Genomic DNA, 113,692 nt, shown 5'->3' on the forward strand with positions numbered 1-113,692 from the left:
CTCTGTGGAAGAGGCCGGGACCGAAGGAGACCCGAAATGACCTGCACCCGTTTCGCCCCGTCGCCCACCGGCTATCTTCATGTGGGCAACCTGCGTACCGCGCTGTTCAACTGGCTGATCGCGCGCAAGGCCGGGGGCACCTTCATCCTCAGGCTCGACGATACCGATCCGGAACGTTCGAAGCAGGAATATGCCGACGGAATCCAGCGCGATCTGGAATGGCTGGGCCTGACCTGGGACCGGATCGAAACCCAGTCGGCGCGGCTCGACCGCTATCAGGCCGCAGCGGAGGACCTGCGCGGCAAGGGGCGGTTCTATGAAGCCTTCGAGACCCCGGTCGAGCTGGATCTGAAGCGCAAGAAGCAGCTGAACATGGGGCGCCCGCCGGTCTATGACCGCGCAGCCCTGCACCTGAGCGACGGTGAAAAGGCGGCGCTGCGGGCCGAGCGGCCGGGCCACTGGCGGTTCCTTTTGAACCAGGAGCGGATCGAGTGGCAGGACGGGATCCTCGGGGATATCTCGATCGACGCGGCGAGCGTCTCCGATCCGGTGCTGATCCGCGGCGACGGGCAGGTGCTTTATACCCTGGCCTCGGTCGTCGATGACGTCGAGATGGGGATCACCCATATCGTGCGCGGCGCCGACCACGTGACCAACACCGCGACTCAGATCCAGATCATCGAGGCATTGGGCGGTGTGGCACCCGCCTTCGCCCACCATTCGCTGCTGACCGGGCCGCAGGGCGAGGCGCTGTCGAAGCGGCTTGGCACCCTGAGCCTGCGCGATCTGCGGGCGCGGGGAGTGGAGCCGATGGCGCTGTTGAGCCTGATGGCGCGGCTCGGTTCGGCCGATCCGGTCGAGTTGCGCATGAGCCATCAGGAGCTGATCGACGGTTTCGATCTGAGCCATTTCGGCGCCGCCCCGACCAAGTTCGACGCCGAGGACCTGATGCCGCTGACCGCCAAATACCAGCATGCGCTGCCCTTCGAGGCGGTTGCGGCCGAGGTCGCGGCGCTTGGTGTGCCCGAGGCACTGGCCGAGCAGTTCTGGACCGTGGTCCGCGAAAACATCACCGTGCGGGCGGACATGGCCGGCTGGTGGGAAATCCTGTCGACCGGGGCCGAGCCGCTGGTCGAGGCGGAGGATGCGGATTTCGTCGCCACAGCGCTGTCGATGTTGCCCGAACCGCCCTATGGCGAAAACACCTGGTCCGAATGGACCGCGGCGGTGAAGGCCGCGACGGGGCGCAAGGGCAAGGGATTGTTCCTGCCGCTGCGCAAGGCACTGACCGGGCGGACCCGCGGCCCCGAAATGGCCGACTTCATGCCGCTGATGCAGGCAAAGCCGCGCGGCTGAGGCCCGTCGCATCGCACCCCGGCTGTCTGCGTGACGGGGGTGCCGCCGGGCGGGCCCGCGCGGCGGTGGCGCCGCTGGCGCGGCGCGGGGCATGTGCCATTGCGGCGGTTGTGGCTGAAACCTTTGGCAAATTGCTGAGAGGTCAGTTGAGGGCGCGGTGCGTCCTCAACAGACCTGTTCGAGCCTGATGCGAGTCGCCCCCGCCTCAAGGACGCCTGCGGCGCCGCGTACCGCGGTGGCCTGCGGCCATCCTTGACCCGGCGCTGACTCGCGGACAGGGCGATGGTCTGACCGGATGCGGGGAAGTCAGCGGGCGCGCTCGATGCGGGGCGTGCGGGCGGCGAGTTCTGAGTCGACGAAGTCCTGCTGCCAGCGCGTCAGGGCCCTGTGGTTGAGGTATCTGGGCGCGGCGCGGTCGTTCAGGACCGGGATCTGCCACCCGGCGGTGGTGGCGAAAAAGCGCTGCGCGCCCGCCTCGCCGAAGGTCTCCAGAAACCCCTGCACGACCGTGTCGATATAGCTGAGCAGCAGTCTGTGGCGGGATCCTTGCGGTGTGCCGAGCTTGCGCGGGACGGCATAGATCTGGGCCGGCGCCGGACCGCCGCAGGCGAGACGCGTCGCGGTGACCTGCAGGCGGTCATAGCTGCGTTCGCGCCAGTCGAGCCCGGGCCAGTCCGAGGCTGCGACCTCGGCCAAGAGCCCCTCGATCGCCACGGGCGCCGGTTCGACCGAGAGCACGGCGACGGGCCGGAACCCGGTTGCGACCCAGACCCGGCGCCAGCCGTCGAGCCGGGCCGGAACCGCCGCGGAAAGCGCGTGGGTTGCCCGATTGACGAGCGATCCGTAGCCGAAGACATGATCTTGCGCCATGCATCGGGTCTAGGCGGCAGCCGGGAAGCACGCAAGGCTTGCCCGGTCGACGGGCCTGCGCTATGCGGGATTTCAACCCACGACGGGAGAACCGGCTGCAAGGCCGGTGCCGAAGGAGCAACCGCCCCGGAAACTCTCAGGCCCAAGGACCGCGTGGGAAGTGACTCTGGAGAGAGGGACCGGATGGTCCCCGCCGAAGGGATAACGATCTCAGGCGCAGTGACAGAGGGGGCATCGGAACAGCGGCGCAAGCCGCCCTGTCGGTGCCGGAAGGGTCTTGCCTGACGGCCTTGAACGTGAAGGAGCGAGCCCGCATGGCCGAAGACCTGGCGACGACGCCGTTGCACGCGCTGCATCTGGAGCTTGGGGCACGAATGGTGCCCTTCGCCGGCTATGAGATGCCGGTGCAATACCCCTCGGGCGTGCTGAAAGAGCATCTGCACACCCGCGCGGCTGCCGGGTTGTTCGACGTCAGTCACATGGGGCAGATCCTTCTCAAGGGCGACAATCCCGCGGCGGCGCTGGAGCGGCTGATGCCGCAGGCGATCGTCGGGCTGAAGCCCGGGCGCCAGCGCTATGGCTTTTTCACCTCCGAGACCGGGGGCATCCTTGACGATCTGATGGTGGCCAATCGCGGCGATCATCTGTTCCTTGTGGTCAATGCGGCCAACAAGGCCGAGGACGCCGCGCATTTGCGGCGCAACCTGTTCGACCTTGCCATGATCGAGGTCGAGAACCGGGCGCTGCTGGCGCTGCAGGGGCCTGCGGCCGCGGCGGCGCTGGCGCGCACGATCCCGCTGCCCGAGATGAAATTCATGGACGTGGCGGTGGTCGATACCGGCTTTGGCACGCTCTGGATCTCGCGGTCGGGCTATACCGGCGAGGACGGGTTCGAAATTTCCGTCAAGAAGGACCATGCCGAGGTATTCGCCCGCGCATTGCTGGCGCAGCCCGAGGTCTTGCCCGTCGGGCTTGGCGCGCGCGACTCGCTCAGGCTCGAGGCCGGGCTTTGCCTGCATGGCCATGACATCACGCCGGCGACCGATCCGGTCGAAGCGGCGTTGACCTGGGCGATCCAGGCTGCCCGGCGACCGGGCGGCGCGCGCGCGGGCGGCTATCCCGGAGCCGACCGGATCGCGGCGCAACTGCAGCGCCCCGTCGAGTCGCTGTCGCGGGTCCGGGTCGGGTTGCTGCCCGAGGGACGCGCGCCGATGCGCGAAGGCGTCGAGATCTTCGAGGATGAGGCGGCCGAGCACCCGGTGGGGCGCATCACGTCGGGCACCTTCGGGCCGACGCTGGGTCAGCCTGTCGCCATGGGCTATGTCACCGGCCGGCTGGCCGGTGTCGGCACGCGGCTCTGGGGCGAGTTGCGCGGGCGCCGGCAGCCGGTGACCGTGGCCGGCCTGCCCTTTGTCGCCGCTTCCTACAAACGTTGATCCCTGCTGAGTTTCCCAAGGAGCCTGTCCATATGAAATACACAGAAGACCACGAGTGGCTGAGCCTCGACGGCGATGTCGTGACCATCGGCATCACCGATCACGCCCAGGAACAGTTGGGCGACATCGTCTTCATCGAACTGCCCGAGGTCGGAACCCAGGTCACCAGGGGCGACGAGGTCGTGGTGATCGAATCGGTCAAGGCGGCGTCTGACATCGCCGCGCCGATCGACGGCGAGGTGATCGAGGTCAATGAAGCCATTGTCGCCAATCCGGGAACGGTCAACGAGGATGCCGAAGGCATCGGCTGGTTCCTGAAGGTGCGGGTGGACGACCTCTCGCAGCTCGACGAGTTCCTGGACGAGGATGCCTACAAGGACCTCATAGAATAGCGACGGATCTCGTCCTGCCGATGACCGCAGGGGCCGGCCCGACCAGCACAGAGGGTGGGCCCGACTGCCTTCGGGCAACCAGACTGCCTTTGGCCAGGACGCCCCCGTCGCCATGGCTGCGGCGTAGCCCCGGGTGACCCGGGCGCATCCGGGCCGCGGGCGACCCGGATGCGCGATCCCGCAGCCCTTCACCCGCCTCGGGAACCCTTGCCAAGCGGTCCCAGAACTTCGGATTGACAACCATGCCCTTCCAGCCAACGAACTACGATCCTTATGATTTCGCCAACCGCCGCCACATCGGCCCCTCGCCCGAGGAGATGGCGGCAATGCTGGAGGCGGTCGGCGCCGAGAGCCTCGATGCGCTGATCGCGCAGACCGTGCCGGGATCGCTGCGCCAGTCCCGCCCGCTGGAGTGGGAGCCTGTGACCGAAGGCGACCTGCTGGTGAAAATGCGCAAGGTCGCGGGCAAGAACCGGGTGCTGCAGTCGCTGATCGGGCAGGGATATCACGGCACGATCACACCTCCGGCGATCCAGCGCAACATCCTCGAGAATCCCGCCTGGTACACGGCCTATACCCCCTATCAGCCCGAGATCGCGCAGGGGCGGCTTGAGGCGCTGCTGAACTTCCAGACCATGATCGCCGATCTGACGGGGCTTGAGATCGCCAATGCCTCGCTGCTGGACGAGGGCACGGCAGCGGCCGAGGCGATGGTGATGGCGCAAAGGGTGGCGAAAACGAAGGCGGGCGCCTTCTTTGTCGATCACAACTGCCATCCCCAGACCATCGCGGTGATCGGAACCCGTGCCCGCCCGCTGGGCATCGAGGTCATCGTCGGGCCGGCCGGTGTGCTGGAACCCGGCCGCGTGTTCGGGGCGCTGTTCCAGTATCCGGGCACCGACGGCAAGCTGCGCGATTTCACCCCCGAGATGGCGGCGCTGCACGAGGCCGGGGCGGTGGGCATCGTCGCCGCCGATCTGCTGGCGCTGACGCTGCTGAAGGAACCGGGCGCGATGGGCGCCGACATCGCCGTGGGATCCGCCCAGCGGTTCGGGGTGCCCATGGGATACGGCGGCCCCCACGCCGCCTTCATGGCCTGCCGCGATTCGATGAAGCGGTCGATGCCGGGCCGGATCGTCGGCGTCAGCGTCGATTCTCGCGGCAACAAGGCCTACCGGCTGAGCCTGCAGACCCGCGAGCAGCATATCCGGCGCGAGAAGGCGACCTCGAACGTCTGCACCGCGCAGGCGCTGCTGGCGGTCATGGCCAGCTTCTATGCGGTGTTCCACGGGCCGAAGGGGCTGCGCGCGATTGCCGAGCGGGTGCACCGGATGACCGCCCGGATGGCAGACGTGCTGCGCTCATCGGGCTTTGCCGTCGTCCCAGACCAGATGTTCGACACGATTACGGTCGAGGTCGGGCCGCTGCAGGGGGCAATCCTGCGTTCGGCGGTGGCCGAGGGGCTCAACCTGCGCCGGTTCGGAAGCACAAGGATCGGAATCTCGATCGACGAGACCTGCGTGCCCGAGACCATCGAACGGGTCTGGCGCGCCTTTGGCGTCGAGGAAAGCTTCGGCCGGCCGGACCGGGTGGCGCTGCCGGAATCGCTGCTGCGGGAAAGCGCCTATCTGACCCATCCGGTGTTTCAGATGAACCGGGCCGAGGCCGAGATGATGCGCTACATGCGCCGGCTTGCCGACCGCGATCTGGCGCTTGACCGCGCGATGATCCCGCTCGGCTCCTGCACGATGAAGCTGAATGCCGCGGTCGAGATGATGCCGATCACCTGGCCCGAATTCAGCCAGCTTCACCCCTTCGTGCCGGTCGATCAGGCCGAAGGCTATGCCGAGATGCTGACGGATCTGAGCGCCAAGCTCTGCGAGATCACCGGCTATGACGCAATGTCGATGCAGCCCAATTCGGGGGCGCAGGGCGAATATGCCGGGCTGATGACCATCGCCGCCTATCACCGTGCGCGGGGCGAGGCGCGCGACATCTGCCTGATCCCGACCTCGGCGCATGGCACCAACCCTGCCTCTGCGACAATGGCGGGCATGAAGGTGGTGGTGGTCAAGGCGGCCGCGAATGGCGATATCGACCTCGACGATTTCCGCGCCAAGGCCGAAGCCGCGGGCACAAGGCTCGCCGCCTGCATGATCACCTATCCGAGCACCCATGGCGTTTTCGAGGATACGGTGCGCGAGGTCTGTTCGATCACCCATGCCCATGGCGGCCAGGTCTATCTCGACGGGGCAAACCTCAACGCGCTCGTCGGCCTTGTGAAGCCGGGCGAGATCGGCTCGGACGTCAGCCACCTCAACCTTCACAAGACCTTCTGCATCCCGCATGGCGGCGGCGGCCCCGGCATGGGCCCGATCGGGGTCAAGGCGCATCTGGCGCCGCATCTGCCGGGCCATCCCGAAACCGGCGGGGCCGAGGGGCCGGTGTCGGCTGCGCCCTTCGGGTCGGCCTCGATCCTGCCGATCTCCTGGGCCTATTGCCTGCTGATGGGGGGCGCCGGTCTGACCCAGGCGACACGGGTCGCGATCCTGTCGGCGAACTATATCGCAAGCCGGCTGGCGGGCAGCTATGATGTGCTGTTCAAGGGGCAGGGGGGCCGGGTCGCCCACGAATGCATCCTCGACACCCGCCCCTTTGCCGAGGTGGGCGTGACGGTCGATGACATCGCAAAGCGGCTTATCGACAGCGGCTTTCACGCGCCGACCATGTCCTGGCCGGTCGCGGGCACGCTGATGGTGGAGCCGACGGAGTCCGAGACCAAGGCAGAGCTTGACCGTTTCATCGACGCGATGTTGTCGATCCGGGCCGAGATTGCCGACGTCGAGGCAGGCACCATTGCCGCCGAAGACAGCCCCCTGCACCATGCCCCGCACACGGTCGAGGATCTGATCGCCGAGTGGACGCGCGCCTATCCGCGCGAGCAGGGCTGCTTCCCGCCGGGGGCGTTCCGGGTCGACAAGTACTGGCCGCCGGTCGGGCGGGTCGACAACGTCTGGGGCGACCGCAATCTGGTCTGCACCTGCCCGCCGATCGAATCCTACGCCGAAACGGTCGACTAGGACGCAGCGATCCGGGCGGCGGGAGCAAGGGGGCGAGCGCTCCCGCCCGTCGCCCGCGCATCGAAGATGCGCCGCCGCCCGTTGGGCCGGGCGGCCTGCGGCCGCTGCCCGCCCGATGATGGACGGTTGCGCCCGGTGACCGGCAGTCTCGACGCGCGGCTTCGACTCTGGGTTTTGCCGGTGGGTTTTGCCGGTCCGTGCCGCAGGTCCGCGCCGCGTCCGCGGCGCCACCGCCGCTCGGTCCCTCCGACCGGCGGCAGGCCCCCGGTTCCAAAAGCGCTACCTGCGGTTGGTGATCCAGCGGCACTGATAGGGGGCGAAGGTGATCTGGCCCTTGGATCCGTCGATCTTCTCGCCGCTCAGCAGATCGTACCATGCTTCGCCACCGATCAGGTTGATCGAGACCGCCGGCAGCGCGACATCGTCGCGGGTCACGTTGTGGATCGCGAAGATCGATTGCGAGCGGTCGATGCTCTGCCGCCAGAAGCCGAACAGCGCATCCCCAAGGTGCATGGTGAACTGCGTCGCATTGGGGTGGAACGCCTTTTGCCCGCAACGCAGCGTGATCCGCTGCTTCATTGCCTCCAGCACCCTTGCATGGATGCTGGCCGGGTCGTCGAGTTCGGCGCGCAACGTCGGATAGTCCCAGCGGTGGCGGTTGATCGCCCGGTTGATCCCGGTCTTCTCGACGCCCGCGTGGTCGTTCGGCGTTCCGAGCAGCGAATGGATGTAGAAGGCCGGCAGCCCCTCCAGCGCCATGACGATGGTCTGGCTGCAAAGAAAGCGCTCAAGCTGCCATTCGTCCTCGCCCGCCACGGTGCCTTTCATGGCCTCGAACCAGGTGATGTTGAGCTCATAGGGTTTTTCACCGCCGCCGGGCAGCGAGCGCATGGATACCAGCCCGCCAAAGTCGCGCACGGCCTGCACCATGGCGGCGGTTTCCTCTTCGCTCAGCAACCCCTCGGCGGGGCGCATCCCGATCCCGTCATGCGAGGCGGTGAAGTTCAGATAAGCGCAGCCAAGCTGTGCCGGCGGCATCGCCATCTGCCACTGGTTCAAGGCCCGCGTCGTGCCGTTCAGCATCGCGTGCAGAACAAGCGGCGGCAGCGAGAAATTATAGATCGCGTGGGCTTCGTTCATGTTGCCGAAATAGGACAGGTTCTCGGCGTTGGGCACATTGGTCTCGGTCAGCAGAACGGCCGGCTCGACCGCATAATCGAACAACAGCCGCATCAACCGGATGATCGCGTGGGTCTGCGGCAGGTGGATGCACGAGGTCCCGATCTCTTTCCAGATGAAGGCCACGGCATCGAGCCGGACGATCCTGATCCCGTTGTCGATGTGCAGCCGCATGATCCGCAGGAATTCCAGCAGCACCTCTGGGTTCGAGAAATCGAGATCCACCTGATCGTGGCTGAAGGTGCACCAGACATGGCGCGTGCCCATCGCCGTCTCGACCTCGCGCAACAGCGGCGAGGTTCTGGGCCGCACCACAAGGCCGATATCGTCCTCGGGGTCGGCCTCGAAAAAGAACCGGTCATAGGGCGCGTGGCCCTGACGGTATTCCTGAAACCAGTTCGAATAGCTCGAGACATGGTTCAGCACCAGATCCGACATCAGTTTGAATTCGGCGCCGATGCGGTTGATGTCGGCCCATTCCCCGAGGTTCGAGTTGACCACGCGATAGTCGGTGACGGCAAAGCCGTCGTCCGAGGTAAAGGGGAAAAACGGCAGGATATGCACGTCGTGCACGACCCCGCCGAGATAGCGCCGAAGGAAGTCATAGAGCAGGTCGAGCGGCTTGTGGTTTCCGTCCACCAGCGTGTTGCCATAGGTGATGACCAGCGTGTCGCTTTGATCCCACAGCGAATTGCCCGGCGCCCGCGCCCGTGTGCGCCGCGCCGTGCCATCGGGCCAGAACGCCGCCTGAACCTCGGCGGCCAGCGCGCCGATATCGGCCTCGGGATAGATCTGCTGCAAAAGCGTCGAGAGCTTGAGGCTGAATTTCGGGCTGTTCTTTGGCATTTTGACCATCTCTCGCGGCTTTCCTCCCGTTCAAGCGGAAAATGACGCCGGGGATCAAGGGAGAAGCGCACCGGAAGGCCGCTGCGAGCGACAGGTGAAGGATCTTCAAGTCGGCTGCCCAAGGATTACGCAGTGATGCGTCCTTGGGCGAATGGCGCGCCTGTCTGTCCGCTGTTTTCGAGGCCCCCTGTCGGGGGGACATCGACAGGATCTGCCGGAGCCGCCGCGCGCGGCAGGGCGCGGCCCGGCCCAACGCCCGGCGGCCCATCTGCGATGGGCGTCCGGGGGGCGGGAGCGCCAGGCCCCAGGACCTACCGCCGCCGCATCGCATCCCGCAGCGCATCGCCAAGCGCGCCGGTCGCAGGCTCGCGCGCCTCGCGGTCCTGCCCCTTGCCCGGGAGTTTGCCGCCGCTCTTGCCAGCACTGGTGCCGCCACCCTTTGCGCCGCGCTTGCCCGTGTCTTGCCCGCGTCCTGCACCCGCGTCGCGGTGGCTGCCGGCCCCGGCGGTCTCGCCCGCCTCGCGCTTCATTGACAGCGCGATGCGCTTGCGCGCCACGTCGACCTCGATCACCCGGACCTTCACCACGTCGCCCGCCTGTACCACCTCGTGGGGATCCTTCACGAAGCGGTCGGCAAGCTGGCTGACGTGCACGAGCCCGTCCTGGTGCACGCCGATGTCGACGAAGGCGCCGAAGGCCGCAACATTGGTCACGGTTCCTTCCAGCAACATGCCGGGGCGCAGGTCGGTCATCTGCTCGACGCCTTCGGCAAAGCGGGCGGTGACGAAATCGGGTCGCGGGTCGCGGCCGGGCTTGGCAAGCTCGGCCAGGATGTCGCGCACCGTCGGCAGGCCGAAACTGTCATCGACGAAATCCTCGGCCCGGACCCGGGTCAGCGCCGCCTCGTCGCCCATCACCGCGCGCAGGTCACGGCCGCAGGCGGCGACGATCTTCCTTGCCACACCATAGGCCTCGGGGTGCACGGCCGAAGCGTCGAGCGGTTCCTTGCCGCCCTGGATGCGCAGGAACCCCGCGCATTGCTCGAAGGCGCGGGGGCCAAGCCGCGAGACCTTCAGCAGATCCTTGCGTGTGGAAAAGGCCCCGCTGGCGTTGCGATGTGCCACGATTGCCTCGGCCAGCGACGGCCCCAGACCCGAGACCCGGGCCAGAAGCGGCGCCGAGGCCATGTTCAGATCGACCCCGACCGCGTTCACTGCATCCTCGACCACCGCGTCGAGCGAGCGTTGCAGCCGGCCCTGATCCACGTCGTGTTGGTACTGGCCGACGCCGATTGCCTTGGGCTCGATCTTGACCAGTTCGGCCAGCGGGTCCTGCAGGCGCCGCGCGATCGAAACCGCGCCGCGCAGGCTGACGTCAAGCTCAGGGAATTCCCGCGCCGCCAGTTCCGAGGCGGAATAGACCGAGGCACCGGCCTCGGACACCACCGCCTTCACCGGCTTCGGCGCCGGCAGGTCGGCCAGAAGGTCCGTGACCAGCCGTTCGGTCTCGCGGCTCGCCGTGCCGTTGCCGATGGCGATCAGCGCGACGCCATGGCGGCGGATCAGCGCCGACAGCGCCGCCTTGGCGCCGGTGACGTCGTTCCTTGGCTGGAAGGGATAGACGGTCTCGGTCGCCAGCACCTTGCCGGTTTCATCGACGACCGCGACCTTGACGCCGGTGCGGATGCCGGGGTCGAGCCCCATCGTGGCCTTGGCCCCTGCAGGGGCGGCCAGCAGCAGCGCCTTCAAGTTGCGGGCAAAGACCTGGATCGCCTCTTCCTCGGCGCGGCCGCGCAGGTCGGCAAGCAGGTCGAGCATCATGGTCAGGCTCAGCCTTGTGCGCCACGCCCAGCCCGCGATGCCGCGCAGCCACAGATCGCCCGGCCCATCGCTGCGGGTTTCGAGAGCGGCACAGATCATCGCCTCGACCCGCGGCAGTCCTGCCTCCGGGTCGGGCTGGATATCGAGCCGCAGTGCACCCTCGTTCGCGCCTCGCAGCATTGCCAGCGCCCGGTGGCTTGGCACGTCGGCCCATGTCTCGCGATGGTCGAAATAATCCGAATACTTGGCGCCCTTGGTTTCCTCGCCTTCGATGACCCGGGCGGTCAGGAAGGCTTCCTTCTGCAGGAACCCGCGCAGCCGCCCGATCAGGTCGGCGTTCTCGGACAGGCTTTCAACCACGATGTCGCGCGCCCCCGACAGCGCCGCCTTCACATCGGGCACCTCTTCGGAAAGATAGCCGGCGGCCAGTGCCTCGGGATCCAGACTGCGGTCTGCCTGGATTGCCTCGACCAGTGCGCCAAGGCCGCGTTCGCGGGCGATCATTGCCCGGGTGCGCCGCTTTGGCTTGTAGGGCAGATAGAGATCTTCCAGCACGGCCTTGGTGTCGGCGCCCCGCAGCTTTGCTTCCAGATCCCCGGTCAGCTTGCCTTGTTCGCGCACCGATTCGAGGATGGCCGCGCGCCGCGCCTCAAGCTCCGTCAGATAGGCCATGCGCTCGGCCAGCGTTCGCAACTGGGTGTCGTCAAGCCCGCCGGTCGCCTCCTTGCGATAGCGTGCGATGAAGGGAACGGTCGCGCCCTCGGCCAGCAGCTTGTTCGCGGCCTCGACCTGGGCCGGCCGGGCGCCGATTTCCGTGGCAACGATCTGGGTGATGCGGGGAGATGTCTTGGCGGTCATGGCGGCCCGTTCTTGATGGCTGGGAGATCATTCCTAGCGGGCTTGCTCGCGCGTTCCAAGTGGTCGCGGACGCAACGTCACAGCCTTGCGAGTGTGGCGCCTTCATCCTCGAGCCGCGCGCGCACGGTGCGCGAGATATGAAGGCTGCCGGGCGTGTCGCCGTGAACGCAGACCGACCGGATCGGGCAGGGCAGCCGGCGCCCCGAGGCGCAGAGGATCGCGCCGTCGCGGACCATTGTCGCGACCTGTTCGGCGGCGGCATCGGCGTCGTGGATCACCGCACCGGGCTGGCTGCGCGGCAAAAGCGTGCCGTCGTCGGCATAGGCACGGTCGGCATAGATCTCGGCCGCCCAGTCGGCACCGATTTCGCGGGCCGCCGTCTCCATCGCGGTCAGCGGCATGACCAGCAGCACAAGGCCCGGTTCGGCCGACAGCGCCGCCAGATAGCAGAGCCGCGCCAGATCCGGGCTTTCGGCCGCCATGTTCGCCAATGCGCCGTGCAGCTTGACATGGCGCAGCGCCCCGCCCGCGGCCCGCGCCATCACTGCCGCGGCGCCGACCTGATAGCGGATCAGGTTGGCAAGGCTCTCGTCGGGCATCTGGATGCGTCTGCGGCCAAAGCCCTGAAGATCGGCAAATCCCGGATGCGCGCCGATCCCCACCCCGCGTGCCACCGCCGCCGCCATGGTGCGCGCCATCACGTCCGGATCGCCGGCATGAAAGCCGCAGGCCACGTTGGCCGAGGTCACGATGTCCAGAAGGGCTTCGTCGCAGCCGAGGTCCCAGCGACCGAATCCCTCGCCGACGTCGGAATTGAGATCCACCTTCAGGCTCATGGCCCGTCCTCCCCGGTCTGCTCCCAGGGCAGGTCTTCGCCGGTCACGGCGCCGCCGACAAGCTGATAGGCCAGAAGATCGGGGATATCGCGCGGATCCCGGATCAACGGCTCGGCCCGGGCGGCAACCTCGCGGGCAAGCTGCGCAGGCGTGCGGTAGTCGGCCCGCGCCGCCTGCGGCGTGACAAAGGCAAACCGCAGCGGCGCGCCGGTCGTCGCCTGCATCACGCGCGGCAGGTCCTGCGGCAGCACCGTGCCGACGCGGGGATAGCCGCCGATGGTCTGGCATTCGCAGCCCAGTACATAGGGCACGCCGTCGCCCGCGATCTGCACATCGCCCGGCACTACGGTTTCCGACAGCAGCGACCGGCCGTCGAGCGGCGCAAAGCCCTCGCCATCGTGGTGCAGGCGCACGCCCTGACGGTTGCCCCAGGCGGTCCGCTTGAAGTCGGTCGCGCAGAAACGGGCGATCTCGGCGTCGGAGAACAGTGCGGTCTGCGGACCCGCGAGCAGCCGGATCGTGCCGCCGGAGAAGCGCTCGGCCGGGACAAGCCTGCGCGCCGTGCGCCCGGGCAGAGGGTCGGCACCAAGCGGCAGAATGCTGCCCGGTTCGACCGGCCCGAGCAGCCCCGCCGCCAGATGCGCCCCGCGCCCGCCGACCACCTGCGGCAGGTCGATGCCACCGGCGGCAGAGAGATAGCCATAGTGCCCCCGGCCCGAGGGCGTCAGGCGCAACCATGCGCCGGGGCCAAGCAGGTGGCAGGCAGACCAGGCCAGGCGCTCGCCATCCGCGGTCGCGGCCATCGGCGCGCCGGTCAGCGCGACCCAGACCGCGCCCTCTGTCTCGATCTCGACCGCCGATCCGGTCATTTCAAGCGCGGCAAGTTCTGGCGACTGGCCGAGCAGCGCGGCGCCTTCGGCAAGCGCTGCCACGTCGGCCGCACCGCCGCGCGAAAGCCCGGAGGCCAGAAATCCGACGCGCCCGAGGTCCTGCACCGTCACGCCCGGACCGCCACGGCGCAGGATCAACGCCCGGCTCATGCCAGCGGCTCCGCGGTTGCGCCGCCCGCGGGGGCGCTTGCCAAGGCCTCAAGGTCCTTGGGCGCGACCGGGTCAAAGACGATCTCGTCGCCGGGCGACAGCGGGAAGGCGGGATCGCCCGTCGGGCGGAAGCAGCGGAATGCGGTCTGCCCGATGTGGTACCAGCCCGTGGCGCTTTCGGCGGGGAACAGCACGCACTGGCGGACAGCGAGCGCCACGGCACCGGGCGGCACGCGGGTCTTGAGGTCGCTCTGGCGCGGCAGGTTCCAGCGATCCGGCAATTCGCCGAGATAGGGTTGGCCGGGGGCAAAGCCGATTGCCATGACGCGCAGCCTGCAGGCGGCAATCTCGGCCACGGCCTCGGCCGTGCTGATGCCCGCGAGGGAGGCTGCAAGCTCGAGCTGGGGGCCATGGTCGCCGCCAAGGACGGTCGGGATGCGCCAGAGGCGTCGGTTGTGGGGTAGCGGGGCCCGATACCAGTCGCGGCTGTCGAGAAGCGCGCGCAACCCATCCGTCAACGACGCGGGATCGGCGGCGTCGGGGTCAAAGCGCAGGTAGGTGCCGGCCAGCGAGCTGGAAATCTCCGCCACGCCCGGAAACGCGGCCGCATCCACGGCCGCCCGAAACGCCAGCGCGGCGCGATTGGCGGGCTCGGACAGGCGGGCGGCGAACTGCACCAGGATCCCGTCGAGCCCGAGCGCGCCAATGCGGGGGAAGACCTGTGGGGGCGTGGCGGTCATCCGGGGGCGGTTCCTGCTGTCGGCGGCAGTCTGCCCAGAGGTTCTAGGCCGAGAGCGGGATGGATGGAACCGTCGCGCTCCGTCGCGCGATTCAGCGATGTCTGGTCCGCGCCCGCCGAGGCTGGCGCGAAACAGTCATACCGCAGGTATGTCTCCCTCGATGGCCGGGGCCGCGCGGCGGTCGAGGCGCCGCGCGCCGAAGTCAGTCCGAAACGCCTCCGGCTTCGATCAGCTTGGCACTGAACTCCTCATAGGCCTTGCGCCAGGCGGCTTCGAGCTCGGGCGTGAACCTCTCGCCGAGTTTGCTGCGCAACGTGTCCATCAAGGCCTCTTCCATCGGCTTGAAATGCTCGGCCTTGACCCCGAGGGTGGCATGCAGGTGACCGAGCGTGGCGTAGTCGACCTTGCCGCTGCCCGGATTCTCGAGGTCGGTCAGGATCGTCCCCAACGTGGTCATGAACCGCATGCCCTGACCCTTCAGATCCTCGCGGAACAACTGTCGCAGATGCGGCGCCCGTTCGAACAGCTTTTCGTAGAATTCGATCGAGGTCGGTTCCAGATAGGGCCGCAGGTCAGAAAAACTCTGATGGACCAGGGCGAGCTCTTTGTCAGATGGCGGCATGGCGGTCTCCTCTTGCGTTCTCGTATTCCGGACTCAAGACTGTCACGGTTCTTTGGGCATCGACTTGACTTGTCGCAAATCCGGCGCTTTGCCGCAGGTTGTTGACGTTCCTGCCCCGGCAGACGGTCGGCGGTGCCGTCGTCGATGCCTTATTGCGCCGGAAACGCCGGTCAGGGCGCTGCCGCGGGCACCTTTGCCGGCGTATCCCTTGGAATCCGCGGGTGCTGCATTATTTATTCGTGAAGTGGAATGTAAAGGAGCCGCGGCGATGAGCGCCAACCTCAAAGTCACGTGTCACGATTGTGGCACGACCAACCGTGTGCCGGCGGACCGTCTGGGCGCCGGGCCGAAATGTGGAACCTGTGGCGCCAGGCTGGTGGATGGAAAGGTCCACGAACTTGATTTTCGTGGCCTCGAGAAGGCGGCGCGCACCGACGAACTGCCGCTGCTGGTGGATTTTTGGGCCGCCTGGTGCGGGCCCTGCCGCGCCATGGCGCCGGAATTCGCCCGTGCGGCCAATGCGCTGCAGGGGACCGCACGGTTTGCCAAGGTCGATACCCAATCGAACCCCGATGCGACGGTTCGGTACGACATCCGTGGCATTCCGGCGTTGATCCTGTTTCAGGGCGGGCGCGAGGTCGCGCGGTTGGCCGGTGCCCGGCCGGCATCACAGATCGAAGCCTTCGTGCGCGAAAACGCCAAGCTGCCCGCTTGACAACCTGACGCGCATGCGCCAAATCCAGCCACCGTGGGGCCGTAGCTCAGTTGGGAGAGCGCGTCGTTCGCAATGACGAGGTCAGGGGTTCGATCCCCCTCGGCTCCACCAGATACGTTATTCAAGTATTTGATTTATATTGGGAAAGAGAGGATGCCGGATAGGGCGTCCCCTGCAACTTTCCCCAATGCGTTCTGGAAGGCCCCGGAATTTATCGGAACCACTAGCCGGAACGCCCTGCTGCGTTCAGCGATAAGCCCGCCTCCACCCTGCGGTCACGGCTTCCGATTCGGAGCAGATCCACCGCTTTCCTTTCTCGGTCGAGTTGCGGGTGCGGTCGTAGTCTCGCTGCCCTGGCAGGTGGTAGATCCTCCCCGAGTCGGAGATGTTGCCCTTGCTCTTGCACCCCGCTGGCCCTGCCTCAGGTGCACTCTACGCCGACGCATGCCGGTAAGTTTCGGGTGGGATCGCTTCGCCCTGCCAGACACCGCGGCCCGCCTTGGCCGCTTTTGTCTCGGCCTCCACGGCGTCGAGCGAATACCGGCGACAGGCACAGGCCGCCCCAAGTTCGACCGTCTCGGCGTCCATGTCTTTGCCAGCCGCATAGCAAACGGCGACCACCCTGCCATAGCGGTCATGGTCGCGGGGCTCACAGACCAGCTTCCTGCCGGCCAAGAGGCCCGTCAGCCTTTCGCCAGACGGATTTGTCAGGTTGTTGACCCTGCCCGGCCCTGTCCGCGGGCCAGGATCTGGACATAGGGGGCAAGGCTCATTCCGCCGCCTCGGACACGCGGGCGCCCCCCAGAAGTGCGGCGATCTCGGACCGGCAGGACCCGCAGTTCGTACCGGCAGACAGGGCCGCGCCGACCGCCTCGACGCTCATCAGGCCCCCGGTCTCGATCGCGGAGAGGATGGTGTTCACGCCGACGCCGAAGCACGAGCATAGGACGGGTCCGGGATCGGGTCGGTCGGCGGGCGCGCGCCCGGTCAGCACGTCGTCCCCGGGCAAGGTCGACAGGTAGTCTCGCATGACCGCCACGGGTCCAGGTGCGGCAAAGAACGCCGCGATCAGTCGACTGCCTTCGTGAAACGCCAGCCGCGCGAGGCCGCGCGCCGGATCGCTCAGCATCTGGACGTCGGCGTCGGGCAGGCCGAACAGCGCCCTGGCCTCGGCTTCCCAATCCCGGGGGGTCGCTCTTCCCGCAAGCTCCAGCCGCCAGCCGCTCTCGCTGCGCGCCACGGCCCAATAGTCGCTGGCGGGCCGGACCGGGCGGGAAGAGACCGCGAACCCGTACCACGCCGCGCCGTAGGGACGCACGGCGCAGACGGAGGCCTTGCTTTCAGGCTGGCCCGAGACCGGGTCGGTCGCTCCAGCGACCAGCGCGTCGATGCGCCCGGTCGGCGCGGTCTCGCCCGTCCAGTGGATTGGCGCAAAGACCGTGCCGCGCTGGACCGCCTCGGTGAGCGTCGCCCGCAGGACCGCGATCCCGGTCGGAGACGAGAGCTCGACCAGCGTATCTGGCCCGATCGCCAGGTCGGCGGCATCGTGGGGGTGGATCTCGACGAAGGGCTCGGCCATGTGGCCCGACAGGCGCGGAGAGGTCCCGGTGCGGGTCATCGTGTGCCAATGGTCTCGCACCCGGCCGGTGTTCAGACGGAACGGAAAGCGCGGTGCCCGTTTCGCGGCCGGTCCGCGCCATGTCACCGGGATCATCTGCATGCGGCTGGTCTTGTGGAACGACTTGCCGTCCGCAAAGAAGCGCCCGCCTTGTCGGGCCGCCACCGGCCAGCGGGTCGGGGAAAGCGCGGCGTAGTGCGTGTCGCTCAGGTCCGACAGGCCCGAGATGTCGAAGTCACGCCCGAGCGTCCCCGCGATCCCGGACAGGGCCGCGTGCTCGCGGAAGATCTCGGCCGGGCTGTCGTAGTCGAACGCCGCCCCGAACCCCATGCGCCTCGCGACCTGCGCGATGTGCCACCAGTCGGGCCGGGCATTGCCCGGGGCGGGCAGCACGGCGCGCTGGCGAGAGATCGTGCGGTCGGAGTTGGTGACCGTCCCGTCCTTCTCGGCCCAAGCACTGGCGGGCAAGAGCACGTCGGCCAGCCGCGCCGTGTCGGTCGCTGGCGTGATATCCGAGACGACGGTGAAGTCGCAGGCCGCGATTGCGGCCCGCACGGCGTCCGCCTCGGGCAAGGTCACGGCGGGGTTCGTATGCATGATCCACAGGGCCTTGATCCGGCCCTCCGCCACGGCCCTGAACATCTCGACCGCCCTCAGACCGGGCGCGTCGGGAATGCGCGGAGCCTGCCAGAATTCTCGCACCGCCGCGCGGTGGGTCGCGTTCTCGAGATCGAGGTGACAGGCGAGCGTATTGGCAAGGCCACCGACCTCGCGCCCGCCCATGGCGTTTGGCTGGCCGGTGACGCTGAAGGGGCCCATCCCGGGCTTGCCGATGCGGCCCGTCGCGAGGTGGCAGTTGAGGATGGCGTTCACCTTGTCGGTGCCGCTGCTCGACTGGTTGACGCCTTGGCTGAAGACCGTGACGACCCGTTCGGTGCCGAGCCACATGCTAAAGAAGCGGTCGATCAGCGCCCGGTCGAGCTCCGTTGGCGCAAGGCTGTCGCCCCGTGCGGCCGCGATCGTGGCATCGAAGCCGTCGACCCGGCCAACGTAGGCCGCGTCAACCGCGCTGCCATCGCAGATTGCCGCAAGCAGCCCGTTGAACAGCGCCACGTCCGATCCGATGCGCAGCGGCAGGTGCAGGTCCGCCCCTTCGCAGGTCGCGGTCCGGCGCGGATCGATGACGACGACCTTCGTCCCGCGCGCGGCCTTTGCGGCCAGGATGCGCTGGTGCAGGATCGGATGGCACCACGCCAGGTTAGAGCCGACAAGAACCACCAGATCGGCCTGGTCCAAGTCCTCGTAGGTACCAGGTACCGTATCGGTACCGAAGGCGCGCTTGTGCCCCGCGACGGTGGATGACATGCAGAGCCTCGAATTGGTGTCGATATTCGCGGTGCCGACGAAGCCCTTCATGAACTTGTTGGCGACGTAGTAATCTTCGGTCAGCATCTGACCGCTGGCGTAGAAGGCCACGCTGTCGGGGGAATGTGCGTCGATCGTCGCCCTGAACCGCTCCGCCACGAGATCCAGCGCCGCATCCCAGCCGGCCTCCTGCCCGCCGATGCGCGGGGCCAGCAGCCGCCCCTCGTGCCCCACGGTCTGGCCCAGCGCCGAGCCCTTGGAGCACAGCCGTCCCCGGTTGGCCGGGTGGTCGGGGTCGCCACGGACGGACAGGCCCTGGCCGTCCCGCGACAGGATCACGCCGCAGCCGACCCCACAGTAGGGACAGGTCGAGCGGACCTCGCTCACGCGGCGCTCCGGCGGCCGATGGCCGCGTCGTCGATCAGGATGCGGCCCGCCTCGACCCGGACCGGGTAGGTTGCGATGCGGCCCTCGTCGGCGCCCTGCGCCTCGCCGGTCTCCAGCGACCAGACCCAGTTGTGCAGCGGGCAGGTCACGCGGCGGCCGTGGACGATGCCCTCGCTGAGAGGTCCACCCTTGTGCGCGCAACTGTTCGAGGTCGCAAAGACCTCTTCCGCGTCGGTGCGGAACAGGGCGACGCAGCCGGCTGCGGTCTTGACCACCCGTGCGCCGCGCAGGGGGATATCCTCCAGCGCGCCAATGTCGATCCAGCTCATTCTGCGGCCTCCAGCGTCAGGTTTGCGATTGGGGCGAAGGCGCACGCCTTTTCGCGCACCGCCAGCTCCGCCCAGGGGTCGGTCTGATAGATCGTCTGGCTCAGGTCGAAACGGTCGACCAGCGCCTTGCGTTCAGGCGCATCGCCAAGCGTCTGCTGCACCCAGTCGAGGCCGACCTTGGCCAGCCACTTGTAGGGCCGGTCCAGATATCTGGCGTGCTCGCGGTAAAGCTGGATGAAAGCGACGGTCCACTCCACCGCCTCGTCCTCGGTCGCGACTTTGACCAGCGGCTGGACCTCCTTGACGTCCATGCCCGCCGCGCCGCCGACCCCGATCTCGAAGCCGCTGTCGACGCAGACGATGCCGACGTCCTTGCAGGTCGCCTCGGCGCAGTTGCGCGGACAGCCTGAGACGGCCAGCTTGACCTTGTGCGGCGTCCAGGAGCCCCAGAGCCGCTTCTCTAGCCGGATGCCAAGACCGGTGCTGTCCTGCGTGCCGAAGCGGCAGTGGTCGGTGCCGACGCAGGTCTTCACGGTCCGCAACCCCTTGGAATAGGCATGCCCCGAGACAAGGCCTGCCGCGTTCAGATCGGCCCAGATGGCGGGCAGGTCCTCGCCCTTCACGCCCAGCAGGTCGATGCGCTGGCCCCCAGTGACCTTGACCGTAGGCACGTCGTACTTGTCGGCCGCGTCCGCGATGGCGCGCAGCTCGTCCGCGGTGGTGATGCCGCCCCACATGCGCGGCACGACGGAAAAGGTGCCGTCCTTCTGGATGTTGGCATGCTTGCGTTCGTTCACGAACCGGCTTTGCGGGTCGTCGCGATAGTCGAGCGGCCAGTCGGCCAGCAGATAGAAGTTCACCGCCGGACGGCAGACGTGGCAGCCGTTGGGCGTGCGCCAGCCGAGTTCCTGCCAGACCGCCGTCTGCGACTTGAGGCTGCGCGACTTGATCAGGCGGCGCACATCCTCGTGGCTGAGGTCCGTGCAGTCGCAGACCTTTTGCGCGGTGGGCATCTGGAACGCATCGCCCAAGGTCGCGGCCAGCACCTGCTCCACCAGGCCCGTGCAGGTCCCGCAGGAGGCGCTTGCCTTCGTCTGCGCACGCACGGTGCCCAGATCGGTGGCCCCATCCTCGATCGCCTCGACGATCCGGCCCTTGCAGACACCGTTGCAGCCGCAGATCTCTGCGTCAGCCGGCAAGGCTGCAACGGCGGCCAAAGGGTCCGCTGTGGTCCCTCCCTGGTAGGCCGGTCCGAAGACCAGCGTGTCGCGCATATCCGAGATGTCGGTGCCGTTGCGGATCAGGCCGAAGAACCAGTTGCCGTCCGCCGTGTCGCCGTACAACACCGCGCCGATCAACGTGTCGTCCTCGACGACCAGCCGCTTGTAGATGCCTCGGGCGGGATCGCGAAAGACGATGTCCTCGCGCCCCGGCCCGTCGCCGAAATCGCCCGCGCTAAAGAGATCGCACCCCGTGACCTTCAGCTTGGTCGACAGCTGCTTGGGCGCGAAGGCCGCCTTCTGCCCAATGAGCGTCGCCGCCAGCACCTTGGCCTGATCGTAGAGCGGCGCGACGAGCCCGAAGAGCTGACCCGCGAACTCCACACATTCGCCCACGGCAAAGATGTCCGCGTCCGAGGTCCGCATCTGCGCGTCCACCGCGATGGCCTTGTTCACCACCAGCCCGGACTGCCGGGCCAGCGCGACGGAGGGGCGGATCCCCACGGCCATCACCACGAGGTCCGCCGGCAGGACGGTGCCGTCCTCCAGTTCCACCGCCTCGACGCGGCCCTCGCCCCGGATGCACCTGGTGGAGGCCTGGGTCATGACGGCGATGCCGCGCCGCTCGAGGTCGGCGCGCAAGAGGTAGCCCGCGGCGGGGTCCAGCTGACGTTCCATCAGGTGGCCCGCCAGGTGCAGCACTGTGACCTCCAGCCCGCGCATCCGCAGGCCGGCGGCAGCTTCCAGGCCCAAGAGGCCGCCGCCGATGACCACGGCCCGCGATCCGGGCCTCGTGTCGATCATGCGGTTGGTGTCGTCCAGGTCGCGATAGGCGATGACGCCGTCCAGATCGTGGCCGGGACAGGGGATGATGAACGGGTCCGAGCCGGTGCCGAAGACCAGCCTGTCGTAGGGCACCTCGCCCCGTTCGCCGATGACCACCTTGCGGTCGCGGTCTATCCCGGTGACCCGCTCGCCGAAGCGGCAGGTGACCCCGTGGGCCGCGTACCAGTCGTCGTCGTGGGTGACGATCTCCGCAAAGCTCTTCTCGCCCGACAGCACCGGAGAGAGCATGATGCGGTTGTAGTTGCCCCGCGGCTCTGCGTTGAAGAGGGTCACGCGATAGGCGGTCGGATCGGCCTCTAGGAGATGCTCCAGCAGACGGCCCGAGGCCATGCCAGCGCCTATGACGACAAGTCTTTCCATGCTCCGCTCCTCAGCAATACCAGGCGACGATATGGGACAGCTCGCCGCCCCTGTGGATCGGCAGCGCGACCATCATCGCGTAGCCACGTGCGGCGGCCCCCGTCTCGGTCACGGGGAGGCCTGTGCCCAGTACGCGGCCGACAGGGCCTTCCCAGACGGTCGCCTCGCGCTCCCGGCCCGCGTTCTCGGGGTCCCAGAGGGGACCGTCGCGGTCGCAGATGCCGTCGATCAGCTTCGCGGTGCGACCGGCGCGCGCGTCCCAGATCTCGAATCTGCGGGCGATGGGAGTGCCCTTGGCCGACAGGAGCGTCAGGACGAAGGTCGCCCCTCCGGGCACCTGCAGCGGCACACCAAGGCCGGTGGTCAGACCGGCCTGACCCGCGGATTCGGACCGCACGAAACGGTAGCCCGAGCCAAGGTCGCGCATTAGGATCGGCGTCTGCGCCGACCAGACGCTGCCGGGCAGGCCCTGGCCTTTCGGGAATTGCGTGTGCTGGCTGACCCATTCGAAGTGCTTCGCGGCCCCGTAATATCCGTCGGCCAGCGTCAGGATCCCTTCCGCCTCCGCCCAGACCTCGATCGCGCCGGTCCGCTCGGCATCATCGGCGCACAGGACGACCAGAACCGCCTTCAGCGTCTTGCCCGCAAAGACGGGGATGGCCACGGCGCAGGTCAGTCCGGCCTCCTTCGCGGCATCCGTGCGCTTGAAATAGGAGCCGTCGAAGTCCTTCAGGACCACCGGCCGCGCCTCGGCCCAGGCCTTGCCGGGCAGACCTTCGCCCTTGGCAAAACTTTCCGTGCGCGAGGCCTCGGCGAAGCGCGCGTGCGCCCCGTAGACGCCGCCGGACAGAGCCAGCCGGTCGCCATCGGGCGTCCAGATCTCCGCGACCTCGACGAAGGTCCGCCCATTTTCCAGAACCGTATCCATCGCCGTCACTCCGCTGCCATGGCCGGGTTGGCCGACTTGGTCTCGGGACGTGCGCCGTGCTCGTATTCCTCAAGGAAATTCAGCACCTGTTCGCGGTATAGATAATAGTCGGGGTGTTCGAGCAGCGCCTTGCGCGACCGCGGGCGCGGCAGGTCCACGTCCACGATCTTGCCGATGGTCGCCTGCGGGCCGTTTGTCATCATCACCACGCGGTCGGCCAGAAGGATCGCCTCGTCAACGTCGTGGGTGACGCAGATCGCGGTGACCTTGGTGCGGTCCCAGACCTCCATCAGCACCTCTTGCAGCTCCCAGCGGGTGAGGCTGTCGAGCATCCCGAAGGGCTCGTCCAGCAGCAGCAGCTTGGGGCTGAGCGCAAAGGCACGGGCGATGCCGACCCGCTGCTTCATGCCGTTGGAGAGCTCGACGGCGGGCTTGTCCATCGCGTCGGCCAGGCCCACCCGTTCCAGGTAATATTCCACCACGTCCTGCCGCTCGGCGCGGCTGGCGCGGGGATAGACCTTGTCCACGCCCACGGCGCAATTCTCGCGCGCGGTCAACCACGGAAAGAGCGACGGCGACTGGAACACCACGGCGCGCTCGGGGTCGGCACCCATGATGTGGCGGCCGTCCAGCTTGATAGCGCCCTTCGAGATCTCGTTCAGACCGGCGGCCATCGTCAGCACGGTGGACTTGCCGCAGCCCGAATGGCCGATCAGCGAGATGAACTCGCCGCGGTCCATCTTGAGGTCGAAATCCTCGACCACCGTCAGTGGTCCCTTGGGCGTCGGATAGACCTTGTGGAGCTGCGAGAAGTCCAGAAACCGCTTGTCGATCAGACCGGCCTGCGCTTCCTTTTCGGCCTTGGGCACCGTGTGGATCGGGGTCACGTTCGGCAGGGTTTTCTGGCCGCCCGCCTCGGTCTTGATGCCCACATCCATCAGGTAGCCGGTGATATCGGCGCGAAGGCGCTTGAAGCCTTCGTGGTGGTTCATGGCGCCGCGTTCGCGCGGGCGGGGAATGTCCACCTTGAACTCGCGGCCGAGCGTGCCGTTCGGGTTCAGCGCGACGATCCGGTCGGCCAGCACGATTGCCTCGTCCACGTCATTGGTGACGAGCACGCAGGTCTGCTTTTCCTGGCTCCAGATCGCCTCGATCTCGTCGGCGAGGTTGGCGCGGGTCAGCGCGTCGAGCGCCGAGAGCGGCTCGTCCAGCAGCAGGACCTCGGGGTTCATCGCCAGCGCCCGGGCCACGTTGACGCGCTGGCGCATGCCGCCCGAAAGCTCGGCCGGGCGGCGCCGCGCGGCGTGGGACAGGCCCACCATCTTCACGTAGTGCTCAACCTTGGCGTCCTTTTCCTTGCCCGCCATCCTGGGGAAGACCGTATCGACGGCCAGTCGCACGTTGCCCGACACGGTCAGCCAGGGCATCAGCGAATAGCTTTGAAAGATTACGCCACGCTCGGGACCGGGGCCGGTGACGGCTTCGTCGCGAAAGGTGACCTTGCCGGAAGTGGGGCTCTCGAGCCCCGCCATGAGGTTGATCAGGGTCGTCTTGCCGGTGCCGGAAAACCCCAGCAGCACGAGGAACTCGCCTTCGGCCACGTCAAGGTCGATGTCTTTCAGCACCGGCGTTTCGCCGTGGCTTTTCGACACGTTTTTGAATGTCAGGATACCCATGGTAACTCCTTGAATGCGCTATGGCCTTGCGACTCGAGCGCCGATCACCGCTGGTTTGTGAAGGTGAAGGCCGCCTGGATCGCGAACATCAGCCGGTCCAGCAGAAAGCCGATGATCCCGATGGTGAGGACCGCGACCATGATCCGCGCGAGGCTTGAGGAGCTGCCGTTCTGGAACTCGTCCCAGACGAACTTGCCGAGCCCCGGGTTCTGCGCCAGCATCTCGGCCGCGATCAGCACCATCCAGCCCACGCCAAGCGACAGGCGCAGCCCGGTGAAGATCAGCGGCAGGGCAGAGGGCAGCACCAGCTTGGTGATCTTGGTCCAGGTGTTCATCTTCAAGACCTTGGAGACATTGATCAGGTCCTTGTCGATGGAGGCGACCCCCAGCGCAGTGTTGATCAGCGTCGGCCAGAGCGAGCAGAGGGTCACGGTGATCGCAGACACAAGGAACGACTTGGCGAAGAGTCCGTCGTTCGTCACATAGACCGCCGAGACGATCATTGTGACGATGGGCAGCCAGGCGAGAGGGCTCACGGGCTTGAAAATCTGGATGATTGGGTTCAGCGCCGCATTCGCGGTGGGCGACAGGCCCGCCAGGATGCCAAGGGGTACCGCGACAGCGGTGGCGACTAGAAAGCCGAAGAACACAGTTCCAATGGAAGTGCGGATCTGCTGGTAGAAGGACGGCGCTCCGGTATAGGCGGGCTCGGTCGGTGCCTGCCCCTTCGCGATCCGGCGTTCGTTGAGCGCGGCGACCTGTTCCTGAAACCGCGCGCGGTTTTCCCCGGTGCGCACGGCGTCGGCGTGCAGGCCGCGCGCCTCGGTCCAGACCTGCGCCGGACCGGGAACCGCCCCCAGCGACGTCTGCACTTGCGGCGCGAGAACGGCCCAGAGCGTCAGGAAGGCGGCGATCGCAACGAGCGGCACGCCCAGAAGGCGCCAGATCTCCCGCGCCTGTGCGCGGGGATTGTCGCCCGCGATGGCGCGCAACAGAGGCGTGACGAAGGACAGGCCCAGCACGCTGAACCAGGCGTCGGCCTTGTTGATGCGCGTGAACCAGACGGCGCGGCGGGCTTCGCGGTGATTGGCATCGAGAGTGTTCGGATCAACGGCGGTCATGGCAGGCTCCGGGGGGCGAATGAGGGGGAGAGGAAGAGGCCCCGGCGCGCGCGGCCGGGGCGCGGGGATCAACCTTGCACGCCCGATCCGTCGACGGTCTGGCCGGTCTTCAGGCCGATCGGCAGGCTCTCGAGGTAGGCCCCCGGGCGGCGTCCATCGTAGGGGATGCCGTCGATGATATCGCCCGCAGGGGTCGGGGCCTTGAAGCCGTCCGTCTCCCAGGGAAAGCCGTCCTCTGGGGCGAGACCCTCGTCGACCAGCATTCGCGCGGCCTGCAGATAGATGTCGGGGCGATAGACGCTCTTGGCGGTGTTGAAATACCACTGGTCGTCCTTGGACTCCGGGATCTGCCCCCAGCGGCGCATCTGGGTCAGATACCAGATTGCGTCCGAATAGTAGGGATAGGTGGCGTTGTAGCGGAAGAAGACGTTGAAATCGGGGACCTCGCGCACGTCGCCTTCCTCGTATTCGAAGGTGCCGGTCATCGAGGCGGCGATGACCTCTTCATCGGCGCCGACATATGCGGAACGCGACAGGATCGAGACCGCCTCTTCGCGGTTGGCGTTGTCGTTCTCATCGAGCCAGATCGCCGCCCGGATCAGAGCCTTGGTCAGCGCCAGCGTGGTGTTGGGGTTTTCTTCGGCGAAGGCGGCGGTGATGCCAAAGACCTTCTCGGGGTTGTTCTTCCAAATCTCGTAGTCGGTGATGACCGGCACCCCGATCCCCTTGAAGACCGCCTGCTGGTTCCAGGGTTCGCCCACGCAATAGCCGTGGATGGTGCCCGCCTCGAGGGTCGAGGGCATCTGCGGCGGCGGCGTGACCGACAAGAGCACGTCGGCGTCGATCTGGCCGGTGGCGTCGCCGTTTGCATAGAAGCCGGGGTTCAGCCCGCCCGCGGCCAGCCAGTAGCGAAGCTCGTAATTGTGGGTCGAGACGGGAAAGACCATGCCCATCTTAAAGGCTTCGCCGTTCTTGTTGAACTCTCTGACCGCCGGCACCAGGGCCGCGGCCGAGATCGGGTGCTGCGGCATGCCGTCGGCGTTCTCGGGGATGCTCGGCTTCATCATCTCCCACACCTCGTTCGACACGGTGATGCCGTTGCCGTTCAGGTCCATGGAGAAGGGCGTGACGATATGCGCCTCGGTGCCGTAACCGATGGTGGCGGCGAGCGGCTGACCGGCGAGCATGTGGGCGCCGTCGAGCGTGCCGTCGATGACGCCGTCCAGCAGCACCTTCCAGTTGGCCTGTGCTTCGAGGGTGACGAAGAGCCCTTCGTCGAGGAAGTAGCCCTGCTCGTAGGCGACCGCGAGCGGCGCCATGTCGGTCAACTTGATGAAGCCCAAGGTCAGCTCGCTCTTCTCGAGCTCCAGCATCTGCGCCGCGACGGGGCCGGCAAGAAAGGTGCTGGCCGCGAGGCCGATCAGGATCTGTTTCATGGTGTCGTCCCCAGTAAGGGCCGGCTTCGGGGCCGGCGAAACACGAAAAAAGCCGCTGACGCACTTCGCCTGGTTGGCGAAGGGTCGAGCGGCTTTGCTCATCTCCCCGGTCGTTCGGGTGTTCGGTCGTGGCGGGCCCCGTTGCCTGCCGACCTCTGAAACATGTGACAGCGGGTGTCGTAAGGGAAGCGATTTCCGCTTCAAACGGTGCGGTTGCGCCGCATTGCAGCGTGATTTGGGCGCACTGCCCGTATCCTGGGCATCATGAGAATCCCGAATCGAACCGGCGGCCGTCGAAGAAAACATCGCGGCACAGTTTTATCTCGCCTCCGCGGCTGGAGGGCGCGCGCGTATCCGCGGTCAGGGCACCCTCGATTCGGACTGAGGCCGCCGGCAGATCGCTCCCCGTCGACGCCAACGCGGCCCGGTGCAGGTCGCTGCGAAAGACCGCCGCCGCGTCACGCATTGCGCGGTCGCGATCCAGCCCCATGCGCGCCGCGATCTGCCCGCCGATCCAGGCCGCCTGGCTGCGCCACGGAAGGCTGACTGCGCCGTCGTGAAAGCCGATGAACCGGTGGACCCTCCGCGTCTCGCCCATCGGCGAGATCGCGAGCTGCCCCGACATCGCGCGTTCGATCAGTTCGGGCGAGACATCCAGGTACTCCCGCCGCGCCAGAAGCTCGGAGGCCAGCGAGCGCTCGCCGGCATCGTCCAGCCACCGGCCCGCGCGCCAGACCGCGCGTATCAACCGGCCCGAGAGCTCAGGCTCGGAGGCGGCCCAGCCGCTGCGCGTCGCCAGCACCTTCTCCGGCGCGAAGGCCCAGACCGCCGCGCCGGGCAGCAGAAGCTGGCCCATGCCGCTCTCGACCACCTTCGACCCCCAGGGTTCGCCCACGCAGAAGGCGTCGATCTCACCGGCGCGGATTGCGTCGGCCATGAGCGACGGCGGAACGGTGCGCACGATCAGGCTTTGCGGACTAGGATGCCCCAGCGACGACAACCAGTAGAAGACGAGTTCGGCATGCATCGAAAAGGGGAACGGCACCCCGATCCGGAGCGGCCCCTCCCCGGCCGCGATCAGGGCGCGACCGGCGGCGGTGGCGTCGGCGAAGTCGAAGGGGTGGCCCGCCGCGCGCATGCGGGCGGCGAGATCGGTGCTGACCCCCACTACGGTGCCGTTGACCGACAGGACCGAGATCGCCTCGAGGCCCGCGCCGCCGCCGCCCAGCCCCAAGGCCATGGACACCGGGATCGGGGCCAGCATGTGCGCGGCGTCCACCTGCCCGAAAGTCAGTGCATCGCGCGCACTGGCCCAGGACGGTGCCCGGCGCAGCGTCAGCGAGAGGCCTTCCTCGGCGGCGAAGCCCATCTCCTGCGCGGCGATCAGGGGGGCCGCGTCGATCAGCGGGACGAACCCGATGTCCAGTGTCGTCGCCCTCATCCCAGCAAACTGGCCGCAGTGACAAGCGCTGCGGCGACCTCGGCCAGCCGTTTGTTTTGATCCATGGCGGCCTTGCGCAGCAGGGAGTAGGCCTCGTCCTCGGTGATCCCTCGGGCGCGCATCAGAAGACCCTTGGCCCGGTCGATGACTTTGCGCTCCTCGAGCGCGCGCTTGGTCTCGGCCAATTCGGTGCGCATGCGCTGCATCAGGTGGAACCGTGCGATTGCGGCTTCCATCACCGGCTTGACCCGTGACGAGGTCAGGCCGTCGACGACGTAGGCCGACAGGCCCGCCTCGATCGCCGCAGTCGACAAGCCGGCGTCGCTGCGGTCGACGAACAGGGCGACGGGGCGTTCCAGAGGGCCACTGGCCAGTGTCAATTCCTCGATGATGTCGCGCGAGGGGTCCGCCACGTCCACCAGCACCAGATCCGGCCGGATCTGCGCGATCTGGCGCGCCAGCGATGCCCGCTCGGCCACCACGTGGATCTTGTAATCGGTGCCATCGACCAAGGCATCGACAATAAACCGCGCCCGATCCGGATCGGACTCGACGACGACGACGGAGAGGGGCTGGACCATGGCCATCGAGTGTCCAGATGTCCGGAGCCGAGACCAATTGCCAGCCAAAAACACCGCTGACGGCGCGACTCACCGTAACCGGCCATCGAAACAGCCATTCGCAGTGCCGATGCCTGATTTCTGGGCGCGACCCTGCGAACAGTCGAGACGGCATGTGCTGACCTTAGACCCGACTCTCGTCCGTATTGAAGTAGCGTCCGCGGGCTCATTTCTGATGCTAGGCGGCGCGCATCGCCAGCCCTCTCTTTGCCACGAACTCGACCGGCGGAATGTTCCCGATGCCTGAGTGTGGTCGGCGGTGGTTGTCGTCGTGCTGCCATGCCCGGATCTGCTCGCGGGCTTCGGTCAGCGACGAGAACAGTCGAGACGGCATGTGCTGACCTGAGACCCGACTCTGGTCCGTATTGACGTAGAGTCCGCGGGCTCATTTCTGATGCTAGGCGGCGCGCATCGCCAGCCCTTTCCTCGCCACGAACTCGACCGGCGAAATGTTCCCGATGCCTGAGTGTGGTCGGTGGTGGTTGTCGTCGTGCTGCCATGCCCGGATCTGCTCGCGGGCTTCGGTCAGCGACGAGAACAGCGTCTCGTTGAGGAACTCGTCCCGGAAGCGGCCGTTGAACCTCTCGACGAAGCCGTTCTGCATGGGCTTTCCGGGGGCTGACCCCGTGCTTGCGGCAGACATCGACCGTCGCCGCGCCCGCCTCCTGCTCCTTCAGCATCCCGATGATCTGCTCTTCCGTGACCCTTGATCGCTTCATGGTCCGTCTCCTGGCTGGGGCGGACTCTACCTCAAGAGGGAGGAAGAAACGGGTCGCAGGTCAAAACCTGCGCTTCGTGGCCGTGTTGGTTGCTAGATTGGTCGGTAGGCGACCGGGCCCAGACGATGCGCGCCGTTCGCGGCGGGCTCGAACCGGTGGCGCCGCGCCGCGGGACGAACATGCCCTTCGTGGCGCGCTCGATGCCGGCGCATCCCGGGCGGCCGCGCCACGCCTATGAGACCTTGTCTGCCGGCCTCGTGGGCGATGACTGAAGTCCGATTGGCCCGGTCTTCGGGATTTCACTTGCAAACATCCGTAAGGCATCCATATAACATCCATGTGGATGGAGAAAGCGATGCCAAATGTTGTCAAACTGGGCCAGAAGGTGCCCGAGTCCGAGAAGATCACGATCAATCTTGGCTATGTCGATCTGGGCCGGATCGACCTTCTGGTGCAGGAGGGGTTCTATTCGAACCGTTCGGATTTCATCCGAACAGCCATTCGTACGCAGCTGAGCGGGCACGATGAGGTGGTGACCCGGTCCATCGAACGGCACACGATGGAGCTCGGGCTGCGCGACTATGACAAGGCCACCCTCGAGGCGCTGCGCGAGGCGGGCGAGATCTTGCACGTCAAGGTCGTGGGACTGGCCCGAATCGCGTCGGACGTGACACCGGAACTGGCACGCGCCACGATCGGGTCCATCACCGTCCTTGGCGCGCTTCAGGCCAGCACGGAAATCAAGAAAGCTCTGGCTGATCGCATTCTCTAGGCGACGGCCTTCCCTGAAGGATCACATGCATGACCCATTTCTTCACCGGCGCCAGTCGCCGGCCGGCGGCGCACGCGCGTCCCGATCACCGCGAAGCTGCCGCACGTCTGGTGCAGGAAACGCTGGCCCGTCACGGCCTTGCCGGCAATATCGGCGTGTCCCCCGGGGCTGCCGGCGCATCTGGCCTGGGCGAGGCTTTGGCCTCTGCATTGCAGGGTGCCTTGTCCCCGCAGGGCTTGGGGCGGATCGCGCCGGTCGCCGACGCCACGCCCGCAGATGTCAACTTCACACGGCACAGCTTTGCCTGCGACGCAGGCAGCCGAGACTATCGGCTCTATGTTCCGGAATCGGCAAAGGACGGCGCGACGGCATTGGTCGTGATGCTGCATGGCTGCACCCAGACGCCCGAGGACTTTGCCGCAGGCACGGGCATGAACGCCCTGGCCGATGCGCACGGGGTCATCGTGGTCTATCCCGCGCAGGCGCGCGGCGCGAATGCGCAATCCTGCTGGAACTGGTTCGGCCCGGGCGATCAGGTCCGCGACCGCGGCGAGCCTGCGATCATTGCGGGTCTCACCCGCGAGGTCATTGCAAGCTACCGGATCCCTTCAGGCCGAGCCTTTGTCGCCGGCCTGTCGGCGGGCGGCGCGATGGCCGTGATCCTCGGGCAGAGCTATCCCGATCTCTATGCCGGGGTAGGGGTTCATTCCGGCCTTCCCTATGCCTCGGCCAGCGATGTGGCCTCGGCCTTCTCAGCGATGGGCGGCAACCCGAGGCAGGCCGCGCAACGACCGCGCTCCATGCGCCATGTGCCCACCATCGTCTTTCACGGCACTGCAGATGCCACGGTGCACCCCACGAACGGCGAGTTCATCGCACGCGATGCGCTGTCGTCCGAGGGGGACGCACAGATCCAGACGACGGAACGCGGTGCGATGGCGGGCCGTGCGTTCGAGCGGCGGATCACCTCGCGCCCGGACGGGCGCACGAGCGTCGAGCATTGGGAGGTCGATGGCCTGGCCCACGCATGGTCCGGTGGCCGGCCCGCCGGTTCCTACACCGATCCGAAGGGCCCCGATGCCAGCGCCGAGATGATCCGCTTCTTTCTGGAGCTTGACGACGGGGGCAAATGACCCGGCCCGGGATTTTCCCCGACGGCGCTGTCAGCGCCGTTGGGGCCCGGGACCAGGGTTCGCAAACTCAAGGGGATGGGGGCGGCGGAAAGGACCGCAACCGCAAACCGTGGGATCAAACAACCGGCCAGCTGGCCGGGACCGGTCTCAGGCGGTGGCAGCCGCGCTGCGATTGCCGCGCTTCTGGTCGACGAGCACGTCTGTCGCAACCGCGCCGATCCACATGCAGGTCAGCGCAAGCCAGGCGGTCGCGGCAAAGATCGAACTGCCGGTCACGCCGGCGCCGATCGCACAGCCACCCGCCAGCATGCCGCCGAACCCCATCAGCGCGGCCCCGATCATGGACCTCTGCATCACGGCCGGACCGTCGAAGCCCTGAAGTTTCAGCTCGCCGGTGAAGAAGGCCGCAAAGAAGGCGCCAAGGAAGACGCCCGGCACCAGGCCGATATCGAATTCCAGCACGCTGTCAGGAACCAGGAAGAACATCAGCGTATGCGCCGAGGGGCCGGTGAAGGTGGCGCTTTCGATCTGGACCGGATCAAAGGCGACCTGACTGAGCCCGAAGGTCAGCACCCAGCCAACCGCAACCGCAAAGCCGACGCCGGAGGCCATGAAAAGCCGCGTGAGCCCCAGCGCATTGCGCCGTGCCAGAACGATCGCCAGAACCGCCAGCGCAAGACCCAGCGCCAGCCCGCCGTATGCAGGCAGGCCGGTGGCGGCCAGAAGATCGACGTTGCGCCCGCCCGGCGTAACCCACAGCCCCGAGATCCTGTTGCGCAGCGGCGCAAGCCAGCCCTCGAGGCTCATCTGTGCCACCACGGCAAAAACGAGGCCCGACACCACCGAGCGCAGGTTGCCCGTTGCTGCCAGCACCAGAAGCCGCCCGGAACAGCCGCGCGCCAGCACCATCCCGACGCCGAATATCAGCCCGCCGATCACCGCCCCAGACCAGGTGCCCGGCACCGCCATCATCCGGGCGTCCTCGGCCCGCATCAGTCCGAGAAGCTGTGCGGCCTGCACCCAGACCATGGCGGTCGAGAATGTGAGCAGCCAGATCGACATCCGCGGCCCCAGCGCGCCGCGGGCGAATTCAACCGTCGCGGCGCGCAGGCAAAAGGCCGATCGCTGCGCCGCAACTCCGAACAATACGCCGGTGATCAGCCCGAACAGCGCGGCTGTCGGCTGTTCACCGATGCGTTCCACAATCGAAAGAATGTCCATGTGTCCCCTGCGCGCATTCCGTACGAAAGTGCCCCTGAAATGCCACAGATCAACATCCTAAGCCTTGATCCAGATCAGCCGCGGCGGGGTCAGAAACCGCCAGGCGAGGCCCAAAGGCGCCGCAAGAGCCCGCAAACCGCCATCCCTGCCGCCTGTCTTCGGTCGTCCGCCGGGCCGCATTGGCCTCGCGGCCCGGGCGCGCTAGAACCGGACGGCAGGTGCCGGCCATGGCCGGCGGTCCGGGGCGGATCCGGGCAACATCCTGCCGTCCCATCCGGTCGGGTGGCGACTGACACCCACCGCCGCCGGAAGGCCCCGATGCTGCTGATCCTTCGCCATGGCGAGACCGAATGGAATGTGGCCGGCCGCATGCAGGGCGGGCTCGATTCGCCGCTGACAGCGCGCGGGCGTCAGCAGGCCAGGGACCAGGGCGCGATCCTGCGCGCCGCAGGGCTGGGGCAGCTTCCGTTGCTGGTCAGTCCGCTGGGGCGGGCCATGCAGACTGCGCGGCTGGCGCTGCCCGGTGTCGCGCCGCAGCCCGATCCTCGGCTGGCCGAGGTCGCCATGGGGCACTGGCAGGGCCTGACCCGGGACGAGATTGCGGCCAACTGGCCCGAGGCGCTGGACGATCCGCACCCGTTCCGATGGAAATTCAGGGCCCCGGGCGGCGAGAGCTTTGAACAATTGGCGGACCGCCTTGGCGCCTTTGCGGCCGAGCGGCCGGGTCCTGCAATCGTCGTGACACACGGGGTGACCTCGCAGGTTCTGCGCGGCATCCTGCTTGGCATGGATCTCGAGTCGATGGCGGGACTCGAGGATCGCCAGGGCTGCGTCTGGCATGTCGGCGAAGGGCAACACATGGCACTTGACTGCGAGGCGTAAAATCCACGACCGGTGCAACGGTAAATAGTGTTAACCTTTTGCTGTAGTGTTAACGCTTTCGCCGTAGTGCAGTCTGAGTGAGTGGACGATGACCCTGAACGATTTCCTCGATCGGATGCAATGTATCGACGACGCACCGGGCCTGTGGCGCCTGATGCTCGAGGTCTTTCGGCTGCGCGGTGCCAGCATGGTCAGCTATCGCCACATGCAGGAGGACCCCGACACCGAAACCGCGCCGGAGATCGTCTATGATGGGTTTCCCGCCGCCTTCGTCGACTTCTACTTCGGCCGCGAGATCTATCGCGACAGCCCGCTGATCGAACACGCATTGCGTACCACCGAACCGTTCTGGTGGTCGGATTCGGTGCAGGTGGCGCGGATGTCCGAGCTCGAGAAGGAACTTGTCCGAACCATGATGGCGATGCTCGACAGCGACGGACTGGTGATTCAGGTGTTCGGTCCGAACCGCCGGTTGGGGACCGTGAACCTCGGCTTCGGCAAGGACGCGCCGCGCCTCGGAGAGCAGGAAATCCGCGAATTGCAGATCATCGCCCAGAGCGCCCATCTGGCCTATTGCCGGCTGGTCGCGGGCGATGCCGAGGCCGCCCGGCTTCGGCTGAGCGCGCGCGAATGCGAGGTGCTGGAATGGATCGCTCGCGGCAAGTCGAACGGCGTGATCGCCGAGATCCTGGGGATCTCCATCCATACCGTCGACACGCATGTGCGGCGGATCTTTCGCAAGCTTGAAGTGAACGACAGAACGACGGCGGCCATCAAGGGCTTTGGCGCGGGGCTGGTCCAGACCGCCGCCTGATCTCGATGTTACGTAAGGTCACGAGATTTAATGTTGACCGATAAAATCCCAATTGAGTAAAAGATCGAGCGTCGCGCGAGGTTTCGGTCGCGGGCTTGAAGCGTGGTGGGCGTCGGCCGCGGTGGCAGCGGGACGTAGGCTCCGGCCCTTGGCCGGTTTCTGAGCGCGGGCGACACGCGAAGGGCGGTGGGTTCATGGGGATGACCCGCCGCCCGGACGCTTTGACAGTCCAATCGGGGACAGTCCGGCGCCGGCTCTTGCCTTGACGCATATGCCTGAGGTATCAGGCACGGCGCGGGTGATTAGCTCAGTTGGTAGAGCGCCTCGTTTACACCGAGGATGTCGGGAGTTCGAGCCTCTCATCACCCACCATTCCTGAATGATCCTGGCCGTTTCACGCGCCGGCGTGCCGCCAAGCGTGGCGATCCAGACGGAATTTTTCGGTCGCGGCAGCCCGAGTCACGCTTCGACACACGACCCCGCGCATCCTGCCCGATGTTGCCGATCTCGGGCTCGGAACGCCGCCGTGGGCACGTGCCGGCGCGAAAGGGCATCCGTGCCGCATTCCGCCAAAAGCCTGCTTGACGGCAGTCGCCCGTCAGCCTAGAACGCCGCTCACGCCGCGCGATGCCCCTGCATCTGCGGTTCGCAGCGGGCGGTTGTAGCTCAGTTGGTTAGAGTACCGGCCTGTCACGCCGGGGGTCGCGGGTTCGAGTCCCGTCAACCGCGCCATCGCTGCACGACAGCCCCGAAGACGGGCATCCCCGCCCTGGCGGGATACATTTCGGCCCGAAAGGGCCCTGCGCGGTTGTAGCTCAGTTGGTTAGAGTACCGGCCTGTCACGCCGGGGGTCGCGGGTTCGAGTCCCGTCAACCGCGCCACCTTTTCCTGTTTATTCTCCCTCTCGGATCTGACGCTGACGGCGGATTGCGCCGACCCGTCGCGCGCGCCCGTTCCGGCCATCCACGCGCCGCAGGCGCGTCCGGTCCCAAGGCCTCTCGATGCCCTTGGCATCAAGGGGCGAGGGGAGGTCTCCGCTGCAGCACCATGGCGCCGGGCCGTTCTCAGGACGGCGACGCGGCGAGGTGGCGCATGGCCAGCGAAAAAAGCTCGGCCTGCGAGGCAATCCCGAGCTTTGCATAGGCATGGTGGCGGTGCACCTTGACCGTTCCTTCCGAGATCCCGAGCAGGGCAGCCGCCGACGGCGTCGAATGGCCCTGCAGCACCAGCAGGACGATCTCGCGTTCCCGCGGGCTCAGCCGGTCGGCGGCAAAGCTCTCCATCCTGAGGTCGAGCAGCCCGGTCTCGCCCGTCTCACCGGTCCCCCACTGGCGGCGCACGGCCGCCGCAACGGTCGCAAAGACCGCGCCGACCCGCGCGATCTCGGCCCCGTCGAACCGTGGCTTGGTCAGGTCGCGGGCCAGCGACACCACGATCCAGCGTTCGGCCCCGTCCGGGATCAGCAACCCCAGTTCATCGACGATGTGGTTCTTGCGGAAAAACGTCCGGTAATATTCCGACCGCACGAAGGCCTCGGGCGCGAGGTCGAGCACCGAATAGACCCCGGGCGCCGTGCGGTTGCGGCAGGCGAGGAAAAGCGGATCGAGCAGATAGGGGCCGCTGGCATAGAAATCGACCGCGACCGCCGCCTGCAGCCGGTCGAGGGTGTGAAACAGCGACCGCGGCGGCGCGCTGCCGGGATAGAGCGTGACGACCAGCGAATCGAACGGACAGCAGCAGGCGGCCGCGTGGTGCAGCGCGGCGGGAAACTGATCGCTGCCGACAGTCTCGACAAGCCCCGCGATCACACTGTCCCAGCCCGTGGGAAAGGGCTGCAACAGCGGATGCCCGCCAAGGGCCGTCTCGGATACAGCCGCTGCGGAAACGTCCTTGGCCCCGGGGTCGGCGTTCATCGGCTGGTCCTATATCCGTCGGTATATGTCTTCGGCGGAATTTACCGCATCAGGGCCCTTGGTCAATTCTGCAAACCGACAAGAAGACCTCGAAGGACCCCAACATGGCAACGGATTCAAGCGTCAACCCCGCCGCAGGCGATCTCGCCTTCACCCGCGAAGAGACCCGCGGCACCATATCCGAGGCGAGCTATGCCGGTGCGCTCAGCTTCATGCGCCGCCGCTATACCCGCGACCTGACCGGCGTCGACGTGGCGATCATGGGTGTGCCCTTCGATCTGGCGGTCTCCAGCCGGTCGGGCACACGGCACGGGCCGCGGGCGGTGCGCGCGGCCTCGGCCCATATCGCCTGGTCGGCCCCCTGGCCCTGGACGGAAGACCCCTACACCACGCTTTCGGTCGTTGATTATGGCGACTGCCGGTTCGACTATGGCCGCCCTGCCGGCGTGCCGGACGAGATCGCGAACGAGGCCCGCAAGGTGCTGGCGAGCGGCGCCGCGCTGCTGTCGATCGGCGGCGATCACTTCGTCACCTATCCGCTGCTGAAGGCGCATGCCGAAAAGCATGGTCCCCTGAGCCTGATCCAGTTCGACGCCCACACCGACACCTGGGCCGACGAACCCGACCGGATCGACCATGGCACCATGCTGTGGCACGCGGTTCAGGACGGTCTGGTGGTGCCGGAACGCTCGGTGCAGGTCGGTATCCGCACCCACAACCCCGATACGCTGGGGTTCAACATCATCGACGCGATCGAGATGCACCGCACCGGCCCCGAGGCGGTGGCCGCCAAGGTCAAGGCCATCGTTGGCGACAACCCGACCTATGTCACCTTCGACATCGACGCGCTGGAACCCGCCTCGGCGCCCGGCACCGGCACGCCTGTGATCGGCGGTCTGACGCCCTTTCAGGCGCAGGAGACGTTGCGCCAGATCGTCGGCGTCGATGTCGTCGGCATGGACGTGGTCGAGGTGGCGCCTGCCTATGACGTGGCGGACATCACCGCGCTGGCGGCTGCGACGATTGCAAGCGACCTGCTGTGCCTGCACGCCGCTGCCCGCAAGGCCAGGGGCTGAGGCGGGCTGCGTGACCTTGGGAGGAGGCCTATCAATCCACATGACGGAGACCCGGAAACGATGACCGACCCAGTCCCTTTCTTCCCGCTGCCGCGCGTCGCCTCGTTGCTGGCAGCAATTGTCGCGACGCCGGCTGCGGCCGCGGATCTTTCGATCTACAACTGGGCCGATTACTTCGCGCCCGACACGATCCAGAGCTATCAGGCCGAGACCGGCAGCGATGTGACGCTCGATTTCTTCGATTCGAACGAAGTGCTCGAAACCAAGATACTGACCGGGCGGTCAGGCTATGATGTGGTGTTTCCCGCGACCTCGAATGCCGAGCGTGAATTTGCGGCGGGCGGATTGCTGGCCATCGATCCGGACCGGCTGCAGAACTATGGCAATCTCGACCCGGCGATCCTTGCCGCGCTCGACGCGGTGCCGGGCGGCCGGCAGCTGGGCGTTCCCTATACCTGGGGCACGATCGGCATCGCCTGGAACCGGGACCTGGTGGCGGACCGGCTGGGCGGGGATGTCGCCATGGACAGCTGGGATGCGCTGTTCGATCCGGCGATTGCCGGCAAGCTGGCCGATTGCGGCATCGGTGTGCTCGACTCGCCAATCGAGATGACCTCGGTCGCGTTGCACCGTGTCGGTGCCGATCCCTATTCCGACGCGGCCGCCGATCTTGACCGGGCGCAGGCGGCGCTCGAGGTCGCCGCGACGTCGGTGCGCTATTTCAACAGCCAGAAGACGGCGAGCGATCTTGCAGCCGGAAACATCTGTATGGCGGTGCTTTACAGCGGCGATGCGGGTCTGGCGCAGGCCCGCGCGATGGAGGCCGGAAATGGTGTCGAGATCAGCTATGCCATCCCGCGCGAAGGCACGCTGATGTGGATCGACCTGATGGCGATCCCGGCCGACGCGCCGCATGTGGACGAGGCCTATCGTTTCATCGACTACATGCTGCGCCCCGAGGTGATCGCCGAGGTCACCAATTCCGTGTTCTTTGCCAACGCGAATGCGGCTGCCACGGCAAATGTCGATCCGGCGATCCTGTCGGATCCGGGTGTCTATCCCGATGCGTCCACGATGGCGCGTCTGTTCCCGGACCGCAGCGTTGACGGCAAGGCGCTTCGCGCCCGCACGCGGCTGTGGACCCGGGTCATGTCTGGGATCTGATCGCCCGCGGTGCGGGATCTGCACCGGCCCTCGCCCTGCGGCCGGCGCGACCGCCGCGCCGCAGGCAGGTCAGGGGCGCGCGCGACGAGGGCGCGAGTGCCCTCGTCGGCGGCGGGGTCTCAGGCCGACAGTGCCGCCAGCACACGGGCCCAACTGCGGATGCCCTTGTGAAAGCTCTTCACGTCATACTTCTCGTTCGGCGAATGGATCGCGTCGTCGTCGTTGGCAAAGCCGATCAGCAGCGAATCCATGCCGAGGATCGACTTGAAGTAATAGGCGACCGGGATCGACCCGCCCATGCCGGTAAAGACCGCCTCGCGGTTCCATTCGTCCGACAGCGCCTGACGCGCGGTCTCGAATTCGGGGCGGGTGATGTCCATGACCGAAGCCCGCGAGCCTTCGAGCGAATTGTCCCAGGTGACGCTGGCATCGGGGGAAAGCTGCGCCTCGACATGGGCGCGGACCTTCCGGCGCAGCGCGTCGGGGTCCATGTCGCCCACCAGCCGGCAGGTGATCTTGCAATGCGCCTTGGACGGGATCACGGTCTTCGACCCCGCGCCCTGATACCCGCCCCAAAGTCCGTTGACCTCCAGCGTCGGGCGCGCCCATTGCTGTTCGAGCGTGCTGTAGCCCGCCTCGCCATGGGCCTTGGTATAGCCGACGCTTTCCAGATAGGCCTTTTCGTCGAAGCCGCAGCTTTCCCACTGCCGCTTCAATTCCTCGGGCACCTCGTGCACGCCTTCGTAAAATCCTTCGACCGCGACGCGACCGTCCGCGTCGTGGAACGAGGCGACGATGCGCGCGATCTCCTTCAGCGGGTTCAGCCCCGGTCCGCCATAATGGCCCGAATGCAGGTCGATCCGCGGGCCGGTGATGGTGAACTCGTCCTTCAACATGCCGCGCAGCTGCGAGGCGATCGAGGGCACGCCGGGGCTGACCATGCCGGTGTCGCAGATCAGCACGAGATCGCGGGTCAGCTCGTCGGCATTTTCCTTCAGGAACGGCACCAGCGAGGGCGAGCCCGACTCCTCCTCGCCCTCGAAGAAGAAGGTGACGGGCAGGGGCAGGCTGCCGTGGACGGCGATCCAGGCGCGGGCGGCCTCGACAAAGGTCATGAGCTGGCCCTTGTCGTCCGAGGTGCCGCGTCCGCGGATCAATTTGCCGTGAGGCCCGTCCTGCAATTCGGGTTCGAACGGCGGCGTGTCCCACAGATCCAGCGGGTCGACCGGCTGCACGTCATAGTGGCCATAGAACAGCAGATGCGGCCCGGCGCCGCCCTCGCTTTTTGCCACCACCATCGGATGGCCCGGGGTCGGGCGCTTGGCAGCCTCAAGTCCCATGGTCGCCAGATCGGCCACCAGCGCATCGGCTGTCTGGTCGCAAGCCGCCTTGAAGGCCGGATCGGTCGAGATCGAGGGGATCCTGAGCAAGGTCATCAGCCGGTCGAGCGCTGCGGGCAGGTCGGTGTCGATCCGGTCCAGAACGGGGGCAAGGCGGGGGTCGGTCATGGCGGGTTCCTTTCGCGTCGGCGCGAAGGTAACAGCGGCATCGCCACTGTCCAGCGACAGCCCGACGCGGCGCGCGATGTCGCGACGCCGGGACCTTCGCAGGGGTTGGCAAGCAGCAAAGCCACACGCTAGTGTGCGCGCGATCGAAGGGGAGTGACCACATATGCGCATAATCGGCCTGGCGCTGGCATTGGCCTGTCTCGCGCCGCACGCAATCGCGCAGCCGCTCGACAGCAAGGCTGCCCGCAAGATGCTGTTCGGCACCCGAGGCGTCGACGTCCAGATTTCCGATGTCGGTTTCATCGACGCGGGCATGGTCAAGGCGCTGGAACAGGCCGCCGGCCAGATCCCTTATTATGGCGCGATCGCGGTCTCGCCGGGCGAGCCGACAAGTTCGAACCTGATGTCGGTGATCGGAAACCTGCACTCGCCCGAGTCCGCCGCGAAGGCGGTGCTGGACAATTGCAACGCAAGGCGCACAACCGGCGGGCCCTGCGTGGTGATCGCGGTCGTCACGCCGCGCAAGTACTCGCCGCAGCCGCTGACCCTGTCGGTGGGCGCGACCGGGGCCTTCGAAAAGGAATATCGCAAGATGAAGGCGCCGAAGGCGATGGCAATCTCGCGCTCGACCGGGGGCTATGCCATGGACCGCGGCGATGGTGGCCGGGCGGTATCGCAATGCGAGGCGGCAGCCGCCGCGATGGGCGGCAAGGATTGCGAGGTCGTGATCGCCGATTGACTTGGCTGCCCGCTGGAGACATATGCAATTTGACGCATTTGAATGTCATTTGCGCTGTGTCAAGGTAGGCCTCGGCCAGAAGTGTGAACCAGGTGTAGATTGAACCGCCATAAGACCCGAGGTTATCCCAGGTGACGAACAAGATCCGCTATGCAGCTGCCGTCGACTCCGCGATAGAAAAACTCCATGAGGAAGGGCGTTATCGTACCTTCATCGACATCGAGCGTCGTCGCGGCGCCTTTCCGGCAGCCGTATGGAAGCGGCCGGATGGGACCGAATCGGAGATCACGGTCTGGTGCGGCAACGATTATCTCGGCATGGGCCAGCACCCGGTCGTTCTGGCAGCGATGCATGAAGCGCTAGACGCGACCGGCGCCGGATCGGGCGGAACCCGCAATATCTCGGGCACCACGGTCTATCACAAGGCGCTCGAAGCCGAACTTGCGGATCTGCACCAAAAGGAAGCCGCGCTGGTCTTTACCTCGGCCTATGTTGCCAATGACGCCACGCTGTCGACCCTGCCGAAACTGCTGCCCGGTCTGATCATCTATTCCGACCAACTGAACCACGCCTCGATGATCGAAGGCATCCTCCGCAACGGTGGCGCCAAGCGGGTGTTCCGCCACAACGATGTGGCGCATCTGCGCGAGTTGCTGGCGGCCGACGATCCGCGCGCGCCGAAGCTGATCGCCTTCGAGTCGATCTATTCGATGGATGCCGATTTCGGGCCGATCCGGGAAATCTGCGATCTGGCGGATGAATTCGACGCCCTGACCTATATCGACGAGGTCCATGCCGTCGGCATGTACGGCCCGCGCGGCGCCGGCGTGGCCGAGCGTGACGGGCTGATGGCGCGGATCGACATCATCAACGGCACGCTCTCCAAGGCCTATGGTGTGATGGGTGGCTATATCGCGGCCTCCGAGCGGATGTGCGACGCGATCCGGTCCTATGCGCCGGGCTTCATCTTCTCGACCTCGCTGCCGCCGGCGGTGGTGGCGGGCGCCGCGGCCTCGGTCCGGCATCTCAAGACCGACCAGGCGCTGCGCGACAAGCAGCAGTTGCATGCAAAGATCCTGAAGACCCGGCTGATAGCCATGGGGCTGCCGATCATCGACAATGGCTCGCACATCGTGCCGGTGATGGTGGGCGATCCGGTGCATACCAAGCGGATCTCGGACATGCTGCTCGAGCAATACGGCGTCTATGTGCAGCCGATCAACTATCCCACCGTGCCCCGCGGCACCGAACGGCTGCGTTTCACGCCGTCGCCGGTGCATACGCCGGACATGCTTGACGGGCTGGTGCGGGCCATGGATCAGCTTTGGCGCCAATGCGCGTTGAACCGCGCAGAACTTTCTGCCTAACTCTTCCTTAAGTGCAAGGATGTCAGCGCTGTGTTACCGTGTGCTCAAGGGCATGTGATATGTCGAATCGCATGCCTATAGAGGACACATAATTGACGCTGACGAGGACGGGTAGATGATAGGGCGCCTCTTGCCGCCCGAGGCGGGTGCCGAACATACCCCCCCCAAGGGGTATGATGATTTCGACCTGCGCCTTGGAGATGTCATGCGCGGGGAACGGGCGACGTTGGGCAAGTCATTGCTCGACGTGCAGCGCGAATTGAAAATCAAGGCCTCGTTCATCGCGGCGATCGAGAATGCCGATATTTCGGCCTTCGAGACACCGGGATTCATCGCGGGCTACGTTCGGTCTTATTCCCGCTATCTCGGGCTCGACCCCGAGTGGGCGTTCGAGACGTTCTGCCGTGAGGCGAACTTCGTCTCTCCCTCGACCAAGGACAAGCTTGGAACTCCGCCGAGTTCGAAGGCGCCGGTCTATCGCAAGGATCCGGTGGTGAAATCAAAGGGGTATGATCCCTTTGCGGATCCGCGCTTCGCCTTTGCACCGCGCAGTTCCAGCCCCTTCTCCAACCTCGAACCGCGGGCAATCGGCTCGACGCTGGTGTTGCTTGCGCTGATCGCGGCGGTCAGCTATGGCGGCTGGTCGGTGCTTCAGCAGGTGCAGCGGGTCCAGGTGTCGCCGGTGGAACAGGTGCCGCTTGCCATAGCTGCCATCGATCCGCTAGCGGATGTGCGTGGCGTTGCCGATCACGGCGATATCGGCATGGCCGAGAGCGATTCGGCGCAATCCAATCCGCTGGAGCGGCTGTATCGGCCGCAACCTCTCGATGCGCCGGTAATGGTTCCGCGCGACGGGCCGATTGCGGCGCTCGATCCGCGAATGACCGGTGCGCTGGCCCCTTCGGCGCTGCCCGATTTCGACGGGTCGCGGAACGAGTCTTTCGCGCAGACGGGCACTGCCGCATCTGGTTCGGACGAACAGGGGCTGAACCAGGCCGACGCCATAATCGCGGCCCTGGCCGAGGCGGCCGCGGGCCCCAAGGTCACCGTCGATGCCCCCGAGGTCGTGTTGATGGCGGTGCGTCCGGCCTGGGTGCGGATCCGCGCTGGCAACGGCACGGTCCTGCTGGAGAAAATCCTCAATCCCGGCGACACGTGGGTCGTGCCGCAGACCGAAACGCCCCCGATTCTGCGCACCGGTGCCGCTGGCGCGATCTATTTCGCCGTGAACGGCCAGACCTATGGCCCGGCCGGAGCCCACGGCGCCGTGGTCGACAAGATCGCGCTGAACCCGGTCGCCCTGACCGAAAAGTTCGCCATGGCCGATCCTGCCTCGGGCGAGGACGCCCGCAAGGCCGTCGCTGTGGCAGAGGCCATGTTGGCCCCGGAACCCCAGCCCTCGACACTCAAGACCGAATGATGCGGTGCGGCATGGGCACGCGGCGTCCTGCGTTGCCCAGACGACCCGACCGGACTAGATAGGGGCAAGAACAGCTCCCGGAGGTCTCGATGTCGATCAATCATGTGCGCCCGTGGCGGAACATCTATCGCCGCCAGAGCCGCCAGATTTCTGTCGGGTCGGTCAAGGTGGGCGGCGATGCGCCGATCTCGGTCCAGACCATGACCAACACGCTGACCACCGACGTGGCGGCGACCATTGCCCAGGTTCAGGCCGCGGCCGATGCCGGCGCCGACATCGTGCGGGTCTCGACCCCGGACGAGGCAAGCACCCGGGCGCTGCGCGAGATTGTCGCCGAAAGCCCGGTGCCCATCGTCGCGGATATCCACTTTCACTACAAACGCGCCATCGAGGCGGCCGAAAGCGGCGCTGCCTGCCTGCGGATCAACCCCGGCAATATCGGCGATGCGACGCGGGTGCGCGAGGTCATTGCGGCGGCAAAGGATCACGGCTGTTCGATCCGGATCGGCGTCAATGCCGGCAGCCTGGAAAGGCACCTGCTGGAAAAATACGGCGAGCCATGCCCCGACGCGATGGTCGAAAGCGGCATGGACCACATCCGTATCCTGCAGGACCATGATTTCCACGAGTTCAAGATCTCGGTGAAGGCCAGCGACGTGTTCATGGCCGCCGCCGCCTATCAGCAACTGGCCGAGCAGACCGACGCCCCCATTCACCTCGGCATCACCGAGGCGGGCGGGTTGGTGTCGGGCACCGTCAAGTCGGCCATCGGCCTGGGCAACCTGCTGTGGATGGGGATCGGCGACACGCTGCGGGTCAGTCTGTCGGCCGATCCTGTCGAAGAGGTCAAGGTCGGCTTCGAGGTCTTGAAATCGCTCGGCCTGCGGCACCGCGGTGTCAACATCATCTCGTGCCCGTCCTGCGCGCGTCAGGGCTTTGACGTGATCCGGACCGTCGAGATTCTGGAAAAGCGGCTCGAGCACATCAAGACCCCGATGAGCCTGTCGATCATCGGTTGTGTGGTGAACGGTCCCGGCGAGGCGCTGATGACCGATGTCGGGTTTACCGGCGGCGGGGCAGGGAACGGCATGATCTATCTTGCCGGCAAACAAAGCCACAAGATGTCGAATGACGGCATGGTCGATCACATCGTCGAACTGGTCGAGAAGAAGGCGGCCGAAATCGAAGCCGCCGAGGCCGAGGCGACCGAGCCGCAGGCAGCCGAGTGACCGCACACGGGCGGCCGCAGCGGTTTGCCCAGTAACGCAGTAATCCACTACTTAATCGCTGGTTGAGACCACACCGGGGCAAATTCGCCCCGGTTCGTCGCGCAGACCTCCGGCATGGCGCCGATCAATGTCCGCTCAGCACCAGCGTCTGAACCGGCAGCAGCAGCGCCTGAATCCGCAGGATCAGCGCATGGACCAGCCCGACGGTGTCGACCATGTGCAGGAACAGCCATGTGCCCAACGGCAGATCCTCGGTCGCCAGCCGTTCGTGGTTCGAGGTATAGACGTTGGCGATGCACTTGCTGCCGCGCGGGATACCATCGGCACCGCCCTTGAACAGCGGCGCCATGCGAACGCTGACGGTCCCGGGACGGGCACGGTCCTGGACGTCGATGATCTGGTCGGACGGGCGGAACTGGCCCGAGGGCAGGAAATCCTGCACCCAGTTGACCTGCATCGGAATGATCTTGAACGGCATCGACAGGCAGGTCATCTCGCCGATCATGCCGACCTTGAGCACCTGCGCCGAAATCTGGTTGAACCCGGCAAGGAACTGCTCGGCGCCGACCTCGCGCGGCACCAGAATGCCGGCCGGCCGCAGAATGGGGTTGACCAGATCGCCCGGCTGCAGCGCGAACTGCTGCACTTCACCCTGGATGCTGGCATAGACCACCGATTTCTGCACCGCGACCTCGGCCTCGCGCAGGGCTGCATTGGCGCTGGCGATCTGGGCTGGCAGCAGCACGCTTTTGCGGGTCTCGACCGACAGCAGGTTCGCCTGCGCGGAATCGAGCGCGCCCTGCCGCCCGGCGACAACGTTTGCCAGCCGGTCGACTTCGCGCTGACTGGCGGCGCCGCTGCCACGGGCCAGCAATTCCTGCTGTACAGCCAGTTCTTCCTGCGCCTGCTTGACGCTGAACGCCGCCTGATCGACGGCGCCCTTCGAGGCGGCAAGTTCAGCCTCGACCATCGAGAATTCGGCCTCGGTTTCGGCAACGCGGGCGCGGGCACTGTCGACCGCGGCCCGCTGCGTGTCGTCCTCGAGGCTGAAAATCGGATCGCCTGCCTGCAATATCTGGTTGTTGGTGACGAAGACCTCCTTCACCCGGCCCGGCCGCTCCGAAAGTATCGTGACGGTGCGGAAATAGGACGACACGTCGGTGGAGGACGGGTGGTAGTAGAAGACCACCGTGATCAGCGAGATGGTCAGCAGCAGACAGGCGGTCAGACCATAGCGCAACTCGTACCAGACCGAGAACAGGGTGATCTCGTGTCCGATCCGCCTGCCCTGGGCGAACCGGCGATAGAGATAGTCGGGCAGCACCGTCAGCGTGGCGCAGAACAGCAGTTCCAGCATGGCTCAGACCTCGTCGCTTTCAGGCTTCGGTTCGCCCTCGGGGTCGGCCGACCGGGCAAGGCGCGCAAGCGAACTGGCGATCGACTGGACCGGTGCAAGGAAGTCGGGAAGCTGGATCGCGGCCAGCAGCAACGCCAAGATCCAGAAAATGGCGTTGTGGGTGAACAGCGCCAGCAGCGCCAAGATCGCCACTAGCTGGTATTGGCCGCGGTGGCTGTCATGGGCCATCTGTTCGGGCAGCGCGTGCAGCCGGAAATAGATCAGCCCGATGCCAAAGATCAACGCCACCACGAAGACCGCGACCACAACGAAAAGCACGTCGGTCTGGCCCGGCTGCGTGATGAAGCTTGGCAGGCTGACCTCGTGCCCTGCGACGACAGCGTCGGCCATGATCTCACTCTCCTGAAGAACACTTCCGTCACTTTAGGGCAGGCGGCCTGACCTCGCCATAGCCCACCAAGGGGCGTGGCGCTCAGCCGCCCTGGCGCAGGCTCGCAACCAGATCCTGCATGCCGGCAAGCGGCATGTAGCCCCGCAGCATGTCGTCGCCCACCACGAAGGTCGGCGTGCCCGAGATCTGCAGCCGCTGACCGAGGGCGTGGTTCTGCCCGATCACGGCGTCGACCTCGGGGGCGTTCATCCCGTCGATGATGGTATCGGCGTCAAGCCCGAGATCGCCGGCGATTGCCCGGATGGCATTGGTGTCGGCGTTGCCGCGCAGGGTGATCAGCGCGTCGTGCATCGATTTGTAGGCGTCGTCCCCGAACGCGAGACGGGTTGCGATGGCCGCCCGCGACGAGAACACGGATTGCTCGCCGAGGATCGGGAATTCCTTCAGGATCAGCCGGATGTTGCCGTCTTCGGTCACCAGCTTCTCGACCTCGGGGAACGCCTTGCGGCAATAGCCGCAGCGATAGTCGGTGAATTCGACGATGGTCACGTCGCCATCGGGATTGCCACCGACCCAGGAATCCGCGGACTCGAACAGGTCTGCGGCGTTGGCGGCAACCAGGGTGCGGTCATCGGCGGTTTGCGCGGCGGCCTGGCGTTGCTCCAGCACGCCGATCGCCTCCATCAGCACCTCGGGGTTCTCCATAAGATAGGCCCGGACCTCGGCGCGGAACGCGGCGCGTTCTGCATCGTTCATGTCGGTCAGGTCCTGTGCTGCGGCGGGCTGGGCAAGCGGCAGCAGAAGGGCGAGGGCAAAGGCGCCGGCGAGGCGCAGTCCATAAAGGCGAAAGGCGGTCATCAGCGGGATTTCCTTTTTGGTTGGCTCTTGGCAGCAAGCACGATGTCATCGGCGCGCCGCCAGGCGGGTGAGCCGCGGGGAACCAGCCCCTGGGCGCGTTTGGCATGAACGGCCGCATCCTGCAACCGGCCGGACAGGGCATAGCGTTCGGCGGTCACGACCGAGGCCATGCCGTTTTGTCCCGCCCTTGCATAGGCGAGCCCGAGATCGCGCAGCATCGACGGGTTGAGCTGATCCCGGGCGCGGGATTTTTCCATAACCTCCAAAGCCTTGGCGTTCGAGGCCGGGGTATCCTCGGCCAGCAGCGCGCGGCCATAGCCGGCAAGCATCAGGGGATCGTTCGGGGCAAGCGCCACCGCCTCGGCATAGGCCGCGGAAGCAGCGCCGAATTGACGCGATTCGAGCAGGATCCAGGCCTTGAGTTCGCGGGCATAGACGTCGTCGGGACGCTTGGCGATCAGTTGCTCGGCAGCCTGCAGCGCGGCGCCGGTATCGTGCGCCTGCTGGTTGGCGACGGTCCTCGCCACAAGGGTCGCATCCGAAGTGTCGCCGGGCGAGATCCGGCGCAGCGTGGCGCCGGGTGCGCGAAGATAGGCCGCGAGCTTCGCCTGCGAGCGGTCGAACCAATAGGCGGTTTCCGGATCGCTCGGTTCGCCGCCACCATAGGCCGCCGCATAGCCGCGCGCGGATCGCAGCCGCTCGCTCGACAGCGGGTGGCTCAGCACATAGGGGTCCTGATGGGCCGAGGACAGCGCCTCCTGGCCGCTGAAGATGTCGAGCAGGTCGATCATCCCCTGCGGGTCGACCCCGGCGCGCGACAGGTAGCGCAGGCCCGACTGGTCGGCCGAGGCCTCCTCGGCGCGGGTATGTGCCAGGAAGGCGCGCTTGGCCGCACTTTGGGTGCCGATCGCGAGACCGGCGCCGGCGCTTGGGTTTTGGGTTGCGACCGCAGCGGCAAGCGCAAGCCCCACGGCGGCAGCCGTCCGCGCGTTCCGCATGTTCATCGGCCGGCTTGCCAGATGGCCATTGGCGATATGGGCGACCTCGTGGGCGATCACGCCCTGCAGCATTTCGGGACGCGTTATCTTCATCAGCAGGCCCGAATGGATCGCAATGGTCTGCGCATTCAGCACATAGGCGTTCAGGCTGCTGTCCTTGATGATCAGGATCCGCACGCTCGAAGGCGAGACCCCGGCCGCATTCAGCACCGGGCGGGCGACCTCGGACAGGGCATATTCGGCTTCGGCGTCGCGCAGGATGGTCTGCGCCCGCGCCGGCAAGCCGGCCACCAGCAGAAGGGCGGCGGCGCATGACACCTTTGCAAAGGCGCGCCAGCGACGTGCCGCCATTGACTGCCTCCCCTCCGGTTGAGATACGCCCGTCGTCGGGCAGGGCATGGTCGTCAGGATAAGGAGAAAGTGATGCGGGCATCAAGCCGGGGCGATGTCGATCCCTTCATCGTGATGGACGTGATGGAGGCCGCGCGCCGTGCCGAGGCATCGGGGCGGCACATCATTCACATGGAGGTCGGTCAGCCCGGAACGCCGGCACCGGCGGGGGCGCGGGCGGCGCTGGCCGCGGCGCTCGAGACCGATGCGCTCGGCTATACCGTGGCGCTGGGGCTGCCGGAACTCCGGTCGCGGATCGCCCGGCTCTACCGCGAGTGGTACGGGATCGAGCTGAACCCTGAGCGGGTGATCGTGACCCCCGGCTCGTCGGGGGCCTTCATCCTCGCGTTCACCGCGCTGTTCGAGGCTGGCGACCGGGTGGGGCTCGGTGCGCCCGGCTATCCATCCTATCGCCAGATCCTCAGGGCGCTCAGCCTGCAGCCCGTCGGCATCCGGACCGCGATGGAAAACCGGCTGCAGCCGGTGGCAGAACAGGTGCCCGATGACCTCGCCGGACTGATCGTCGCCTCGCCGGCCAACCCGTCGGGCACCATGCTGTCGCGCGGCGCGCTGACGGCGCTGATCGACCGCGCGGCCGAGATCGGCGCGGCCTTCGTGTCGGACGAGATCTATCACGGCATCCAGTACGAGGGGCGCGCGATCTCGGCGCTCGAGATCAGCGACGACGTCTGCGTGATCAACTCGTTCTCGAAATACTTCTCGATGACCGGCTGGCGGGTTGGCTGGATGGTGGTGCCCGAACCGGAGGTGCGCCGCTACGAGCGGCTGGCGCAGAACCTGTTCATCTGTCCGCCGCATGCAAGCCAGGTGGCCGCACTTGCGGCGATGGAATGCGAGGCCGAGCTGCAGGGCAACCTCGCGGTCTATGCCGAAAACCGCCGGCTGATGCTGGAGGGTCTGCCGAAGGCGGGATTCACCCGCATCGCACCGCCCGACGGCGCCTTCTATGTCTATGCCGATGTCGCGGATCTGACCACAGACAGCCGTGCCTTTGCAGCCGAGATCCTCGATCGGGCGGGCGTCGCGGTGACGCCGGGGCTCGACTTCGACCCGGATCGGGGGCTTGGTACGCTGCGGTTTTCCTATGCCAGGTCGAGTGCCGATATCGCCGAGGGGCTGGACCGGCTGGCAGCCTTCATGAACCGTCGCTGACAGACGCCCGCGCCAGCCAGACCGTATGACCGTTGCAGTCGGGATCCTCGGGGACAAAATCGACAACGGCAAAGCCGTTGTCATGCAGCAGCGCGCGATACTGCTCTGGCGCGAGACTTGCGTGATAGATGGGGGCGCCCGCGACGGTTCCGAAGGCCTCGCCCGCCGCGGGACCCGATGTGAACATCAAAGCGGCCCCAGGTGCGGCATGGGCCGCAAAGACCGGGAACATGCCCACCTGATCCTCGGCAGACAGGTGGAAAAAGCTGTTCCAGGCCAGGATCGCATCGAACCGCTGTCCAAGGGACAGACCGCGCATGTCGGCATGGTGACAGGTGTGGCCGGGCAGGTTCGCCCGAAACAGCGCGCACATCGCGGCCGCACCGTCGACGCCGGTGACGCTGGCACCCTGACCTGCCAGCCAGACCGAAATTGGCCGCCCCGCGCCGCAGCCGAGGTCGAGCACCCTGAGCCCGGGCGCCGTGCGCATCAGGCGTTCGAGCCAGCGGCGTTCGAAAAGGCTCTGGCCGCGTTCGTTTACCCATGCCGGCCCGACCCGCTGATAGGTTGTCAGGACGTCGTCGGGGCCGGTTGGTTTTGCCGTCATGGCACAGATCTAGCGGCCCCGGGCGAACTCGCCAAGTGTGGCGGCGACGCCGCGGTCGAGCAAAGGTGATCGGGCGTCGGCGGCGTGCCGCTGCCGCGATGTTCGGTTGGTTTTGACCGTGTTCGGCGGCTGCCCTATAACCCCCCCCAATCACAGGCGGGACTTTTATGCTCAGGGCCATTCTCAGCTTCTTCGGAGGCCTCTTCGCGATCATCGTGACCGGATTGCTATTCGTGGCCTTCGTGGTCGGCGGCGTGATCTGGATGTACAACCGCGATCTGCCCGACCACGACGATCTGGTCAGCTATACGCCAAAGACGATCAGCCGGGTTTATTCCGGCGAGGGCCAGATCATCGACGAATTCGCGGTCGAACGGCGGCTGTTCGTGCCGGCCGACGACATTCCCGATCTGGTGAAGGAAGCCTTCATCTCGGCCGAGGACAAGCACTTCTATACCCATAAGGGCTATGACCTGATCGGGATCGCCGCGGCGGTGAAGGATGCGGCCCAGGGCGGGCGTCTGCGCGGCGCTTCGACCATCACCCAGCAGGTGATGAAGAACTTCCTGCTGTCCTCGGACCGCTCGATCGAACGCAAGATCAAGGAAATCCTGCTGGCCGCGCGGGTCGAACAGACGCTGAGCAAGGACAAGATCCTCGAACTCTATCTCAACGAGATCTTCCTTGGTGCCAATTCCTATGGCGTGGCGGCGGCGGCGCAGAGCTATTTCAACAAGTCGCTGACCGAACTGACCCCCGCCGAGGCGGCCTATCTGGCGGCGCTGCCGAAGGCACCGTCGAACTATCATCCGGTCTATAACCACGACGCAGCGATCGCCCGGCGCAACTATGTGCTGCGCGAGATGTATCAGAACCGCTATCTCGACCGCGAAACCTATCTGACCGAGGTCGAGGCGCCGCTTCTGACGGTGCAGGGCGGGCAGATTGACGGTTTCCGCCGGGCGCTGCCGCCGCGCGACTATTTCACCGACGAGATTCGCCGTCAGCTGTCGGGCGATTTCGGCGAGGACGAGTTCTTTGGCGGCGGCCTGTCGATCCGAGCCACGATAGACCCGGACCTGCAGCTTGCGGCGGCAAAGTCGCTGCAGACCGCGCTCGAAAGCTATGACCGCAGCCGTGGCCAGTGGCGTGGCACCAAATGGACGATTCCCGCCGAAAAGCTTGACGACGAGGCGGCATGGCGCGCGGCGCTGGCCGACAATATCGAGATCCCGCGCGACATCGAACTTGATGGCCACTGGTACCCGGCCGTGGTGCTGGCGGTGGGCGATCAGTCGCTGACGCTCGGGGTCGAAAGCATCGATGGAACCGTCAGCGTCCCGCGCGAGGACATCAAGTGGCTGCGCGGCGACTTCCGCAGCAACTTCAAACCCGGCGACGTGGTGCACGTGCGCCAGATGACCTCGGACGACGACGGCAGCTTCATCCGCTGGAGCCTGCGCCAGGTGCCGACGATCGAGGGCGCCTTCGTCGCGATGGATGTCCACAACGGCCGGGTTCTGGCGATGCAGGGCGGCTTTTCCTATCAGTCCTCGGTGTTCAACCGCGCCACCCAGGCGGATCGTCAGCCGGGCTCGTCCTTCAAGCCCTTCGTCTATGCCGCCGCGCTCGACTCGGGCTATACGCCCGCGACCATCGTGGTCGACGCCCCGATCGAGATCCGCAATGGCTCGGGGGTCTGGCGGCCGGAGAACTATTCGAAGAAGTTCTATGGCCCGACGCCGCTGCGCACCGGGATCGAACAGTCGCGGAACCTGATGACCGTGCGCCTTGCCCAGGCGGTCGGCATGGACATCGTTGCGAACTATGCCGAGAACTTCGGGATCTACGATCACATGGGCCTGTTCCTGCCGAACGCGCTCGGCGCGCAGGAGACGACGCTTTACAAGATGGTGTCGGGCTATTCGATGTTCGCAAATGGCGGCCAGCGGGTCGAACCGACGCTGGTCGACCGGGTGCAGGACCGCTGGGGCAAGACCGTCTATCGCCACGATCAGCGCGATTGCGTCGATTGCGAAAACCCGGTGCTGCCGCGCGGGGTCTCGCCCGAGATCGTTTCGGACCGCGAACAGGCAATTGATGCCATCACCGCCTATCAGATCACCTCGATGATGCGCGGCGTGGTCGAACGCGGCACCGCCCGCAGCGCGGTCGGCGGAGCCAATCTGGGCGTTCCGGTTGCCGGCAAGACCGGCACCAGCAACGACGCCAAGGATGCCTGGTTCGTCGGCTTCACCACGAACATCGCGGCCGGCTGCTATATCGGTTTCGATCAGCCGCGCCCGATGGGCGATCACGCGACCGGCGGTGTCATGTGCGGCCCGGTCTTTGCCCGTTTCATGAAAGAGGCGATTGCCAAATACGGCGGCGGCGAGTTCGACGTTCCGCCGGGCGGGCATTTCGTGAAGATCGACCGCTATAGCGGGGCGCGCCTCAATGACGACGCGACGGGGGCCAATGTGGTGGCCGAGTATTTCCGCGACAACCAGCAGGAGCTTGCCCTTGGCGGCACTGGCGTCGTGATCGACGGCGGCTTCAAGATGGGCGAGAACGTGCCCCTCTATGCGCGGGGCGAGGACGCGGCAAGCGAGCCGCGGACAGTCACCACCTCGACCGGCAAGAAGGTAAAGATCGCGCCGAAGGCGAGCTTTGGCACGCTGAGTTCGGGTGGTCTTTATTGATCCCGGGTGCGACGGCGCGGCCCTCCGACGGCTGTGTGGGAAAGACGAGCAAGGATATTCGATGACCGATGATCCCGTGGTGATCCGCCATCGCGATCTGGAACAGATTGCGATGACCACGCTCGAAGTTGGCCGGCGGTTGAGCGAGACCGGGGCCAAGACATCGGTGATCACCGTCGGCATCAAGAAGATCGCCGAGGGGCTGGGCGCCGAGCGGGTCTATACGAGGGTCGGCTATGCCTCGCTTGCCGTCACGGTCAGCCACGGCGCAAACACCATCACCCGGATGATCGAGGTCGGGCCGCACGGCGTCAACATGCGGCTGAACCAGAGACTCCGCCAGCTTTGCATCCGCGTCGAGAAAGGCGGGATGAGCGTCGAGGATGTCCGGGCCGAGCTGAAGCGCCTGAACGAAACAACGCCGCATCACCCGCGCGCCCTGATCGCGATCTCGGCCGGCATCGCCTGTGCTGCCTTCGGCCGGTTGCTGGGGGTCGATTGGGCGGCGATCCTGCCGATTCTGGTGGCCAGCACCATCGGCCAGTGGATCCGGGTGTCGCTGATCCGGCGCGGCACCAACGCCTTCGTTCTGACCGCCATCGTCGCCTTCATTGCGGCGGGCCTTGCCGGGGTTGCGGCGGATCTTGCCGGCAGCCAAATGGTTCAGATGGCGATGACCTCGGCGGTGCTGATGCTGGTGCCCGGGGTTCCCGCGATGAACGCCCAGACCGATATCATGGAGGGCTATCCCACCATGGGCAGCGCCCGGTTCGTCAGTGTCGGCATGATCCTGATGTTCATAACTGTCGGGATCGGCGCGGCACAGATGCTGGTCCCCGGCATCGTCGACGGCGTGGCGGGACCGGGGCGTGGCCTGGTGCATCAGGCGGTGTTTGGCGCCGTTGCGGCGGCGGGGTTTGGCGTTCTGTTCAACTTCAGCCCGCGCAAGCTGGCCTGGGCGGCAGTCTCTGGCGCGCTGGCTCTGGCGGTGCGTTCGGCCGGGCTGGGGCTTGGCTGGAACCTCGAGGCCTCGTCCTTCGTCGCGGCCGCCACGGTCGCACTGGCGGTCGAACTGCCGCGCGCGGGACGCTACCGGATCCGGCGGCCGCGCAGCGTGGTGGCGATCGCAGGCTGTATCCCGATGATCCCGGGCGGGGCGGCGACCTCCGCGATCATCGGATTGCTCGAACTGACAGCACAGCACCCGGTCGACGCGGCGGCCAGCCTGCAGGTCGCGGTCAGTTCGGGGCTGCGCGTGGTCTTCACCATCGGTGCAATCGGCGCCGGACTGACCATGGTGCGCTCGTTGATGCCACATTCGGAATTTCCCTGATCCCTGGATAGTGGCTGTGATCGGCGGCATGCGCGGCGCCCGGGGTCGCTTGCCCCCGTTTCCGGGCCGCGGTATGACGCGGGTCTGACAGGAGGAAGCGATGCGCGCCGAGACCCAGAACGTGATCGAGAAGATCAGGAAATCGCTGACCCTTCTGGGCCAGCGGCTGAACCTCGAGACGGTCGAGCACCGGATGGAGGAATTCAACGTGCGTGTCGAGGACCCCAGCCTGTGGGACGATCCGGCCGCGGCGCAAAAGCTGATGCGCGACCGCCAGATGCTGGTCGAGGCGCTTGGCAATTATCGCGAGATCGAACGCGAACTGAACGACCAGATCGAGCTGATCGAGCTGGGCGAGATGGAAGAGGACGACGAGGTCGTGGCCGAGGCCGAGGCGGCGCTGAAGGCGCTGGCCGGGACGGCGGCGGCGAAGGAACTCGAGGCGTTGCTCGACGGCGAGGCGGACGGCAACGACACGTTCCTTGAAATCAACGCCGGCGCCGGTGGCACCGAGGCCTGCGACTGGGCGCAGATGCTGCAGCGGATGTATGTCCGCTGGGCGGAATCGCACGGCTACAAGGTCGAACTGCAGTCCGAGGAAGCCGGCGGCGAGGCTGGCATCAAGTCCGTGGCCTACAAGATCTCCGGCCCCAACGCCTATGGCTGGCTGAAATCCGAAAGCGGCGTTCATCGGCTGGTCCGGATCTCGCCCTTCGGCAAGGGCACGCGCGAGACCTCGTTCGCGTCGGTCTGGGTCTATCCGGTGGTCGACGACAATATCGAGATCGAGGTCAACCCGAGCGACATCCGGATCGACACCTATCGGTCCTCGGGCGCGGGCGGGCAGCACGTGAACACCACCGACTCGGCGGTGCGGATCACCCACATGCCGACCGGCATCGTGGTGACCAGTTCCGAGAAATCCCAGCACCAGAACCGCGACATTGCCATGAAGGCGCTGAAATCGCGGCTCTATCAGATGGAACTGGACAAGCGGAACCAGGCGATCAACGCCGCCCACGAGGCCAAGGGATCGGCCGGCTGGGGCAACCAGATCCGCTCCTACGTGCTGCAGCCCTACCAGATGGTGAAGGACCTGCGCACGAACCACGAGACCTCGGACACGGCCGGTGTCCTCGATGGCGATCTCGACGCGTTCATGGGGGCGACGCTTGCCATGGATGTCGCCGGCAAGAGCCGCAGCGAGGCACAGGCGGAGTGACGGGACGGTGAGCCTCGATCCCGTTCTCGATCTCGATGCGCTCGACCTGTCGCGGCGTCTGGCGGCGGGGGAGATCAGCGCCGAGGCGCTGATGGCGGCAACGCTTGAGCGGATCGCCGAGGTGAACGGGGCGATCAACGCCATCGTATCGCTGCGCGACGCAGACGATCTGCTGGCCGAGGCGCGAGCGGCTGACGCGGCCCCGCGCAAGGGCTGGCTGCACGGCATCCCGATGGCGGTCAAGGATCTGGTCCAGACCGCGGGCATCCGCACCACCATGGGCTCGCCGATCTATGCCGAAACCGTGCCGGTGGCCGACGAGGGGTTGGCAAGGCGGTTGCGCGCCGCGGGCGCGATCCTGATCGGCAAGACCAACGTGCCCGAATTCGGGCTTGGCTCGCACAGCATCAATCCGGTCTTCGGGCCGACCCGCACGCCCTATGATGTGACCCGCTCGGCGGGCGGATCCTCGGGCGGGGCGGGGGCGGCGCTCGCCGCGCGGATGGTTGCCGTGGCCGACGGCTCGGACATGATGGGCAGCCTGCGCAACCCGGCCGGCTGGAACAACGTCTATGGCTTTCGCCCGACCTGGGGCGTTGTGCGCTCCGATCCGCTGGGCGACACCTTCCTGCATCCGCTGTCGACCAACGGCGCGATGGCGCGCAGCCCGGCCGATATCGCGGCACTGTTGATGACGCTGGCCGACAACGACCCGCGGTTGCCGTTCGGACGGGCGCCGCAGGAGTATCTGCAAGGCATCGACGCCGATATTGCCGGGCGTCGCATCGGCTGGCTTGGCGACTGGGGCGGGGCGCTGGCGATGGAGCCGGGGATTCTGCCGCTGGTCGAACAGGCGCTGACGGTCTTTGCGCGCCTTGGCTGCACGGTCGAGCCGGTTTCGCCGCCGTTTTCGGCCGACGAGATGTGGGAAAGCTGGCGGGTGCTGCGCCATTTCGCCGTCGCCTCAAGGCTGAAGCCGCTGTTCGACGATCCGGGCACCCGTGCGCTGTTGCCGCCCAAGGCGATCTGGGAGATCGAGGGCGGGATCGGGCTGTCCGCGTTCGACGTGCAGGCGGCGTCCGAAATCCGCTCGCGCTGGTTCGCGCGCGCCGCGACCCTGTTCGACCGCTTCGATGCGCTGGTGCTTCCAAGCGCGCAGATGTGGCCGTTCCCGGCGGAGTGGGATTGGCCGAAGGCGATTGGCGGGGTCGCCATGGACACGTATCACCGCTGGATGCAGGTCGTCGTGCCGGCAAGTCTGATCGGCCTGCCGGCGATCTCGGTTCCCGCGGGCTTTGGCGATCAGGGTCTGCCGATGGGGATGCAACTGATCGGGCGCGCCGGCAGCGACGCGGCGCTGTTGCAGCTTGCCCAAGGCTATCATCAGGCGACCCGCTGGACCGACCGCAAGCCGCCTTTTTAGGTGTGCGGAGAGGGGAGGACTGTGGAGGTTTGCGCTTCGAGCGCAAATCGGACGGCCGTAATCTCGTTAGGAATTACTTTCGTCCACAGACGCAGGCAGACCAATTGTCCTTTGCCTACGGTTACATTCTCTTTGGAGCTGACGACTTACGCGGCGGCATGCAAAATTCCGGTTGGCGAGCCTTTAAATCTCTCCTAGAAAAAAGCAGGTATTTACATTCAAGGGATTGCAATGTCTCGACGCATAATGTGGGGCACGCTATTCTCAGGCATCGGAGGCTTGATGGTCGGTCTCGTTTCAGCTTGGCAGGTATTCTCGCCGGCGGAACTCAAGACACCAAATGATGTTCTGGAAGAGTTGCGAAGGATAGCGACAGCGATCGAATCGCAGGCCATGGTGATAAAGCCTTCGCAGATACCTGAGATTGCCACAGCTCTAGGCGACGTTACCACTCAGGTTGCCTTTGCTGCCCGAGGGAAGGACGGGACGCTGCCCTTTGTTCCGCGTTCATTCGTCGGTCTGTCCGATCAGCCTCTTGGCCAAGCCTATGATCTCGTCGCACCAAATGGAAAAGGGCGCTTGATGATTATTTCCGCGCCTTCAAATACGTGGATAGACGCGCGAGCCGATGGTGAGCTAGTCGGAAATAGAGTTCGGCGTGGGGAACACTTTGAAGTGGAGTTTGGCGATCAAACCTGCCGCGTAGAACTCATCGACATATTTGAGCCAGATAGCGCAAGGCTAAGAACTATCTGCTTCTAGGTTGTCGATATAGCTGACGGCAGGTTGACGGTCGTGCAAGCACTGAACCGAGGACCATCGAGTTTGCCGAGCTAGGGCCAGAAGAATCGGGATTCGGAGAGCCAACTTCGGCAAACCTGTTGATTCAGGGACGCGCCACGGCCATCCTGACCCTGCCGAAAGGCAGGGGAGGGTTTGAGATGTCCGACGACGTGGCGCTGCAGGCATCGCCGCATCCAGATATTGCCGTGCTCGATTTCAGCGACCTTAAGTATGCGCTTTCCATGGGCTGGCAGGATTACCGCGCCGCCCCGGGCATCGGGTTGGTGTTCAGCGCCGTCTACGTCCTTGGCGGGCTGTTCCTGATGTTCATCTCGGGCGGATTTGTCTTTCAAACGATCATTCTGGCGCTCGGGTTCCCGATCCTCGCGCCCTTTGCCGCGGTCGGGCTTTACGAGACAAGCCGCCGGCTCGAGGCAAACAAGCCGCTCGATCTCTACTCGATCTTCGGTGTGGTCTGGCGCGAGAAAGACCGCCAGATCCCCTGGGTCGGGGCGATCATCGTGATCTACTTCCTGTTCTATACCTTCCTTGCCCACATGGTCTTTGCGCTGTTCATGGGCCTGTCGGTGATGACCAACGTCTCGTCCTCGTTCGACGCCTTCCTGACCACGAACGGTCTGACCATGATCGCGATCGAACTCGTGGTGGGGGCGGTGCTGGGCTTCGTCCTGTTTGCCCTCACGGTCTTCAGTCTGCCGTTGCTGGTCGACAAGGAGATCGACTTCATGACCGCGATGCTGCTGAGCTTCGAGGCGGTGCGGCAGAACTTTCTGGTGATGCTGGTCTGGGCGGGGCTGATCGCGGTGCTGGTGGTGGCGGCGATGATCCCGGCGTTCCTGGGCCTTCTGGTGGTGCTGCCGGTGCTGGGCCATGCCACCTGGCATCTCTATCGTCGGGCGCTTCTCGATCCCGAGTAGGCGAACGGGGCCCCGCTGGGGCCCCGCACATGGGTCATTTCCAGATGTGATGGTCGACGCCGTCCGATATCTCGGGATATTCGGCGATCCTGAACTCCGGCTCCACGCCGGCCTTGCGCTGTGCGAGGTAGTCCTTGGTCAGCTTGGTGACCGTCCCGGACAGCAGCAGGATCGCGACAAGGTTGATCGTCGCCATCAACCCCATCGAGGCATCGGCGGCGTTGAACACTGTCGAGACGCTCTGCACCGATCCCCAGACCACCATCGCCAGCACCAGCACGCGCATCCCCATGATCCATTGCGGCCCGCCGATGCCGAGATAGACGAGCGCATTTTCGGCATAGGAATAATTGCCGATGATCGAGGTGAAGGCGAAGAAGATGATCGCCAGCGCCACGAAGTACACACCAAGCCCGCCGATATGTGCCTCCATCGCGGATTGGGTCAGGGCCATGCCGGTCTGGTCGGGGGCGGTGTCCATCACGCCCGACAGCAGGATGATCACCGCGGTCGCGGTACAGATCAGCAGCGTGTCGATGAAGACGCCAAGCGCCTGCACGAAGCCCTGGCTGGAGGGATGGTGCGGATCGGGGATCGCGACGGCCGCGATGTTCGGCGCCGAACCCATGCCGGCCTCGTTCGAGAACAGGCCGCGCTTGACGCCGTTCATCATCGCTGCGGCCATGCCGCCGGCAACGCCGCCCGCCGCCGAATGCCAGCCAAAGGCGTGGCCGATGATGCTGGCCAGCACGCCCGGCACTTGCGAGAAGTTCATGATCAGGATGATGATCGCCAGCAGCAGATAGGCGCCGGCCATGAAGGGCACGATGATCTCGGCCACCGAGGCGATCTTCTTGACGCCGCCGAAGATCACGATGCCGGTGAAGGCGGCGATGATCAGGCCGGTGACGAAGGTCGGGATCGAGAATGCGCCGTTCAGCGCCGTGGCAATCGAATTGGCCTGCACCGAATTGAACACCAGCCCGAAGGAAAGGATCAGGCAGACCGCGAAAATCGCGCCGGCCCAGGGTGCCTTGAGGCCGCGGGCGATATAGAACGCAGGGCCCCCGCGCAGCATTCCCGACGGTCCGGTGGTCTTGTAAAGCTGCGCCAGCGAACTTTCTGCATAGGCCGTGGCCATGCCGACAAGCGCCACCATCCACATCCAGAAGATCGCGCCCGGTCCGCCCAGATGCAGCGCCACCGCGACGCCCGCAAGGTTGCCGGTGCCGACGCGGCTGGCCAGCGAAACGGTCAGCGCCTGCAGCGGGCTGATGCCGTTCGCGGTCACTTCCTTCGATCCGATGACGCAACGGATCATCTCGTGGAAATGTCGGAACTGGATGAAGCCAAGCCTGATCGTGAAGTACACGCCCGTGGCCAGCAGGCCGTATATAAGGACGTATCCCCAGAATATTGTATTCATGAAGTCGATGATGGCGTTCATTGGCCGTCCCCTTTGTTCCTGTTCTCTCGCAGATTGGGATCAGCGTGACCGCTGCCAGCGTGTCAGTCAATCGACCTGCACATCGGCAGCCCGCCGCGGTGTCGCCAAATGGGATATTTCGGGCAACCGCGGCTGGCAGCTTTGGAAATCAGCACATTGAAAGCAAAACGGGCGCCCTCTGGAAGGACGCCCGTACCAATACCCCGTTCAGGGAAGGACGTGCTCAGTTCTCGGGTTTTGCCGGGGGCAGGACCGAGGCGCGGTGGCTCGTGATGCCGCCCTGGCCGCTCAACGGATCTTCCTGGCGCTGGACCGAGCCCTCGAAATGGGCACCGCTTTCGATCGCGATGGTCTTGTGGATGATGTCGCCTTCGACCTTGGCGGTCGAGGTCAGGCGGACCTTCAGCCCGCGCACCCGGCCGACGATGCGACCGTTGACGATGACGTCGTCGGCCACACATTCGCCGCGGATCGTCGCGTTCTCGCCGATGGTCAGCAAATGGGCGCGGATGTCGCCCTCGACCGTGCCTTCGATCTGAATGTCGCCCGAGGTCTTGAGATTGCCAGTGATGGTCAGGTCCGACGACAGGATCGATGCCGGTGGTTTGGCCTTGGCTGACGGGGGAACATCCATTCCGGGCACGACCGGCTTTTTAGCGGTCTCTGGGGCCTTTGCGGGCTCGCCGTCCTTGGCAGGGCCGGGCTCGTTGATTCGGCTCTTAGAAAACATCCTTGGCTGCCTTGATAAAGTTCATGGGATTCACGGCCGTCCCATTCACCCGCACTTCATAGTGAAGATGGGTTCCGGTCGACCGTCCGGTATTGCCCATATCACCGATCCTGTCGCCTTTCGAGATCTTTTGGCCCGGCGTGACCCGTGTCCGCGACATGTGACCATAGACGGTTTCGATGCCGAACTCGTGCTTGATCTTGACCATCCGGCCATACCCCGAATGCCAGCCGGCCTCTTCCACCACGCCGTCGGCGGTGGAATAGATTGGCGTCCCAAGGCTCGACGCCATGTCGATGCCTTCGTGCATACGGCCCCAGCGCCGCCCGAAACCGCTGGTATAGCGGAACGAGTCCTTCACCGGCAGGGCGAAGGGCGCCCGTTCGGCCGCGATGCGATAGAGGTTCATCTCGTCGAGCCCGCCAAGCAGCCGGTTGGCCCGCAACTCGTCGTCCGAAGGTTCCTTGCCCTTGGTCGAATACGAGATCGGGGTCAGCGGGCCGCCCTGTCCGGAATAGCCGCGGCGCACCGTATCGAGCAGTTTTGAGGGTGGCAGGCCGGCGTCCTTGAACATCTTCTCGAGCGGTGCCACCGAAACCGTCAGCGCCTCTTCGAGCTGGCTGAAGATCTTGTCGTTGCGCTCGAGGATCAGGTCGCGCTCATAGGCAATCGCCTCGGCCTCATCGACCGCATGCTCGGCCTCGATGGAGAAAGCGTCGCGTTCCTGGGACGTCTCGGTAAGGGCGGTGTTGAGGAAGGCGAGCGTCGCATCGACATCGGCAACCGACTGGTCCGACCGTGCGGCATCGGTTGCGCCATCGAGTGCGGCAATCGCCTCTGCGGCTGCGTTCCGGGCGGTGTCGCGTTCGGCGATGGCCTTCCGCAGGGTGCTCTGGATCACGCCGATGCCGGTCTCAAGCTCGCGGCGCCGATCCTCGGAGGCGAGCAGTTTGGACTGCATGTCCGAGATCTGTTCGAGTGCGGCGGCGAAACGTTCGTGGGCGGTCAGTGCCTCGGTCCGGGCCGTGTTGCGGGCGTCGGCCAGCGTGTTCAGCCGTTCCTCGAACAACGCCTGGTCGCGGCGGACCTGTTCGCGGATATTGCCGGCGCCGATGGTGTCCATCACCATGACCGACGAGGCGAGGATTGCCCAGGCGATCAGGGAGGTCGAGCCTGCGAGGATCAGGAACTGGGTGCCAGGCCGCAGCCGGATGAACCGGGTCTGCCCGGTATCGCTGCGCAGGAACAAACGCTGTTCCGGTAGATAGCGCTCAAAGAATGCGTGAATACGGTCGGTGAATCGCGTCCGCAAGTGCTCGTCCCCGTGGCTAGCCCCGTGTTGTGATCATCCGGATTATCCGGCTATGCGGTTTTTCGGGCGACCGTGGGCTGCCCACCGGTGGCTCGTTGTCAGCGGGGATAAGGCCGGGCCACAAGCCACGCAAGACTTTCGCCCGCCCTCCGGCGCCGCCCTGCCGATGGAGGCGAAAAGTGGCAAAAATCCGCCGACTCACAAAATTGTTTCCTGAATTGGGTAATGATTCCGTCTCGAATGCGATTTCGAGCGGAATGGACTCGCCCGGCCGGCGGACCTGCTGGCCGAGCGATGGCGTGGGTCAGATATCCTTGATCGCCGAAAGCACCTCTTCGGCGTGGCCCTCGACCTTCACCTTGGGCCAGACCTTGGCGACGGTTCCGGTGCCGTCGATCAGGAAGGTCGCGCGCTGGATGCCCATGCTGGTCTTGCCGTACATGTTCTTTTCGACCCAGACGCCATAGGCTTCGCAGACCCCGCCATCCTCGTCCGACAGCAATGTTACCTGCAACCCGTGCTTGTCGCGGAACTTGTCGTGTTTGGATACGCTGTCCTTCGAGACGCCCAGCACCACGGCGCCTGCGGCCTCGAAGGCGGCAAGCTGTCCGGTGAAGGCGATTGCCTCGACGGTGCAGCCCGGCGTGTCGTCGCGGGGATAGAAATAGAGCACCACGGCTTTCGGACGCAGGGCCGAGAGCGTGACCTCGCCGCCGCCGTCGCGGGGCAGGGTGAAATCCGGAGCGGGAGTGCCAGCGTCGATCATATGTGTTTCCTGTGCTGCGGCCCGCCGATCCGGGCCTTGGGGGAGCTTCCCTTCTAGCGCGGCGCGGGCAAGAATGCAGCAGCGGGCAAAGCCCAGGCGGAAGGACACAGTGACACCCAGCGAAGACATGCCGAACCAGCCGCCGGGCAAGCCGGCGGGCAGGCGCCGTGCCGCCGCTGCCCGCCGTCGCCACCCGGTGGTCCGGATTCTGATCATCGCCTTCGATGTGGCGGTGCTTTTGATCGCTGTGATGTGGCTCGCCAGCGTCATGCTGTCGGGCCGCGATCTGGTGATCTCGGGATTCGTCGTCGACCGGCTGGACGACGTGCTGTCGCGCGGGCTTGGCGGCGGCAAGGTCGAGGTGGGCGAGGTTGTGCTGCGGCTCGAACCGCGCGAGTGGCCGCAGGTGGCGCTGCGCGACGTCACGGTGGCTGGTCCCGACGGCACGGCGCTGGCGGTCGTTCCGCAGTTGAGCGTTTCGCTTGACACGGCGGCGCTGTGGCGCGGCCATGTCCGACCGCGGGCGCTGCTTCTCGACGATGCCTCGGTGTCGCTGCGTCGCAACCCGGACGGCAAGATCGACTTCGGCTTCAGGACCGGCCGCGCGGCGGTGAGCTTCGGATCGATAGACGATGCGGTTTCGGCGCTGAGACGGGTCTTTGCCCTGCCGGCGATGGCGCCGGTCGAGCGGATCGAGATCGCGGGCCTCAACATCGACTTCGACGATCTGCGCGCGGGCGAGCTGTGGCGCATCGAGGACGGCGCGCTGACACTGACCAACAGCGACAGCGCAATCGACGCTTCGGTGTCATTGCTGCTGCCGCCGCCAGAGGGCGCGCGTGCATCCAGCGACGCGCAGGCCCCCGCCGCGACGGCTGCGCTGCGGCTGACTGCGCAAAAGGCCACATCGGAGGCACAGCTTTCGGCGCTGGTTCAGGGCGTGCCGGCCCGGATCATCTCGCTTCAGGCGCCGACGCTGTCATGGTTGAAGCCGCTCGATGCACCGGTCTCTGGCGCGCTGATTGCGGGCGTCACCCCGGACGGCGCGCTTGGCGGCTTCAACGGTACGCTCGAGATCGGCGCCGGTGTCTTCCGGCCCAATGCCGATGCGCGCCCGATCGGCTTTGACGGCGCGCGCACCTATTTCCGCTATCTGCCGCAACAGGGCCGGCTGGTCTTCGACGCGCTCAACCTGCATTCGTCCTATCTGACGGTCGAGGCGACGGGACATGCCGACCTCGAAGGGATCGCCACCGGATGGCCGACCGCGCTGTTGGCACAGGTGCGGTTCTCCAAGGTGGTGATCGACACGCCGGGGCTGTTCGAGCAGCCGGTCAGCTTTGGCGACGGGGCCATTGACGCGCGGATCGGTCTGGATCCGTTTCAGATCGATATCGGCCAGATGTACGTGATCTCGGCCGGCGCCGAGGGCAGCGACCCGACCCGGGTGAGCGGCGATGGCCGGGTCACGGCGGACAAGGGCGGCTGGCACGTCGATCTGGGGCTTGGCGTCGATCAGGTTTCCGCGGCCGAACTCCCGGCGCTCTGGCCGCTCGTGCTGGCGCCGCGGCCGCGCGATTGGGTGGTGGAAAACCTGACGGGCGGCACGGTGTACAACGGCGCCGCCGGGATCCGGTTCGACCAGGGCCAGCAGCCCGATTTCGCCCTGAGCTTCGAGTTTCGCGATACCGCGGTCCGGTTCATGCCGACGCTGCCGCCGGTAACCGGGGCCGCAGGTTTTGCTGCGGTCGATCCGCATCATTTCGCGGTCACGGCGGACCGCGGTCAGATTACGCCGCCCGAGGGCGGGAGCATCGACGTTTCCGGCTCGTCCTTCCGCATTCTCGAGACCCGGAGCCAGCCGTCGCCGGCACAGGTCGATCTTGTTGCGCGCGGACCTGTCACCGCGGCGCTGTCGCTGCTCGACCAGCCGCCGTTCGAGTTTCTGAAAAAGGCCAACCAGCCGGTCGATCTGGCCACAGGGCAGGCAAGCGTCACGGGCACGATGCGTCTGCCGATCGGTCAGCCGATCGCCCCCGGGGCGGTGCACTTCGATTTCACCGGAACGCTCGGCGACGTTCGCTCGGACCGTCTGGTGCCGGGCAAGGTGGTGGCGGCGCCCAAACTTGCGCTTTCGGTCGACGACACGGGGCTGACGCTTGCCGGGGCGGCGACATTGCAGGGCGTGCCGCTTGACGCGAGCTTCACCTTGCCCTTCGGGACCGATGCCGCGGCACCGGCTGTCGTGGGAACCGCCACGATAGGTGCCGATGCGGTCGAGCGGCTGGAGATCGGGCTGCCGGCGGGGATGGTCAAAGGTGCCGGTACCGGCAGTTTCCGGGTCGAACTGCCGCAAGGCCGCCCCCCGGTTCTGACGCTCGAAAGCGACCTCAAGGGGATCGGCCTTGCGCTGCCGCCGCTTGGGTGGTCGAAACCGGCAGCGACCGCCGGAAAGCTGCAGGTCGCGGCGCGGCTTGGCAGCCCGGTCACGATCAACCTGCTGTCGATCCAGGCGCCGGGGCTATCGGCTGAGGGGGCGATCAGCCTGTCGCCGCAGGGAAGCCTCGATCAGGCCAATTTCACCCGGGTGTCGGTCAATGGCTGGCTCGATGCCCCGCTGACGCTCTTCGGCCGCGGCCCGGACCGCCTGCCCACGGTCTCGGTCACCGGCGGCACCGTCGATCTGCGCAAGGCGCCGTCCGGCGACAGTGGCGGCGAGGCACCGCCCATCACCCTGGCCCTCGACCGGCTGATCGTCAGCGACAAGATCGCGCTGACCGGCTTTCGCAGCGATCTGAACGGGACCCAGGGGCTGTCGGGGCGGTTCGAGGGCCGTCTGAACGGCGAGGCGCCGGTTTCTGGCACGCTGGCGCAGGGTCCGAACGGGCCGTCGATCCGGCTGTCGGCCAATGATGCGGGCTCGGTGCTGCGTGCGGCCGGAATGTTCGAGATGGCCCGCGGCGGCGCGCTGGAACTTGCGCTCGACTCTGTTCAGGGCGCGGGCAGCTATGATGGCCGGCTGAAGGTCAAGGGCATGAGGGTGCAAAGCGCCAACGCCCTCGCGGGCCTTCTGAACGCGATCAGCGTCGTCGGGCTGATCGACGAGTTGAACGGCGCGGGACTTCTGTTCACCGATGTCGAGGCGGTCTTTCGCTTGACGCCCAAGATACTGCAGGTCACACGCTCCTCCGCGGTCGGGCCGTCGATCGGCATCACGATGGAAGGAACTTATGACATGGGCAACGATCGGCTCGACATGCGGGGGGTGCTGTCGCCTGTCTATCTGGTCAATGCCATTGGCGAGATGTTCACCCGCAAGGGCGAGGGGCTGTTTGGGTTCAACTATCGCCTGCGGGGCCGTGCCAAGGACCCGAGTGTCGAGGTCGATCCCTTGTCGGTGCTGACGCCGGGCATGTTCCGCGATCTGTTCCGCGCCGCGCCGCCAAAGCGGAGCCGCTGAGCCATGTTGCTGTCTGACTTCGATTTCACGCTGCCCGAGGATCTGATCGCGACCCGGCCCGCCAGCCCGCGCAGCGCCGCGCGGCTGCTGGTTGCGGGCCGCGAGACCACGCGCGATGCCATCGTCGCCGATTTGCCCGGGTTCCTGCGCCCGGGCGACCGGCTGGTTCTGAACAATACAAAGGTGATCCCGGCCCGGCTGAGCGGGCTGCGCCGGCGCCATGGCGTCGAGGGGGAAAGTGCCGCGCACATCGAGATCACGCTGCTCGAACCGCATGGCGACGGCAGCTGGGCGGTGCTGGCCAAACCCGCCCGCAAGATCCGCGACGGCGAGGAGATCGACTTTGGCGAGGGCTTTGCCGCCCGCGTCCTTGGCCGGGCCGACGGCCAGCTTTTCGTCGATTTCTCGCTGACCGGCCGCGATTTCGATGCCGCGCTCGACCGTGCCGGCGCCATGCCGCTGCCGCCCTATATCGCGGCCCGGCGTCCCGCCGACGTCCGCGACCGCACCGATTACCAGACCGTGTTTGCCCGCCATTCAGGCGCCGTGGCCGCGCCGACCGCCAGCCTTCACTTCGACCGCCCGCTGCTCGACCGCATCGCGGCAATGGGGGTCGAGACGACCGAGGTCACGCTGCATGTCGGCGCCGGCACCTTCCTGCCTGTGAAGGTCGATGACGTCTCGCAGCACCGGATGCACGCCGAATGGGGCGAGGTTTCGGCCGAAGCCGCCGAACAGATCAACGCCACGCGCGCCGCGGGCGGGCGGATCATCCCGGTTGGCACCACCGCCTGCCGGCTGATCGAAAGTGCCGCGGGCGAGGCTGGGGTCGCACCCTGGCGGGGCGAGACAGACATCTTCATTACCCCCGGCTTCCGGTTTCGTGCCACCGACGCGCTGATGACCAACTTCCACCTGCCGAAATCGACGCTGATGATGCTGGTCTCGGCGCTGATGGGGCGCGACCGGATGCTCGGGCTCTATGGCCACGCCATTGCGCATCGCTATCGCTTCTTCTCCTACGGCGATGCCTCGTTGCTGCTGCCGGGCGAGGCCTGAACCGGCCATAGGGCTTGTGACGACGCGGCGGCCTGTGGCAGGCTTGCCCGGTGGCCGGCCGCCCGCCGGGTCGGGGAGTGCACGTCATGCGGTTTTGGCTCGTTCTCGGTGCAATCCTGCTGTGCATTCTGGCACTGTTTCTGCTGCTGCGGGATCTGCCGCCGCCGGCTCGGGTCAGCTTTGCTGCCGGGCCACGGGATGGCGGATACTGGCTGGTCGCCGAACGCTATCGCGAGATTCTGGCCCGCGACGGTATTGCGGTCGATATCCTCGAATCCGCGGGGTCTGTCGAGAACCTCGCATTGCTGACCGATGGCCGGGCCGAGGTCGGTCTGCTGCAGGGCGGGGTGCCCACTGACGGCTCGGGGCTCGAGGCGCTGGCCGCGGTCTTCCCCGAACCGGTCCTGATCCTCGTGCGCCGCGATGGTGCGGTGCCGACCAATCCCGGCATCTGGCGCGACCTTGCCATTGCCAGCGGTGGTCCGGGATCGGGCACGCAACTGGCGGTCGAACAATGGAACGACCTGCTGCGGCTCGACCGGACGAACCGCATGGTGGATCTGGGTGGGGCCGACGCGGCCGCGGCGTTGCTGGCAGGCGACGTCGATGTCGCCTTTTTCGTCGCCCCGCTGGCCGCGCCCTATGTGCGCGTCCTGCTCGAGTCCCCCGAGGTGCGGGTTCTGCCGCTCGACCATGCCTTGGGCATCTCGGTCCGGCTGCCGCACAGCAATGTCGCCACCGTGCCGTCCGGGGCGATCTCGCTCGATCCGGTACAACCGGCGCTGCCGCTCGATGTCATCGTGCTGCAGGCAAGGCTCGTGGCCCGGCCCGGTCTGCATCCGGCGGTCATCGACCGTTTGATGCTGGCCGCGCGCGAGATCCACGGCGGCCACGGCATCTTCACTGAGGAAGGCGAATATCCGACCCTCGAGGGGGTCGACATGCCGATCGATCCCGGGGCGGCCAAGCTGATCCAGGAGGGGCAGAGCTTTTACCACAGTTTCCTGCCCTATTGGGTCGCGGCCCAGATCCGCCAGGTGCTGGTGGTGGTCGTGCCGCTTCTGTTCGTGCTGATCCCGCTGATCCGGTCGCTGCCCCTGGCGTATACCTGGAGCATGCGGCGGCGGGTCTGGCGCCATTATCAACGGATCCGGGAAATCGAGGACCAGCTTGCGCATCTGAAAGACCCGGCCAAGGTGATGGCGCTCGACCTCGAACTGACGCAGATCGACGACGCGCTGGGATCGCTGCGGCTGCCGCCGGCGTTCCGCGGCAGGGCCTATGACGCGCGGATGCATGTCGAACTGGTGCGCCGTCGGATTGCGCGCCAGATCGAGCGACTGGGCGAGCCCGCGACACCGGGTTGACCCGAGACCGAAGCCCGAGAGCCACAGATCCGGTGATCTGCATTGAAATGTCGCTTTGGCGCGGTGCATTTACACCCTATCTCGGATAGGCGGTGCCCCCTGACCGATCTCAACCGCCGAACCGGCCTGAACCGCCGACGCCCCGCGTCGGACCGATGGGAAACATGTTTCAAGTTCTCGCCTCCACCTGGGCCCTCCTTTTCGGGATCCTGCTGCTGCTGGTCGGAAACGGCCTGCAGGGCACGTTGCTGGGCATCCGGGGCGGGCTCGAGGGGTTTTCGACCTTCTCGATGTCGATCATCATGTCCGCCTATTTCGTCGGGTTTCTCGGTGGGTCGCAGACGACGCCCTGGCTGATCCGGCGGGTCGGCCACATCCGGGTCTTCGCCGCCTACGGCTCGTTCGTTTCGGCGATCCTGGTGCTCTATCCGCTGTTTCCGAACCCGATCGCCTGGGCGCTGTTCCGGGTCGCGATGGGGTTCTGCCTGTCGGGGGTCTATGTCACCGCCGAAAGCTGGCTCAACAATTCCGTCACCAACGAACGCCGCGGCCAGGCGCTGTCCTTGTATCTGATCGTGCAGATGGCCGGGATCGTCGCGGCCCAGGGGCTGATGCTGGTGGCCGATCCGGCGGGTTTTGCGCTGTTCATCATTCCCTCGGTACTGGTCTCGATCTCGTTCGCGCCGATCCTGCTGGCGGTCACGCCGACCCCGGCGTTCGAAACCACGCGGCCGATGCGAATTGCCAAACTCTGGCAGATCTCGCCGCTCGGCTGTGTCGGGGTGCTGCTGATGGGGGGCGTGTTCTCGGCCACCTTCGGGATGGCCTCGGTCTATGGCTCGCAGGCCGGGCTCAGCGTGGCGCAGATCTCGGGCTTCATCGCCACGATCTATATGGGCGGCATGGTGCTGCAATACCCGATCGGCTGGCTGTCGGACCGGATGGACCGGCGGCTGCTGATCCTTCTGACCGCGGCGCTCTGCGCGCTTGCCTCGCTGCTGGGGATGATATTCGGCGGCGATTACTGGGCGCTGCTGGCGGCGGGGTTCCTGATCGGCGGCTCGTCGAACCCGCTCTATGCGCTTCTTCTGGCCTATACCAACGACCGGCTCACGACCGATGACATGGCCGGTGCCTCCGGGGGAATGCTGTTTCTGAACGGTATCGGTGCCATCATGGGACCGCTCGCAACCGGCTGGATCATGACCGCGACCGGACCCCAGGGGTTCTTTCTGTTACTGACGGTTCTATGTGCTACGATGGCCCTCTACGCGGCTTGGCGGATGACCCGGACGTCGGCGGTTCCTGTCGATGACACCGGCCACTACCCGCCCGTTCTGCCATCGGCGACGGCTGTCGTCGTCGATGCGGCACGCGAGGTTTTCCTCGATTCGGCGCAGGACGGAGGGGTCGGGAATACGGGCGATTGACGCGCCGATTCCAGGGGACGATCTCAGGGCAGAGAAGGTGGCAATAGGGAGAGATTATGACAAACGTCATGCCACAGGACATTACGACCTTCTGGGTCGACGAGGTGGGACCAACGGGGTGGTACGCCGTCGACGAGGCGCTGGATGCGAAGATCCGTGACCGGTTCCAGGACGCATGGGAGGCGGCCGGAAAACGGGAATTCGATTCCTGGGTCAACTGCGCCGAGGGCGCCTTTGCCTTCCTGATCCTGACAGACCAGTTTCCCCGCAACATGTTCCGCGGCGATGCCCGGGCCTTTAGAACCGATGCGATGGCGCGCAGCGTGGCCAAGCTCGCGATCGACCGGCGTTGGGATCTGGCGATACCGGAACCGCAGCGCCAGTTCTTCTATCTGCCGCTGATGCATTCCGAAAACCTGATCGACCAGGACCGCTGCGTGCGGTTGCTGGCGTTGCGGATGCCCGAGACCGGCGAGGCGAACCTGCGGCATGCCCGCGCCCATCGCGAGGTCATCCGCAAGTTCGGGCGTTTTCCGTTCCGCAATGCGGCCCTGGGCCGGATGACCCTGCCGGTCGAAGAGAAATTCCTCGAAGCCGGCGGCTATAGCAAGGTGGTGGAAGAAATCGAGGACTGAGGCCCGATGCGCCGACCGGGACACCGTTTCGGGGCCCGTTCCGCGCGTGCTCCGGTGGCCGTTTGACCCGATCTGTGACCCCCGGGGAGCGCTCCTCGGGGGCATTTTTCGTGGCGTTCAGCCATGCGCATCAAGAATGCCGGCTATCGGACCTTGCGGCAGAGTTTCGCGGCGACAGGGCTTCGCGCGTGCGTAAAAATAGTTTAATGCCAAACTATCCTGTCAATGCGGAGGGGCCGAGATGGCAGCACAGACTTTCGACATGATCGTGATCGGCGCCGGTCCCGGCGGCTATGTTGCGGCAATCCGTGCAGCGCAGCTGGGACTGAACGTTGCCTGCGTGGAACGCGAGAACCTGGGCGGGATCTGCCTGAACTGGGGCTGCATTCCGACCAAGGCGCTGTTGCGCTCGGCCGAGGTGTTTCACCTGATGCACCGCGCCAAGGAATTCGGCCTGAAGGCCGATGCGATCGGCTATGACATCGACGCGGTGGTCAAGCGCTCGCGCCAGGTCGCAGGCCAGTTGTCGGCAGGCGTCAAGGGCCTGCTGAAGAAGAACAAGGTCACGGTCGTCATGGGCGAGGCGACGCTGACCGCGCCCGGCAAGGTCTCGGTCAAGACCGAGAAGGGGACCGAGGAGCTGGCGGCGAAGAATATCGTGCTGGCGACAGGGGCACGGGCGCGCGACCTGCCGGGGCTCGAGGCCGACGGCAAGCGGGTCTGGTCCTACCGTCATGCGTTGAAGCCGCCGCATATGCCGAAAAAGCTGCTGGTCATCGGATCGGGCGCCATCGGCATCGAATTCGCCAGCTTCTTCAACACGCTCGGCGCCGACACGACGGTGGTCGAGGTGCTCGACCGTGTGCTGCCCGTCGAAGATGTCGAGATCTCGACCTTCGCCAGGAAGGCCTTCACCAAGCAGGGGATGAAGATCCTCGAAAAATCCACCGTGAAACAGCTCGACCGGTCCGCCGACAAGGTCGTCGCCCATGTCGAAACCGGCGGCAAGGTCGAGAAGATCGAGGTCGATACGGTCATTTCGGCCGTCGGCATCGTCGGCAATGTCGAAGGGCTGGGGCTGGAGGCGCTGGGGGTCAAGGTCGACCGCACCCATGTGGTGACGGATGAATACTGCCGCACCGGGGTCGAAGGGCTTTACGCCATTGGCGACATCGCCGGTGCGCCGTGGTTGGCCCACAAGGCAAGCCACGAGGGCGTCATGGTCGCCGAACTGATCGCCGGCCAGCACCCGCATCCGATCAAGCCTGGCAGCATCGCGGGCTGCACCTATTGCCATCCGCAGGTCGCCAGCGTCGGCATGACCGAGGCCAAGGCCAAGGAAGCCGGCTACGAGGTGAAGGTCGGCAAGTTCCCCTTCATCGGCAATGGCAAGGCCATCGCGCTTGGCGAACCCGAGGGTCTGATCAAGACCGTGTTCGATGCCAAGACCGGCGAGCTTCTGGGAGCCCACATGATCGGCGCCGAGGTGACCGAACTGATCCAGGGCTATGTCATCGGCCGCACATTGGAGACCACCGAGGAAGACCTGTTCGAGACCGTCTTCCCGCATCCGACGCTGAGCGAGATGATGCACGAAAGCGCGCTCGACGCCTATGGCCGGGCAATCCACTTCTAGACTCCAATTGGTACAGTCACATCGACCCCGAGGGCGCCCCGCAACGGGCGCCCTCATCGCTTTTGACCGACATCGCATCGCGTTCCGGAACGGAATTGACGCTGCGGAGTTGTCTTTACTTGACGCCCCGCACGGTCGTGGCGCCAGATAATCCGAGCAACGGAGGAGATGACGATGATGACCCGCACCCTGTCTTTCATTTCAATTGGATTGCTTGTTTTGTCGACGGCAGCCGCCTGCACCGACAACAGGGGCGTCAACGCGGCGACCGGCGCGGCCATCGGCGGCCTCGCGGGCAACCAGTTCGGCAGCGGCCAGGGCAAGACCGCGATGACCGTCGCTGGCGCCGCCACCGGCGCCGTGATCGGGGCGAATGCCCGCTGAAAGCGGTTGGAATGCCGCGCAGTAGCCAATCGACGGGGATTTCCCTGTCCGGTCCGGCCGGGCAGGGGATAAGTGGGGCCGGATATTGCCGAGCGTCGTTGCGTCTCGTTTCAGATGCTTGACGGTGCTGCCAGTAGGGTTACGACAGGCCACTGGCAATGGAGACCCAATAATCATGACTCGAGCTATCCCCTTTTTCGTCCTCGGACTGCTGGCCCTTTCGACGGCGGCCTGCACCGATAACCAGGGTATCAATGCGGCGACCGGCGCGGCCCTCGGCGGCCTCGCGGGCAACCAGTTCGGCAGCGGCCAGGGCAAGACCGCGATGACCGTCGCAGGCGCGGCGGCCGGTGCTGCCATCGGCGCAAATGCCCGCTGACCTGCCGACAGGGGGCGTTCCGTCCTCCGAGGGCTAGACTTAGGCCTCCATCCTGCCCCTGCCGGGTGGAGGCCCCGCGCGGCAACATATGCCTGACTTTTGGCCTGTGTCGGCCAATCGGCGGTAACAGGCCGGTGCTTCTGCCCTGAGTTTACTCTTTGTTCTCATTTTCCGATTGGAGAATCCGCCCGGCTCGCCTATGTCTGGCGCTATCGTCACGGGGTGAGCCATGGCCGAACAGAAGTTCATCGAGGTTCGCGGGGCGCGCGAACACAATCTTAAGAACATCGACGTGGACATTCCGCGCGACCAGCTGGTGGTGATCACCGGGCTTTCCGGGTCGGGCAAGTCCAGCCTTGCCTTCGACACGATCTATGCCGAGGGCCAGCGGCGCTATGTCGAAAGCCTGTCGGCCTATGCGCGCCAGTTCCTCGACATGATGGAAAAGCCCGATGTGGATCACATCAGCGGCCTGTCCCCGGCAATCTCGATCGAACAGAAGACGACCTCGAAGAACCCGCGCTCGACCGTCGGCACGGTGACGGAGATCTACGACTATCTCCGGCTGCTGTTTGCCCGCGTCGGCACGCCGTACAGCCCCGCGACCGGGCTGCCGATCGAGGCGCAGCAGGTGCAGGACATGGTCGACCGGGTTCTGGCGCTGCCCGAGGGCACGCGCGGATACCTGCTGGCGCCCATCGTGCGCGACCGCAAGGGCGAATACCGCAAGGAAATGCTGGATCTGCGCAAGCAGGGGTTCCAGCGGGTCAAGGTGAATGGCGAGTTCTACGAGCTCGACACGCCGCCGAAGCTCGACAAGAAGTTCCGCCACGATATCGACGTGGTGGTCGACCGGATCGTCGTGCGCGAAGGGCTGGAATCCCGGCTTGCCGATAGTTTTCGCACCGCGCTCGATCTGGCCCAAGGCATTGCGATTCTCGAAACCGCGCCGGCCGAGGGCGAGCCGGAACGCATCACCTTCTCCGAGAACTTCGCCTGTCCGGTCTCGGGCTTTACCATCCCCGAGATCGAACCGCGGCTGTTTTCCTTCAACGCCCCCTTCGGTGCCTGCCCCGTGTGCGACGGGTTGGGGATGGAGCTGTTCTTCGACGAGCGCCTCGTCGTGCCCGACCAGACGCTGACGATCGCCGACGGCGCGCTGGCACCCTGGCGCAAGGGCAAGTCGCCCTATTTCCTGCAGACCATCGAGGCGATGGCGCGGCACTATGGCTTCAAGCCCTCGTCGCGCTGGAAGGACCTGTCCGAGAAGGTGCAGAACGCATTCCTGCGCGGTTCCGGCGAGGAAGAGATCGAGTTCCGCTATGACGAGGGTGGCCGGGTCTATCAGGTGACGCGCAGCTTCGAGGGGGTGATCCCCAACATGGAGCGGCGCTATCGCGAGACCGACAGCAACTGGATCCGCGAGGAATTCGAACGCTATCAGAACAACCGTCCCTGCGCGGCCTGTAGCGGGTTCCGGCTGCGCCCCGAGGCGCTGGCGGTCAAGATCGCGGGCCTGCACGCGGGTCAGGTGGTGCAGATGTCGATCCGCGACGCCTTCGCCTGGATCGGCACGGTGCCCGAGGCGCTGACCGCACAGAAAAACGAGATCGCCCGCGCCATCCTGAAAGAGATCCGCGAGCGGCTGGGGTTTCTCAACAATGTCGGGCTCGAATACCTGACGCTGGCGCGCAACGCAGGCACCCTGTCCGGGGGCGAAAGCCAGCGGATCCGTCTGGCCAGCCAGATCGGATCGGGGCTGACCGGCGTGCTCTATGTGCTCGACGAACCCTCGATCGGGCTGCATCAGCGCGACAACGACCGGTTGCTGGGGACACTCAAGAACCTGCGCGATCAGGGCAACACGGTGATCGTGGTCGAGCATGACGAGGAAGCGATCCGCGAGGCCGATTATGTGTTCGACATCGGCCCCGGCGCCGGGGTCCACGGCGGACGGGTGGTGTCGCACGGCACGCCCGCGACGATTGCCGAGGATCCGGGCTCGATCACCGGCCAGTACCTGTCAGGCGCCCGCGAGATTGCGGTGCCCGCAAAACGGCGCACCGGCAACGGCAAGAAGCTGACGGTGGTGAAGGCGACCGGCAACAACCTGAAGGACGTGACCGCCGATTTCCCGCTGGGCAAGTTCGTCTGCGTCACCGGCGTCTCGGGCGGCGGCAAGTCCACCCTGACCATCGAAACCCTGTTCAAGACCGCCTCGATGCGCCTGAACGGCGCGCGCCAGACCCCGGCGCCCTGCGAGACGATCAAGGGAATGGAACTGCTCGACAAGGTGATCGACATCGACCAGCGCCCCATCGGGCGCACGCCGCGATCCAACCCCGCCACCTATACCGGCGCCTTCACCCCGATCCGCGACTGGTTCGCGGGCCTGCCCGAGGCCAAGGCGCGCGGCTACAAGCCCGGGCGGTTCAGCTTTAACGTCAAGGGCGGACGCTGCGAGGCCTGTCAGGGCGACGGCGTCATCAAGATCGAGATGCACTTCCTGCCCGACGTCTATGTGACCTGCGAGACCTGCCATGGCGCGCGCTACAACCGTGAGACGCTGGAGGTGAAGTTCAAGGGCAAAAGCATCGCCGATGTGCTTGATATGACAGTGGAAGATGCGCAGGTGTTTTTCCAGGCCGTGCCCTCGATCCGCGAGAAGATGGATGCGCTGGTGCGGGTCGGGCTCGGCTATGTCAAGGTTGGCCAGCAGGCGACGACATTGTCGGGCGGCGAGGCGCAGCGGGTGAAGCTGAGCAAGGAGCTTGCCCGGCGCTCGACCGGCCGCACGCTCTATATCCTCGACGAGCCGACCACGGGGCTGCATTTCGAAGACGTTCGCAAGCTGCTCGAAGTGCTCCACGAACTGGTCGATCAGGGCAATACGGTGGTGGTGATCGAACACAACCTCGACGTCATCAAGACCGCCGACTGGATCATCGACATCGGTCCCGAGGGCGGCGATGGCGGCGGCACGGTGGTGGCGACCGGCACGCCCGAGCAGGTGGCCGACGTGGCCGCAAGCCATACCGGGCACTATCTGAAACCGATGCTCGAGGCTGCGCGGCGGGTGGCGGCGGAGTAGCGCCGGATTGGGCCGAGGGCCCGCCCGCCCGTCGTCGATGCCGTTTGGCATCTTCTCCCGTCGGGCCGGGCGCGCTGCGCGCGCCGACGTCCAGGGCTGCGTTTGGGCGCAGCCGCTGTGGGGCACAGGTGGCGCCGCGGGAGCAGGGCCTTTGACATGGCGCCTGAAATCCCGGCCGATCCGCCGTGATGGTGTTGAAGTTCCGGGCAGGCCATCTGCGTCGCCTCGTCCGGCGGTACCGGGAGCGCGGGCCTGACTTGCAACCGTCCCGGGCCGGGCTCAGACTTGGCCGAAGCGGGTGGAATTGACCGGGGACAGGCTGCAATGAGCGAAAGCGAGGACTGGCAAGACGGCGGTTGCCATTGCGGGACAGTGCGTTTCCGGGTGCGGCTGACCGACGGGATGAAGACGGCGCGCCGCTGTTCGTGTTCCATGTGCCGTATGCGCGGCGCAATTTCGGTGTCGGCGCCCGTCGACGGGTTGGAAATCGTGAAGGGCGAAGACCACCTGACGCTTTACCAGTTCAACACCGGCGTCGCGAAACACTACTTCTGTGCCGTCTGCGGGATCTACACCCACCATCAGCGTCGGTCGAACCCCAATGAACTGGGGATCAACGTGGCGTGCCTCGACGGTGTCAGCCCCTTCGATTTCCCAGAAGTGCCGGTGCTCGACGGCATCAACCACCCCTGCGATGCCCCGAAGGGCCGGGGGGTGTCTGGGGTGATGCGGTTCATCCCGGATTGAGTTCCATCCCGGTCTGTCTGTTGCCGAAGCGCGCGGGCGGGATCAGTTCAGCAGATCGGCAATCGCGCCCATGAGGTTCATCACCTTGTTGGTCTGCGGGTCGATCCGATAGATATAATCGCCAACGACGACATAATTGCCATTACGGTCCAGCCGATAGCGTCCGGGGTCGCGGACAAGGATATAGTCGTGGTCGATCCGGTCACCCTGCCGATACTGCGGTGGTGCCTTGGCTTGGCCCGGTGGCACGCAGGCCGGCGATTTCTTGGCGAGACCCGGGGGGCAGCCATTGGGCGAGGCCTGCGACAGTCCGGGAAACAGACCGATGGCCAGAAGGATCGCGGCAAGACCGGCGGTGGTTTTCATGGGTGAGCCTTTCATGACGGCGTCTGATGCAAGGACAACGTTCCGGACCGGCACATTGTTCCGCCGGTCCTCGACCGCCTGGCCCCAGACGGCCGATGGCGCCACCGCCGCACGGGGATCTGCCCGGCGGCGGCGCCCGATCTGACCTCAGCTGAACGGACGGCCGCGTTTCTCGAAGCGCGGCAACATGGCCGAGAAGTCCTTTTCGCCGCCGCTCTCGACCTCGACAAAGGTCTCGTAGAGCCGGGTTGCGGCAAGCCCCAGCGGCGTGTCGGCATCGACCGCCTCGGCGGCCTGCTGGCTTAGCCGCAGATCCTTCAGCATCAATGCGGCGGCAAATCCGGGCTTGTAGTCATTGTCGGCAGGCGAGGTCGGACCGACGCCCGGGGCAGGGCAATAGACATTCATCGACCAGGAATAACCCGAAGAGGTCGAGACCACGTCGAACATCTTCTGCCGGTCGAGTCCCAGCTTGTCGGCCAGCGCAAAGGCCTCGCACGTGGCAATCATGGTGACGCCAAGGATCATGTTGTTGCAGATCTTGGCGGCCTGTCCGGCACCGGCATCACCGCAGTGCACAGCCTTCTGGCCCATCACCTCGAACAGCTGCACGACCTTGGCGAATGCCTGCTCGGGGCCACCGGCCATGAAGGTCAGTGTACCGGCGGTGGCGCCGCCGACCCCGCCCGAGACCGGGGCGTCGATCGCCATCAGCCCGGCCTCCGTGGCAGCCTTGGCCACGGCACGGGCGCTGTCGACATCGACGGTCGAGCAATCGAGGTGAATTGCCTCTTGCGACATCACCGGGTGGATCTCGGCGGCGACGCTGCGCAGGATCTTGCCGTTCGGCAGCATGGTGATCACGACATCGGCGCCGTTTGCGGCGTCAGTTGCCGCCTCGGCGGGGGTGACCCCCTCGGGACAGGGCGCGGTCAGGTCGAAACCGGTGACCTGATAGCCTGCCTTGGCCAGATTGGCCGCCATCGGCGCGCCCATGTTCCCCAACCCGATGAATCCGATCTTCATGGTTTCTCTCTCCCCTTCGAACTTCAACTCGTCTTGGCCGAGCGGGGCGAGCATTGCCAGCACCGTCTCGGGCGTCACCTCTTTCATGCCATAGCGCCAGACCGGCTTGCGGTCCTTGTCGATGATCGCGGCGCGGATGCCTTCGAGAAAGTCCGCCTGTTCGAGCGCACGCCAGGTAAAGCGGTATTCGTGGCGCAGGGCATTGCGGATGCCGCTGCGGCCGCTGCGCAGGGCGCGGATCAATTCGAGCGCGCAGGCCATCGAAAGCGGCGAGCCGCGCAGCAGCGCCTTGCGCGCGGCGACGGTAAATTCAGTGTCCGCCGCGTTGAGGCTTGCGAGGATGGTGGCAAGATCGCCGCCGGCGAAATGCCGGTCGATCTCGTCTGCCGCGGCAGCCAGCGGCCCGACCGCGAGGGGCTCGGTCGCGGCGGCGATCAGGCCGGGCTCGCCGGTCTGTTCCAGCCGGTCGATCAGCCCGGGCCAGGCATCCTGCGGCACGAAGCTGTCGGCAAAGCCTGCACGGATCGCATCTGCCGGACCCATACGGGCGCCTGTGGTGCCAAGGTATTCACCCAGCCGTCCCGGTGCACGCGACAACAGCCGGGTACCGCCGACGTCCGGGATCAGGCCGATGCCGCATTCCGGCATGGCGATCTGGCTGGTCTCGCCGACCACCCGGTGCGAGCCGTGGCAGCCAAGCCCGACCCCGCCGCCCATGGTGAAACCCTGCAGAAAGCTGACCACCGGCTTGGGATACAGGGCAATCCGGGCGTTCATGTTGTATTCGTCGTGCCAGAACCGGCGGCCATAGCCATAATCGCCTGCCCGGCCCGTGGCATAGATTTCGGCAATGTCGCCACCGGCGCAGAATGCCTTCTCGCCCTCGGCGTCGATCACGACCAGCGCCACCTCGCGGTCCACAGCCCAGGCTTTCAGGGCCCGGTCGATCTGCAGGCACATGTCATAGCTCATGGCATTCAGCGCGCCCGGGCGGGTCAGGGTGATACGGCCGGCGCGGCCGGAAGTGCGGATGGATACGTCGGTCATGTCCTGCCCAGCAGTTGGCGCGCCACGATCAGGCGCATGATCTCGTTGGTGCCTTCAAGGATCTGGTGCACGCGCAGATCGCGCACGATCTTCTCGATCCCGTAGTCGGCCAGATAGCCATAGCCGCCATGAAGCTGCAGGCACTGATCGGCGACCCGGCTGCCGGCCTCGGTCACGAATTTCTTGGCCATGGCGCAAAAGGCGACGGCGTCGGGCGCTGCCTGGTCGAGCTTCCAGGCCGCCTGACGCAGGAAGGTGCGCGCCGCCTGCAGCTCGATCTCCATGTCGGCCAGACGGAACTGCAACGCCTGAAACTGGTCGATGGACTGGCCAAAGGCCTTGCGCTCACGCATGTAGCCGAGCGTCGCGTCGAGCGCCGCCTGCGCCGCGCCGAGCGAACAGGCCGAGATGTTCAGCCGCCCGCCGTCGAGCCCGGCCATGGCATAGGCGAACCCGCGCCCCTCCTCGCCCAGCAGGTTCCCGGCCGGGACCGGGCAGGCATCGAGCTGCACCTGCCGTGTCGGCTGGCTTTTCCAGCCCATCTTGTCCTCGAGCCCGCCGAACGAGAGCCCCGCGGTTCCGGCCTCGACCACCAGCGCCGAGATGCCTTTCGGACCATCCGCCCCGGTGCGGGCCATGACCACATAGGCATCCGAATAGCCGCCGCCCGAGATGAAGGCCTTGGTGCCCGTCACCTCGAACCCCTCGTTGGTCCGCACGGCCCGGGTCCTCAGCGCCGCCGCGTCCGAGCCCGAGGCCGGTTCGGTCAGGCAATAGGACAGCACCGTATCCATCGATACGGCGCCCGGCAGGAAGCGCGCCTTCAGTGCCTCGGAGCCATAGCGGTCGATCATCGCCGCGCACATGTTGTGGATCGAGAGAAACGCCGCGACCGAGGGGCAGGCCATGCTGAGCGCTTCGAACACCAGCGTGGCGTCAAGCCGGCTCAGCCCCGATCCGCCGTTGTCCTCGGAGACATAGAGCCCGCCGAACCCCAGTTCGGCAAGCCGCGGCCAAAGCTCGCGCGGGATCGTGCCCTCGGATTCCCAGCGACGGGCGAAGGGCGCGATATGTTCCGCGCCAAAGGCGCGCGCCATGTCGAATATGGCGGATTGCTCTTCAGAAAGTGCGAAGTCCATTTGCCTCCTCCCAGAGCCGTCAGAACCTTGAAACGCGCTCAAGGTCCGACGGGGAGGGGCCGGGTGCAAGGGGAAACCGCGCCGGTTGGCCTTGCGGAAATCCCCCTGCGGCGGGTTACATCAGCCGCACCTGCGTGCCGATCTCGACCAGCGCGTAAAGCTCGGCGACTTGTTCGTTGTAAAGCCCGATGCATCCCGACGACGACGGGCGGCCGATCTTGCGGGTGTCGTGGGTCCCGTGGATCAGATAGGCGGGCCAGGTCAGGTACATGGCGTGGGTTCCCAGCGGATTGCCGGGGCCGGGGGCGACATAGCGCGGCAGGTTCGGGTCATGTTCCAGCATGCTCGGGGTCGGGCGCCAGTCCGGCCCGACCTTCTTGCGCACCACTTCGGTATAGCCGCGACGGGTCAGTTCCTCGCTCAGCGGCACCGAGGTCGGATAGATGCGATAGGTCTCGCCGTCGCCACTCCAATAGTGCAGGGCGCGGCTGTCGATGTCGCACAGGATTGCGCCGTTGTTCAGCGCCTCGAAATGGTCCTGCCAGTTCCGGCTCTGGAAGCTCGAGATATTGCGGCTGGCGCCGGTATCGGGGCGATAGTTCGGATCGACCGGGGCAAATTCCTGGGTCGGGTTGTCGGTGGTGGGATAGTTCTGGGCGCGGGCCAGCATTGGGGCGGCAAGGATCGGCAGGGTGCCAATGCCGGCCAGCAGGCGGCGGCGGGAAAGGGAGAAGGTCATGCGAATAGTCCTGTTCAGCTGCTCGAGTCGCTTTGATCTTTTTTCGTGAATATGTCAGATCGCAATATTTTTTCCAGCCTCGACAGCGCGGTGCACGTGGTCGTGAAGATACGTGTGGTCAGTCCGCCGATCCGTCAAGGGCAGTGTGGCCCTCAATCGTCAGGCGGTATTCGCCACGAGAGACGCGCTCGAACCAGCCATAGGGATCGGTCGCCATCATCCGCGTTGCCGCAGCGACCCCCGTCGCCCCGGCAACCTCGGCGCCGCGGCTTGGCCCTGCCGCGGCCAGATGTGCCGCCAGCCGCAGCGCGTCCTGGCGATAGGCGCTGATCAGCGGCCCGCGTGCCTTGCCGCCGATATTCGGATCGCCCTCGCGGCGGGCGAATTCGCGCAGCAGCAGGCCCTGCCGTCGGGCGGATTTGCGGGGCCGGAACGGGGCGGGGTCTAGGTGGACCTGCACATGGCCGTCGCGCAGCCGCACCGTCATCAGGCCCAGCCCCAGCCGCCGGCACAGCCCCAGATTGCGGCGCAGTGCCAATTGGAACGGGCGGCCCCCGCCGTGCGGCACCGCCAGATAGACCGCGTCGGTCACGGCCTGGCGCGCAATGCCCTGATGGAACAACGTCAGCGAGAACCCGGCCTTCAGTTCCACGATCACCGGCACCTTTTCACCCGGGCGCAGCCCGACCACGTCAGCGCCGACGACCTCGGCCTTGACCTCGAAGCCCTGCGCCTCCAGCAACGCCTTGACCGGGGCGTAAAGTTCGGTTTCCGCCACCCGTGGCGCCATCACAAATCCTCGTGGAATGCGTCGATCAGGTGGCGGACCACGGCGCGCATCGCCTGTTCGGGGTCGTCGCCCGCGGCCAGCCGCTCGGCGCGGACGGCACGCTGGCGGTCGGCGCTGTTGCCGCGGGCGACCAGCGCCGGAACCGCCTCGATCTCGGGCAGGCATCCCAGCGCCTCGGCGTCTTCGGCAAGGATCTCGACGATCTCTTGCGCCAGATCGGCAAACGACACGATCTCGTGGCGGCCGAAGTCGATCAGCCCTTCGTTGACGCCATAACGCTGTGCCCGCCAGCGGTTTTCGCCGATCAGCACCGGGTCATAGATCCGCCACCGCTGGTTGCGGGCCGCAAGCCGCCACAGCATCCGGGTAAAGCACTGGCTCAGCGCCGCCACGATCAGCGTGTCCTCGACCCGGGTCGGCACGTCGCAGATCCGGGTCTCGATGGTCGGAAACCGGGACGAGGGGCGCAGATCCCACCAGATCTTGCTGGCATCCTCGATCACGCCAAGCTCGATCAGGATGCCGGTCGTGCGTTCGAACTCGGCCCAGGAGTTCAGCCGCGGCGGCAGCCCGGTGCGGGGCAGGTTGTCGAACACCGTCAGCCGATAGGAGGAAAGCCCGGTGTCCTGCCCCATCCAGAACGGCGAGGAGCACGACAGCGCCAGCAGATGCGGCAGGAAATAGCTGAGCTGATTCATCAGGTCGATGCGGACAGACTGGTTTTCGATCCCGACATGGACGTGCATGCCGCAGATCAGAAGCCGCCGCGCGACGCCCGCCAGCGCCTGTTCCAGTTCGTTATAGCGGGTCTTGTCGGTATGGATCTGCTGTTTCCAGTCGGCGAACGGGTGGCACGAGGCCGCGATCGGCGCCAGCCCGTGGCGAGCGGCGCAGCGCGCGACCGTGGCGCGCAGATGCTTCAGGTCGTTGCGGGCTGCGCCGACATCGGCGCAGACCTTGGTGCCGACCTCGATCTGGCATTGCAGGAACTCTGGGCTGACCTGGCCCTGGATCGCGTCGGCGCATTGCTCGATCAGCGCCTCTGGGGCATTGGCCAGTTCCAGCGTCTCGGCATCGACCAGCAGGTATTCCTCCTCGATCCCGAGGCTGAGGGCGGGGTCCTTGTGTGGCATCTGCTCCTCCCCCTGCGGCACCCTCGTGCCATGGCGCCGGTAAAAGGTGGCAGAGCGGCCCACCGTGCGCAAGACGGTCCCGGTTGGAATGCCGCCCGGGATCGGTTAGGCCGAGGCATGGGCGAGAGCGAAAGGAACGACATGCTGATTGCAGTGGGGGCGATCACCCGTCGGCGGCCGAAGATGTTCGGCGATCTGCTGGACAGCTTTGCCCGGATGCGCCGGCCCGATGGCGCGCGCCTGATCTTTGTCTTCGCCGAGAACGACACCGAGTTTGGCGTGACAGACCAGATCGAGGCGTTTCGCGCGCAGGTCCCCGAGGACGTGCGGCTGGAGCTGGAACCGCGGCCGGGCATCCCCATGGGCCGCAACAAGGTGCTCGACATGGCGCTGGAGGCCGGTGCCGATTTCCTGACCTTTGTTGACGACGACGAGGTGGTGACCGAGGACTGGCTGGTCGAACTGATCGCAGGGGTCGAGGCGCGCGCGCTCGATCTTGCCGGTGCGCCGGTGCAGCTGATCGCGCCCGAGGGCGCGATGACGGGCTGGAACGAGGCGGTGCTGAAGCATCTGCAATACCGCTCGGACCGCCGCAACAGGGATCGCCGCCGGATGGTCGCGGATGGCACCGAGGGCGAGATGAACATCTACACCAACAACTGGTGCCTGCGGCTTGCCACGCAGCGCCGGCTTGGCGTGCGGTTCGACGAAGCGCTGCAGTATACCGGCGGTTCGGATACACGCTTCAGCCTCGACATGAAGGCGGCGGGCGGCCGCATCGGCTGGGTCCCTGACGCCGTTGTCGAGGAACCGACGCCGCAAAAGCGGCTGACTCTGACCTATCACTACAAACGCGCCCGCGATCAGGCGACCAATGCGGTAATCCTGAACCGCAAGGACCCGGTGCGCAGCGTGCTGCAGGGGGTGATGCGGATCGTCGATGCGATCCTTCTGGTCATCGCATTCCCCGTGACCGGCAAGTACGGCATCGCCAAGGCCGCGCACAAGCTTGGCATCGCCATGGGCCGGTTTCGCGGCGTCTTTGGCGCCACCAGCAGCCATTATGATCCGGACGCGTCCAAGTTTCATACCGAAAAGGCGAAGTGAGGCGGGGCGGACCACCGGATCTGACCTGACCGCCACGCGATCGCCGCCCCTGTCCGTCATTGCGGACCGGCTCCACCGGCACTTTCATGGTGCCGGGGCGCAGGCACTGCCGGTCCGGTTCGGCAGCCATGCCAAAGGGAACGCTTGACATATTGGCGCCGATGCCCCACTTGGGCCGTGACGCTGCGCTGCCGCGTGAGCAAGCCGTGCCCCGACAGGGGGACATCAGCGCACCAAATACCTCCAGTTCCCATTCACGCAGGGTTCTCGACGCAAGGCCGGACAGGGTGGGAAACGCTCCCCTGGTCTCGAGGTCGGGCGGACCCCACGTGCGCCGCGCATCTGCGCGGCCATGCGATATTTCTGCGCGGGCCGTTGGGCCGGTGCGGACTCAGAAGGATAACACTTGTTCGATTTCGACATGCTCGGCCTGACACCGACACTCAACGAGGCGCTGAAGCGCGCCGGCTTTACCGAACCGACCCCGATCCAGAACCAGGCAATTCCGCTGGCGCTGCAAGGGCATGACATTCTCGGCCTTGCCCAGACCGGCACCGGCAAGACGCTGGCCTTCGGTCTGCCGCTGGTCGACCACCTGCTGGCCGAACCGGGCAAACCCGCGCCCAAGACCGCCAAGGCCCTGATCCTTGCGCCGACCCGCGAGCTGGTGAACCAGATTGCCGACAACCTGCGCGTGCTGACCGACGGATCCCGGATCCGGGTCACGACCGTTGTGGGCGGGCAATCGATCATCCGGCAGATCAACGTGCTGTCGCGTGGCGTCGACATCCTGGTGGCAACGCCTGGCCGGCTGATGGACCTGATGGACCGCGGTGCGGTCGATCTGGGCAGCGTGCGCCATCTGGTGCTGGACGAGGCCGACCAGATGCTGGACCTCGGCTTCATTCACGCCCTGCGCAAGATCGCCCCGCGCCTTGGCACCCCGCGCCAGACCATGCTGTTCTCGGCCACCATGCCGAAGCAGATGGAGGAGCTGAGCCGTGCCTATCTGAAGGATCCGCGCCGCGTGCAGGTCGCGCCTCCGGGCAAGGCGGCCGACAAGGTTTCTCAGTCGGTCCATTTCGTCGGCCGGGCCGACAAGCTTGTGAAGCTGCGCGAGATCCTGTCGCGGGACCGCGAGGCGCTGACGCTGGTGTTCACCCGCACCAAGCACGGGGCTGAAAAGCTGATGAAGACCCTCGTGTCCGAAGGCTTCAACGCCACCTCGATCCACGGCAACAAGAGCCAGGGTCAGCGGGACCGGGCGATCAAGGCGTTCCGCGATGGCACGGTGAAGACCGTCGTTGCGACCGACGTTGCGGCGCGCGGCATCGACATTCCGGGCGTTGCCTATGTGGTCAACTACGACCTGCCCGAGGTGCCGGACAACTATATCCACCGGATCGGCCGGACCGCGCGTGCGGGTCTGGAAGGCGAGGCGATTGCGTTCTGTTCGGTCGACGAGATCGATCAGCTGCGCCAGATCGAAAAGCTGATGAAGATCGAGATCCCGGTTGCCAGCGGCACCCGTCCGACCGGAACCAGTGCCAGCAATGGTGCCGAGAAGTCCGGCCGCGGTCCCCGCGCGCCGCAGCGTCGCGGTCAGAAACCGGCGCCCGCGAACTACTCGAAATCGCCGTCGGCGAAACCGAAGCGTCCGCGGCGTCGTCGCGCCGCCTGAGGATAGCGCCAGAGGAAATCGGGGGCGGGGCAGGGATCTGCCCCGCCCCTTTTCCATGCCCGGCCGCGGCGCTACAGGCTGCGCGCCACGGCCATTGCGGCCATCGCCGGCAGGCGCAGGACCTCGTGGACCTGCGCGACCCGCTCGGGCGTATAGTACTCTTCGGCATGCAGGATGTTCAGCGTCGCCACCAGATCGCCGCCAAGGATGATCGGCAGGTTCACCACCGATCCGCATCCGAGTTGCCCGATCAGCTCGGCATCGGGAAAGACCTGCGCGATCTCGGCCAGCGTGTTGGCGACGAAGGTCTCGTGCCGTCCGTGCACGATCTGAAACCAGGCGTCGATCTCGATCGGCTTGGTGCCCGAGGTCGGGTAATGCACCGCATCGTCGGTATAGGCGCGCCGCGCCAGCATCGCCGCCATGTCGACCGTCATTACCGTGACAAGCCGTGCCCCGACCGTCGCCTTGACCAGCGCACAGAGCGCGTCGAAGGCTTCGGTTTCGCTCGTCGCCTTGGACAGGGCCGATGCAAAGGCATCGAGCGCCGGGTTTGCGTTGGTCATGGCATGTCCTTCCGGTCCGGGTTGCCGCCGCTTGCGGCATAAAGTTCGCGCGCATAGGCGTCGGTAAACGATCCGTCATGCAGCGCGCTCGATGGCGCGATCTCGACAATCCGGCCTTTATTCATCACCGCCATGCGGTCGCACATGAAGCTGACGACGGGCAGGTTGTGGGTCACCATCAGATAGGTCAGGCCCTGCTCGCGGCGCAGCCGTTTCAGCAGGTTCAGGATCTCGGCCTGCACCGAGACGTCGAGCGCCGAGGTCGGTTCGTCAAGCAGCATCACCCGCGGCTCCAGCATCAGGGCGCGGGCGATGGCAACGCGCTGGCGCTGGCCGCCCGACAACTGGTGCGGAAACCGGAACCGGAACCGGCGGTCGAGCCCGACTGCGGCCAGCATCTCGATTACCTTCGCGTCGCGCTTGCCGATCCCGTTGATGGCCAGCGGCTCGGCCAGCGTCGTGTCGACGGTCTTGCGCGGATGCAGCGATCCATAGGGGTCCTGAAACACCATCTGGCAGCGGCTGGCAAAGCTGCGGTCGGGACGATGGCTGCGGGGGCTGTCCAGCACCGAAATCTCGCCGGTCCAGTCCGGGGCAAGGCCTGCGATGGCCTTCAGCACCGTCGACTTGCCCGACCCGCTTTCGCCGACCAGCGCAAAGCTCTCGCCCTCGGCAACCTCGAAGCTCGCGCCCTGCACGACCCGGACGTCGCCATAGGAAATATCGACGTTCTTCAGGGAAATCGCGCTCATGTCCCGCTCCATTCGCTGCGGTCGAGCACGGGAAGTTCGTCGCGCGTCTCCTCCATCCGCGGCACGGCGGCGATCAGCCCGCGGGTATAGGGATGGCTGGCATTCTGCAGCTCGCTTGCCGCACAGCTTTCCACCACCTCGCCGGCATTCATCACCAGAATCCGGTCGCAATAGCGCGCGACCAGCCCCAGATCGTGCGAGATCAGGATCAGCCCCATGCCGTTGTTGCGCACCAGTTCGTCGATCAGGTCGAGCACCTGCGCCTGTACCGAGACATCGAGCGCCGATGTCGGCTCGTCCGCGATCAGCAGATCGGGGCGGGGGATCAGCATCATGGCGATCATCACCCGCTGGCCCATGCCGCCCGAGACCTCGTGGGGATACATCCGTGCCACCCGTTCCGGATCGTGGATGCGCACCGCCTCCAGCATCTCGGTCACGCGCGCGCGCAGATCGCGCCGGGGCAGGCGTTCGTGCACCCTCAGCGCCTCGGCGATCTGGGCGCCGACGGTCATCACCGGGTTCAGCGAAAACTTGGGGTCCTGCATGATCATCGAGATCCGGGCGCCCCGCAACCGCCGCATGGCGCGTTCGCCCTGCGCCTGCAGGTCGATCCCGTCAAAGATCATCCGGTCGGCCGCCTGCCGTCCCGGCGGACGGATCAGCCGCAGGATCGCGCGCCCGGTCATCGACTTGCCCGACCCGCTTTCGCCGACGATCCCCAGCCGCTCGCGCCCGAGGGTAAGGCTCAGCCCCTTGACCACATCGACCCGGCCGTTGGGGGTGGGGAAGCTGACCCGCAGGTTGGCGATGTCAAGCAGCGGCGCGCTCATCGTTCGCCCGCCTGTTTGGGGTCGAGCACATCGCGCAACCCGTCGCCCAGAAGCGAAAAGCCAAGCGAGACCAGGATGATGGCGAATCCCGGCATGGTCGCGACCCACCATTGATCGAGGATGAAGCTGCGCCCGCGCGAGATCATCGCGCCCCATTCCGGCATCGGCGGCTGCGCCCCGAGGCCGAGAAACCCGAGGCCCGCCGCGGTCAGGATGATGCCGGCCATGTCGAGCGTCACCCGCACGATCATCGACGAGGTGCAAAGCGGCAGCACATGGCGAAAGATGATCCGCCCGTGCGAGGCACCCAGCAACCGGACGGCCGAGATGAATTCGGAATTGCGAAAGGTCATGGTCTCGGCCCGGGCGATGCGGGCATAGGCGGGCCAGGCGGTGATGGCGATGGCGATGATCGCATTCTCGATCCCCGGACCCAGCGCCGCAACGAAGGCAAGCGCCAGGATCAGCTTTGGCATCGACAGGAAGACGTCCGTTACCCCCATCAGCAGCCGGTCGGGCCAGCCGCCGAAATATCCTGCAACCGCGCCGACAATCAGCCCCAGAGGCGCCGAGATCACCGCGACCAGCGACACGATCATCAGTGTGATCCGCGAGCCATAGACGACGCGGCTGAAGATGTCGCGGCCAAGCTCGTCGGTGCCCATCCAGTGTTGGGGCGACGGCGGCTGCAACCGGTTGGCAAGGTCCTGCCCGAACGGGGTTTCCGGGGCGATCCAGGGCGCAAAGGCGGCGGTCAGGATCAGCCCGAGGATGATCGCTGCGCCAACGACGGCCAGCGGGTTGCGCAGCAGCGTCGTACCCATCCGCCAGGCCCGGCCAAGGTTGGCCTGCAGCCGCGAGGCGGGGCTGTCGTCGAGAAGCCAGTCGCGGGCGGTCATTGGCGGCTCCTCGGGTCGAGGACGCGATAGAGCACGTCCGATAGCTTGTTGATCAGGATGAAGACCGAGCCGATGACCAGCGTCGCGCCCAGAACCGCGCTCATGTCGGCATTCAGCAGCGCCTGGGTCAGATAATTGCCGATCCCGGGCCAGCTGAACACCGTCTCGATCATCACCGAACCTTCGAGCAGCCCGGCATAGCTGAGCCCGATCACGGTGATCAGCGGCACCCGGATCGGTTTGAACGCATGCACCCAGATCACGCGCCATTCTGGCACGCCTTTCACCCTTGCGGTCGTGATATATTCCTGCCCGAGCTGGTCCAGCATGAAGCTGCGGGTCATGCGCGCAATATAGGCAAGGCTGAAAAAGCCGAGGATGGTGGCGGGCAATGCAAGGTGGTCGAGCGCGTTGAAGAACACCGTCCAGTTGCCGGCTATCGCGGAATCGACCAGCAAGAGCCCGGTATGCACCGGCACCAGCCCGTCATAGTAAATGTCGACCCGTCCCGGCCCCGCGACCCAGCCAAGCCCGGCATAGAATATCGCCAGCCCGACGAGGCCCAGCCAGAATGCCGGGATCGAATAGCCCAGCAGCGCAAAGACCCGGATCGCCTGATCGATCCAGCTTCCCTGCCGCGCCGCGGCCCAGACCCCCATCGGCACGCCCAACACCACGCCAATGAGGATGCCCAGCGTCGCCAGCTCCAGTGTTGCCGGGAAAACCCGCGCCAGATCGTCGGCCACGGGCCGGTTGGTGGTGATCGAATGACCAAGATCGCCGCGAAGCACCTCGCCGACATAGGACAGGAACTGCACCGCCAGCGGCCGGTCGAGCCCCATGGCCGCGCGGGCGGTGTCGTATTGCGCCTGGCTTGCACGGTCGCCCACGACCGCCAGCACCGGATCGATCGGCACGACGCGGCCGATGAAAAAGGTGATCGCGAGCAACCCCAGAAAGGTCAGCGCTGTCACCACGACAAAACCGCCAAGCGCGCCCGCGCCACGGCCCAGCCGTCGCATCCTGATGCTGCCGCTGCCCAATGTCGCGCCCAACTCCTGATCCTGCTTGCCCCTGCTTAGGGAATTTTGCCCGGCCTTGCAAAAAATTTTGCCACAGCAAAAGTTTTTTTGTAGCTCTGGTGTCAGCTACAGGAGGTTCCCCGCGTTCATGGCAAAGCCAAAGCCCGAACCACAGCTTGGCCCGTCGATCCGCAGGCGGCGCAAACAGCTTGGCCTGACACTGCAGGCGGCCTGCGACCGCTCGGGCGTATCGGTCGGCTATCTCAGCCAGGTCGAGCGCGACAATGCCACGCCGTCACTGGGCACGCTGGCGCAGATCGCCGACGCGCTCGGGGTCGGGCTCGACTATTTCGTGGCCGCCCCGCGCCCCGCCGACAGCCTGACGCGGGCCGGCACCCGCCCGCAGTTTTCCCTCGCCGGGTCGACGATGAGCTATGAAAGCCTCGGCACCGATTTCCCCGGATCTGAACTGTCGAGCTTCATCCTGCATGTGCCGCCGGGCTTTGCCTCCGAACTCGTCAGCCACGAGGGGGAAGAGATCCTGTTCATCCTCGACGGCGAGATCGACCAGATGCTCGACAATCAGGTGATCCGCATGGGGCCGGGCGACAGCCTGCACTACAGCGGGCTCAGGCCCCATTCCTGGACGAACCCGACCGACCGTCCCGCACGGATCCTGTGGACCGGCACGCTTGCCGTGCTGCACCGGAAGGCCGGGATGGAACTGCCCGAAATGATCCCGAACGACGCAATGGCCTGACGACAGAATGCAGGCCGACCCAACAAGGAGACCCGAATGACCCTGCTCAGATCTGCCCTACTTGCCAGCGCGCTGGTGCTGCCGCTGGCGGGCACCGCCGCATTTGCCAAGACCCCCGACAACGTGCTGGTCGTCGCCCAGAACATCGACGACATCGTCGCCATCGACCCGGCGCAGGCCTATGAATTCACCTCTGGCGAACTGGTGACCAACCTCTATGACCGGCTGGTTCAGTACGATGCCGAGGACACGACCGTGCTGTCCCCCGGTATCGCCACGGAATGGGTCGCCGACGCGGACGCAAAGACCATCACCTTCACCCTGCGCGACGGCGCGAAGTTCACCTCGGGCAATCCGGTGACGGCCGCCGACGTGGTGTTTTCGCTGTCCCGCGTCATCAAGTTGAACCTCACCCCGGCCTTCATCCTCGCCCAGCTTGGCTGGACGCCCGAGAACATCGGCCAGATGGTGACGGCCGACGGCAACACGGTGACGATCCGTTATCAGGGCGACGTCTCGCCCGCCTTCGTGCTGAACGTGCTGGCGGCGCGTCCGGCCTCGATCGTCGACGCGGCGGTGGTGATGGCGCACGAGGAAAACGGCGACATGGGCAATGCCTGGCTCAATGCCAACGCCGCCGGGTCGGGGCCGTTCAAGCTCGACGCCTACACGCCCTCGCAAATGGTGCGGTTGAGCGCCAACCCCGATTACTTCAAGGGCGCGCCCAAGATGGAGAGCGTCATCATCCGCCATGTCGCCGAGGCCGCGACCCAGCAATTGCTGCTGGAACAGGGCGACATCGACCTGGCGCGCAACCTGACGCCCGACCAGATCGCCTCGCTCGGGTCTGAGTCGATCAAGGTCGAGACCTTCCCGCAAGCCGCCGTCCACTTCCTGTCCTTCAACCAGAAGATCGACAGCCTGACCGACCCGGCGGTTTGGGAGGCCGCGCGCTATCTGGTGAATTATGGCGGCATGGCCGACAGCTTCCTGAATGGCCAGATGGAGGTGCACCAGGCGTTCTGGCCCAAGGGCTTCCCCGGATCCTATGACGAGACGCCCTTCACCTATGACCCCGAGAAGGCAAAGCAGATCCTGTCGGATGCGGGCATCGAGACGCCGATCACCGTCACGCTCGACGTGATCAATGCCGCGCCTTTCACCGACATGGCCCAGTCGCTGCAGGCAAGCTTTGCCGACGCCGGCATCAATTTCGAGATCCTGCCCGGCACCGGCGCGCAGGTGATCACGAAATACCGCGAACGGACCCATCAGGCGATGCTGCTCTACTGGGGCCCGGATTTCATGGACCCGCATTCGAACGCCAAGGCCTTCGCCTATAACGCCGACAATTCGGACGACAATTATCAGGCAACGACCACCTGGCGGAACGCCTGGGCGGTGCCCGACGAGATGAACAAGGAAACGATGGCGGCGCTGTCCGAGACCGACCCCGAAAAGCGGCTGGAGATGTATCGGGACCTGCAGAAGAAGGTTCAGGAAAGCTCGCCCATCGTCATCATGTTCCAGGCGGCCTATCAGGTCGCGATGGACAAAAGCGTGACCGGCTATGTCAACGGCGCGACCTCGGATTACGTGTTCTACCGGCTGGTCGAAAAGAACTGATCCGTTTGTCTGAATGATCTCGGGCTGCCGGTGCGATCCGGCAGCCCGTTTCCGCCCCAGGAGAATGAAATGAGCGCCCCCGAAGTATTCCGCGACCGGCTGGCCCGATTGCGCGCCCGCATGGCCGAAACCGGCACCGATCTGGTCGTCCTCGGCCCGTCCCGCCACATGGTATGGCTGTCGGGTGTCAATCCGCATGGCGACGAACGTCCGGTGATGCTGCTGGTTTCGGCCACCCACGCGGGTTTCCTGATGCCGGCGCTGAACGTCGAGGCGGCGCGCAAGGCGACCGACCTGCCGTTCCGCACCTGGCGCGACGACGAGGGGCCCGAGGCGGCACTGGCCGCGCTGCTCTCCGACTGCGATGCGACCGGGCCGGGGCTGTCGGTGGTGCTGGACGAGACGATGCGCGCCGATTTCGCGCTGCGGCTGCTTGACGCCATGGAGGCGCCGCAGCGGCGGTTCACCGACGATACGGTCGGCATTCTGCGCGCCATGAAGGATGCGGGCGAATACGCCGCGCTGAAAGCATCGCACCTTTTGAACGACGAGGCGGTGCGCGCGGCCTTTGCTGCGCTCGAACCCGGCATCAGCGAGCGCGAGGTCCAGGGTCTGATCGCGGGGTACTACAAGTCCCACGGCGCGACGCTCGAATTCTGCTCGGTCTGCTTTGGCGCCAACGCGGCGTTTCCGCACCATTATTCCGGCGACACCCGGCTTGCCCCGGAGATGGCGGTGCTGATCGACACCGGCTGCCGGCTGGACGGCTATCCCTCGGACATGACACGCTGCGGCTGGTTCGGCGACACGCCCGATGCCGAATACCAGACCGTGTTCGCGACCGTCGAGGCCGCCGTTCAGGCCGCCCTTGCGGCGGCAAGGCCCGGCGTTGCGGCATCCGAGGTCGACCGCGCCGCGCGCGAGACCATTGCCGCGGCAGGTTACGGTGCGCAGTTCCTGCACCGCACCGGCCACGGGCTTGGGCTCGATATCCACGAGCCGCCCTATATCACCGCCACATCGGACCGGATCCTGGCCGAAGGCAACGTGTTCTCGATCGAACCCGGGATCTATCTGAAGGGTCGGTTCGGCGTGCGTCTGGAAGAAATCGTCATCCTGCGCGCCGAGGGCGCCGAGGTGTTCTCGGAGATGCCGCGCGACATGGTGCGGCTGCCCTGAGCGGAGCCGGGACCGGCCTAGATCCGGGCCCGTCGCAGCGTTTGCGACGGCATTTCGTCGAAACGGGCGCGATAGGCGACGGAAAAACGACCGAGATGGCTGAACCCGCTTTGCAGGGCGATGTCCGTGACCGACATGGAGGGATCGGCCGCGACCAGCTGGCGACGTGCCGCCTCCAGCCGGATCTCGGTCAGCATCTGGTGCGGGGTCTGGGTCCAGATCTCGCGGAATGACGTCTCGAGCGTGCGGACGCCGACCCCGCAGGCCTCGGCCACATCCGCCATCGTCACGATTTCGGCGAAGTGTTCCCGCATGAACGCGATGGCCTTGCGGACATGCCGGTTGCCGGCCCGCCCGTCGCCCGCCGACGGCAGGTCGATGGCGCCGACCGAGCACAGCAATTCGATCATCTTCTCGCTCAGCAGCCGGTTCCAGGACCGGTGGGCCGCGGCCTGCATCAGCCTTGGGGCGCCGCTCGACACGTGGTCATGAAGATCGCAGGCAAGCGCGATCAGCGCGCCCGCCTCGGCCGACGTGGTCCCCGAGACCGTCAGGGCAAGACCGTCGAGCCCGCGCTGCCGTCGCGGATGCAGCCCGAAGCGCGCCGCCGTCTCGGCAAGTTCGCTGCGCGGGATCACCAGCGGGATGCCGACGAAATGCGGCGCGCCGGCGGTTTCGACCCGTGTCTGCCGCCGGTTGGGGGAAAAGAACAGCGCCTGTCCCGGCCGTGCGCTGCAGACATTGCCGCCGGTCGTGACCGAATTGACGCGCCCGGCACGTGGCACGACCAGCGTCGCGCCGTTCGGTTCGGTGACGGTCGCATCGTGCCCCGTCGAGATTACCTCCCCCACCCCGATATTGCCCACGAAATAGCGTCTGATCTCGATCCTCACGCGCTCGACCTCGTGCGGGTCAAGATCGCTTGGCATGGAAAACAGAGTACTCCGCCGATCCGGCAGAAGATCGTTCTCGACGGCCAGGATCTGTCTGAAATGAGTCATTGCCCTCAACTGACGTCATTGCAGAAGATACTATCCGTGGAAAAGGCGCACGTCGATCCATTGGATCGGGAGACCGCATTTTTGACTTCGGCAGGACGGGGCGAGGCGAGACACTCGGGATTCCGGCCCTTGCCCGCGACAGCGATCACCCGCGGCGCCCGGATACGGACGCCGTTCAGCCTGCGAAGAACCCCTTCAGGCCGGTCAGGGCGAACTGCAGCCCCATGGCGATGATGATGAGGCCCATATAGCGGCTTTTCATGTCGCTGGCGAGGCTGGGCTTGCCCGATCCCGGCCGGTAGGCTGCCAGCACCAGCACGCCCCAGGTCACCGCCGTCACGATCAGAATCGCGACAACGGCCGTCACGGGCACCGGGCCGCGCCGGTGGGCGGCGACAATCGTCATCACCCCTGTGATTGTGCCGGGGCTGGCCGCGAACATCACCAGGCGGGCGATATTGGGGGACCCGGGCGCCTGCGCCGCTGTCCCGTCAGCATCGGCCAGCGGGGTCGAGGGCGAGGCCGACCCCTGCATCATCGAGACACCGATGAACGCCAGCACCGCGCCGCCCGCGACCGAAAAGGCGTCGAGCGAGATCCCGAAAACCTTCAGCAGCGGGGCGCCGACGAAGGCCGCCATCAGCAGCACGGCCGCGACCGTCGGCATCGCCGAAGACGCGGTGCGGATCGCGACAGCTCGGCTTTGCCCCGCGACAATGCCCGTGAACATCATCGCGCAGACCATGGGATTGACGAGCGAGAACAGCGTGGCAATGGCCTGAAGGTGTTGCGACAAGGGCAGGACGGGACTCCGGAATTATCGGCAGGCGGTCAGACTGCGGTACAATGTGGAGGGCGGCGCATGGCGTCAACCCCGCGGGGGAGGGACCAGATCGGGGATCGGCCGGACCGTAACCCGGTGCGGGGGGCCGCACTTTCGGATTGCCGGGCCGCACAATCGGCTGCGATGCGTCCGACCCGGCAAGGACCCGGAGCGAAGGGTCCGTCCCGCTTGCAGGTCAGCTCGTGGCGGCCTGTTCGGGCATCGGGTTCCAATCGAAATACGCGCGCACGATCCCGTGGTCGCTGGCGCCGTGATCCTCGAAATCCTCGCGGTTCAGGTGGTCGTTGTAGACCTCCATCTCGCGGAACGACCAATGGCGTTTGCGCGAGTGGTCATAGAACTCTTCGCTGACCAGAATGTGGTCGAGGCTCTCCATCTTGTTCTGGTAGATGTGGGTGTAATAGACGTGCCGCATGGCGCGCAGCTGTTGCAGCCGTTCGACCGAATAGAGCCCCTTGTCGGAACTGAGCCCTGCGGTCGACTTTTCGACAAACCGGTATCCCGGCTGGTCCGCGATCAGTTCGGTCGAGACCGAAAGCGTGCCGTCGTTGAGATCGCCCAGAACCACGGTCGGCGAGATCGCGACCTGATCCTCGGCCCTCATCACTCCGTCGAGGATTGCGCGCAGCGCACCGGCCTCCATGATCCGGCGGATATGGGCGAGAGCGGACTTTGCAATCTGCGGATAGCTGTCGAGAACGACGGGACGCGGCCGGGCAAAGGACACCCGCGCCGGACCCTTGGATTTCAGGTGCGCAACAAAGATCCGCACCGCGGGGGGCTGGGGCGATCTGCCCTCGGGCTGGATCATCGCGTGCAGGATCGGCCGCGAGAAGGCGTTCAGCGTGATCGTCACCTCTTCCTCGGCGCCGTCGGTCTCGCGAATGTTCTCAAAGACGAAATCCTCGGGAAAGTTCGGGATCCACGCCGCGCCGGGTAAAAGCTGGCTGTTACCGTGCCGGTCCTTGCGCACCGCAAGCGCCACCTGTGGCCGGCCCATGCCCGGCGCGTCGTGCGCAACGATGTCGTAGTCGTCGGTCAATCCCGCGGCGGCAAAGACCTCGCTCAGCGCCTGGGCGGACCAAAGCTCCTGAAAGCCGATGACCTCGGCGTCGAGAAGGCGCACACGCGACGCGATCCAGTCGATCTTTTCGGCATAGGCCGCGCGTCCGTCTGGATCGTCGGCAAAGCGCGGCGTTGTCGAATAGGTAAGCCCGCCGGGGATTTGCAGGTTGAGAAGATTCATGGTCGCGAAGGTCAGATCGCGCATGTTGCTGCGGGCCATGGCCAGTCCCCGATCCCTTTTGATGTGGTAAAATCCTAGCACAGATCCCCGTCGGGCGCGACGTTGAGGCGTCAGGGTTCAGGCTGCCATGCACAAATAGCATGGCTGCATCCCGTCTGGCGGCCTTCTGCGCCGCAGCGCTTTCTGATACCGCAAACGGAAATCGCCGGCTGACGTGCGCCCATCGGGCGCCTGGCCATGCAAGTGGCTCTGCCTTCGACCCCGCCGCGACCGGCGGATCGGCAAGCCATACTCACATCGCAGCGAACGAGGCCCCGCGTGACCCGAGCCATGATGGCAGCCCTTGCCGGATCGAACCCCCTTGCAGCATTTGCACCTGACGGGCGCCCAAGCCCGGCGCAGTTGCGCACCGAGATCCTGTCGGGGTTGACCGTGGCGCTGGCGCTGGTGCCCGAGGCGGTGGCCTTCGCCTTCGTCGCGGGCGTGCACCCGCTGGTCGGGCTGTATGCCGCCTTCATCGTCGGTCTCATCACGGCCGTGATCGGCGGACGGCCCGGCATGATCTCGGGCGCGACGGGGGCGCTCGCTGTCGTCATGGTCTCGCTGGTCAGCCAGCACGGCGTCGAATACCTGTTCGCCACCGTGGTGCTGATGGGGCTGATCCAGATCGCGGCCGGCGTTCTGCGGCTGGGCAAGTTCATCCGGCTGGTGCCGCACCCGGTGATGCTGGGCTTCGTCAACGGGCTGGCCATCGTGATCTTTCTGGCCCAGATGACCCAGTTCCGGGTGCCGGGAACCTCGGTTGCCGAGGGCCACGGCATGGCCGGCGGCCAATGGCTGACAGGCGCGCCGCTTGCCGTGATGCTGGGGCTGGTCGCGCTGACCATGGCGATCATCTGGGTGATGCCCAGGCTGACCCGGGCGGTGCCGGCGCCACTCGCCGGGATCGGCATTACCGCGGCGATTGTCATCGTCTTTGGCATCGACGTGCCGCGGGTTGGCGACATGGCCTCGATCAATGGCGGGTTGCCGGCGTTTCACATTCCCATGGTGCCGCTTACCTTCGAGACGTTCAGGATCATCCTGCCCTATTCGCTGATCCTCGCCGCCATCGGGCTGATCGAAAGCCTGCTGACGCTGAACCTGGTGGGCGAGATCGTGCACAAGCGCGGCGGTGCCAGCCAGGAATGCGTGGCCCAGGGGCTTGCCAACACGGTCACCGGGTTCTTTGGCGGCATGGGCGGCTGTGCGATGATCGGCCAGTCGATGATCAACGTCAATTCGGGCGGACGGACCCGGATTTCGGGCATTTCGGCGGCGCTGTTTCTGTTGCTGTTCATCGTCGCCGCCTCGCCGCTTATCGAACAGATCCCGCTGGCCGCACTGGTGGGCGTGATGTTCATGGTGGTGATCGGCACCTTCGCCTGGCGGTCCTTCATCATCATGCGCAAGGTGCCGCTGACCGATGCGCTGGTGATCGTGCTGGTCACAGTTGTCACGGTGCTGACCGATCTGGCGACCGCGGTGGTGGTCGGTGTCATCATCGCGGCTCTGGTCTTTGCCTGGAAAAGCGCGCGCCACATCCATGCCAAGACCTATCTGACCCCCGAAGGCGCCAAGGTCTATCAGATCCAGGGGCCGCTGTTCTTCGGTTCGGCGCATGGCTTTGCCGAGATCTTCGATCCGGCGGGCGATCCGGGGCTGGTCGTGGTCGATTTCGCCGACAGCCGGGTGGCCGACCAGTCGGCGCTGTCGGCAATCGAATCGCTGGCGATGAAATACGAGAGCGCTGGCAAGAAGCTGGAGCTGCGCCACCTGAGCCACGACTGCCACCAGTTGCTGAGCCGGGCCGGGCAGTTGATCATCGATGCCGATGACGACCCCGATTATGCGATTGCCGCCAACTACAGCGTCAAGACCGGGGTCCTGAACGCCGGACACTGAGGCGTGCGGGCGGGCGCGGTGACGCGCCCCCCGTACCCAAGGGTCATTCGCCCGGGCGGGGCATCGTGAAAACCTCGGTCACGCGCGCGAAGTCGCGATAACCGAGCCGCGCCACCGGCTGGAAGCTGGTCACGTCGAAGATCCCGTCCTTCAGGCAGTCGTCCCGCATGTGGATCCCCGTCACCTCGCCGAAAGCGACCAGATTGGCCGTCCCGGGCAGTTCGATGATCTGCGTCAGCCGGCATTCCAGCGTCGCCGGGGCGCCAACGATGCGCGGGCAGTCGATGGTTTCGCAATTGACGCGCGCGATCTCGGCAAGGGCTGCCTCGTCGACCTCGCGTTCCCAGGCGCCGGAGGTGAAGTTCATCGCCTCGCGCTTGGCATATTCGACGATGTTCACCGCAAAGACGCCGGTATCGCGGATGTTGGCCATCGTGTCCTTGGTGCCGTCGCGGTCGTGTTTCTTGCCGGTCGAGGCGAACATCACCTGCGGCGGCAAATAGGCGACGGCGTTGAAGAAGGAATAGGGGGCGAGATTTTCGCTGCCATCGCTGCCGCGTGTCGCGATCCAGGCAATCGGGCGTGGCGTGACGATGGCGTTGAACGGGTTGTGCGGCAGGCCGTGGCCATCTTCGGGACGGTAGAACATCGCTTGCGTCTCCTTTGCGACAGAACTAACGCCGGTGCGGGATGGATTCCAGCGCGAATGACAGGACGAGCTTGTGGAACTGAGCAACGAAGGCAGCGAGGACTGGTGGGAGGTCGAGGCGCTCTACGACCTGTGCTTTGCGCCCGGGCGGAGTTCGCTGTCGTCCTATCGGCTGCGCGAGGGCGTGCCGCCGATCTCGGGGCTGTGCCTGCTGGCACGCGATCACGGCATTCTTGCCGGCGCGATCCGGACCTGGCCGGTGCGGGTGGCGGGGCTGCCAGCGGCGCTGATCGGGCCGGTCGCCGTCCATCCGACCCACCAGGGCGAGGGCATCGGCGGATTTCTGATCCGCACCGTTGTCGACCGCGCCGAAGCGCATGGCCGGGTGCGGCTGATGCTGGTGGGGGACGCGCCCTATTACGGGCGCTTCGGCTTCAAACGGCTCGAGGGGGTCGAGATGCCGCCGCCGACCAACCCGGACCGGGTGCTGGGTGTCGGTGACTGGGACGGAATCCGGGGGCCGGTCGAGCGCGCGCTGCCGGGGTGGCGCGCAGCCGGCAGCGGCTGACACGGGGGGGCCGGACCCGCGGCAGCGGTGCGGCCCGACGCTCAGCCCTGCTGGTGCAGCCAGTCCATCACCGCCGGGCGCACCGATTGCTGGCCCGAGGCGCGGGCCTCGTCTATGACCTCGCGCAACTCGGCCAGGTTCGAACGCCGCAGCAGATGCTTGACCGGGCCGATGGAGGCCGGGCGCATCGACAGCGTGCGGAACCCCATGGCGGCGAAACACAGCGCCTCGACCGGGCGGCCGGCATCCTCGCCACAGAAGCTGAGCGGGGTCCGCGTCTCCTTGCAGCGCATCACGATCCATTCGAGGAAGGTCAGGAACGAGACGTTGAGCGTGTCATAACGCCGGCGCACCCGTTCGTTCTCGCGATCTGCCGCAAAGAAGAACTGTTTCAGGTCGTTGCCGCCGACCGAAATGAAATCGGCCGATTCGAAAAACTGCTTTGAGGCGAAGGCGAGGCTTGGTGTTTCGAGCATCGCGCCGATTTCGAGCGTGCGCGGCAAGGGGTGGCCGAACCGGCGCTCGCGCTCCAGCTCGCCCAGAAGGTATTTCTTGGCGGTGTGGAATTCGTCGGCCTGGGCGACAAAGGGAAACATGATCGTCAACGGCCGGCCCCGGGCGGCGCGGATCAGCGCCTGAAGCTGCATCCGCAACACCCCCGGCTTGTCGAGCCCGACCCGGATCGCCCGCCAGCCAAGCGCCGGGTTCGGCTCGTCCTGCGGCTTCATGTAGGGCAGCACCTTGTCCGAGCCGATGTCGAGGGTGCGAAACACCACCCGCTTGCCGTTCGCGGCATCGAGCACCCGGGAGTAGAGCGCCGCCAGTTCGCTGCGCCGGGGAAACTTGGTGCGCACCAGGAACTGCAGCTCGGTGCGGAACAGGCCCACGCCCTCGGCACCCGAAGACCGCAGGCTTGGCAGATCGGCCATCAGCCCCGCGTTCATGTCGAGCCGGATCGTCGGGCCATAGACCGTGGTCGCGGGCACCCGGCGGATCGAGGCGTAGCGTTCCTGCGCCTTGGTCGCCATCGCCATCTTGTCGCGAAAGGCCGAGGCGACGGTTTCCTCGGGACGCAGATGGACGATGCCCTGATCCCCGTCGACCAGAATGTGATCGCCGTTCAGCGCCTCGGTCGTGATGCGTTCGGCATTGATGACAAGCGGTATCGCCAGCGCGCGGGCGATGACGGCGGCGTGGCTTCCGACCGAACCTTCTTCGAGCACGATGCCGCGCAGCGCCCGGCCATAGGCCAGAAGCTCGCCGGGGCCGATGTTGCGGGCGACAAGCACTGGGTCTTGCGGCATCTCGGCGCCGGTGTCGGTGCCCTGACCCGTCAGCAGCCGGAGCAACCGGTTCGACAGGTCGTCAAGGTCATGCAGCCTTTCGCGCAGATAGGGGTCGGGGACCTGTTCCATCCGCGACCGTGCCGCGGTCTGTTCCTTTTCGACCGCCGCCTCGGCGCTGAGGCCGCGGTTGATGTCGGCCTCCATCCGCCGGAGCCAGCCCTTCGAATTAGCGAACATGCGATAGGCTTCCAGCACCTCGCGCTGGTCCTTGTCGCCGCCTTCGACCCCCATCAGCATCTCGTCGACCGAAACCCGAAGCTGGTCGACCGCGGTGCGCAGGCGGCTCAGTTCGGCTTCGGCATCGTCCGAGAAAGGGTTCGTGACCACGACGCGGGGTTCGTGCAGCAACACGTTGCCTTCGGCCGCGCCGTCCTGTCCGCAATTGCCGCGCAGCATCACGGGATGCTTGTGCGGGGCGGCCATCGCCGCGCCCTCGCCGACAAAGGCGCCAAGTTCGGCCATTTCGGCCAGCACCATCGCTACCACCTCGATGGCATAGACGTCGTCTTCGGAATAGGCGGTCCGGTCCTTGGATTGCACGACCAGCACGCCCATGCGTTCGCCCAGCCGCTGGATCGGCACGCCGAGGAAGGCGGAATAGATCTCTTCCCCGGTCTCGGGCATATAGCGGAACCCGGGTTCGGCGGGGGCATTTCCGGTATTGATCGGCTTGGCGCTGAGCGCGACCCGGCCAACCAGGCCTTCGCCCAGCCGCATCCGGGTCTGGTGCACCGACTCGGGCTTCAGCCCTTCGGTGGCGCACAGCTCCAGCGTGTCCGAATCACGGAACAGATAGATCGAGCAGACCGGCGTACCGATCTCCGCCGCGATAAGCCGCGTTATGCGGTCAAGCCGCTCCTGCCCCTCGGCAGGTTCCTCTAAGGCCAGCTTCAGCCGGCCCAGCAGCCTCCGGCTGCCACTTTGGACATCGCTCACCAGACCTCGATCCCCGGGCGTGACGGGTCAGATCATCCCGCGTTTTCCAGCCCGAAGGCATCATGGAGGGCCTGAACCGCCAGTTCCAGATATTTCCGATCGATCAGAACGGAGATTTTGATTTCTGACGTCGTAATGACCTTGATATTGATACCTTCGGCCGAAAGCGCGCCGAACATCTGAGCCGCGACGCCGGTGTGGCTGCGCATGCCGATGCCCACGACCGAGACCTTGCAGACCTCGGTGTCGGCGACGAGGCCGTGAAAATTGATGAGCGTCTTCTCGCGCGCCGCCTCGACCGCGGCCTTGGCGCGGCTGACCTGATTGGTCGGGCAGGAGAAGGTCATGTCGGTGCGACCCTCTTCCGAAATGTTCTGGATGATCATGTCGACGTTCACGCCGGCCTCGGACAGCGCACCGAAGATCGCGGCGGCGATGCCGGGACGGTCGGCGACCGAGATCAGCGTGACCTTGGCCTCATCCCGGCTGTAGGCGACACCGGAGACCACATTGCTTTCCATGATTTCCTCCTCGGAGCAGACCAGCGTGCCTGCATTGGGATCGTATTCCTCGAAGCTCGACAGCACCCGCAGACGCACGTTGTAGCGCATCGCGAGTTCGACCGAGCGGGTCTGCAGCACCTTGGCGCCGAGGCTGGCAAGCTCCAGCATCTCCTCGAAGGCGATCTTCTCGAGCTTGCGGGCCTTGGTCGAGATCCGCGGATCGGTGGTATAGACGCCGTCGACGTCAGTGTAGATGTCGCAGCGTTCGGCGCCGAAGGCGGCGGCGAAGGCCACCGCGGTCGTATCCGACCCGCCGCGGCCGAGCGTCGTGATGCGGCCCTCGGGGCTGATCCCCTGGAATCCTGCGACCACCGCGACCTTCATGCCTTCGGCGAACTTGGCGTTGAGGTTCGCAGTCGGGATCTCTTCGATCCGGGCCGAGGCATGGGCCGAGTTTGTCTTCAGCGGCACCTGCCAGCCCTGCCAGGAGCGGGCGGGGATATCCATTTCCTGCAGGGTCAGTGCCATCAGCCCGGCGGTCACGTTCTCGCCCGAACTGACGACTGCGTCATATTCGCGGGCGTCGAACAGCGGCGAGGTCTCCTCGACCCAGCCGACCAGTTCGTTGGTCTTGCCGGCCATCGCCGAGACGATGACGATGACGTCATAGCCGTTGGCGACCTCGCGGCCGACACGTTTGGCGACCCGGCGTATCCGGTCCAGGGTGGCGACAGAGGTGCCGCCGAATTTCATCACCAGAAGCGGCATGATGCGCGCCCGTTCCTTGCCTCGGTTGTCCGCAGGCGGGATAGGGGAAGACCGCAGGCTGCGCAAGGGCGGGTCGGGAACGGCAGGCATGTGTCGGCGTTGTGGCGCGCGCGATCGGCCGGTTTGGCCGGATGGGCCTGGACGGGACGACGCCGCTGGCGGCCGGTGGCCTGCGCGTTCAGGGCATTTGTGGCGCGAAAGGCGAAATCGGCTGGGTCGCGCGCCTCTTTGCCACGGAGCCCGGGGTTGTCAGATTCCATGGCGTTCGTCATATAGCGCAGCCGCATTTCGCGGTTAGATGAGGGAAATCATGAATTACATTGCAAAAGGGCTGGTCGCAGCTGCGGCACTTGCGGCGTCTACCGTGGCAGTTCATGCGAAGGCCGATATCGGCGTGCTGACCTGCAAGATGACCGACGTCAAGAACGACGTCGTCTACACCAAGGAAGAATTTGCCTGCGAATTCAAGCCGAACGAGGGTGACGTCCAGAAATACACCGGTGTCTTCAAGGCGCTTGGCGTCGATCTGTCGGTCACGCCCGACGTGACGCTGGTCTGGGGCGTGCTGTCCCCGTCGAAAGATCCGGCTGATGCCGCGGCGCTGGCAGGAAAGTATTATGGCGGGACCGCCGCGGTGTCGCTCGGCGCCGGCGGTGCAGCGAACGTTCTGGTCGGTGGCGGCAAGACTTCCTACACGCTGCAGCCGATCAGCGTCTCGGGGATCCTCGGCGCTGGCGCGTCGCTTGATGTCGAAGAATTCGAACTGAAATAAGACGGGCTTGCGGCGGGCCGAATGGGGCGGGGTTGCGGCGCAGTCGCGCGACGTCCCCGCCATCCGGACCGGCACTGCCGCGATGCTGTCGCACGACATGAACCGCCCCGGCCCATCTTTGGACCGGGGCTGCCCACAGGGCCTCTGCGCTGCGCGGAGCGATGGGCCGACCTCTCCTCCACATCGGAAACCTTCCTCTCGGTCCCGCCGCGCTGCATGCCGCAGACAGCTGGCAGACGGGGTTGACACAGGTCAAGGACACCCGCGCGGGGCCGGGCGCAGGCTCGCTCCAGTGGAACGAGAAGGAGAGACGCAATGTCCCACGTCCCCCACGAACTTTCGGAGGAATTTCCCGATCAGCAGGACCGGATCCGCGCCCTCGCGGCGGCGGATCCGCATTTTGCGGCGATGACCGAGGAATATGCCCGGTTGAACATGCGGGTCTTTCAGGCCGACAGCTATGAAAAGCCGATGGACGAACTTGCCGAGCACGAGTTGAAGAAGCGGCGGCTTTATCTGAAAGACGAGATCAACCGGCGGCTCGCTCACTCCTGATCGGGGCGGGGGCAGTCGGGGCCTAGGGAGTGTCGTCGCCCGCGGCGATCCCCGCCGTTCTATTCGCCGATTTCATAGGGCAGGACCTCGCGCCGGTTCGGTGTGAAGGAAAGCCTGTGCTCCAGCGGCGGCACCGAACGCTGGTGGCAGTTCCGCCGCTCGCAGATCCGGCACGAGGTGCCGATCGGCTCGTAGGCGGCTGGATTCGCCGTATCGAGCCCGTCGGCATAAACCAGTTGCCCGGCGAACCCGACCTCGCAGCCAAGAGCAATGGCATAGCGCCGGTCCGGCACGCCCCAGGCGCCGCCGGGCTTCGAGACGTCGCGGGCAAGCAGCACATAGCGTTCGCCGTCGGGCGTTTCGGCCAGCTGGCGCAGGAAATGGCCGGGGGTCTCGAAGGCGCGATGGACATTCCACAGCGGGCAGGCCCCGCCGAAGCGGGCGAACTGCATCCGCGCCGCGGAATGGCGTTTGGTGATCGTGCCGGCCTGATCGACCCGCACGAAGAAAAACGGAATACCCTTCACGCCGCCACGCTGCAGGGTGGACAGCCGATGCGCCACCTGTTCGAACGAGGCACCAAAGCGCTGCGCCAGCCGTTCGATGTCGTGGCGCGTCTCCTCGGCGGCGGCGCGGAACCTGCCATAGGGCAGCAGCGCGGCGCCGGCGAAATAGTTCGCGAGGCCGATCTTGGCGATGGCGCGGGCCTCGGCGGTCTGAAACCGGGCAAGGTCGAGCGTCGCTTCGAACAGGTCGTTCTGGGTCAGCAGCGCCACCTGGTGCAGGATCTGGAAATTGCGCGTCGCCGCGGGGACGCGCGCCGACAACGTCAGCAGGTGGCGGTCGGGTTCGAACCGGCGCAGCTCGTCGGTTTCGGACGGCTGCACGGTGATGCCGCGCGCCTCGAGCGCGCCGTGAGCCGCAGCCATCGGGGCGTCGCCGGCAAAGATCTCGGCGGCGCGATCGACGGCGTCGATGTAATTGTCGATGTAGTGGAAGAAATCCCGCACCTCTTCCCAGGGCGAGGCGCGAAGGTGATCGCCGCGCTGGCCAAGGGCCGCGTCGATCGTGATCAGCCGCTCCTGCGTGCGCCGATAGGCGCTGTGCAGTTCAAGGAAGGCCCGCACCAATGTCGGGGCGTTCGACGCGGCAAGCCGCAGGTCGGCAAGCGAGGGTGTCTCGGAAATGACCGGATCGGCCAGCGCCTCGCGCATGTCGCTGACCAGCCGTCCGGTATCGCCCGAGGACAGCTCGGTCACGTCGAGCCCGAATTCCTGCGCGAGTGCCAGAACCACCGTGGTCGAGATCGGCCGATGGTTGTTTTCCATCTGGTTCAGATAGGGCAACGAAACCCCAAGCTTGGCGGCAAAGACCTTCTGCGTCAGGCCCAGCTTGGTGCGGATCTCGTGCAGCTTGACGCCGGCATAGAGCTTCTTGTTGGGCATGATCGACTTTGCAGATTTCGCTGGTTTCGGATCGTTTTCGCAAATTCAGGGGGCAAGCCCCAAGTTCCGTTCGCGCCGGTTCACATACAGGATGGCGACGAGGGACATAAGGGCGCAACAGAACATCAGCCACTGCAGCGGCAGGCTGGAGTGGCCACCCTGCAGCAGGACCCCGGCCAGTACCGACAGCGCCGCGCCGCCGCCGATCATCAGCGTGCCGCCAAGACCGCTGGCGGTTCCGGCAAGCTCGGGACGAACCGACAGCGTGCCGGCGGTTCCGTTCGGGATGACAATGCCGTTGCCGAGCCCGACGAAGGTCACGAAGGCGAAGAACAGCACCGGGTTGTCGAACCCCAGGTGTGACAGCACCAGCGAAGGCACCAGTCCGACCGTGGAGAGGCTGGCCCCGATCAGGATCATCCGGTTGATCCCGACGCTGGCCGAAAACCGCCCGGACAGGTAGTTGCCAAGCAGATAGCCCACGGATGGCGCGCCGAATCCGACGCCGGTCCAGACGGGCGAAAGCCGGAAGATCTCGGTCGAGACATAGGGCACGCCGCCGAGAAACGAATAGAAGGCGCCGGCCGAAAAGGCGACGGCAAGAGCATAGCCCCAGAACCGCCGCGAGGCGAGAAGGTCGGGATAGCCGCGGAATTGCGCGACGAGGCTTGCGGCCCCCGGGCCCGCGGTCTCGCCCATGTCGCGCCAGGCCAGCCAGCCGACACCGGTCCCGGCCAGCAGCAGGAACAGGAACGTGGCCTTCCAGTCAAAGATCTGGTCGATTGCCCCGCCAAGCATCGGCGCGAACATCGGCACCAGCGACATCCCCATGGTCACATAGCCGATCATCGAGGCGGATTCGCTTGGCGGATACATGTCGCGCACAACGGCACGCGACAGCACCAGCCCGGTGACCACCACAGTCTGCAGCATCCGGCAGACCAGAAAGACATGGACATTGGGCGCCAGTACGCAGCCCAGCGTCGCCACAAGGAAGACCGCGATCGCCGACAGCATCACCGGCCTGCGGCCATAGCGGTCGGATAGCGGCCCGATGATCAGCTGCATCAATGCCGAGGCCGCCAGATAGAGCGAAACCGCAAGCTGGATCACCGCATAGGGCGCATCGAAATAGACCGCCATCGCGGGCAGTGAGGGCAGGAAGATGCTCATCGTCATCGCCGAGAGTCCGGCCAGCATGACGAGTGTGACGATATGTGGCGGGGTCGTCCGGTCCAGAAAGCGGACCGCAGTGGTGTCGGACATGCGAGTGGCCTATCTTTGATGGGGGAACCTGCGCAGCGCGGACAGAGAAAATCAAGATTTCGCCGGGGGATATGCAGATTTGCGATTTGCAACGGGATATCTGCCAATAATTTGCAAATTTACCAAAACAAACTTCCGATGGGCCGCCGGCGTTTGATAGGCAGCTTGAAATGATATGAAGGGGACGGAGACATGAAAGACATCCTTGCCGAGCTGGAACGCCGCCGCGCCTCGGCCCGACTGGGCGGCGGACAGCGCCGGATCGACGGTCAGCATGCCAAGGGCAAGCTGACGGCGCGCGAGCGGGTCGAGCTGCTGCTGGACGACGGGTCGTTCGAAGAATTCGACCTTTTTGTGACCCACCGCTGCACCGATTTCGGCATGGAAGACGAAAAGCCGGCCGGCGACGGCGTGGTGACTGGCTGGGGCACGATCAACGGCCGGCTCGTCTATGTCTTCAGTCAGGACTTTACCGTGTTCGGCGGCTCGCTGTCCGAGACCCACGCGCTGAAGATCTGCAAGATCATGGATATGGCGGTGCAGAACGGCGCCCCGGTCATCGGGCTGAACGATTCGGGCGGCGCCCGGATCCAGGAAGGCGTCGCCTCGCTGGCCGGATACGCCGAAGTGTTCCAGCGCAATATCGAGGCCTCGGGCGTGGTGCCACAGATTTCGGTCATCATGGGGCCCTGCGCCGGCGGTGCGGTCTATAGCCCGGCAATGACCGACTTCATCTTCATGGTGAAGGACAGCTCCTACATGTTCGTCACCGGCCCCGACGTGGTGAAGACCGTGACGAACGAGGTCGTCACCGCCGAGGAGCTGGGCGGCGCGATCACCCATACCCGCAAGTCATCGGTCGCCGATGGCGCCTTCGACAACGATGTCGATACCCTGAACGAGGTGCGCCGGCTGGTCGATTTCCTGCCGCTGAACAATCGCCAGAAGGCGCCGGTACGGCCGTTCTTCGACGAACCGGGCCGGGTCGAGCCAAGCCTCGACACCCTGGTTCCGGACAATTCCCATACCCCCTACGACATGAAGGAGCTGATCCTTGCCGTCGCCGACGAGGGGGACATGTTCGAGATCCAGGCCGAGCACGCCAAGAACATCATCACCTGCTTCATCCGGATCGAGGGCCAGACCACCGGCGTCGTGGCCAACCAGCCGCTGGTGCTGGCCGGCTGTCTCGACATCGACAGTTCGCGCAAGGCTGCGCGCTTCGTCCGCTTCTGCGATGCCTTCGAGATCCCGCTCCTGACCCTGGTCGACGTGCCGGGTTTCCTGCCGGGCACCGGTCAGGAATTCGGCGGGGTCATCAAGCACGGCGCCAAGCTGCTCTATGCCTTCGGCGAGGCGACTGTTCCGAAGGTGACGGTAATCACCCGCAAGGCCTATGGCGGCGCCTATGACGTGATGAGCTCGAAGCATTTGCGCGCCGACATGAACTATGCCTGGCCAACGGCGCAGATCGCGGTGATGGGCGCCAAGGGCGCGACCGAGATCCTGTATCGCTCGGAACTGGGCGATGCCGAAAAGATCGCGGCGCGCACCAAAAGTTATGAGGACCGGTTTGCGAACCCCTTCGTGGCGGCCGAGCGCGGATTCGTCGACGAGGTGATCATGCCGCATTCGACCCGTCGCCGAGTGGCGCGTGCTTTCGCCAGCCTGCGCACCAAGCGGCGCCAGCTTCCCTGGAAGAAGCATGGCAATATCCCGCTCTGAGCGCGGCTGCAGAACCCGGACCGGGGGCATCTGTCCCTGGACCGTCGGGAACATTCTCCCACCAAGACAGACTTGAGCCGGTAGGCGTTTCGGAAGGACCAGAGGCGTGATCATGGAGCGGTGGCAGTGAGCAAGGATCGCTGGCATATCCTGCGGGAGGGGCCGGTTCTGGTGTTGGCGCGGCACTTGCCGGTGCGGTTCGACGTTTCGGCCACGACCGATCTGCCGGCGGCAGGGCGGGCGCGGCTGGCCGGGCAGATCCGCCAGGACCTGTGGCGTGCGCTGCAGGCTCAGCGCGGGTTCTCTCCGGCGGTCGAGGTGACGGCGGTCGCATCGGGTCTGCGGGTGCGGGCCGGCGGGCGGGTGGCGGCCGGGAGGTTCGACCGGGCAGGTCTCGAGGCGCGGATCGCGGCGGTGCTGGAGGATCCGGGCAACCGGGTGCGCTGGATCCGGTCGGCAGGCGGAGCGCGGCCATGACCGGGCGCCCGAATGCCCGCGTGGCCCGGGTTGCCGCCGCAACCGCACTGGCGGCGCTGTCCGGTACGGCCGCGGCAGCCGCCATGGTGGGCGATCAGATCGTGACGCCATCGGGGCTGATCGTGACCTATCTGGACGATATACTTGAGGATCAGGCCAGCGGCGGCAGCTGGCTGACCCTGCGCTTCGTCTCGCCGGCGATCGGCACGGGCGCGGGCAAGGTCGGCTACGAGGCCGTCGCGGGCGATCTCGATGCGCTCTGTGCCGGACCGGGGCTCGATGCCGCGGTCAAGCTCGGCGGCGTGGACGAGGTCATCATCACGCTGATGGACAGGCCGGTCGAACGCGGGATCACCGACCCCGATGCGACCATGTTCATCGGTGTCTATTTGCCGACCGAAAGCGGCTGTGTCTGGGAATGATGCAGCACTCGGCTCAAACAATTCCGGTTCGACGACCGGCGAGGGGAACGGGCCCATGTTGAAACACCGCGGCTTTCCGGGCCGTCTGACCGGAACTGACTTTCAGTTCACCATCCGGCGCGCCAACAAGGCCGGCGCCACGCCGCTGACCGCGCGCAAACGCTTTGCCGACCGAAGGCCGGCCGACCGCCGGGCCGATGCGGCGTTTCTGGCGGCGCTGATCGAACATTTCGGCGACGCGCCGTTCGAGCGCGGCAACCTCGATGCCGGGCGGCTGAGCTGGTTGTTCGGGCGCGAGGTTGTCCCGGCCGAGGAGCCTTTCGATGCGACGGCCTATGAGGCGCTGTTGCGGGTCGATCTGGCCGCCGCGCGCCGCGCCTTCCCCGAGGTGCTCGATGGCTTCGAAGAGGTGGAAGACGAGGACTGGGACGAAGATTGGGACGATGACGACCCGTTCGAGGAGCGCCCGGCATGATTCTGCCGATTTCGCCCGCGGATTGGCGCGTTTCGGCCGAAACGCGACCGCCCGTCATCCCGACGCTTGCCGGGGATGTGCGCGTCGCTGCAAATGCACCGTGCCCGGTCCATCCCAACGTTCTGGCTGGCACCTGGGACCGCATTGGTCCCTGTTCCCTTTCCCGGCGGCCGCGCGGTTCATTCGCTCGGCTGCCGTTTTTTTTCCGTGACGCTGCCGGCAGGATCGGGCCGAGCCAGCGTTTGCCCGGACAGACCCAAAGGCCCGTGCCGCTCGGCGCCGCCGCTGTCCTGCCCCCTGCGGCCGAGGGGCTGAAACCCTGCCCATTGTCGAGTGCCGCTGGCAGCCTTCGGACCCGAGGGTCCGGGCTGGCTTTGCCCGCCGCTGTTCCGGTCACCGGCGCCCGCCGCCCGGGGGACCATTTGTTGCAAATCATATGCGCTGGGCTGCCCTGCCGCCCCAAAGACAACCGAGAAGGGACCGAGAATGTTTAAGAAGCTTCTGATTGCCAACCGGGGAGAGATTGCCTGCCGGGTCATCAAGAGCGCCAGGAAGATGGGGATCAGCACAGTCGCCGTCTATTCCGACGCCGACCGCCAGGCGTTGCATGTGGAGATGGCCGACGAGGCGGTGCACATTGGCCCGCCGCAGGCCAACCAGTCCTATATCGTGATCGACAAGATCATGGATGCGGTCCGCCAGACCGGCGCCGAGGCGGTGCACCCCGGATATGGCTTCCTGTCCGAGAACCCGAAATTCGCCGAGGCGCTCGAGGCCGAGGGCGTCGCCTTCGTCGGCCCGCCCGCCTCGGCAATCGTCGCAATGGGGGACAAGATCACCTCGAAAAAGCTCGCGAAGGAGGCCGGCGTTTCGACCGTTCCGGGCTATATGGGGCTGATCGCGGATGCTGAAGAAGCGGTGAAGATCTCGAACGAGATCGGCTATCCGGTAATGATCAAGGCCAGCGCCGGCGGCGGCGGCAAGGGGATGCGGATCGCCTGGAACGATCAGGAGGCGCGCGAGGGCTTTCAAAGCTCGAAGAACGAGGCGGCAAGCTCGTTTGGCGACGACCGGATCTTTATCGAGAAGTTCGTCACCCAGCCGCGCCATATCGAGATCCAGGTGCTGGCCGACAAGCATGGCAACTATCTGTGGCTGAACGAGCGCGAATGCTCGATCCAGCGCCGCAACCAGAAGGTCATCGAAGAGGCGCCGAGCCCGTTCCTTGACCCCGAGACCCGGCGCGCGATGGGCGAACAGGCCTGCCGGCTGGCCGCGGCGGTGAATTATTGCAGCGCCGGCACGGTCGAATTCATCGTCGATGCCGACAAGAACTTCTATTTCCTCGAAATGAACACCCGGTTGCAGGTGGAACATCCGGTGACCGAGCTGATTACCGGCATCGACCTGGTCGAGCAGATGATCCGTGTCGCCAATGGCGAGAAGCTGCCCTTCACCCAGGACGAGATCCCGATCAACGGCTGGGCGATCGAAAGCCGGCTCTATGCCGAAGATCCCTATCGCAACTTCCTGCCCTCGATCGGCCGGCTCAGCCGCTATCGTCCGCCCGCCGAGCTGGCCCAGCCCTTCATGGCGGTGCGCAACGACACCGGCGTCTTCGAGGGCGGCGAGATCTCGATGTATTACGACCCGATGATCGCCAAGCTTTGCACCTGGGGCCCGGACCGGGCCATGGCCATCGAATACATGCGCAATGCGCTCGACGAATTCGAGGTCGAGGGGATCGGTCACAACCTGCCGTTCCTGTCGGCGGTGATGGACCACGAACGTTTCATCAGGGGCGACATCACCACGGCGTTCATCGCCGAGGAATTCCCCGAAGGCTTCAACGGCGTCGAACTTGGCGAGGCCGAGCAAGAGAAGGTTGCAGCGGTCGCCGCGGGGATGTACCGCGTGGCCGAGATCCGGCGCACCCGGATCACAGGCACCATGGACAACCACAAGCGCAAGGTCGGCAAAGAGTGGGTCGTGACCATTGGCAAGCGCGAGTTTCCGGTCGAAGTCGAGGCCGATCGCAATGGTACGACCGCCCATATCGACGGCCAGTCCATCGTCATGCGCAGCGACTGGACCCCGGGCGACCGGCTGTGCAAGGTCGAGATCGATGGCGTGCCCCATGCCTTCAAGGTGCAGAAGATCTCGTCCGGCTATCGGGTCCGCTATCGCGGTGCCGACATGAAGGTGCGGGTCTATACACCGCGCCGGGCCGAACTTGCCCGCCTGATGCCCGAAAAGATGCCGGCCGACACGTCGCGTCTGTTGCTTTGCCCGATGCCGGGTCTGATCGTGAAGCTCGACGTGCAGGTCGGCGATGTGGTCGAGGAAGGTCAGGCGCTGTGCAGCGTCGAGGCG

96 protein-coding genes, 4 tRNA genes, 3 pseudogenes and 1 riboswitch (1 of these 104 running past the window's edge) are annotated in these 113,692 nt (G+C 66.0%); of the genes and pseudogenes, 51 read left to right on the top strand and 52 right to left on the bottom strand.

Translation table 11 applies throughout. The annotated features are described in order from the left end of the window. Positions 1–36: 36 nt before the first annotated feature. Positions 37–1,356: a glutamate--tRNA ligase gene (gene gltX, locus DQG17_RS00510; RefSeq protein WP_116130815.1), complete on the top strand. Its 1,320-nt coding sequence runs from the start codon at positions 37–39 to the stop codon at positions 1,354–1,356. Between the two features lie 306 nt (positions 1,357–1,662). Here gltX and DQG17_RS00515 read toward each other — a convergent pair whose 3' ends face one another. Continuing rightward, a complete protein-coding gene (locus DQG17_RS00515; protein WP_116130816.1) occupies positions 1,663–2,226 on the bottom strand; it encodes a gamma-glutamylcyclotransferase family protein in 564 nt (187 codons plus the stop codon). Between the two features lie 72 nt (positions 2,227–2,298). Further along, positions 2,299–2,388, top strand: a riboswitch (glycine riboswitch). Between the two features lie 152 nt (positions 2,389–2,540). Between DQG17_RS00515 and gcvT the strand changes: the two genes are divergently transcribed. The 3 genes from gcvT to gcvP all read left to right on the top strand — a co-directional run bounded on the left by gcvT (position 2,541) and on the right by gcvP (position 7,134). Beyond that, positions 2,541–3,662, top strand: coding sequence for a glycine cleavage system aminomethyltransferase GcvT (gene gcvT, locus DQG17_RS00520; RefSeq protein WP_116130817.1), 1,122 nt, complete (start codon positions 2,541–2,543; stop codon positions 3,660–3,662). 32 nt (positions 3,663–3,694) lie between these two features. After that, positions 3,695–4,054 (top strand): glycine cleavage system protein GcvH, encoded by a 360-nt coding sequence (gcvH, locus tag DQG17_RS00525; protein ID WP_116130818.1) that lies wholly within the window; start codon positions 3,695–3,697, stop codon positions 4,052–4,054. Between the two features lie 242 nt (positions 4,055–4,296). Next, positions 4,297–7,134, top strand: coding sequence for an aminomethyl-transferring glycine dehydrogenase (gene gcvP, locus DQG17_RS00530; RefSeq protein ID WP_116130819.1), 2,838 nt, complete (start codon positions 4,297–4,299; stop codon positions 7,132–7,134). 279 nt (positions 7,135–7,413) lie between these two features. On the opposite strand, the gene DQG17_RS00535 is transcribed toward gcvP, so the two are convergent. From DQG17_RS00535 to DQG17_RS00560, 6 genes are all read right to left on the bottom strand, one after another. Continuing rightward, positions 7,414–9,159, bottom strand: coding sequence for a sugar phosphorylase (locus DQG17_RS00535; protein ID WP_116132508.1), 1,746 nt, complete (start codon positions 9,157–9,159; stop codon positions 7,414–7,416). A 311-nt stretch (positions 9,160–9,470) separates the two neighbouring features. Next, a complete protein-coding gene (locus DQG17_RS00540; protein WP_116130820.1) occupies positions 9,471–11,837 on the bottom strand; it encodes a Tex family protein in 2,367 nt (788 codons plus the stop codon). A 77-nt stretch (positions 11,838–11,914) separates the two neighbouring features. Next, positions 11,915–12,673: a LamB/YcsF family protein gene (locus DQG17_RS00545; RefSeq protein WP_116130821.1), complete on the bottom strand. Its 759-nt coding sequence runs from the start codon at positions 12,671–12,673 to the stop codon at positions 11,915–11,917. Further along, positions 12,670–13,713 (bottom strand): biotin-dependent carboxyltransferase family protein, encoded by a 1,044-nt coding sequence (locus DQG17_RS00550; protein WP_116130822.1) that lies wholly within the window; start codon positions 13,711–13,713, stop codon positions 12,670–12,672. The genes DQG17_RS00545 and DQG17_RS00550 overlap by 4 nt, the downstream gene beginning before the upstream one ends. After that, positions 13,710–14,453: an allophanate hydrolase subunit 1 gene (locus tag DQG17_RS00555; protein WP_116130823.1), complete on the bottom strand. Its 744-nt coding sequence runs from the start codon at positions 14,451–14,453 to the stop codon at positions 13,710–13,712. Before DQG17_RS00555 ends, DQG17_RS00550 begins: the two co-directional genes overlap by 4 nt. Positions 14,454–14,655: 202 nt before the next feature. Then, positions 14,656–15,075: a globin domain-containing protein gene (locus tag DQG17_RS00560; protein WP_116130824.1), complete on the bottom strand. Its 420-nt coding sequence runs from the start codon at positions 15,073–15,075 to the stop codon at positions 14,656–14,658. Positions 15,076–15,343: 268 nt separating this feature from the next. On the opposite strand from DQG17_RS00560, the gene trxC reads away from it, so the two are divergent. Further along, entirely contained in the window at positions 15,344–15,790 is a 447-nt protein-coding gene (gene trxC / locus DQG17_RS00565) for a thioredoxin TrxC (RefSeq protein WP_116130825.1), read from the top strand. Between the two features lie 35 nt (positions 15,791–15,825). Further along, a tRNA-Ala gene (locus DQG17_RS00570) sits at positions 15,826–15,901 on the top strand. A 321-nt stretch (positions 15,902–16,222) separates the two neighbouring features. Here DQG17_RS00570 and DQG17_RS22110 read toward each other — a convergent pair. From DQG17_RS22110 to DQG17_RS00635, 13 genes and pseudogenes are all read right to left on the bottom strand, one after another. Further along, complete coding sequence (locus tag DQG17_RS22110; RefSeq protein ID WP_116130826.1) at positions 16,223–16,642, bottom strand: thermonuclease family protein; 420 nt, start codon at positions 16,640–16,642, stop codon at positions 16,223–16,225. Then, the gene (locus DQG17_RS00580) at positions 16,560–19,160 is read right to left on the bottom strand and encodes a nitrate reductase (protein WP_116130827.1); all 2,601 of its coding nucleotides are present in this window, start codon (positions 19,158–19,160) and stop codon (positions 16,560–16,562) included. The genes DQG17_RS22110 and DQG17_RS00580 overlap by 83 nt, the downstream gene beginning before the upstream one ends. After that, positions 19,157–19,489 (bottom strand): nitrite reductase small subunit NirD, encoded by a 333-nt coding sequence (gene nirD / locus DQG17_RS00585; protein WP_116130828.1) that lies wholly within the window; start codon positions 19,487–19,489, stop codon positions 19,157–19,159. The genes DQG17_RS00580 and nirD overlap by 4 nt, the downstream gene beginning before the upstream one ends. Beyond that, positions 19,486–21,915, bottom strand: a complete 2,430-nt coding sequence (gene nirB, locus DQG17_RS00590) for a nitrite reductase large subunit NirB (RefSeq protein WP_116130829.1) — start codon at positions 21,913–21,915, stop codon at positions 19,486–19,488. Before nirB ends, nirD begins: the two co-directional genes overlap by 4 nt. 10 nt (positions 21,916–21,925) lie before the next feature. After that, positions 21,926–22,843 (bottom strand): GAF domain-containing protein, encoded by a 918-nt coding sequence (locus DQG17_RS00595; RefSeq protein WP_116130830.1) that lies wholly within the window; start codon positions 22,841–22,843, stop codon positions 21,926–21,928. A 5-nt stretch (positions 22,844–22,848) separates the two neighbouring features. Then, positions 22,849–24,519 carry an ABC transporter ATP-binding protein gene (locus DQG17_RS00600; RefSeq protein WP_116130831.1) on the bottom strand — a complete coding sequence of 557 codons (1,671 nt, stop codon included), beginning with the start codon at positions 24,517–24,519 and terminating at the stop codon, positions 22,849–22,851. Between the two features lie 44 nt (positions 24,520–24,563). Next, positions 24,564–25,640 carry an ABC transporter permease gene (locus tag DQG17_RS00605; protein ID WP_116130832.1) on the bottom strand — a complete coding sequence of 359 codons (1,077 nt, stop codon included), beginning with the start codon at positions 25,638–25,640 and terminating at the stop codon, positions 24,564–24,566. Between the two features lie 68 nt (positions 25,641–25,708). Beyond that, positions 25,709–27,076: a CmpA/NrtA family ABC transporter substrate-binding protein gene (locus tag DQG17_RS00610; protein ID WP_116130833.1), complete on the bottom strand. Its 1,368-nt coding sequence runs from the start codon at positions 27,074–27,076 to the stop codon at positions 25,709–25,711. A gap of 262 nt (positions 27,077–27,338) precedes the next feature. Next, entirely contained in the window at positions 27,339–28,517 is a 1,179-nt protein-coding gene (locus DQG17_RS00615; protein ID WP_116130834.1) for an ABC transporter substrate-binding protein, read from the bottom strand. Next, positions 28,514–29,098 (bottom strand): ANTAR domain-containing response regulator, encoded by a 585-nt coding sequence (locus tag DQG17_RS00620; RefSeq protein ID WP_116132509.1) that lies wholly within the window; start codon positions 29,096–29,098, stop codon positions 28,514–28,516. Before DQG17_RS00620 ends, DQG17_RS00615 begins: the two co-directional genes overlap by 4 nt. A 217-nt stretch (positions 29,099–29,315) precedes the next feature. Next, positions 29,316–29,471, bottom strand: coding sequence for an integrase core domain-containing protein (locus DQG17_RS00625; RefSeq protein ID WP_116130835.1), 156 nt, complete (start codon positions 29,469–29,471; stop codon positions 29,316–29,318). Positions 29,472–29,534: 63 nt separating this feature from the next. After that, positions 29,535–29,756, bottom strand: a pseudogene (locus tag DQG17_RS00630) (transposase); the annotation flags it as partial. Further along, positions 29,755–29,856, bottom strand: a pseudogene (locus tag DQG17_RS00635) (transposase); the annotation flags it as partial. The pseudogenes DQG17_RS00630 and DQG17_RS00635, both read right to left, overlap by 2 nt. Positions 29,857–29,981: 125 nt before the next feature. On the opposite strand from DQG17_RS00635, the gene DQG17_RS21545 reads away from it, so the two are divergent. The 3 genes from DQG17_RS21545 to DQG17_RS00645 all read left to right on the top strand — a co-directional run bounded on the left by DQG17_RS21545 (position 29,982) and on the right by DQG17_RS00645 (position 31,761). After that, complete coding sequence (locus DQG17_RS21545; RefSeq protein WP_157973470.1) at positions 29,982–30,128, top strand: hypothetical protein; 147 nt, start codon at positions 29,982–29,984, stop codon at positions 30,126–30,128. Positions 30,129–30,211: 83 nt separating this feature from the next. Next, positions 30,212–30,628, top strand: coding sequence for a CopG family transcriptional regulator (locus DQG17_RS00640; RefSeq protein ID WP_116130837.1), 417 nt, complete (start codon positions 30,212–30,214; stop codon positions 30,626–30,628). Between the two features lie 29 nt (positions 30,629–30,657). Further along, positions 30,658–31,761: a PHB depolymerase family esterase gene (locus DQG17_RS00645; protein WP_116130838.1), complete on the top strand. Its 1,104-nt coding sequence runs from the start codon at positions 30,658–30,660 to the stop codon at positions 31,759–31,761. Positions 31,762–31,908: 147 nt separating this feature from the next. Here the strand turns inward: DQG17_RS00645 and DQG17_RS00650 are convergent, their stop codons facing one another. Then, complete coding sequence (locus DQG17_RS00650; protein WP_116130839.1) at positions 31,909–32,982, bottom strand: YeeE/YedE family protein; 1,074 nt, start codon at positions 32,980–32,982, stop codon at positions 31,909–31,911. Between the two features lie 318 nt (positions 32,983–33,300). Between DQG17_RS00650 and DQG17_RS00655 the strand changes: the two genes are divergently transcribed. From DQG17_RS00655 to DQG17_RS00675, 5 genes are all read left to right on the top strand, one after another. Beyond that, on the top strand, positions 33,301–33,864 hold the full coding sequence (locus DQG17_RS00655) for a histidine phosphatase family protein (protein WP_116130840.1): 564 nt from the start codon (positions 33,301–33,303) through the stop codon (positions 33,862–33,864). 88 nt (positions 33,865–33,952) lie between these two features. Next, complete coding sequence (locus DQG17_RS00660; protein WP_116130841.1) at positions 33,953–34,678, top strand: LuxR family transcriptional regulator; 726 nt, start codon at positions 33,953–33,955, stop codon at positions 34,676–34,678. Positions 34,679–34,974: 296 nt separating this feature from the next. Next, a tRNA-Val gene (locus DQG17_RS00665) sits at positions 34,975–35,050 on the top strand. A gap of 283 nt (positions 35,051–35,333) precedes the next feature. Further along, positions 35,334–35,410 (top strand) — tRNA-Asp (locus tag DQG17_RS00670). A 72-nt stretch (positions 35,411–35,482) separates the two neighbouring features. Continuing rightward, positions 35,483–35,559: transfer RNA gene (locus DQG17_RS00675), tRNA-Asp, on the top strand. Between the two features lie 183 nt (positions 35,560–35,742). Here DQG17_RS00675 and DQG17_RS00680 read toward each other — a convergent pair. Further along, complete coding sequence (locus tag DQG17_RS00680) at positions 35,743–36,591, bottom strand: helix-turn-helix transcriptional regulator (protein WP_116130842.1); 849 nt, start codon at positions 36,589–36,591, stop codon at positions 35,743–35,745. A gap of 104 nt (positions 36,592–36,695) precedes the next feature. On the opposite strand from DQG17_RS00680, the gene speB reads away from it, so the two are divergent. Further along, the gene (gene speB / locus DQG17_RS00685; protein WP_116130843.1) at positions 36,696–37,667 is read left to right on the top strand and encodes an agmatinase; all 972 of its coding nucleotides are present in this window, start codon (positions 36,696–36,698) and stop codon (positions 37,665–37,667) included. Between the two features lie 60 nt (positions 37,668–37,727). After that, positions 37,728–38,831, top strand: coding sequence for an extracellular solute-binding protein (locus tag DQG17_RS00690; protein ID WP_116130844.1), 1,104 nt, complete (start codon positions 37,728–37,730; stop codon positions 38,829–38,831). A gap of 119 nt (positions 38,832–38,950) precedes the next feature. Here the strand turns inward: DQG17_RS00690 and DQG17_RS00695 are convergent, their stop codons facing one another. Then, positions 38,951–40,339 (bottom strand): M20/M25/M40 family metallo-hydrolase, encoded by a 1,389-nt coding sequence (locus tag DQG17_RS00695; RefSeq protein ID WP_116130845.1) that lies wholly within the window; start codon positions 40,337–40,339, stop codon positions 38,951–38,953. A 163-nt stretch (positions 40,340–40,502) separates the two neighbouring features. Between DQG17_RS00695 and DQG17_RS00700 the strand changes: the two genes are divergently transcribed. From DQG17_RS00700 to ispG, 4 genes are all read left to right on the top strand, one after another. Beyond that, on the top strand, positions 40,503–41,078 hold the full coding sequence (locus DQG17_RS00700; protein WP_116130846.1) for a hypothetical protein: 576 nt from the start codon (positions 40,503–40,505) through the stop codon (positions 41,076–41,078). A 143-nt stretch (positions 41,079–41,221) separates the two neighbouring features. After that, complete coding sequence (gene hemA / locus DQG17_RS00705; protein ID WP_116132510.1) at positions 41,222–42,445, top strand: 5-aminolevulinate synthase; 1,224 nt, start codon at positions 41,222–41,224, stop codon at positions 42,443–42,445. Between the two features lie 115 nt (positions 42,446–42,560). After that, complete coding sequence (locus DQG17_RS00710) at positions 42,561–43,865, top strand: helix-turn-helix domain-containing protein (RefSeq protein ID WP_116130847.1); 1,305 nt, start codon at positions 42,561–42,563, stop codon at positions 43,863–43,865. An 89-nt stretch (positions 43,866–43,954) separates the two neighbouring features. Continuing rightward, positions 43,955–45,094: a flavodoxin-dependent (E)-4-hydroxy-3-methylbut-2-enyl-diphosphate synthase gene (gene ispG, locus DQG17_RS00715; RefSeq protein WP_116130848.1), complete on the top strand. Its 1,140-nt coding sequence runs from the start codon at positions 43,955–43,957 to the stop codon at positions 45,092–45,094. Positions 45,095–45,218: 124 nt separating this feature from the next. Here the strand turns inward: ispG and DQG17_RS00720 are convergent, their stop codons facing one another. The 4 genes from DQG17_RS00720 to DQG17_RS00735 form a co-directional block, all read right to left on the bottom strand. After that, positions 45,219–46,451 (bottom strand): HlyD family secretion protein, encoded by a 1,233-nt coding sequence (locus DQG17_RS00720; RefSeq protein ID WP_116130849.1) that lies wholly within the window; start codon positions 46,449–46,451, stop codon positions 45,219–45,221. Between the two features lie 3 nt (positions 46,452–46,454). Beyond that, positions 46,455–46,841, bottom strand: a complete 387-nt coding sequence (locus DQG17_RS00725) for a hypothetical protein (protein ID WP_116130850.1) — start codon at positions 46,839–46,841, stop codon at positions 46,455–46,457. Between the two features lie 82 nt (positions 46,842–46,923). Further along, positions 46,924–47,700 carry a DsbA family protein gene (locus tag DQG17_RS00730; protein ID WP_116130851.1) on the bottom strand — a complete coding sequence of 259 codons (777 nt, stop codon included), beginning with the start codon at positions 47,698–47,700 and terminating at the stop codon, positions 46,924–46,926. Next, positions 47,700–49,049 carry a M48 family metalloprotease gene (locus tag DQG17_RS00735; protein ID WP_116130852.1) on the bottom strand — a complete coding sequence of 450 codons (1,350 nt, stop codon included), beginning with the start codon at positions 49,047–49,049 and terminating at the stop codon, positions 47,700–47,702. Before DQG17_RS00735 ends, DQG17_RS00730 begins: the two co-directional genes overlap by 1 nt. Before the next feature lie 72 nt (positions 49,050–49,121). Here DQG17_RS00735 and DQG17_RS00740 point away from each other — a divergent pair, with 72 nt between their 5' ends. Continuing rightward, positions 49,122–50,261, top strand: coding sequence for a pyridoxal phosphate-dependent aminotransferase (locus tag DQG17_RS00740; protein ID WP_116130853.1), 1,140 nt, complete (start codon positions 49,122–49,124; stop codon positions 50,259–50,261). Here the strand turns inward: DQG17_RS00740 and DQG17_RS00745 are convergent. Next, entirely contained in the window at positions 50,245–50,868 is a 624-nt protein-coding gene (locus tag DQG17_RS00745; RefSeq protein ID WP_116130854.1) for a trans-aconitate 2-methyltransferase, read from the bottom strand. The genes DQG17_RS00740 and DQG17_RS00745 overlap by 17 nt on opposite strands. Before the next feature lie 167 nt (positions 50,869–51,035). Here DQG17_RS00745 and DQG17_RS00750 point away from each other — a divergent pair, with 167 nt between their 5' ends. The 6 genes from DQG17_RS00750 to DQG17_RS00770 all read left to right on the top strand — a co-directional run bounded on the left by DQG17_RS00750 (position 51,036) and on the right by DQG17_RS00770 (position 59,269). Then, positions 51,036–53,570, top strand: coding sequence for a penicillin-binding protein 1A (locus DQG17_RS00750; RefSeq protein WP_116130855.1), 2,535 nt, complete (start codon positions 51,036–51,038; stop codon positions 53,568–53,570). A 61-nt stretch (positions 53,571–53,631) separates the two neighbouring features. Then, entirely contained in the window at positions 53,632–54,903 is a 1,272-nt protein-coding gene (locus tag DQG17_RS21910) for a threonine/serine exporter family protein (RefSeq protein WP_157973471.1), read from the top strand. A 100-nt stretch (positions 54,904–55,003) separates the two neighbouring features. After that, positions 55,004–56,125 carry a peptide chain release factor 2 gene (gene prfB / locus DQG17_RS00760; protein ID WP_116130856.1) on the top strand — a complete coding sequence of 374 codons (1,122 nt, stop codon included), beginning with the start codon at positions 55,004–55,006 and terminating at the stop codon, positions 56,123–56,125. A gap of 7 nt (positions 56,126–56,132) precedes the next feature. After that, on the top strand, positions 56,133–57,548 hold the full coding sequence (locus DQG17_RS00765) for an amidase (protein ID WP_232829282.1): 1,416 nt from the start codon (positions 56,133–56,135) through the stop codon (positions 57,546–57,548). Between the two features lie 282 nt (positions 57,549–57,830). Next, the gene (locus DQG17_RS21555; protein WP_157973472.1) at positions 57,831–58,310 is read left to right on the top strand and encodes a hypothetical protein; all 480 of its coding nucleotides are present in this window, start codon (positions 57,831–57,833) and stop codon (positions 58,308–58,310) included. 179 nt (positions 58,311–58,489) lie between these two features. Continuing rightward, a complete protein-coding gene (locus tag DQG17_RS00770) occupies positions 58,490–59,269 on the top strand; it encodes a DUF2189 domain-containing protein (RefSeq protein WP_116130858.1) in 780 nt (259 codons plus the stop codon). Positions 59,270–59,303: 34 nt separating this feature from the next. On the opposite strand, the gene DQG17_RS00775 is transcribed toward DQG17_RS00770, so the two are convergent. The 4 genes from DQG17_RS00775 to bcp form a co-directional block, all read right to left on the bottom strand. After that, positions 59,304–60,716 (bottom strand): sodium:alanine symporter family protein, encoded by a 1,413-nt coding sequence (locus DQG17_RS00775; protein WP_116130859.1) that lies wholly within the window; start codon positions 60,714–60,716, stop codon positions 59,304–59,306. A gap of 223 nt (positions 60,717–60,939) precedes the next feature. After that, positions 60,940–61,350: a polymer-forming cytoskeletal protein gene (locus DQG17_RS00780; RefSeq protein WP_369907963.1), complete on the bottom strand. Its 411-nt coding sequence runs from the start codon at positions 61,348–61,350 to the stop codon at positions 60,940–60,942. A gap of 85 nt (positions 61,351–61,435) precedes the next feature. Then, the gene (locus DQG17_RS00785; protein ID WP_198665999.1) at positions 61,436–62,758 is read right to left on the bottom strand and encodes a M23 family metallopeptidase; all 1,323 of its coding nucleotides are present in this window, start codon (positions 62,756–62,758) and stop codon (positions 61,436–61,438) included. A gap of 304 nt (positions 62,759–63,062) precedes the next feature. Next, positions 63,063–63,524: a thioredoxin-dependent thiol peroxidase gene (bcp, locus tag DQG17_RS00790; RefSeq protein WP_116130861.1), complete on the bottom strand. Its 462-nt coding sequence runs from the start codon at positions 63,522–63,524 to the stop codon at positions 63,063–63,065. A gap of 109 nt (positions 63,525–63,633) precedes the next feature. On the opposite strand from bcp, the gene DQG17_RS00795 reads away from it, so the two are divergent. From DQG17_RS00795 to DQG17_RS00840, 10 genes are all read left to right on the top strand, one after another. Continuing rightward, positions 63,634–66,984, top strand: coding sequence for an AsmA-like C-terminal region-containing protein (locus DQG17_RS00795; protein ID WP_157973473.1), 3,351 nt, complete (start codon positions 63,634–63,636; stop codon positions 66,982–66,984). Positions 66,985–66,987: 3 nt separating this feature from the next. Beyond that, entirely contained in the window at positions 66,988–68,043 is a 1,056-nt protein-coding gene (gene queA / locus DQG17_RS00800) for a tRNA preQ1(34) S-adenosylmethionine ribosyltransferase-isomerase QueA (RefSeq protein ID WP_116130863.1), read from the top strand. A gap of 86 nt (positions 68,044–68,129) precedes the next feature. Next, positions 68,130–69,410: a TAXI family TRAP transporter solute-binding subunit gene (locus DQG17_RS00805; protein WP_116130864.1), complete on the top strand. Its 1,281-nt coding sequence runs from the start codon at positions 68,130–68,132 to the stop codon at positions 69,408–69,410. A 164-nt stretch (positions 69,411–69,574) separates the two neighbouring features. Continuing rightward, positions 69,575–70,840: an MFS transporter gene (locus DQG17_RS00810; RefSeq protein WP_116132512.1), complete on the top strand. Its 1,266-nt coding sequence runs from the start codon at positions 69,575–69,577 to the stop codon at positions 70,838–70,840. A 68-nt stretch (positions 70,841–70,908) separates the two neighbouring features. Beyond that, positions 70,909–71,475 (top strand): DUF924 family protein, encoded by a 567-nt coding sequence (locus DQG17_RS00815; RefSeq protein ID WP_232829283.1) that lies wholly within the window; start codon positions 70,909–70,911, stop codon positions 71,473–71,475. Between the two features lie 241 nt (positions 71,476–71,716). Beyond that, entirely contained in the window at positions 71,717–73,111 is a 1,395-nt protein-coding gene (gene lpdA, locus DQG17_RS00820; RefSeq protein ID WP_116130866.1) for a dihydrolipoyl dehydrogenase, read from the top strand. A gap of 174 nt (positions 73,112–73,285) precedes the next feature. After that, complete coding sequence (locus DQG17_RS00825; RefSeq protein WP_232829284.1) at positions 73,286–73,495, top strand: glycine zipper 2TM domain-containing protein; 210 nt, start codon at positions 73,286–73,288, stop codon at positions 73,493–73,495. Positions 73,496–73,670: 175 nt separating this feature from the next. After that, positions 73,671–73,874: a glycine zipper 2TM domain-containing protein gene (locus DQG17_RS00830; protein WP_116130867.1), complete on the top strand. Its 204-nt coding sequence runs from the start codon at positions 73,671–73,673 to the stop codon at positions 73,872–73,874. Positions 73,875–74,103: 229 nt separating this feature from the next. Next, the gene (uvrA, locus tag DQG17_RS00835) at positions 74,104–76,965 is read left to right on the top strand and encodes an excinuclease ABC subunit UvrA (protein WP_116130868.1); all 2,862 of its coding nucleotides are present in this window, start codon (positions 74,104–74,106) and stop codon (positions 76,963–76,965) included. Positions 76,966–77,289: 324 nt separating this feature from the next. Continuing rightward, a complete protein-coding gene (locus DQG17_RS00840; RefSeq protein ID WP_116130869.1) occupies positions 77,290–77,712 on the top strand; it encodes a GFA family protein in 423 nt (140 codons plus the stop codon). Between the two features lie 42 nt (positions 77,713–77,754). Here DQG17_RS00840 and DQG17_RS00845 read toward each other — a convergent pair whose 3' ends face one another. From DQG17_RS00845 to DQG17_RS00870, 7 genes and pseudogenes are all read right to left on the bottom strand, one after another. Then, complete coding sequence (locus DQG17_RS00845) at positions 77,755–78,078, bottom strand: excinuclease ABC subunit A (protein WP_116130870.1); 324 nt, start codon at positions 78,076–78,078, stop codon at positions 77,755–77,757. Positions 78,079–78,225: 147 nt separating this feature from the next. Further along, positions 78,226–79,104, bottom strand: a complete 879-nt coding sequence (gene mmsB, locus DQG17_RS22115; RefSeq protein WP_369908008.1) for a 3-hydroxyisobutyrate dehydrogenase — start codon at positions 79,102–79,104, stop codon at positions 78,226–78,228. 63 nt (positions 79,105–79,167) lie between these two features. Further along, positions 79,168–80,151, bottom strand: a pseudogene (locus DQG17_RS22120) (enoyl-CoA hydratase/isomerase family protein); the annotation flags it as partial. Then, positions 80,148–81,290, bottom strand: a complete 1,143-nt coding sequence (locus DQG17_RS00855; RefSeq protein ID WP_116130872.1) for an acyl-CoA dehydrogenase family protein — start codon at positions 81,288–81,290, stop codon at positions 80,148–80,150. The gene DQG17_RS00855 and the pseudogene DQG17_RS22120, both read right to left, overlap by 4 nt. Positions 81,291–81,405: 115 nt before the next feature. Next, positions 81,406–82,029 (bottom strand): L,D-transpeptidase, encoded by a 624-nt coding sequence (locus DQG17_RS00860; RefSeq protein ID WP_116130873.1) that lies wholly within the window; start codon positions 82,027–82,029, stop codon positions 81,406–81,408. A 118-nt stretch (positions 82,030–82,147) separates the two neighbouring features. Beyond that, positions 82,148–82,819, bottom strand: a complete 672-nt coding sequence (locus tag DQG17_RS00865; RefSeq protein ID WP_198666000.1) for a DUF2161 domain-containing phosphodiesterase — start codon at positions 82,817–82,819, stop codon at positions 82,148–82,150. Continuing rightward, positions 82,819–83,952 carry a carboxylate-amine ligase gene (locus DQG17_RS00870; RefSeq protein WP_116130874.1) on the bottom strand — a complete coding sequence of 378 codons (1,134 nt, stop codon included), beginning with the start codon at positions 83,950–83,952 and terminating at the stop codon, positions 82,819–82,821. The genes DQG17_RS00865 and DQG17_RS00870 overlap by 1 nt, the downstream gene beginning before the upstream one ends. A gap of 141 nt (positions 83,953–84,093) precedes the next feature. On the opposite strand from DQG17_RS00870, the gene DQG17_RS00875 reads away from it, so the two are divergent. Next, positions 84,094–85,059, top strand: coding sequence for a glycosyltransferase family 2 protein (locus tag DQG17_RS00875; RefSeq protein ID WP_198666001.1), 966 nt, complete (start codon positions 84,094–84,096; stop codon positions 85,057–85,059). Between the two features lie 406 nt (positions 85,060–85,465). Further along, positions 85,466–86,740: a DEAD/DEAH box helicase gene (locus tag DQG17_RS00880; RefSeq protein WP_116130876.1), complete on the top strand. Its 1,275-nt coding sequence runs from the start codon at positions 85,466–85,468 to the stop codon at positions 86,738–86,740. Between the two features lie 71 nt (positions 86,741–86,811). Here DQG17_RS00880 and DQG17_RS00885 read toward each other — a convergent pair whose 3' ends face one another. From DQG17_RS00885 to DQG17_RS00905, 5 genes are read right to left on the bottom strand one after another with little or no spacing between them, the layout of a single operon-like run. Beyond that, positions 86,812–87,306: a GAF domain-containing protein gene (locus DQG17_RS00885; protein ID WP_116130877.1), complete on the bottom strand. Its 495-nt coding sequence runs from the start codon at positions 87,304–87,306 to the stop codon at positions 86,812–86,814. Continuing rightward, positions 87,303–88,058, bottom strand: a complete 756-nt coding sequence (locus DQG17_RS00890; protein ID WP_116130878.1) for an ABC transporter ATP-binding protein — start codon at positions 88,056–88,058, stop codon at positions 87,303–87,305. The genes DQG17_RS00885 and DQG17_RS00890 overlap by 4 nt, the downstream gene beginning before the upstream one ends. Next, positions 88,055–88,891, bottom strand: a complete 837-nt coding sequence (locus tag DQG17_RS00895; protein ID WP_116130879.1) for an ABC transporter ATP-binding protein — start codon at positions 88,889–88,891, stop codon at positions 88,055–88,057. Before DQG17_RS00895 ends, DQG17_RS00890 begins: the two co-directional genes overlap by 4 nt. Continuing rightward, positions 88,888–89,790: a nickel transporter permease gene (gene nikC / locus DQG17_RS00900; protein WP_116130880.1), complete on the bottom strand. Its 903-nt coding sequence runs from the start codon at positions 89,788–89,790 to the stop codon at positions 88,888–88,890. Before nikC ends, DQG17_RS00895 begins: the two co-directional genes overlap by 4 nt. Next, positions 89,787–90,812 (bottom strand): ABC transporter permease, encoded by a 1,026-nt coding sequence (locus DQG17_RS00905; protein WP_116132515.1) that lies wholly within the window; start codon positions 90,810–90,812, stop codon positions 89,787–89,789. Before DQG17_RS00905 ends, nikC begins: the two co-directional genes overlap by 4 nt. Before the next feature lie 148 nt (positions 90,813–90,960). Between DQG17_RS00905 and DQG17_RS00910 the strand changes: the two genes are divergently transcribed. The 3 genes from DQG17_RS00910 (at position 90,961) to DQG17_RS00920 (ending at position 94,377) form a co-directional block, all read left to right on the top strand. Next, positions 90,961–91,572 (top strand): helix-turn-helix domain-containing protein, encoded by a 612-nt coding sequence (locus DQG17_RS00910; RefSeq protein WP_116130881.1) that lies wholly within the window; start codon positions 90,961–90,963, stop codon positions 91,570–91,572. Between the two features lie 36 nt (positions 91,573–91,608). After that, on the top strand, positions 91,609–93,198 hold the full coding sequence (locus DQG17_RS00915; protein WP_116130882.1) for an ABC transporter substrate-binding protein: 1,590 nt from the start codon (positions 91,609–91,611) through the stop codon (positions 93,196–93,198). Positions 93,199–93,267: 69 nt separating this feature from the next. Further along, the gene (locus DQG17_RS00920) at positions 93,268–94,377 is read left to right on the top strand and encodes a Xaa-Pro peptidase family protein (RefSeq protein WP_116130883.1); all 1,110 of its coding nucleotides are present in this window, start codon (positions 93,268–93,270) and stop codon (positions 94,375–94,377) included. 17 nt (positions 94,378–94,394) lie between these two features. Here the strand turns inward: DQG17_RS00920 and DQG17_RS00925 are convergent, their stop codons facing one another. The 3 genes from DQG17_RS00925 to DQG17_RS00935 form a co-directional block, all read right to left on the bottom strand. Beyond that, the gene (locus tag DQG17_RS00925; RefSeq protein ID WP_116130884.1) at positions 94,395–95,378 is read right to left on the bottom strand and encodes an AraC family transcriptional regulator; all 984 of its coding nucleotides are present in this window, start codon (positions 95,376–95,378) and stop codon (positions 94,395–94,397) included. A 175-nt stretch (positions 95,379–95,553) separates the two neighbouring features. Beyond that, positions 95,554–96,174, bottom strand: coding sequence for a MarC family protein (locus tag DQG17_RS00930; protein WP_116130885.1), 621 nt, complete (start codon positions 96,172–96,174; stop codon positions 95,554–95,556). 223 nt (positions 96,175–96,397) lie between these two features. Then, positions 96,398–97,507, bottom strand: coding sequence for an endonuclease/exonuclease/phosphatase family protein (locus DQG17_RS00935; RefSeq protein ID WP_116130886.1), 1,110 nt, complete (start codon positions 97,505–97,507; stop codon positions 96,398–96,400). Positions 97,508–97,801: 294 nt separating this feature from the next. On the opposite strand from DQG17_RS00935, the gene DQG17_RS00940 reads away from it, so the two are divergent. Beyond that, entirely contained in the window at positions 97,802–99,412 is a 1,611-nt protein-coding gene (locus tag DQG17_RS00940; RefSeq protein WP_369908009.1) for a SulP family inorganic anion transporter, read from the top strand. Positions 99,413–99,455: 43 nt separating this feature from the next. Here DQG17_RS00940 and DQG17_RS00945 read toward each other — a convergent pair whose 3' ends face one another. Further along, the gene (locus tag DQG17_RS00945) at positions 99,456–100,061 is read right to left on the bottom strand and encodes a flavin reductase family protein (protein WP_116130888.1); all 606 of its coding nucleotides are present in this window, start codon (positions 100,059–100,061) and stop codon (positions 99,456–99,458) included. A gap of 73 nt (positions 100,062–100,134) precedes the next feature. Here DQG17_RS00945 and DQG17_RS00950 point away from each other — a divergent pair, with 73 nt between their 5' ends. Beyond that, positions 100,135–100,629: a GNAT family N-acetyltransferase gene (locus DQG17_RS00950; RefSeq protein WP_116130889.1), complete on the top strand. Its 495-nt coding sequence runs from the start codon at positions 100,135–100,137 to the stop codon at positions 100,627–100,629. 41 nt (positions 100,630–100,670) lie between these two features. On the opposite strand, the gene ptsP is transcribed toward DQG17_RS00950, so the two are convergent. After that, on the bottom strand, positions 100,671–102,914 hold the full coding sequence (ptsP, locus tag DQG17_RS00955; RefSeq protein WP_116130890.1) for a phosphoenolpyruvate--protein phosphotransferase: 2,244 nt from the start codon (positions 102,912–102,914) through the stop codon (positions 100,671–100,673). A gap of 29 nt (positions 102,915–102,943) precedes the next feature. Further along, positions 102,944–104,182, bottom strand: a complete 1,239-nt coding sequence (locus DQG17_RS00960; protein WP_116130891.1) for an aspartate kinase — start codon at positions 104,180–104,182, stop codon at positions 102,944–102,946. A 310-nt stretch (positions 104,183–104,492) separates the two neighbouring features. Between DQG17_RS00960 and DQG17_RS00965 the strand changes: the two genes are divergently transcribed. Both DQG17_RS00965 and DQG17_RS00970 read left to right on the top strand, forming a co-directional pair. After that, positions 104,493–104,954, top strand: coding sequence for a DUF992 domain-containing protein (locus tag DQG17_RS00965; RefSeq protein WP_157973475.1), 462 nt, complete (start codon positions 104,493–104,495; stop codon positions 104,952–104,954). Positions 104,955–105,269: 315 nt separating this feature from the next. Beyond that, the gene (locus DQG17_RS00970) at positions 105,270–105,509 is read left to right on the top strand and encodes a YdcH family protein (protein ID WP_116130893.1); all 240 of its coding nucleotides are present in this window, start codon (positions 105,270–105,272) and stop codon (positions 105,507–105,509) included. Positions 105,510–105,568: 59 nt separating this feature from the next. On the opposite strand, the gene DQG17_RS00975 is transcribed toward DQG17_RS00970, so the two are convergent. Together DQG17_RS00975 and DQG17_RS00980 are read right to left on the bottom strand one after the other, a co-directional pair. Beyond that, on the bottom strand, positions 105,569–106,954 hold the full coding sequence (locus DQG17_RS00975; protein ID WP_116130894.1) for a short-chain fatty acyl-CoA regulator family protein: 1,386 nt from the start codon (positions 106,952–106,954) through the stop codon (positions 105,569–105,571). A 45-nt stretch (positions 106,955–106,999) separates the two neighbouring features. After that, positions 107,000–108,220, bottom strand: a complete 1,221-nt coding sequence (locus DQG17_RS00980) for a multidrug effflux MFS transporter (RefSeq protein ID WP_116130895.1) — start codon at positions 108,218–108,220, stop codon at positions 107,000–107,002. A 192-nt stretch (positions 108,221–108,412) separates the two neighbouring features. On the opposite strand from DQG17_RS00980, the gene DQG17_RS00985 reads away from it, so the two are divergent. The 5 genes from DQG17_RS00985 to DQG17_RS01005 all read left to right on the top strand — a co-directional run. Beyond that, entirely contained in the window at positions 108,413–109,945 is a 1,533-nt protein-coding gene (locus DQG17_RS00985) for an acyl-CoA carboxylase subunit beta (protein ID WP_116130896.1), read from the top strand. 126 nt (positions 109,946–110,071) lie between these two features. After that, the gene (locus DQG17_RS00990) at positions 110,072–110,422 is read left to right on the top strand and encodes a hypothetical protein (RefSeq protein WP_116130897.1); all 351 of its coding nucleotides are present in this window, start codon (positions 110,072–110,074) and stop codon (positions 110,420–110,422) included. Further along, a complete protein-coding gene (locus tag DQG17_RS00995) occupies positions 110,419–110,844 on the top strand; it encodes a DUF6497 family protein (RefSeq protein WP_116130898.1) in 426 nt (141 codons plus the stop codon). Before DQG17_RS00990 ends, DQG17_RS00995 begins: the two co-directional genes overlap by 4 nt. 55 nt (positions 110,845–110,899) lie before the next feature. Next, positions 110,900–111,319 (top strand): hypothetical protein, encoded by a 420-nt coding sequence (locus tag DQG17_RS01000; RefSeq protein WP_116130899.1) that lies wholly within the window; start codon positions 110,900–110,902, stop codon positions 111,317–111,319. A 486-nt stretch (positions 111,320–111,805) separates the two neighbouring features. Further along, positions 111,806–113,692, top strand: partial view of an acetyl/propionyl/methylcrotonyl-CoA carboxylase subunit alpha gene (locus DQG17_RS01005; protein WP_116130900.1) — the 5' portion only. The gene runs 111 nt beyond the window's last position; only the first 1,887 of its 1,998 coding nucleotides appear in the window; the start codon lies at positions 111,806–111,808; its stop codon lies beyond the right edge, outside the window.

The sequence above is a fragment of the Tropicimonas sp. IMCC34043 genome (assembly GCF_003390845.1).
GTDB lineage: Bacteria > Pseudomonadota > Alphaproteobacteria > Rhodobacterales > Rhodobacteraceae > Tropicimonas.

Excerpts from the sequence above, each read along its gene's own strand:
- gltX (WP_116130815.1), top strand. The coding sequence starts at position 37 with ATGACCTGCACCCGTTTCGCCCCGTCGCCCACCGGCTATCTTCATGTG.
- DQG17_RS00515 (WP_116130816.1), bottom strand. The coding sequence starts at position 2,226 with ATGGCGCAAGATCATGTCTTCGGCTACGGATCGCTCGTCAATCGGGCA.
- gcvT (WP_116130817.1), top strand. The coding sequence starts at position 2,541 with ATGGCCGAAGACCTGGCGACGACGCCGTTGCACGCGCTGCATCTGGAG.
- gcvH (WP_116130818.1), top strand. The coding sequence starts at position 3,695 with ATGAAATACACAGAAGACCACGAGTGGCTGAGCCTCGACGGCGATGTC.
- gcvP (WP_116130819.1), top strand. The coding sequence starts at position 4,297 with ATGCCCTTCCAGCCAACGAACTACGATCCTTATGATTTCGCCAACCGC.
- DQG17_RS00535 (WP_116132508.1), bottom strand. The coding sequence starts at position 9,159 with ATGCCAAAGAACAGCCCGAAATTCAGCCTCAAGCTCTCGACGCTTTTG.
- DQG17_RS00540 (WP_116130820.1), bottom strand. The coding sequence starts at position 11,837 with ATGACCGCCAAGACATCTCCCCGCATCACCCAGATCGTTGCCACGGAA.
- DQG17_RS00545 (WP_116130821.1), bottom strand. The coding sequence starts at position 12,673 with ATGAGCCTGAAGGTGGATCTCAATTCCGACGTCGGCGAGGGATTCGGT.
- DQG17_RS00550 (WP_116130822.1), bottom strand. The coding sequence starts at position 13,713 with ATGAGCCGGGCGTTGATCCTGCGCCGTGGCGGTCCGGGCGTGACGGTG.
- DQG17_RS00555 (WP_116130823.1), bottom strand. The coding sequence starts at position 14,453 with ATGACCGCCACGCCCCCACAGGTCTTCCCCCGCATTGGCGCGCTCGGG.
- DQG17_RS00560 (WP_116130824.1), bottom strand. The coding sequence starts at position 15,075 with ATGCCGCCATCTGACAAAGAGCTCGCCCTGGTCCATCAGAGTTTTTCT.
- trxC (WP_116130825.1), top strand. The coding sequence starts at position 15,344 with ATGAGCGCCAACCTCAAAGTCACGTGTCACGATTGTGGCACGACCAAC.
- nirD (WP_116130828.1), bottom strand. The coding sequence starts at position 19,489 with ATGAGCTGGATCGACATTGGCGCGCTGGAGGATATCCCCCTGCGCGGC.
- nirB (WP_116130829.1), bottom strand. The coding sequence starts at position 21,915 with ATGGAAAGACTTGTCGTCATAGGCGCTGGCATGGCCTCGGGCCGTCTG.
- DQG17_RS00595 (WP_116130830.1), bottom strand. The coding sequence starts at position 22,843 with ATGGATACGGTTCTGGAAAATGGGCGGACCTTCGTCGAGGTCGCGGAG.
- DQG17_RS00600 (WP_116130831.1), bottom strand. The coding sequence starts at position 24,519 with ATGGGTATCCTGACATTCAAAAACGTGTCGAAAAGCCACGGCGAAACG.
- DQG17_RS00605 (WP_116130832.1), bottom strand. The coding sequence starts at position 25,640 with ATGACCGCCGTTGATCCGAACACTCTCGATGCCAATCACCGCGAAGCC.
- DQG17_RS00610 (WP_116130833.1), bottom strand. The coding sequence starts at position 27,076 with ATGAAACAGATCCTGATCGGCCTCGCGGCCAGCACCTTTCTTGCCGGC.
- DQG17_RS00615 (WP_116130834.1), bottom strand. The coding sequence starts at position 28,517 with ATGAGGGCGACGACACTGGACATCGGGTTCGTCCCGCTGATCGACGCG.
- DQG17_RS00620 (WP_116132509.1), bottom strand. The coding sequence starts at position 29,098 with ATGGTCCAGCCCCTCTCCGTCGTCGTCGTCGAGTCCGATCCGGATCGG.
- DQG17_RS00625 (WP_116130835.1), bottom strand. The coding sequence starts at position 29,471 with ATGCCGTCTCGACTGTTCTCGTCGCTGACCGAAGCCCGCGAGCAGATC.
- DQG17_RS21545 (WP_157973470.1), top strand. The coding sequence starts at position 29,982 with ATGCGCGCCGTTCGCGGCGGGCTCGAACCGGTGGCGCCGCGCCGCGGG.
- DQG17_RS00640 (WP_116130837.1), top strand. The coding sequence starts at position 30,212 with ATGCCAAATGTTGTCAAACTGGGCCAGAAGGTGCCCGAGTCCGAGAAG.
- DQG17_RS00645 (WP_116130838.1), top strand. The coding sequence starts at position 30,658 with ATGACCCATTTCTTCACCGGCGCCAGTCGCCGGCCGGCGGCGCACGCG.
- DQG17_RS00650 (WP_116130839.1), bottom strand. The coding sequence starts at position 32,982 with ATGGACATTCTTTCGATTGTGGAACGCATCGGTGAACAGCCGACAGCC.
- DQG17_RS00655 (WP_116130840.1), top strand. The coding sequence starts at position 33,301 with ATGCTGCTGATCCTTCGCCATGGCGAGACCGAATGGAATGTGGCCGGC.
- DQG17_RS00660 (WP_116130841.1), top strand. The coding sequence starts at position 33,953 with ATGACCCTGAACGATTTCCTCGATCGGATGCAATGTATCGACGACGCA.
- DQG17_RS00680 (WP_116130842.1), bottom strand. The coding sequence starts at position 36,591 with ATGAACGCCGACCCCGGGGCCAAGGACGTTTCCGCAGCGGCTGTATCC.
- speB (WP_116130843.1), top strand. The coding sequence starts at position 36,696 with ATGGCAACGGATTCAAGCGTCAACCCCGCCGCAGGCGATCTCGCCTTC.
- DQG17_RS00690 (WP_116130844.1), top strand. The coding sequence starts at position 37,728 with ATGACCGACCCAGTCCCTTTCTTCCCGCTGCCGCGCGTCGCCTCGTTG.
- DQG17_RS00695 (WP_116130845.1), bottom strand. The coding sequence starts at position 40,339 with ATGACCGACCCCCGCCTTGCCCCCGTTCTGGACCGGATCGACACCGAC.
- DQG17_RS00700 (WP_116130846.1), top strand. The coding sequence starts at position 40,503 with ATGCGCATAATCGGCCTGGCGCTGGCATTGGCCTGTCTCGCGCCGCAC.
- DQG17_RS00710 (WP_116130847.1), top strand. The coding sequence starts at position 42,561 with ATGATAGGGCGCCTCTTGCCGCCCGAGGCGGGTGCCGAACATACCCCC.
- ispG (WP_116130848.1), top strand. The coding sequence starts at position 43,955 with ATGTCGATCAATCATGTGCGCCCGTGGCGGAACATCTATCGCCGCCAG.
- DQG17_RS00720 (WP_116130849.1), bottom strand. The coding sequence starts at position 46,451 with ATGCTGGAACTGCTGTTCTGCGCCACGCTGACGGTGCTGCCCGACTAT.
- DQG17_RS00725 (WP_116130850.1), bottom strand. The coding sequence starts at position 46,841 with ATGGCCGACGCTGTCGTCGCAGGGCACGAGGTCAGCCTGCCAAGCTTC.
- DQG17_RS00730 (WP_116130851.1), bottom strand. The coding sequence starts at position 47,700 with ATGACCGCCTTTCGCCTTTATGGACTGCGCCTCGCCGGCGCCTTTGCC.
- DQG17_RS00735 (WP_116130852.1), bottom strand. The coding sequence starts at position 49,049 with ATGGCGGCACGTCGCTGGCGCGCCTTTGCAAAGGTGTCATGCGCCGCC.
- DQG17_RS00740 (WP_116130853.1), top strand. The coding sequence starts at position 49,122 with ATGCGGGCATCAAGCCGGGGCGATGTCGATCCCTTCATCGTGATGGAC.
- DQG17_RS00745 (WP_116130854.1), bottom strand. The coding sequence starts at position 50,868 with ATGACGGCAAAACCAACCGGCCCCGACGACGTCCTGACAACCTATCAG.
- DQG17_RS00750 (WP_116130855.1), top strand. The coding sequence starts at position 51,036 with ATGCTCAGGGCCATTCTCAGCTTCTTCGGAGGCCTCTTCGCGATCATC.
- DQG17_RS21910 (WP_157973471.1), top strand. The coding sequence starts at position 53,632 with ATGACCGATGATCCCGTGGTGATCCGCCATCGCGATCTGGAACAGATT.
- prfB (WP_116130856.1), top strand. The coding sequence starts at position 55,004 with ATGCGCGCCGAGACCCAGAACGTGATCGAGAAGATCAGGAAATCGCTG.
- DQG17_RS21555 (WP_157973472.1), top strand. The coding sequence starts at position 57,831 with ATGGTCGGTCTCGTTTCAGCTTGGCAGGTATTCTCGCCGGCGGAACTC.
- DQG17_RS00770 (WP_116130858.1), top strand. The coding sequence starts at position 58,490 with ATGTCCGACGACGTGGCGCTGCAGGCATCGCCGCATCCAGATATTGCC.
- DQG17_RS00775 (WP_116130859.1), bottom strand. The coding sequence starts at position 60,716 with ATGAACGCCATCATCGACTTCATGAATACAATATTCTGGGGATACGTC.
- DQG17_RS00780 (WP_369907963.1), bottom strand. The coding sequence starts at position 61,350 with ATGGATGTTCCCCCGTCAGCCAAGGCCAAACCACCGGCATCGATCCTG.
- bcp (WP_116130861.1), bottom strand. The coding sequence starts at position 63,524 with ATGATCGACGCTGGCACTCCCGCTCCGGATTTCACCCTGCCCCGCGAC.
- queA (WP_116130863.1), top strand. The coding sequence starts at position 66,988 with ATGTTGCTGTCTGACTTCGATTTCACGCTGCCCGAGGATCTGATCGCG.
- DQG17_RS00805 (WP_116130864.1), top strand. The coding sequence starts at position 68,130 with ATGCGGTTTTGGCTCGTTCTCGGTGCAATCCTGCTGTGCATTCTGGCA.
- DQG17_RS00810 (WP_116132512.1), top strand. The coding sequence starts at position 69,575 with ATGTTTCAAGTTCTCGCCTCCACCTGGGCCCTCCTTTTCGGGATCCTG.
- DQG17_RS00815 (WP_232829283.1), top strand. The coding sequence starts at position 70,909 with ATGCCACAGGACATTACGACCTTCTGGGTCGACGAGGTGGGACCAACG.
- lpdA (WP_116130866.1), top strand. The coding sequence starts at position 71,717 with ATGGCAGCACAGACTTTCGACATGATCGTGATCGGCGCCGGTCCCGGC.
- DQG17_RS00825 (WP_232829284.1), top strand. The coding sequence starts at position 73,286 with ATGATGACCCGCACCCTGTCTTTCATTTCAATTGGATTGCTTGTTTTG.
- DQG17_RS00830 (WP_116130867.1), top strand. The coding sequence starts at position 73,671 with ATGACTCGAGCTATCCCCTTTTTCGTCCTCGGACTGCTGGCCCTTTCG.
- uvrA (WP_116130868.1), top strand. The coding sequence starts at position 74,104 with ATGGCCGAACAGAAGTTCATCGAGGTTCGCGGGGCGCGCGAACACAAT.
- DQG17_RS00840 (WP_116130869.1), top strand. The coding sequence starts at position 77,290 with ATGAGCGAAAGCGAGGACTGGCAAGACGGCGGTTGCCATTGCGGGACA.
- DQG17_RS00845 (WP_116130870.1), bottom strand. The coding sequence starts at position 78,078 with ATGAAAACCACCGCCGGTCTTGCCGCGATCCTTCTGGCCATCGGTCTG.
- mmsB (WP_369908008.1), bottom strand. The coding sequence starts at position 79,104 with ATGAAGATCGGATTCATCGGGTTGGGGAACATGGGCGCGCCGATGGCG.
- DQG17_RS00855 (WP_116130872.1), bottom strand. The coding sequence starts at position 81,290 with ATGGACTTCGCACTTTCTGAAGAGCAATCCGCCATATTCGACATGGCG.
- DQG17_RS00860 (WP_116130873.1), bottom strand. The coding sequence starts at position 82,029 with ATGACCTTCTCCCTTTCCCGCCGCCGCCTGCTGGCCGGCATTGGCACC.
- DQG17_RS00865 (WP_198666000.1), bottom strand. The coding sequence starts at position 82,819 with ATGGCGCCACGGGTGGCGGAAACCGAACTTTACGCCCCGGTCAAGGCG.
- DQG17_RS00870 (WP_116130874.1), bottom strand. The coding sequence starts at position 83,952 with ATGCCACACAAGGACCCCGCCCTCAGCCTCGGGATCGAGGAGGAATAC.
- DQG17_RS00875 (WP_198666001.1), top strand. The coding sequence starts at position 84,094 with ATGCTGATTGCAGTGGGGGCGATCACCCGTCGGCGGCCGAAGATGTTC.
- DQG17_RS00885 (WP_116130877.1), bottom strand. The coding sequence starts at position 87,306 with ATGACCAACGCAAACCCGGCGCTCGATGCCTTTGCATCGGCCCTGTCC.
- DQG17_RS00890 (WP_116130878.1), bottom strand. The coding sequence starts at position 88,058 with ATGAGCGCGATTTCCCTGAAGAACGTCGATATTTCCTATGGCGACGTC.
- DQG17_RS00895 (WP_116130879.1), bottom strand. The coding sequence starts at position 88,891 with ATGAGCGCGCCGCTGCTTGACATCGCCAACCTGCGGGTCAGCTTCCCC.
- nikC (WP_116130880.1), bottom strand. The coding sequence starts at position 89,790 with ATGACCGCCCGCGACTGGCTTCTCGACGACAGCCCCGCCTCGCGGCTG.
- DQG17_RS00905 (WP_116132515.1), bottom strand. The coding sequence starts at position 90,812 with ATGCGACGGCTGGGCCGTGGCGCGGGCGCGCTTGGCGGTTTTGTCGTG.
- DQG17_RS00910 (WP_116130881.1), top strand. The coding sequence starts at position 90,961 with ATGGCAAAGCCAAAGCCCGAACCACAGCTTGGCCCGTCGATCCGCAGG.
- DQG17_RS00915 (WP_116130882.1), top strand. The coding sequence starts at position 91,609 with ATGACCCTGCTCAGATCTGCCCTACTTGCCAGCGCGCTGGTGCTGCCG.
- DQG17_RS00920 (WP_116130883.1), top strand. The coding sequence starts at position 93,268 with ATGAGCGCCCCCGAAGTATTCCGCGACCGGCTGGCCCGATTGCGCGCC.
- DQG17_RS00925 (WP_116130884.1), bottom strand. The coding sequence starts at position 95,378 with ATGACTCATTTCAGACAGATCCTGGCCGTCGAGAACGATCTTCTGCCG.
- DQG17_RS00935 (WP_116130886.1), bottom strand. The coding sequence starts at position 97,507 with ATGGCCCGCAGCAACATGCGCGATCTGACCTTCGCGACCATGAATCTT.
- DQG17_RS00940 (WP_369908009.1), top strand. The coding sequence starts at position 97,802 with ATGGCAGCCCTTGCCGGATCGAACCCCCTTGCAGCATTTGCACCTGAC.
- DQG17_RS00945 (WP_116130888.1), bottom strand. The coding sequence starts at position 100,061 with ATGTTCTACCGTCCCGAAGATGGCCACGGCCTGCCGCACAACCCGTTC.
- DQG17_RS00960 (WP_116130891.1), bottom strand. The coding sequence starts at position 104,182 with ATGCCGCTTCTGGTGATGAAATTCGGCGGCACCTCTGTCGCCACCCTG.
- DQG17_RS00965 (WP_157973475.1), top strand. The coding sequence starts at position 104,493 with ATGAATTACATTGCAAAAGGGCTGGTCGCAGCTGCGGCACTTGCGGCG.
- DQG17_RS00970 (WP_116130893.1), top strand. The coding sequence starts at position 105,270 with ATGTCCCACGTCCCCCACGAACTTTCGGAGGAATTTCCCGATCAGCAG.
- DQG17_RS00975 (WP_116130894.1), bottom strand. The coding sequence starts at position 106,954 with ATGCCCAACAAGAAGCTCTATGCCGGCGTCAAGCTGCACGAGATCCGC.
- DQG17_RS00980 (WP_116130895.1), bottom strand. The coding sequence starts at position 108,220 with ATGTCCGACACCACTGCGGTCCGCTTTCTGGACCGGACGACCCCGCCA.
- DQG17_RS00985 (WP_116130896.1), top strand. The coding sequence starts at position 108,413 with ATGAAAGACATCCTTGCCGAGCTGGAACGCCGCCGCGCCTCGGCCCGA.
- DQG17_RS00995 (WP_116130898.1), top strand. The coding sequence starts at position 110,419 with ATGACCGGGCGCCCGAATGCCCGCGTGGCCCGGGTTGCCGCCGCAACC.
- DQG17_RS01000 (WP_116130899.1), top strand. The coding sequence starts at position 110,900 with ATGTTGAAACACCGCGGCTTTCCGGGCCGTCTGACCGGAACTGACTTT.